Below are 104263 nucleotides of genomic sequence, written 5' to 3'. Positions count from 1 at the left end.
GTTGGAGTGAACATATCAAAAACAGGCAATTACACAATTTAAATTACAGTCTCCTGAGGTCGGTCGCGAGCGATGCAATCTGTGATACATCCATTTTACTCTCCTTAATACTGAGTTGGATTGATATCCGGTGGAAAGGAAGCGCGCCTTTCCGCTGAGGTTGCACGATAGTGGCGAAAATTCTCGCCAGCCATCAATTTAGTATCGACCCCATCCCGGTAAACTTTACCTCAACCGAGCTTCACCAGTCAGTTGGAGTGTTTAATTTTTCGACATCTAATCGTTTGGCGTGCGTTCAGATTAACCGACAACATTTCCAGCAATCAGGCTTTTTCTTCCTCTATCATCAGCTTCCAGCCGGTGACGTCCTGCCAATATTCCTGTTCCCGTTCCAAATCCAGCTGTACCAGCGTGTTGTTGGTAAAGAAGTCGCGTGGGAATGTCAGCGTCCAGTAGTTGTCATCGGTATGCAGCCGTAACGATTCCGGCGTTGTTGTTGCCTGACGCTGGTTGTTCAACAGCGTGGCAAGGCGCAGGAGCTGTACCAGTGGTAAATATTGTTTCTTTTTGAACAGGTTTAGCCGTGGCAATTCTTCCAGCTTGATCGCCTTACGATGCAGTCGCACGATCATCGACAGCACAAGCTGCTGTTCCTGATTGAAGCCAGGCAGGTTGGTATTTTGCAGAATGTAGGCGGAATGGCGGTGCATGCCGCTATGGTTAATGCCCAATCCGACTTCATGCAGCATGGAAGCCCAGTTTAAGATGGCCTCAAGCTGTGGGTGCACTAGATTAGGATTTTGCTCTGCCCACTGCGCATAAAGCTGCTGCGTGGTTTCCCGCACGCGTCGCGCCTGTTCGCGGTCGATATTGTAATGGGTCGCCAGACTCTGCGCGGTACGGATGCGAATATCCTGATGGCGGAAACGTCCTTCCATTTCGTACAGCACGCCTTCGCGCAGCGCGCCATCGGACAGGCGTAGTTCTTTGATCGCCAGCGCATCGAAAATACCACACAGAATAGCCAGACCGGGCACCAGCACTGACTGACGATCCTCGGACAGACCCGGCAGGCTCAGTGATTTGAAGTGCTTAAACTGCAAGATCTGCGTGCGTAGCTTCTCCAGCCGTTCGGGGGTAATCAGGCCGTCTTTTTCTCCCATCTCCACGAGAATTTCATGCGTGGCTTTGATCGTTCCAGACGCGCCGAGGGCGAATTTCCACCCGTATATACGGTATTCCCAAGACAGCGTTTCCAGCTTTTGCGCCGCAGCCAGTCGGGCCCGTTTGAAGTTGGTTTCGCTGATTTCACCGTTCGGGAAAAACTGTTGTGCGAAGCTGACGCAACCCATACGACGGCTTTCCACCAGCATCGGCTCGAAATCTTCACCGATAACCAGCTCGGTAGAGCCGCCGCCGATATCGATGACCAGCTTACGGCCTTTTTCCGGCTGCGTATGCTCCACGCCCATAAAGATCAGACGGGCTTCTTCGTGGCCGGAAATGATCTCTATCGGATAGGGGATGATATCCGCAGCACGGCGTAAAAATTCCTGCGCGTTGACCGCCTGACGCAGTGCGTGCGTGCCGACGATGGACACGTTCACGGCGGGGAAGCCTTGCAGGCGTTCAGCAAACAGCGCCAGACAGTTCAGGCCGCGTTGAATGGCCTCTTCGCTGAGTACATTTTTGTTATCCAGCCCGTCGGCCAGATGTACCCGTTGTTTTAAACGCCCCAATACCTGAAGCGCACCGTTTACCACGCGTGCGATTACCATGTGAAAACTATTGGAACCCAGGTCGATGGCGGCGAATTCTTGCGGCTTCATCTCGGTTTTTTCATTGTTCGTTAACGGCATTATTCAGGCTTATCTCCAGGTTGCTCCAACGCCTTGATGTAGTCGTAAATGGCATTTTGCGCACGTACTTTACGCTTGTTACCGCGTGATACATAGCGGTTGCTCGATTCTTTATCAACGACACGGGCTTTCACCGTATCACTGAACAGGATATCCAGCGTTTCCAACACGCGGTTTTTCAACGTAGGATCGAGTATTTCCACTGCGACTTCAATGCGGTAATCAATGTTGCGTGTCATCCAGTCTGCGGAAGAAAGGTAAACTTTCTTGTCTCCACCGTTATTGAAAACATACACCCGATCGTGTTCCAGATAGCGATCAAGAATACTGATGACCTGAATATTTTCACTGATCCCCGGTAAATTAGGGATGAGTGAACACATGCCGCGCACCAGCAGATTAATTTTCACGCCCGCAGAAGAAGCCTGATACAGCTTGTCCGCCAGCCCTTTATCCACCAGATTATTTACCTTAAGCGTAATGCCTGCATCGCGATTCGCCAGCGCGTTCTCGATCTCGGTATCGATCAACTGGTAAAGCCTGTCGCGGGAGTTTTGCGGCGATACCAGCAAATATTCGAAGCTGACCGGGCGGTAGGGGTTTTCAATGAAGTTAAAGACGCGACGTACTTCGTTGGTAATGCGTTCATCGGCGGTCAACAGCGAGTAGTCCGTATACAGGCGGGCGGTTTTCTCGTTGAAGTTACCGGTACCGATGTGCGCGTAGCGCACAATGTTTTCCCCTTCGCGACGGGATATCAGGAACAGTTTGGCGTGAATCTTCAACCCAGGCACCGAGAAAATCACGTGCACGCCGGCTTCTGTCAGGCGCTTCGCCCAATGGATGTTTGCCTCTTCGTCAAAGCGCGCCTGTAGCTCGACTACTACCGTCACTTTCTTACCGTTATGCGCCGCGTGGATCATCGAATTAATAATGCGCGAGTCTTTGGCAACGCGGTAAATATTGATTTTGATGGACAGCACATTGGGGTCGAAAGAGGCTTGTCGCAGCAGTTCCAATACGTGCTCGAAGGTGTGATACGGGTAATAGAGCAGCACGTCGCGCTCGCGGATCGCATCAAACCCATTGCGAAAATGGTTGAACCCAGTGTGTCGCAGGCGCGGCAACGGTTTGTTGACCAAATTGGCACGTCCGACGTTCGGGAAAGAGATAAAATCTTTGAAATTATGATAACGCCCGCCGGGGATAACGGAGTCATAGGAAGAGATACCCAGTTTATCCAGCAACATGGCGACCATCGCGTCCGGCATGTCGCGCTGATAGACGAATCTCACCGGTTCGGCGGTGAGGCGCTGTTTCAGACTGGAGGACATCAGTTCCAGCAGGCTGGATTCCATTTCGGTCACCAGATCGTATTCCGCATCGCGCGTCATCTTCATGGAGTACGCGTTCAGCGCATCATAATCAAAGAAGCCCTTGAAGATATCATCCAGGCAGTAGCGCAGAATGTTATCGATGAGAATCATGGTCTTACGACGGCGAGGTGCTTCCGCTGGCAGGTTGACGAAGCGCGGTATTTTATCCGAAGGAATTTCCAGCAGGGCGTAGTTGATCTCATCGCCATGAATAATCTCGACGGCAAGATAGGTATAGCTATCCTTCAGGAACTCCACCAGATCGGTTTCGTCAAAGATAAGTATTGGCGTGATGTGTGGACGCAGATATTGCCGGAAGTAATCTCTCAGCCACTCTTGCTGATTAGGAGAAACCTGACGTTCATTGACCAGAAAAATCTGGTTACGCGCCATCTCCAGCAGTAGCTCATTGTACAGACTGTCAAAGAGTTGATCGGTTTTGAGTACGCGCGCCTGAATTTTGCCTAATAGATGTCGCAGATTGCCGTCCATCCCCTGTTCTTCATTAATCAGAATGCGTCTTTTCAAATCGGCAAAACGGACTTTATAAAATTCATCAAGGTTGCTGGAGTAGATGCCCAGAAAGCGCATGCGTTCGATTAACGGATTGCTTTTATCTGCTGCTTCCTGAAGTACTCGTTCATTAAAGGATAACCAACTTAATTCTTTCTCTATGTAGAGTTTGTCCTGACCCATTGTCACTCCGCTCAACTCATGTACTGAAGGTTCATCCAATATTCATACCCTTCCTTTGTGGAGATAGGGTACAACAACATTATGGCGTGTTGATGACGATAAAATCTAATTCATAGACAGACTTACCATTGTCATATTATGGGTGTAAAGGCAACATATGCTATCCGCAATACGTTAACAACACGACTCTGGCGGCTTCACTCTAACGGCGAGAATAATGGTAAAAACAGGCAACACATCACAGTATCAGGATCGTCGACGCGCGTGGGTAGATCGTTTGGTTCACCGCATTGTTGCGGGCAGCGGGCTGCTGGTGCTGGCAATGTTGCTGTTGATTTTCTTCTATCTCCTGTATGTGGTGACGCCACTGTTCCTTTCCCCCACAGTTAACGGCCAAAAAACGGTACAACGCCACGCTGGGGAAGCGTCGCTGGCGTTGGGGCTTAGCGACAATGGGCAGATCGGGTTTCGCATCGACAGTCAGGGCTACGGTGAGCTTATTCCGTTTGCGGAAAACCAGCCCATGTCACGTATTCGGCTGGTTCCCGCACTGCATTTAGTGGCGCAAAGCCAGGGAGAGCGACAGATTTATGCTCTGAGCCAGCCCGACGGCCGCTTAGTCTTTGTGCAACCCGTGTTGTCACGTACGGAAAACCGTTCTCCTGTCTGGGGTTATCCACTCGGTGAGCAGGCTTATTCGCTTGGGTTGCCTGCGCAGCCGTTGCGTCATCTGGCGGTGGCATCGGTGGACAACACGCATGCCGTTGTTGCGGCCATCGGGCAGGAAAACGTATTGATTATTGCTGATGTTGATGAAAACGGCGTGCGTCAACGGGCACAAATTACGCTTCCGGCTGGCACGGTGAGTCAACTGTTGCTGAGTCCAGACGGGCAGCAGGTCTATTTGCTCATCGGCAACACATTAACGCTGTGGCAGGTAGAGGCGAATGCGCTGACGCTTAGGGAAGAACAGCAATTGCAGTTGGCGGAACCTCTGCATTTGGCACTATTGTCTGGCGGGCGGTCGCTGCTGGTTCAGACCGCGGACGGGCAGATTAGCCAATGGTTTGAGGTTCCTGGCGAAAAAGGCGCTACGCTGACGGAGATCCGCCAGTTTCCGCACGTCGTGGGGGAATCGCTGCTGATGGCAACAGAAGCACAGCGGCGAGTCTTTGCCACATTGAATGCACAAGGTGAACTGTCGCTGTTTGCCAGCAAGCAGTCGCATGCGCTGCTGACGCAGACGTTACCTGCTCATGCACAGGGTCTGGCATTTTCACCGCACGGCTCTGCCATGCTGGTTGAAACGGCACAGGGCTGGCATCGTTATCAGGTTGATAACCCGTATCCTGATATTGGCTGGCGCGGGCTGTGGCAAAAGTTGTGGTATGAGAATTACCCGGAGCCTGCCTATATATGGCAATCCACATCTGCGGATGACAGTTATCAGGCCAAATTCAGCATGATGCCGCTGATGTTGGGCACGATGAAAGCCGCGATTTACGCGATGTTGTTTGCTACGCCGCTGGCGCTGTCTGCGGCGATTTATACCGCCTGCTTTATGTCGCCGACGCTGCGGCGCTGGATTAAACCCACGCTGGAAATCATGGGCGCGCTGCCGACGGTTGTCGTCGGTTTGATTGCCGCCATCTGGCTGGCACCGCATTTTGCGACGTACCTGTCTGCTATTCTTGTCATGCCGATTTTATGGATTCTGGCCGTGCTCGGCTGCGGCTGGCTGATTGAATGCCTGCCGACGTGCTGGCGTCTCCGCTTCCCTGTTGGCTGGGACGTACTCTTTCTCATCCCTACGATCCTGCTGACATTCGTGCTCGGCTGTTGGATTGCGCCACGTATGGAAATCTGGGTGTTAGGACAGCCGCTGTACCAGTGGCTGGGCGATGATTTTGTGCAACGTAATACGCTGGTCGCGGGCGTCGCTCTCGGTTTCGCGCTGATTCCACTGATTTTTTCGCTGGCGGAAGATGCCTTGTTCAGCGTACCAGCACGTTTAAGCCAGGGGTCGCTGGCGCTGGGCGCGACGGCGTGGCAAACCCTGTGGCGCGTCGTGCTGCCGTCCGCCAGTGCCGGGATTTTTGCTGCGCTGATGTTGAGTTTTGGCCGCGCTGTGGGGGAAACCATGATTGTGCTCATGGCGACCGGCAACACACCGATTATGGATGAAGGCCTGCTTCAAGGCTTGCGCTCGCTGGCAGCGAATATTGCCATTGAAATGCCAGAAGCGGTAACGAACAGCGGTCACTATCGGGTGTTGTTTTTAACGGCTTTAACGCTGTTTGTGTTCACATTTATCGTGAATACGTTGGCAGAAATTATCCGGCAGCGCTTACGTCAACGCTACCGTGATGAAGGAGAAAACGCGTGAAGCGCTGGTTCCGTTCAGGAAAGCCCTGGGTGTGGCTGACCGCATCGTCAATTTCCATTAGCCTGCTGGCGATGTTGGCAATCATCGTGCTGCTGGCGGGGCAGGGCATGCGCTATCTGTGGCCGCAGCCAGTCTGGCTACTGACGTTACAGCCAGAACAGGGTGTGCAGCGCGCGCTAATGGGGGAAATTTATGCCGAACAGACGCTTTCGCCTCAGCAACTGGAACAGGCTGATTTAACGTCTGCATCTGGGGACGCTGAAACACGCTATTTGATCAAAATTGGCCAGCGTGAAATCCATGGCCAGAGCTTTCGTTCGTTGCTGTCACGCGACATTGTCCGTTTTGATAAACCCGCTGACATTCTGGTAGTAAAGCGGACCAACAATGGCACAGCCTATGGCTATCTGGCTGGTATGCAGGAAGGGGAGCAGCCGCTGGTGGCGACGGATCTCCCTGCGACCTTGCAACATCGCGTCGAACAGCTGCAAGGGTTGCTCGCGAAGGCGCAGGCCATCCGGATGGGTGAGATGGCGAAGATCAACCAGCAGTTTGAAGCGCTACGGCTGGAAGAGAAAAAGCGACAGCAGACTCGAACACTGGATAATCAGGCACTGGCCCGTCTTCAGGCTGAACGCATTGAATTGCAACGTCGCTTTGGTGAGCTGTCGCGTGAGTTAACCTCACTGAATCAGGACATTTATCGCGATACTGTGCAGCTACGAGATGCAAACGGCAGCATCCATGTTATCCCGCTCAGGGAGATAGAACAGGTCTGGTACCCAAATGCGATGAACCTGTGGCAAAAAATCAGCTACTGGGGCGATCAGACGAAATATATGCTGACGCACTACTCGCCGGACAGCAACAGCGCTGGCCATCTTTTTCCCGCAATCTTTGGCACGGTGCTGATGGTGGTGCTAATGTCCATTGTCGTGATGCCGCTTGGTGTGATCGCCGCAGTTTATCTGCATGAATACGCGGGGAAAAATAGCCTAACGCGCTGGGTGCGGGTGGCCGTAGTTAATCTGGCTGGGGTGCCTTCCATTGTTTACGGCGTGTTTGGGTTAGGTTTTTTTGTTTATCTCATCGGCGGCACGCTGGATCAGCTGTTCTATTCTGAAGCGCTGCCGAATCCGACATTTGGTACACCGGGGCTACTGTGGGCATCGCTGACGCTGGCGTTGCTGACGCTGCCGGTGGTGATTGTGGCGACGGAGGAAGGGTTGTCGCGTATCCCGATGTCGGTACGCTACGGCTCATTGGCATTAGGTGCCACTAAAGCCGAAACGCTGTGGCACGTTGTGCTGCCGATGGCGGTGCCCGCGATGATGACCGGTTTAATCCTCGCTGTGGCGCGTGCAGCCGGGGAAACCGCGCCGCTGATGTTGGTCGGTGTGGTGAAGTCAGTGCCAGTCTTGCCGGTAGACGATATTTTCCCTTATCTGCATCTTGAACGAAAATTCATGCATCTGGGGTTCCAAATTTACGATCTGGCATTCCAAAGCCCGGATGTAGAAGCGGCAAGGCCGCTGGTGTACATCACCGCGTTACTGCTGGTGCTGATTGTCGTTGGGCTAAACCTTGCAGCAATTGGGATCCGCCATGTTCTGCGTGAAAAATATCGTTCGTTATCACTGTGAAAGTAGGATGAAGTTATGGGATTTATGACACAAAAGGAGATGGCGCCGTTACCTGATGTTCATCAACTGAGTGATGAACAGACGACGTTAACCGTAGAACATTTGAATTTGTACTATGGCGATAAGCAGGCACTGAACGATATTTCGATTCGTATTCCGAAGCATCAGATCACGGCGCTGATTGGCCCGTCGGGCTGTGGTAAATCGACGCTGTTACGCTGCTTTAACCGCATGAACGATCTGGTGGATGACTGTCGTACCGAAGGCAATATCTGGCTTAATGGTATGCCCATTAACGATCTGCAGTTGGATGTGGCCGTATTGCGCCGTCGGGTCGGTATGGTTTTTCAACGCCCGAATCCGTTTCCCAAATCGATCTATGAGAATGTGATTTATGGCCTGAGATTACAGGGACTACGCGATCGTCGTTTTCTGGATGATGCCGTTGAGCGCTCCCTACGGGCGGCGGCGCTGTGGCATGAGGTAAAGGATCGCCTGAGCGACAACGCGCTGACGCTATCCAGCGGGCAGCAGCAGCGTTTGGTGATCGCCCGGGCGATCGCCATTGAGCCGGAAGTGCTGTTGCTGGATGAGCCGACTTCGGCGCTCGATCCGATTTCGACGCTGATTGTTGAAGAGCTGATGGGGACGCTAAAACAGCATCTCACGCTGGTGTTAGTGACGCACAACATGCAGCAGGCGGCACGCGTGTCGGATTACACGGCGTTTATCAATCAAGGCAAATTAATTGAGTACAACCGTACGGACGATCTGTTTACCTCGCCGACGCAGCGCCGCACAGAGGATTATATTACCGGAAGATTTGGCTGAAATTTCATCAAATAAGCAGATTTGCCCCCACTCACCCCAGTTACTTACTTGAGTAAGCTCCTGGGGATTGATGAACCTCATAAATGAGGTTCACCCTTCGGGTCGTGTGGTTGCCGCGTTATTCGGCCTTATGGCCTCACCCCTTCAGGCCAACGCTTTGCGTTGTTCAAAACGCGAACGTTTTGTCCTGCAACTCGAATTATTCAGGGTATGACTAGAAAATAACGTATCGGCGTTAAGTAGAGTGGGGGGCTTACAGCAGATCGCGTAGGCTGTAAACGATGGCGGAAATAGCGATCAGTCCCATCAGGGTGACAAAGACGTTACTGATGTGGCCGCTGTATTTCTTCATTGCCGGGACTTTCTGAATGGCGTACATCGGCATCAGGAACAGCAGGCATGCGATAATCGGGCCGCCCAACGTTTCGATCATACCCAGAATGCTTGGGTTCTGCGTTGCGACAATCCAGGTCGTGACCAGCATGAACAGCGCAGTGATGCGGTTTAATTTGGTGTTGGAAATGGTTTTTCCTCTGCTGCGCAGGGTTTTCACGATCATGCCGTTGAAGCCTTCGCCCGCCCCCAGATAGTGACCCAGGAACGATTTAGAGATCGCGATAGTGGCAATAATTGGTGCCAGATAGCCCATGACTGGATTGTTAAAATGGTTCGCCAGATAGGACAGAATAGAAATGTTCTGTGTTTTCGCTTCCATCAGCTCAGCCGGAGACAGGCTTAGTACGCAACTGAAGACGAAGAACATAACGGTCAGCACCATCATAATGTGGCTGTATGACAGAATGCGTGAGCATTTTTTCTCTGCGTCATCGCCATATTCTTTTCGCTTGGCGACGGCGAAAGAAGAAATGATTGGTGAGTGGTTGAAGGAGAAAACCATCACCGGAATAGCCAGCCATAATGTCGCCAACAGACCGTTGCCCGTGACACTGGAATTCAAAGAAATGTTTTCAAAAACAGAGGTGTTCCAGTTCGGAATTAAATAAATCGCCAGCAACATCAGTACGGCAACAAAAGGATAAACCAGAATGCTCATTGCCTTAACGATCATTGCCTCACCGAAGCGAACAATAAACATTAGCCCGAGAATCAATATTAATGACAACACGGCACGCGGCGGAGAAGGCAAATGCAATTGGTGAGTAATAAAACTATCTACCGTATTGGTGATGGCGACGCTATAAACTAATAGGATCGGGTAAATAGCGAAAAAATAAAGTAAAGTGATTAATTTCCCCGCACCAACGCCGAAATGTTCTTCAACAACGTCGGTAATATCTTCGCCACTTTTTTTGCCGGATAATACAAAACGGCATAAAGCACGGTGAGAATAATATGTCATTGGAAAAGCAATCAGTGCCATGATAATTAACGGAATTAAACCACCAATACCGGCATTGATAGGTAAGAATAACACACCAGCGCCGATGGCTGTGCCATAGAGGCCGAGCATCCAGACGGTATCGCTTTTACGCCATCCTGAAGCCTGTTCTGACACCTGGATGCTATCTTGAATTGTGCTCATTTACTGGTTTCTCCTCGGTGAACACATTAATACCCGTCGTACTGGGGTATAAAAATTACAGTATCGGCAACTTGCCGTTACAGAGTTTAAAAAATGAACAAGACATATTGCTAATTATGTCAACAAGTCAATACTGTTTTGTGGCGGCATTCTATATCGTGGTGGTCAGCGAATAATATTGAAGCGATCACAGAAATGAATTGACGGGAAATATTTTAATAAATTTCCTGGAAGAATAAAATATCAATACTGATACTTTATTTTAAATATTTCCAACGGCATCTTTGTTGATGCTTTATTTAATTTTCGGGTGATAAAAAATGAACAGTAAATAAAGGGTAGCTGAAATAATAAACGCAATTTTTCTGATGCCACACGCAATGATGGCTTTTCTCTTTTTGACGAGACGGTATCGCGAATATGCTCCCTGCGAACATATCGACTTATGTTGTTATTCACCGTGGACGATTACCAGACGGTTATCCGACAGTCTGTAGCCTGCCGGATAAGCATTACCGAGCTGTCAGGCGGTGAGCTTTTCTTCTGCCCACGCCAGACCGCTGTGGTATTCCTCTGGTAAGAGAGGCGCCAGCGATTGCAGCGAGTGTTTTAACTGTGCGGCGTTAGACGACGATAGGTTGAGATGGCCCACTTTGCGACCAGGGCGAACGTCTTTCTCATACCAGTGCAGATGTAGCAGCGGCAGCGCCAGCCAGTCGATATTCACGCCAGTGCCAATCAGGTTGACCATCACGGACGGCGATTCGACGATGGGGTGCGGCAGCGGCAGATCCAGAATGGCGCGCAGGTGCAGTTCAAACTGGCTGATCGACGCGCCATTTTGCGTCCAGTGTCCGCTATTGTGTACACGTGGAGCCAGCTCGTTAATGAGCAGGCGGTCGCCGACGATAAAGCATTCCATCGCCATCACACCCACGTAGCTCAGCGCATTCATAATCGCGGACAACATCTGCTCTGCCTGTGCTTGCAACGGCGGGTTAGGCTGAGGGAAAGCGACGCTGGTACGCAGAATGCCATCCTGATGCAGGTTATGGGTGAGCGGATAGAACACACATTTACCGTGCGTATTGCGGGCACCAACCAGCGAGACCTCACCGGAAAAATGAATGCCTTGCTCAACGATGCATTCACCGTAGCAGTCCGCGGGCAGAGTGTGCTGCTCGCCGTTGCGCAAGCGCCACTGTCCACGACCATCGTAACCGCCGACGCGACGTTTAACGATAGCTAATTCACCTAATGAGGCGAAGACGTGTGGCCATTCATCGACGGTGGCCAGCAATTGCCAGGGAGCGGTTGCCAGATTCAGCGAATCCAGCAGCTGTTTTTGCGTCAGACGATCGGCCAGACGCGGGAAAATATCGCGATTCGCAAACGCCGAGTGTTCAGCCAGTTCGCGGGTAAGGGCAGTTTCCGGCCAGCGCTCGATCTCGGCGGTAATCACACTATTATGAAACGGCACCGATTCTGGCTCAGCATCCAGCCCCACAGGATAAACCGCGATCCCTAACGGTTCGCCAGCCTGACGCAACATTCTGCCCAACTGACCATTGCCTAATACGCAGACCGGTTTCATGCTTCCTCCCGCGGGTCGGGATGAGAGAGCACATCATCGGTTTGCGCCTGACGCCAGTCGGCCAGTCGGGTGGCGATGCCACTATCATGCAGGGCGAGAATTTGTGCAGCCAGCAGAGCCGCATTCGCTGCGCCTGCTTTGCCAATGGCCAAGGTGCCGACCGGGATACCGCGAGGCATTTGGACAATAGAATACAGGCTGTCTACACCGCTCAACGTTGAGCTTTGTACCGGCACGCCAAGCACGGGAACCAGCGTTTTCGCTGCCAGCATACCCGGCAGGTGTGCTGCGCCGCCTGCGCCAGCGATAATCACATCAAAACCATTCTGTTCCGCTTGCTCTGCAAAGCGGAACAGCTTATCGGGTGTCCGGTGCGCAGAAACGACTTCAGTATGAAAAGGAATGTTCAGCGTGGTGAGGATTTCCGCAGCAAACTGCATGGTGGCCCAGTCACTCTTTGAACCCATGATGATGGCAATTTTAGCCGGGGCAACGTTGGATGACATGCCTGTAATGCTCCTGTGATTGTACATGTTCGTGACGCATTGGCGTCTGCCAGACAGGGAGGGCCTAGCGTTGAGGGCGTAGAGCATACCACGCCATTATGGCGAGGAAAACGGTTGCGTATGCGGAAATGCTGGGAGGATAAGATGAGAGACCGTCAAATCAATGGCAGGAAACGCATTAAAATGGGAAGGAAATCAGTTCGATATTTTGTGGCGTGACCTTAATCATCGATCCTTCTTCATGCCAGGCACCCAGAACGGCGCGACGGCCATAAGACCCACCAAGATCGACCTGATGAATGGCGGGGCGGTGTGTGTGACCGTGGATCATCGTCTTCACCTGATAATGCTGTAGACGTTCAAGCACAGCGTCGTGATTGACATCCATAATTTGCTGCGATTTCTTCTGGTTTTGCTGCTGGCTGGTTGCCCGCATCTTTGCTGCGATTTTCACGCGTAATGACAAAGGCAATAGCAGGAAGAGTCGCTGAATAAGCGGGTTGTGGACCCGGCGACGGAATTGTTGGTAGTGACGATCGTCGGTACACAGCGTATCGCCATGAAGAATAAGGATCTTCTGGCCGTAGAGATCGAGCACCGTTTCCGTCGGCAGCAGCGTCATCCCGCTTTGTCTGGCGAAATGCTTACCGATCAGGAAATCACGGTTGCCGTGTACGAAATAGCAGGGAATACCGCGCTGGTGTAAGGCATAGAGTTCAGCTGCAATGGTCGCGTATAGCGGCTGGGGATCGTCGTCACCAATCCAGGCATCGAACAGATCGCCAAGAATGTACAGTGCATCGGCATGAATTGCATCATGGCGTAAAAAACGCAGAAAACCGGCGGTAATCGCCGGTTCATGAAGACTTAAATGCAGATCGGCAATGAACAGCGTTGCCATGCAGGTCGGATTATTCGCTGACCGTTACGTGGGTAATCACCACGTCTTCTTTCGGTACGTCCTGATGCATGCCGCTGCGGCCAGTAGCCACACCTTTGATTTTATCAACGACGTCCATACCTTCGGTGACTTCAGCGAAAACGCAGTAGCCCCAGCCATCAGCACGCTCTGAACGGAAGTTCAGAAAGTCGTTATCGACAACGTTGATAAAGAACTGGGCAGTTGCAGAGTGCGGATCGTTGGTACGAGCCATTGCCAGCGTGCCGCGCGCGTTTTTCAGGCCGTTGTTGGCTTCATTTTTGATTGCTGCGTTGGTTTCTTTTTGCTCCATACCGGGAGCGAAGCCGCCGCCCTGGATCATGAAACCGTTAATCACACGGTGGAAAATCGTGTTGTCATAAAAACCGTTACGACAGTAGTTCAGGAAGTTTTCTACGGTAACCGGCGCCTTGTCTGCAAACGTATTAATAACGATATCGCCGTGATTGGTATGAAGCGTAATCATAATAATGAACCCTAGATAGCCTTAGTGATAAGAGCGCTGTTCACAAAAGGCGGTGAACAACAAGAGCGCTGTTATAGCATAACTGGTCGATTGAGTCAGTAGTTCACGTTTTACTGCGCAGCGGTTGGCGGTTGGTTGGATGAGAAAATCGTATAAAAAGGTTTATTACTTGATGTTGGTGGGTGCCAGACAACGTGTACGCGGAAGAAGATGGCACAATTAGGTATTAATCGGGAAATGGAGACTTTTGAAAACAAATAAACTGATTGAATTTTGTATTTATGAATAATTAATTTGAATGAGATTTTTGTTGCCCCAGATCAATGTTCTGAGTAATCAACGTGTTCTTTTTTTGTGGTTCAGATTAATCTGGGAGTAATTCTTATTCTTCCTACATAACTCTAAAGAGATAGGTGAACTATGCTGGGTATTCTGGATGGTGTTAACCGTTTATTAGACAAACCGGATTTTGGTAAACTGTTTTTGCGCGTATCTTTTAGCGTGTTGATGCTGTTTCATGGCTGGCATAAGATACACGGTGGAATTGGTGCCATTGAAGGCATGCTGACCTCAGCAGGACTGCCCGCTTTTATTGGTTACGGCGTCTATGTCGGAGAAGTCATCACCCCAATCCTGATGATTCTCGGGATTTTTATTCGTCCTTCTGCGCTGATTTTCTCCTTCACGATGGTGGCAGCAACGATGTTGGTTCATATGAACACTTTCTTCACGCTAAACGCCAAAACAGGTGCCTGGGTTGCTGAAAGTACGGCGGTATTCTTCTTTGCGGGTATCGCGATTGCCCTGCTCGGTAGTGGTAAATACTCTGTGATGTCTAATCCGCGCTGGCGTTAATGGTTTTCTGTCGGCGGATTCTTTTTTGTCAGTCGCCGCTAATGGTTTGAAATAGCCCGGATTTTTCGGGCTATTTCATTTTTATCCTTTCTCACCGATTCCCTCTTCTTATTAACCTTGCAATACAGTAGGGTTCAGGTTTCAATACGCCGTTGGGTATCAACCCTGAATGCATTGATGTTGCTGGCGCAAACTGCGGCTGTGATTGACCTATCGTGTGTATGCTACGTTTTTTAAGCGCTATGTTTTTAACACGATGCTTTTGAACGTTGTGCGGTTGTGTAAACCATTTCTTTGAAAACCATTTTTTTGTGAAAACCATTTTTTATAAAAACACTGGAACGCCCTGATGCTAAAGATTTTTAATACGCTGAGTCGCCAAAAAGAGGAATTTAAACCCATCCACGCCGGTCAGGTGGGAATGTATGTGTGTGGCATCACCGTTTATGACCTGTGTCATATCGGTCATGGGCGTACTTTCGTGGCGTTTGATGTGGTGGCGCGGTATTTGCGGTATCTGGGATATTCACTGAAATATGTGCGTAATGTCACCGATATTGACGACAAAATTATTAAACGTGCGACCGAAAACGGGGAAACCAGCGATCAACTGACGACGCGTATGATAGCAGAGATGCACGCTGATTTTGATGCCTTGAATATTCTGCGCCCGGATGCCGAGCCGCGTGCGACGCACCATATTGCTGATATCATTGAAATGGTAGAAACGCTGATTGCCCGTCGCCACGCCTATGTCGCGAGTAATGGCGATGTGATGTTCTCCGTTGATACCGCGCCGGGTTACGGTGTGCTGTCTCGTCAGGATCTGGAGCAATTGCAGGCTGGCGCACGCGTTGAAATTACAGAAGTGAAGCGTAACCCAATGGACTTCGTGCTGTGGAAAATGTCCAAACCGGGTGAACCGCACTGGTCTTCTCCGTGGGGGGAGGGGCGCCCTGGCTGGCATATCGAATGTTCAGCTATGAACTGCAAACAGCTCGGCGAACACTTTGATATTCACGGCGGCGGTTCAGATTTGATGTTCCCGCACCACGAAAACGAGATCGCGCAATCCAGCTGTGCGCACGATGGCCCGTATGTGAATTACTGGATGCACTCCGGCATGGTGATGGTTGACCGCGAGAAGATGTCAAAGTCGCTCAATAACTTCTTCACCGTCCGCGACGTGCTGGCGTATTACGACCCAGAAACCGTGCGTTACTTCCTGATGTCTGGCCACTATCGTAGCCAGTTAAACTACAGCGAAGACAACCTGAAGCAGGCGCGTGCGGCGTTAGAACGGCTTTATACGGCGCTGCGTGGAACGGATCCTGATATTGCGGCGTACGGTGGTGATGAGTTTGAAGCCCGTTTCCGTGAAGCGATGGACGACGATTTCAACACGCCGGAAGCCTACTCGGTATTGTTTGATATGGCGCGTGAAGTTAACCGCCTGAAAGCGGAAGATGTGCAGGCAGCGAATCAGCTGGCGTCGGTACTGCGTAAGCTGTCTGGTGTGCTTGGCCTGCTGGAACAGGATCCTGAGCAGTTCCTGCAAAACGGCGCTCAGGTAGATAACGACGAAGTAAAAGAAATCGAAGCGTTAATCCAGCAGCGTAAAGATGCGCGCGCGGCAAAAGACTGGGCGCTGGCCGATCAGGCACGCGATCGGTTGAATGACATGGGGATCGTGCTGGAAGACGGCCCACAGGGAACGATCTGGCGCCGTAAGTAACACCGATCTTTCTGTTAATCAGTAAAAAGCCCGCAACGCCTACATTGCGGGCTTTTTTCACTCTCATCGATGCTTAAGCGTTAGTCGACGATGTTTACCGCTTCGCCATTGAACTGGACGGTTTGCCCGGTGACGATTTTGCAGCGCTTGCGCGTTTCCGTCTGACCGTCAACGGTCACCTCGCCTGCGGCGATTGACAGTTTGGCCGCCGCACCGCTTTCACTCCAGCCCAGCAATTTCAAGAGATCGCACAGTTCAACGTGCGGATGTTTTTCAAGATGAAACGTTGTCATAAATTCCTGCTTATCGGTGTCCTACCCGCCGTGTTATTCGGCATGGTCATGATACTCTTCGCACGCCTGTAGCGTGTTTTGAATCAGTGTGGCAACGGTCATTGGGCCAACGCCGCCCGGTACGGGGCTGATGTAAGATGCTCTTTCCTGCGCGGTGTCAAATTCTACATCGCCGACCACTTTGCCGCTTTCCAGGCGGTTAATACCCACGTCCAGCACAATCGCGCCCGGTTTAATCCATTCGCCAGGGATGAAGCCCGGTTTACCCACGGCGACAACCAGCAGATCGGCGTTTTCAACATGGTGACGCAGGTTTTTGGTGAAACGGTGCGTGACGGTCGTGGTGCAGCCTGCCAGCAGCAGTTCCAGGCTCATCGGACGGCCAACAATGTTAGACGCGCCGACGACCACGGCATTCAGCCCAAAGGTGTCGATAGTGTAACGCTCCAGCAGCGTCATGATGCCGCGTGGTGTACAGGCGCGCAGCAGCGGAGCACGCTGGCACAGACGACCGACATTGTAAGGATGGAAGCCATCAACATCTTTACTTGGCGCGATGCGTTCGATCACTTTGGTGTTATCAATGCCTTCCGGCAGCGGAAGCTGAACCAGAATACCGTCAATCGTCTGGTCGGAGTTGAGTTGGTCGATAAGTGCCAGTAGCTCTGGTTCCGTGGTGGTGGTGGGTAAATCATAAGAGCGTGAGATAAAGCCGACTTCTTCACACACCTTGCGCTTGCTGGCGACATAAATCTGTGATGCCGGATTCTCGCCGACCAGCACAACAGCCAGACCTGGCGCGCGTTTTCCTGCTGCCAAACGCTGTGTGACTCGTGCGGCAACTTCGTCTTTTACCTGCTGCGCAATCGTTTTACCATCAATAATCTTTGCTGCCATCTGAGATGAGATCCATCAATGTGATATAGGGGAAATGGCCGCTATTTTGTCAGAAGCTGCGTGTGCTGTCAGGTGTTGCATCAACATTAATTGTTTCTACATTGAGATGACTCTCGCTACTCGCTTACCTCTATACGGTTTTTACCGCCATTTTTACGCGATATAGCGCGGCATCGGCAATATCGATAACGGACGCCACCGCTGGCGGTGGGGTAACCTATCGACATACTGTCTCCCTGTGCCGTTGATAAAAACGATTAAATAAATCGGTATCATCGTGTTTATTCACTAAAGCAATCTAAGATAAATGACGTTGTGTTCCTTAACATCATGAAAACTCGTTTCTATGCTAATGATTAAAGAAAGTCACAAGGTGTAAGGAAATTTTTGTCCTGCATTAAATACGCGATGTTTAATTGGCGTTTAACTGGAATTGCTAATGATAAGGCTATTGTATTTTTTATGTTTTGGATGATGAGTGTGACGTGTTTATGTGGATGTGGGGCGTGCATCCTGAGACAGAGAAATAAATTGAAATGTAACACCGCTATTCAGAGTGAAAAATAAGAAAGATACTGCGGACGAATATGGTTCAGCCAGCGATGAAATAAAGAGCCCTTCATGAAAATAGCGATTAGCGGAACGGGATATGTTGGTTTATCGAATGGATTATTATTGGCACAGCAGCATCAGGTTGTGGCATTAGATATTGTGGCTGAAAAAGTGGCGATGCTGAATCAACGAAAATCGCCGATTAATGACGCCGATATCGAGCGTTTTTTACAACACGCAGCGCTGAATTTTTCCGCTACGCTGGATAAGCACGAAGCGTATGCCGACGAATTAAAAGATGTGTTAGGGAAAGTTTATACAATAGACTTATTTGGTAAAGGCTGAACATTGTCGTAAAGCAATGGGGCAATATTTTGTTATTCGAGAAAAGTTCATTTTTGCATTGTAATTAATTATGTCTTCGTACCGCTTTGTCACGTCGTGTCGTTTATCTGTGACTTTATGATTGTCACAATAAATTAAGGTTGGCTTAAGGCTTCGTTATTTAAACTGTTCAGTAATGATTGGTCGCCATTATTTATTTTTGGAATACGTTATGTCGGATTTTTTGCCTTTTTCTCGTCCGAACATGGGCGAAGAGGAAATTGCTGCCGTGGCAGAAGTATTACGTTCCGGCTGGATAACCACGGGCCCGAAATGTCAGCAATTAGAACAGATGTTTTGCCAGCAGATTGGGTGCCGACAGGCGATTGCGGTTAGCTCTGCGACGGGCGGGATGCACGTGACGCTGATGGCGCTTGGCATTGGCCCCGGTGACGAGGTGATTACGCCGTCCCAGACCTGGGTTTCAACCGTCAATATCATCATGCTTTTGGGGGCGGAACCAGTGATGGTTGACGTGGACCGGCATACGTTGATGGTGCGACCGCAGGATATCGAGGCGGCGATCACACCGAAAACCAAAGCCATTATTCCCGTGCACTATGCTGGCGCTCCGGCCGATTTGACGGCGCTACGTGCGCTCAGCGCACACTACGGCATTTCGCTGATTGAGGATGCGGCGCATGCTGTCGGTACACAATATCGCGATGAGTGGATCGGCGCGCGCGGCACCGCTATTTTCTCGTTTCACGCGATTAAAAACATCACCTGTGCGGAAGGGGGCATGGTGGTGACGGGCGACGACGCGCTCGCGGAGCGTATACGCAGCCTGAAGTTTCACGGGCTGGGTGTTGATGCGTTCGACAGGCAGCGACAAGGGCGCAAGTCGCAGGCTGACGTGGTGACGCCGGGATTTAAATACAATCTGGCGGATATCAATGCGGCGATTGCGCTGGTTCAACTGGATAAACTTCCGGTGATCAACGCCCGTCGTCAGCAGCTTGCCGCACGTTATCTCACCCAACTGCGTGCGCTGCCACTCCAGCCGCTATCGGTTCCAGATTATCCCCATCGGCATGCCTGGCATCTGTTTATGGTGCGCGTGGATGAAACGCTGTGCGGCATATCGCGCGATAGCCTGATGGCAGCACTGCAAGCGCAGGGTATTGGCACCGGACTGCATTTCAGAGCGGTGCATACGCAGAAATATTATCGCGAGCGTTATCCCGATTTGCACCTGCCCGAAACGGAGTGGAATTCGGCGTCGCTTATAACGCTACCGCTGTTCCCCGATATGCAGGACAGTGATGTCGATCGCGTTGTTGCGGCGCTAACCTCTATTCTGGAGTCTGCTCGTGATTGATGACATCAAAAATGTTTCGGTTGTGATTCCCGTCTATAACGAAGAAGAGAGCCTGCCGGTACTGATTGAGCGCACGCTGGCGGCTTGTCAGAAAATCGGTAAACCTTGGGAAATTATTCTGGTTGATGACGGCAGCAGCGATCGCTCGTCGGAACTGTTGACTGAGGCGGCGAGCGATCCGGAAAAGCACATTATCGCCGTGCTGCTAAACCGCAATTATGGTCAGCACTCGGCCATTATGGCTGGGTTTCAGCAGGCGGTGGGCGATGTGATCATCACGCTGGATGCCGATTTGCAAAACCCGCCGGAGGAAATTCCACGGCTGGTAGAGTATGCCGCGCAAGGCTATGACGTGGTTGGCACCGTGCGGAAAAATCGTCAGGATTCGCTGTTCCGCAAGCTGGCTTCGAAAACCATCAACATGATGATCCGGCGTTCGACTGGGAAATCCATGGCGGATTATGGCTGCATGCTGCGTGCCTATCGTCGTCACATTGTCAACGCGATGCTGCGCTGCCATGAACGCAGCACCTTTATTCCTATCCTTGCCAACACATTCGCCCGGAAAACCATCGAGCTCGACGTGATGCACGCCGAGCGCGAGTTCGGCACGTCCAAATACAGCTTTCTGAAGCTGATTAACCTGATGTACGACCTGCTGACCTGCCTGACGACGACCCCGCTGCGCATACTCAGCCTGATTGGCAGCGTCGTTGCGCTGTCGGGTTTTCTGTTGTCGCTGTTGTTGGTTGGCCTGCGTTTGTTTTTTGGTGCGCAATGGGCAGCAGAAGGCGTGTTCACGCTGTTTGCCGTGTTGTTCATGTTTATCGGCGCACAGTTCGTCGGGATGGGGTTATTGGGGGAATACATCGGTCGTATCTATACCGATGTGCGGGCCCGGCCACGCTATTTTGTGCAAAAAACAGTGAGTGCGGCAACGCCACTGACCACCAGTTTACGGGGTGAAGAAGAATGAAAGCGATCGTATTTGCCTATCATGATATCGGCTGCGTCGGCCTTGAGGCGTTAGAACTTGCGGGCTATGAGATTCAGGCGGTATTCACGCACAGCGATGCGCCGGGCGAGAATCACTTCTATGCGTCGGTGGCGAAAGCGGCCGCTGGGATGGATGTGCCGGTGTTTGCGCCGGAAGACGTTAACCACCCGCTTTGGGTGAACCGCATTCGGGAACTGGCACCGGATGTTATTTTTTCCTTCTATTACCGCACGCTATTAAGCGATGACATTCTTCAGCTACCGTCGTTTGGTGCCTTTAATCTGCACGGGTCGCTGCTGCCGCGCTACCGTGGACGGGCTCCGGTGAATTGGGTACTGGTGAACGGCGAAACGCAAACGGGCGTGACGTTGCACAAGATGGTGTCCCGCGCCGATGCCGGCGATATTGTTGCCCAGTCCGTGGTGGCGATTGACGATGAAGATACTGCGTTGACACTGCATGGAAAATGTCGTACCGCCGCTGCGGCTTTACTGGCACAGCAGCTACCGCTAATCCGCTCGCGTGAGATTATGTTGACGCCGCAGGATGAAAGTCAGGCCAGCTACTTTGGGCGTCGCACGGCGGCAGACGGGCTGATCGATTGGCAAAAAAGCGCGCGTGAGATTAACAACCTGATCCGCGCGGTGACGGAGCCATACCCTGGCGCATTTACCTTCCTCGGTGAGCGCAAAGTGATTATCTGGCGTGCTCACGTGGTTAAAAACCGTGGTATGAAGACTACACCGGGCTCAATTATCTCGATATCGCCACTGGTGGTGTCCTGTAGTGAAGATGCGCTTGAGATCGTCAGCGGACAGAGTGAAGCCGGTCTGTATATGGCGGGTAGCCGACTGGCGGCGAAAATGGGCATGGTGCCGCAGGCGAAACTGGGTAACCTCGCCAACCGTGTGCAACGCCGTCGCACGCGCGTCCTGATCCTCGGTGTTAACGGTTTTATCGGTAACCACCTCACTGAGCGCCTGCTGCGTGACGATCGTTATGAAATTTACGGGCTGGATATCAGTTCGGATGCCATTGCGCGTTTTCTTGGCGATCCACGTTTCCATTTTGTGGAGGGCGATATCAGCATTCATAACGAATGGATCGAATATCACATTAAGAAATGCGATGTCATTTTGCCGCTGGTGGCGATTGCGACGCCTATCGAATACACCCGTAACCCGCTGCGTGTGTTTGAGCTGGATTTTGAAGAGAACCTGAAAATCGTGCGCGACTGCGTGCGTTACAACAAACGCATTGTCTTCCCGTCCACCTCAGAAGTGTACGGCATGTGTGATGACAAAGAGTTTGATGAAGATAACTCACGCCTGATTGTCGGGCCGATCAACAAGCCGCGCTGGATTTACTCCGTGTCCAAGCAGTTGCTGGATCGGGTGATCTGGGCGTACGGCGTGAAAAGCGATCTGCGCTTCACGCTGTTCCGTCCGTTTAACTGGATAGGGCCGCGTCTGGATACGCTGGACGCCGCGCGCATCGGCAGTTCCCGTGCCATCACTCAACTGATCCTCAATCTGGTGGAAGGATCGCCGATCAAGCTGGTGGATGGCGGAGCGCAGAAGCGCTGTTTTACGGATATTCACGACGGCATTGAGGCGTTGTTCCGTATCATTGAAAACCGCAACGGCCAGTGTGACGGGCAGATTATCAACATCGGCAACCCGCACAATGAAGCCAGTATTCGCGAACTGGGTGAAATGCTGCTAACCAGCTTTAATGCTCATCCGCTGCGCAATCGCTTCCCGCCGTTCGCCGGGTTTATTGACGTGGAAAGCAGCAGCTATTACGGCAAAGGTTATCAGGATGTGGCGCATCGCACGCCGAGCATTCGCAACGCCAAACGCCTGCTGGAATGGGAACCAACGGTGAAGATGGAGCAAACCGTCGTGGAAACGCTGGACTATTTTCTGCGTACCGTTGACCTCCAGCAGGCCGCTGACGCCATGGATACGCAGGCATGACGTGCGTCGGCCTGCGAATTGATGTCGATACCTGGCGCGGTACGCGGGACGGTGTGCCCGCGCTGCTGGATGCGTTGGCAGAATTCGATATCCAGGCGAGTTTCTTTTTTAGCGTTGGGCCGGACAACATGGGGCGTCACCTGTGGCGCCTACTGCGCCCACGCTTTTTATCGAAGATGTTGCGCTCCAACGCGGCCTCACTCTACGGCTGGGATATCTTGCTGGCCGGCACGGCGTGGCCGGGGCGCCATATCGGCGCACGGTTTGGTACGTTAATCCGCCAGACGCACGACGCCGGGCATGAGGTAGGGTTGCATGCCTGGGATCATCATGGCTGGCAGGCGAATGTCGCCCGTTGGTCTGATGCGCAACTGGCAGCGCAGTTTCGTGAAGGAATGGACGCGCTGGCGCTGATGCTGCCATCGCCGGTGCGCTGCTCTGCTGTGGCAGGCTGGCGAGCCGATTCGCGCGTTGTTGAGATGAAGCAGCACTGGAATCTGGACTATAACAGCGACTGTCGCGGCACACGGCCTTTTCGGCCACGCCTGAAAAATGGTGAATTGGGCACCGTGCAGATCCCGGTGACACTGCCGACCTACGATGAGGTTATTGGCGAGCGCGTGAGCGACGGTGAATTCAACGACTTTATTCTTGAGGCGATCCAGCAGAATTGCGGTGTGCCGGTCTACACCATTCACACGGAGGTGGAAGGGGGAGCGAAACTGGCGCTGTTCCGTCAGTTGCTGCGTCGCGCTCGGCAGCAGCACATTGAATTTTGTCCGCTTTCCTCATTGCTGCCGGATGACCGAGCCACGTTGCCCGTCGGGCGAATTGTTCGCGCGCCATTTCCCGGACGGGAAGGGTGGCTTGGCGTGCAAACGGAAGAATAGATCGAGCAGGAGATAGCATGGAAGAAGGCGTGATAAAGCTAAAAAGTACCGTAATACTGGTGTTATTTGCTTTGCTCTACCTCTTGCCGCTTAACGGCCGCTGGCTGTGGTCACCGGATGAAACGCGCTATGCGGAGATCAGCCGCGAGATGCTTCAGCGTGGCGATTGGATCGTGCCACACTTGCTGGACATTCGCTACTTTGAGAAACCTGTTGCGGGCTACTGGCTGAATAACATCAGCCAGTGGTTATTGGATCATAACAATTTTTCCGTGCGCTTTGGCTCAGTATTTTCTACTGCGCTGAGCGCGCTGCTGGTGTTTTGGCTAGCGTTGTTGCTGTGGAAAAATCGGCGTACTGCGTTGCTGGCGGCGACGATCTATCTGACCTCACTACTCGTGTATGGTATCGGCACGTACAGCGTTCTCGATCCTATGGTGACGCTCTGGATGACGGCGGCGCTGTTCTGCCACGTGTTGATTCAGCAGGCGACGCTGACGCGCGAACGGCTCATCGCCTGGGGACTGATGGGGCTGTCCTGTGGCATGGGGTTCATGACCAAAGGTTTTCTGGCGCTGGTTTTGCCAGTCATCAGTGTGCTGCCGGTGGCGCTGGCACAAAAGCGGATTAAGGAATTGCTGCTGTTCGGACCGTTGGTGATGGTCATCGCGGTCTTGCTGAGTGCGCCGTGGGCGCTGGCGGTGCACGCGCGAGAAGCCGATTACTGGCATTACTTCTTTTGGATTGAGCATATCCAACGTTTTGCAGAAGATGATGCGCAGCATAAAGCGCCGTTCTGGTATTACCTGCCGGTTCTGATTGTCGGCGCATTCCCCTGGCTGGCGCTGCTGCCGGGCGCGCTGCGCAGTGGTTGGGCGGAACGAAAAGCGAATCCGGAATGCTTCCTCCTGCTATGCTGGATGGTGATGCCGCTGCTGTTTTTCAGCATCGCTAAAGGCAAGCTGCTGACTTATATTCTGCCGTGTTTTGCGCCGTTGGCGTTGCTGATGGCGGCGTGGATTTCCGGGCTGGCCCCTGTGGTACGCGAACGTGTCTTGCGCATCAATAGCTGGCTCAATATTGCCTTTGGCGGTGTGTTGGCACTCGCTGTTGCCGCGCTTGGCTTCGGGCTCATCGTGCCACATGTCTACCAGCCGGGAGAAGGATTAACCATTGTATCGGGTGTCGTCTGTTTTATCGGCTGGGTTGCCTTTGCCGCTGCCAGCCTGAGAAAACAGCCCTCGTGGGGCTATCTGGTCGCGGGCTGTCCGCTATTTTTGGCGCTGCTCGTCGGCGGGAGTATTCCGGCGAGGGTGGTCGATTCAAAGAATCCTCAAACCTTTATTCGTAGCCACCAGCCATTGCTGGAGGACAGCCGATATGTGTTAAGCGATGAAGTTGGGCTGGCAGCCGGACTGGCGTGGGAGCTCAAACGGAGCGATATCACCTTATTCAAGGCGCGGGGAGAGTTAAACTACGGGCTGAACTATGCGGATGCCGCAGAGCGCTTTGTGGATGAGGGAGCTTTTCCGGCCTGGCTTGCCGAAAAACGGCGTAGCGGAAATGTCGCGCTGGTGCTGAAGGTTAATAGGGATACTGATGAGGAATACCGTAGCTTGCCCGCGCCCGATCAGTTGAGGAAATCGCCCCGCTACGTGCTGCTATTTTATAAGCAGATAGCGCCATGAGTTATCTATTGGTGGCTATCGTGTGTCTGCTGACCAGTCTGGGACAACTGTGCCAGAAACAGGCGGTGGAGTGCTGGCGGCGCTTGCCGACGGATCGACGCCAGCGGGTGACACTGGGGTGGTTGATGCTGGCGGCCTTGCTGCTGGGTATCGGGCTGCTGTTGTGGCTGGTGGTGTTGCAGTATATTCCGCTTGGCGTGGCGTACCCGCTGCTGAGCAGCAATTTTGTTCTGGTCACGCTGCTGGCGCACTACTGGTTTGGCGAACGTGTGGACTGTCACCACTGGTGGGGTATTGCGCTGATTGTCACCGGTATCTACCTGATGCAGGGGGGATGATGGCGAAAAAAGGTTATGTCTGGGCATTTTGCAGCATTGTGTTAGCCAGCGCCGCGCAGGTGTTAATGAAAAGTGGGATGCTGGCGCTGCCGAGCATTTCTCTGACGCACTGGTCGCCGCTCAGCGCCTTGATGGCGAGTTGGCCTGTGGTTGCGGTAATCTGCGGGATGATCTGCTACGGCCTGTCGATGGTGTGCTGGTTCATGGTGCTGCGTTGTCTGTCGCTCAGTCGCGCCTATCCACTCATTAGCCTGAGCTATGCGGCGGTCTACCTGGCCGCGGTTTTCCTGCCGTGGCTGAATGAACCGATGAGCCTGCGTAAAAACCTCGGCGTTTTGATTATCATGCTGGGCGTCTGGCTGGTGAGTCGTAATGCTCAGACGGCGCGCTAAACAGTTGAACTCAGTAATCCAAAAACCAAGTTTCATTTTAGTTCAGCACGTGTCACGGTGTGAAATTGCATAAATTCATCGTTATAAAAATAACCGGGTGCGTTTGTGAAATTTATTTCACCGAAAATGAGATATAACGTCATGATTTAAAGAAACAAATCCTGATTCATCATCTATATTTAATAAGCAGGCTGTGAGTAGCGATACAATAAATGCACCGTAATGCTTCGGTGTCACGTGCGCTTGTCTGCAATTTGGAGTTAATTGACCGACAAAGGTGACACAGCAACTGATATTCGGGGGGAGGGAAAAATGGATGTAGAAACGCGGATGATTGAGCTTATCGTTAAATCTGGCGAAACACGTTCCTGCGCAATGGAAGCCCTGAGATCTGCTCGCCGAGGGGAGTGGGAGCATGTCGATGAACTATTAAAAATGGCTGCCGTGGCGCTGAACCGGGCGCAATTGATTCAGGCCGGATTTATTGGCAGCCAGAGTAAGGAAAAAACCACTCTCGAGCTTATCGTGGTGCACGCACAGGATCACTTGATGAATGCGATGCTGTGCCGTGAATTGGCTGAAGAGATTATTGAACTCAGAAAAGAGGTCTCTGGCGTTAATCTCCACATACGCTAACCGCATCGCAGAGCAAGTAGAAAAGCCATTCAGTCTTCACGCTGAGTGGCTGGAAAATGGCTATCCGTATTCATTTTATGGTGATTTAGATCACGTAGCCAAGTGATGTAAATAGCGGTCATTTCTAATCATGACCGCTATTTATTAGCCTATCTCTTAGAGGAATGATTTTATTTATGGATAACGCTCTTTCCTATAAAATAAACAGGATCCTTGTTGACCGCTGATAAAATACCCCCCTATTAATGTTTGGGCCGTTCACACTGATTTTTTAGTTTCACCATTTTTGCTGGCGGCAAGGGCGCTGTCATCATAGAGCGGTACTTCATTATTCATCGATCTAAAAATTCTTGAACCCAATCATCCCCGAAATCACTTATAACCCTAAGCGTACGGTGGCTGTCAACGAGCGTTGACAACGACATATTCTGGACGGCGCAAGTGAGAATGAATGCAGGAAACCCCTTCTCCTATCTGGTGAACGAACTGATTATTGTGATGGACGTAAACACTGTACATACCGTTACAGCGCCCGTTTACGTTAAGCGTGGGCATCGTGATGTCGCTGGCCTACAGCACCTATCTCTATTTTGATTTTGCCGGTTATAGCAACATGGCTATTGGAGCAGGGCGCTTATTTGGCCTGAATATCCCGGCAAACTTTAATTTGCCTATTCTGGCTAAAAACCCGCAGGATTTCTGGCGACGCTTCCACGTCAGCCTGTCTGAATGGCTGAGGGACGTGGTCTTTATGCCAATTTATATGAATCTGATGAAGCTCGACTTTTTCCGACAGAACAAAACGCTGGCGCAGAATATTGGCATCTTCTGCACTCTATTTTGTATGGGGGCATGGAACGGGCTTGAACGACACTATGTCATCAGCGGCGCGCTGTTTGGCGCCATTTCCGTTGCTCACAACATGCTGCAGTGGTCAGCCAAACGCAGCCCGGCGCTGAGCAATTGTCTACATCATCCGGTTAGTGTGTTCATCGGTCGAATTCTGACGCTGGCAAGCGCTGCGGCCTCTCTCTACATCTTTAGCGGAATGTCTCCTCTATGAACCTTCACTCAGAGCTTCAGGAACTGCAAGATTTCCTCCGTGCGGCATTACTTCAACCCGCTAACTCAGATCGGTTAGCGATTAGCGGCAGTGATGAAGCGATGACCTGGCAACAGCTATCCGTTGCCGTGACAGACTGGTCGCAGTGCTATCAGCAATGTCAGCAGCCGGCGGGGGGGCCAGTCGTGCTATATGGGCATCAGCAGGCAGAGTTTGCCGTGGCTATTTATAGCTGTCTGCTGCATAACATTCCGTATATTCCGGTGGACTGCATCTATCCACAGGAGCGACTTAAAGAGATTTGCCAACTGGCGAGTGCGCCTTACTATTACGATGTGGCGACCCGGCAGTTCATTGCGACCGGAGAGGCCGGACAGCCGCTGGTGGAGCAGGATCTCGCCTATATTATGTTCACCTCCGGCAGCACCGGAAAACCTAAAGGGGTGCAGATCGGGCGTGAAAGCCTGTGGCATTTCATGAAGTGGGTGTGTGAGGACTTTGCGCTTCCAGATGTACCGGTGTTGATGAACCATGCGGTGTTCAGCTTCGATCTCTCTCTGATTCCGCTGCTGGCGAATCTGGCAACCGGAGGGCACATCGTTCTGAATGCGAAAGAGGATATCGCGACAGAAAACTGGCTCGACCGCCTGAAAGACAACGGCGTTTCTGTCTGGGTTTCAACGCCCTCTTTCGCCTACCAGAGGCTGCTGTCTCCCCAGTTCAACAGTGAATATTTGCCTGAGCTTAACGTCTTTGTGTTCATTGGCGAAGTGCTCAACAAGGCGCTGGTAAAACAGTTACGCCGCCGCTTCCCGCATGCCAAAATTCTCAACTCTTATGGCCCAACGGAAGCAACGATCGCGACCACCGTCATAGAAATCACCGATGACATCCTGCACAGTGAAAACGACCTACTGCCGGTTGGCGCGATGATGCCGGACTCCAGAATGGAAATTACGTCTGAGGGTGAGCTGATCATCTGGGGCAAAAACGTGATGCGCGGCTACCTTGGGCTGGCGAAAGAGAATGCGGAAAAACTGCTGCATCGGGAGAGCGAAGCGTTCCGGGGCTACAGAACCGGCGACCTGGGCTACGAGGACGGACTGCTGTACTGTCAGGGACGCAATGACAGCCAGATCAAACTGAATGGCTACCGCATTGAAATCAACGAGATTGAAAACCGCCTGCTGGCGATGTCCGGTATCAGCGAAGCGGTTGTTCTGCCGCTGATGAAATCGGGCGGTGGTGTTCTTCGCATCGCCGCGTTCTGCGTGACGAACTTAGCGCCAGAAGCGATTAAAACGTCGCTCTCGAAGGTGCTCCCGCCCTACATGGTGCCTTCCCAAATTATTATCAAAGACGCGTTGCCGCTTAACCCTAACGGCAAAATCGACCGTAAACTGCTGGATACCCATGCCCGCACGATCTAATGACTCAGGAAATATGATGGAACAAGAAATACTCGCGCTGTTTGAAAAGATCTTATCCCGTAAAGTGGGCTTTAACGATGAGCTGATAGCGTCCGATATTCTCGACTCTATTCTGGCGGTCGATTTGGTGCTGGAAGTGCAGGACGTTTACGGCTGTGTGATCCCACCGACCGAAGTCGCTACCGTGCTGAAAACCCCGGCGGACTTGGCTCGCTACATTGAAGAGAACCGCGGCTAAGCCTGAATCCGTGGCGATTCTTCACGATTTAAAGACCCCGGATAGGTTTATCTGGGTTTTTTTATGGCGGTCTTATTAAAGTCCATTATCTATTGGTGAAAAATAGGGGAAGGTAGTTCTATATTCAAATCATCCTAATTATTACAATTGTATCCGTGGTGTTGGATATTTGTTGCAGATATTATCTAAAAGATCTTTCAACAATGGATAATACACGGAGAAGTAAAATGGACTCATTCACTTTAGAAGATCGATTTGATTACCAACCTTTAATCAACTCTCAAGGTGAAACCTGTCATTTTGGTGTATGTATTGAACCTAAACAGTCGGGTGTGCATATTGGCGAATTATCACCTAGCTGGCTGCGTACACTAGTAGAAACCCAACAATTAGTGATACTGCGGGGTTTTGATAGCTTTACAAGTGCAGAAAATTTAACAACATACTGCACAGCCATTGGGGACATTATGCAATGGCCGTTTGGTGCTGTATTAGAACTGGTTGAACAACCCGATGCTACCGACCATATCTTTGCTAACAACTATGTCCCGTTGCACTGGGACGGCATGTACCTGAAAACCGTGCCTGAACTACAAGTTTTTCAATGCGTTTCAGCCATTGGCGAAGAGCAGGGGGGGAAAACCACGTTTTCGAGCACCACCGCGGCGTTACGCCTGGCATCACCTGAAACCAAAGCTTTGTGGCAGCGTGCAACCGGTCTGTATCAGCGCGCAGTCGAGCTATACAGCAGTACCGCACAGGCTCCTATTATAGAACAACACCCTTACCGCACTTATCCCGTCATTCGTTTTTGCGAGCCACCGATTGCTGGCGATAAAGAATTTTTGAACCCATCGACTTATCATTTCTCAGGTATTGAACCTGAAGAGCAAGAACAATTACTCAGCAGCTTGCAAGACGCCTTATACGATCCACGGGTTTATTATGCTCATCAGTGGCAAAGCGGTGATATTGCGATTGCAGATAACTATTCGTTATTACACGGCCGTGAATCTTATTCGAGCCAGAGTGGTCGTCATCTCCGCCGGGTGCATATCCACGCGAAACAACCGCTGAATAATCCACATTTGGTGCAGCCATTATGAAACCACACCCTGTTGATCTTATGATTGTCGGTGCGGGTCCGGTTGGACTGGCCTGTGCCTATCTTGCTCAGTTGTCCGGTTTAAGCACCGTCATTATCGACAAATCACAAGGGCCGCTAACGGTCGGCCGTGCTGATGCGCTAAACGCCCGTAGCTTGCAGTTGTTTGAAATTATCGATCTATTCGATGATCTTTATCCCTTGGGCAAAACTTGTAATACCAGCTCTGTTTGGTCAAAAGGTAAATTTGTTTCACGCCAATCTACCTGGTGGGAGGCTTTACAAGGCTGTTTTCACAAGCATTTCTTAATGATTGGTCAGGCTTATGTAGAACAGGCGCTCGATAATAAGCTCACCGAGCTAAATAAGGCCGTACGCCGCAATACCTCTGTGCAGGATATTGTGTTGGAGGAAGACGGCTGCCTCACCACGCTCTCCAGCGGTGAGGTTGTTCGCTCCCGGTACGTGATTGGCGCGGATGGTTCACGATCGTTTGTGCGCCAACACTTCGCTATCCCGTTTGAGATCACCCGACCACAAATTACCTGGGCAGTGATTGATGGCGAAATAGACACTGATTTTCCAAAAGTACCAGAAATTATTGTTTTCCAAGCAGAAACAGCCGATGTCGCCTGGATACCACGTGAAGGTAATCTTGATCGTTTCTATATTCAGATGGACAGTGAGGACTTCACGCAACAGCAGGCTATAGATAAAATTAATCATGCTCTGCAACCGCATCATTTGCGTTTTAAATCGATTGAATGGTACTCGCAATTCTCGGTTAAAGAATCGGTGGCAGAACACTATAGCCTTGAAAATAAATTATTTATTGCTGGTGATGCGAGCCACATTCATTCGGTAAATGGTGGCCAGGGGTTAAATACTGGGTTGGCTGATGCATTTAACCTCATCTGGAAAATGGCGATGGTTACCCGTCATCATGCGCCCCAAACCCTATTACACACTTATGAAACGGAGCGAAAAGCGGTAGCGCTGGAAGTGGTAAAAACGTCAGCGGAACTTGTGCGTTCAACCAAAACCTCAGATACAGGTACCCATGCCGATGATTACGTAAAAATTGTTGAAAAACGTGCTGGTTACATCACGGGGATGGGCGTTCGCTATGGAACCGGGGGGAGTGTTGGCGAAAGACTACATGATTTTATGTGGCGTGATTCTCAATCTGGTCAGCCAGACAGAATTTACTCACATCTAAATTATCGTTATTACAGTTTGCTCATCATTGGCACGGCGACGGTACCTGCATCACTGCCTGATATCGTCAATATTCTACATGTTGAAACGGGAAGTAGCCCCTATTCCGATCAATACCTGTTAGTTCGACCAGATGGCTACATAGCCGCTACCGCCCCTCTCGACCACTCTTCCGCGATTGGTCACTACTTTAGTGGCTGGCAAGCCTCACCACTATAAACACCGTCGGCTCAGTGAGATTGGACTGAGCCGATTTTATTTTGTCTGCGCTATCCACCTGTATGCAACCATATCGATCAATTGAATACGAGTTAATTAAAAGCAAACCAAATTAATATTATTATCTTGTTATTATTTTTATCTTAAAATTATTTAATTAATTATATTTAACTCTTACATGGGTATTTTTCGATAGTAGAGATATATCCTGTAAGCAGTGTTTTTAAAAATCATTAGCATAAAATGTTTTACATTTGTAATCTTTTTAATTAAATGGCTGGCAATGTTTGTAAAAACCATGAGGGTTATATCGTCCTCAGATTATGGGGGGAGTCCATCATAATTTACGAATGAGCAAATCGATTTGCTCAGTTCTTTGATATCCATATCATCCAATCATTATAATTGCATCAATGGCCTTTAGTGTTCATTAACGATAATATCCACAAGGATCAAAAACCATTGAAAAGGAAACTTATATGGCTAATTATACATATGTGACGATCGAAGGGCTTTGTTGAATAAATCATTTTTGATGTGCAGCAGTGCCCTTTATTCAGCTCTCAGGCAATACGAACACTGACTGGCATGCCCAACTGCGTCATTTTATTCAGCGCCTTTAACGGGGGTGAACTTCCGCACACTATTACTGGAGATTCACCAGATAACGATGGGGGCGTCTGGTCATCATCTAGCCCCTCTGGGATGTGGGTAAATATCGGAGATGGCACTCTTCGCGCAAACCTGGGTTCAAGTGACGGCGCAAAGTTGGGGATAAAACAACACTTTATCGCTTATCAGGATTCGGCGCTGGCGGCTCTGTTTTTCATGTTGGACGGTGTAGGAACGCGGTAGGGGTGTATCAATGTGATGTCTCCACTTCATCTGGATCTTCATCAAACAGAGTGCGTATTGACTATGCGTATAACGGCGTTTTCGGTGTCCGCGTTAAGCGAGGTAACTCTACTTTTATCGCGGAAGGCCATAACTTTGAAATTGGGTTTATGACGAATTTGAAATACGGCGGCATCCAATTATTTGATGGTGCGCAATATTTTAAAATATACGGAAGTGACATTGATTTTTGCGGGAAGTGGCTATGTGAGTTGACGGTTAACGCGTTGCCCGCCGTCGATCCGCGTGGGTTGTCTGTGCAGCGTGCTGGCGTGTTATATGAAGTTCTCGACTACTACGAGTGGCCGAAGGGAGTCTATAAAGTTCTTGTTATAGATAAGCAAGAAACCACGGGGGGGGGGGGGGGGGCTACAAACTGGAAATCCGGCGACATCGCAACATACCCGAACAGCGTTCAGTTTACTGTATCAGCAGTAACGACACCGGTTGCCAATCAATCCTACTTTGACTTTATACACGGCTTTTATGGCGCGGCATTTGCTCGAGGGATCGCCGATTTTGGATATCTTTCTAGATTTGTTGGCGGCGGGATTATAACGTCGCAAATCCGTTGGCATAATTCATTCGATATAAACTCGAATATGATTCAGGGAATTCAGTTATTCAGCAACGGTAACAAATCCTACCTTATTGACGTTTGGAATAATAAGAACCTGCTGGAATACGATATGGCCGGTGGCGGCACGCTTACGTTGCCAGGCGGGCTAAATGTGAATGGTACAATGTCTGTCGGCGGTAAAACTTATATCGGCAGCTGGCGGTCATACGGCTCTGAAAATAGCATATCGCTGGTACAAAATACGGCTAAAACGATCCGCACGTTTTCATTCGTTGGTGATGGAACGGTGACAGCAACAAAAGAAATTTGGGATGTTTATATTGCCGGGCCAACAGCAACCACCGGCGTCGGTGGGGTGATTCACGTTATTGTCGGTTCAACTGGAATTGAGCTATTCGGCGCGGATAAGGTCGCTTATCCAACATTATCGGCAAGCGGGTACAATTTAAATGCTATCCAAAACACGGCGGTATCTATGCAAGTAACTTTCATGTTCATGAGGAAATTGTAATATGCACTATTATTTGCAGGGTAAATACACACCTCCGGAAGGGTGCGGTCTTGATACTGGCGAAGTTGATGCATTCGCTTTTATTGATGAAGACATGGTCTTGTCAACATGCGGAGAATCAACCATCCCTGTTTCTATTTTTCGTGATTTTGATAAAAAAAACTTCATTATGAGAACGGTAACGACTGTTACCGGAGAAATAACACAGGGCAGCACGGAAGAAGAGGTACAAAGAGTATACAAGGACGCATTAGAAGCAACGATCTATGCGTCCACTCCGTCTATGACGTTGCAGACGGTTGACCTTTAAAAATAGATCTCTAACTCCCATCGTGATCAACGATGGGATGATTGGTTTTTGAATTTCAGTTTTCTGAATTCATTGTATGCATATCCGCTTTTATTTCTGATATAAGTATACCCAAAAATAAACAACATAAATGACATGACTTTATAGGACATATAAATATCTATCATTATCATATTTATAGAGAAAGCCCAAAATATCAGCTTATTGTTAAGCCCCGATTTTTTATTGGCATTCATGAATGAAACGAAAAGTAATAATCCAATTACCCCGCACTCTGTTAGCATTCTGAGCCACCCGCCATCAAGAGCATTCCCGAAGGTTCCGGCTCCGACTCCCGAGAAAAGATACACAGGATTTGATAGAAACAGCTTAACAGCATAAACCCACTTCATCGAACGTATAGCCCAGCTCGCATCGACATCATCACCGCCAAGGACGCCAAATTTCATCCAGTCGGGATTTCCGTTAACCAGGGTTGTCGCTCTGTATGTTTCCGGCAGTTCTCTAATGTTTTCTATACTAAATAGATTTACCGATCTTTCTGCTATCGAGGATTCTGCAAGATAAAAAAATGATATGATGATAAACGGAGTAAAGATGAACACTTTCTTCATTATGCCGATTGCTGATGATGTTTTTAAAATGTAATAGACCATCAAAAACATTTGAGCAACGAATGACATTCGAGAACCAGAAAGGAAAATAACAAAGAGGCAAGAAAAGAATACGGTATATTTATATGCATTACCTGCTTTGCTTGATAAGAAATAGCAAGTAATAAAATTTAGTAATACGCCTAGCTCCCATGGTCCGCTCGTTAGCCCTATAACCCTTGATGATACGTCATTGCTGTATCCGGTTACCGTAAAACCCCCGATGACCCCCGAGAACTGAAGCAAAGATGATATGATGTTTAAATATAGAATAGACTTCATCATTCCAGTAATGTAAGTCCCCTTCTTTGCAAGATATACGCCCATTATAAAAAAAGCAAAGTATTCAATAAATCTAAATGGGAATATAATCGAGCCTTGTCCGGAAAATAATAAAGAAAAACATGTTCCGATAAGCATGAATATTATAAATTTATAATACTTGAAATCAATAACCCTAACTAAAATCCTGCCTCTTAAAGCATAAGAAAGCATAAAAACACAAATCCACAATGCAATGATAAAATCATCAATTCTTATTCCTGCATTATAGTTTCCAATAGATATTATATTAATTTTAGGGATTAAGAATAGAATAAAAAGAGACCAGTAAAGAGAAGTTGCCATTTTTTTCTCGTTATCAAGCAATGTTGATTATTTGATGTGTGCCTAAAATTGAATATTTTATTACTTAATTTAACATTTTGCAATGTGTGGGTGTGTTTTTGTGTCGTCTTGGTATCAATTGCACGTTGTAAGGAGTTGGCAATGACAACCAGAAGGGTTTTTCTTAAATACCTGGCCGTTGGTGTTGGCTTCAGGTGGTCTCTAGGCCGCGCTGCGGACTCGCGCGATGTTGTTACCCCGGAGCAGTTTGGAGCCAAGGGCGACGGGATAACTGATGACACCGAATCGATCCAGGCGGCGATAGACTCTGGCTGTAGAAACGTGCATCTTTCTAAAAAGTACGCAGTTTCTCCGGTGAGGCACCCCGGAGTCGCTGGGATTATAGGTCGAGATTCAGTTTGTATCAAATTGAGAAGCAATCTTCGGATATATGGAAATGGCGAAATCCTTCTGGAAGAAAGTAGTGAGGGGGGGAGTGGCGCGGTGTTGAGCAATGTTTCCACGGAAGAGATACGCAACTGTGTTGTTGAGGTTGCGATTGATGGTCGCAATGCTGGCGGAACGCGTGGTTTTTCTGGTATCGTATTTATTAATGCCAATAGTTGCTCAACTACTCAAAAAACTAAGGTGTCTAATGTAAGTTATAATGGAATCCAATTTGCCAGGAATTCACATAATTGTAAGTGCGATGGAACCACTTTAACTAATATAGGGTATATCGGTATTCAGGCACAGAATCCGATCAATATCGTTGTTAAACGTTGCCAAATAAGAAAAACAAATGATAATGCAATTGATTTTGAGTCAAATAAAGGAAGGCAGAATGGAGAAATAAAAAATAATAATATAGTCGATTGTAAAGCCGGAGTGTTTCTTGAGTCTGGTGGGAATTGTGTTGTTGAGGGTAATGATATTTCATCCTTTAAAACGGCGGGTGTTTTTCTAAATCGTATCAACACTCCTGCTGATAATGTTAAAATTATAAAAAATAAAATATCAGGAAACGCGCATAATGTACAGTTTGGCGGTATCGCAATTAATAATGCAATAAGAGATGTTCTTATTGAAGAGAATGTTATCTCAGGGTTGCCGTATGGTGTATGGACGAATGGAGGTATATCTAACGTCACAATGAATGAAAATATATTTAAAGATATATCTAAATCCATAATTCGCGTGGCGGATGGAAAAAATCAATTGGTTAATAGTCATATAAGAAAGCAAAATTATATAGGAAATATCGTAAATGGGCGTCCTTCGATGATAAATACGCGTGATCTTAAAAACAAAGCCAGTCTGTATAATGTCACAGTCGACAAGTTGGACGTGAGTGGGGAGTGATTTTTATTAACATTAACTCACGCAAAGAACGACAATTCACGCGCAATAATGTCCAAAGCGTCTTCGAGCGTCGGAACAGGGTCTATGTGAATTGCTGGCGCGTCAGTTTCGCCGACGTGTACAGCGACATAAAACCCTGAGTCTTCGATTATTGCATATGCTCCTACGGGGCAATCAGTCAGCATGTCGTTGTTGTCTAAACACAGATCATCGTTCCGTGTTAATCGATGGTTTTCATTACAGCACCCGCTAAAGCATCTCTGAAGTTTGGAAATGTTGGGATTTTTGGGTTACTCCCTACAGGATTCGATACTGAAGAGTAGGATATTGTTTTTATTTAAAGATTTTTTGTTCAGCGATTGTTGACACCCCCAATAATACCCCCAACTTTTTTACTGACGAATGCTATTACATTTTTTGTTCAAAAAAACGACAGGAAAACAAACTTATTTATTAGCCGAATTCATAATACACTTTTTCATGTGGTTGCTCAGTCTGGATCAACTATCCTTTCTGGATGGAAGAACAAAAGACACTGAATGGCAATCATGAAAAACTGGTCAACGGAACACACCAAAGAAGTTAAAAAATGGCTGGATGTCGATACCTATCGCAAGTTTGAAGCGCTTTCGCTCATACAGCTTTACCATGAGCTTCTGGCAAGAACTCTGTTCTTCAAGCCTTACCATGAAGAATTTGAAGCGAAAGCGGTCGGTCTATACATTGAACGGATTTTCGGCGGCAATCCTTTCCTCATTACTGAAAAACATTTGGGGTATCTCACCAGAGAAGATACGTTGTATCAGCCCCCGCACTTTTTCCTGACGACAACCGAAAGACTGGCACAGTTAAGTATCAACGGCCTGCGAAATTCACTGTTCTTTTGGGATGGAGGCAATGAGTATTCGGTCAACCGGGAATATCTCGATGCTCCGGTGTCGGAGGTGCTGCCACGTCTGTTTACCAATACGGTGATGGTAGAAATCGATCTATCCAGTGGCACTGACGAAGAAATCGCTGAATCCCTGAAAGCCGCACTTCCACAGTGGCGTAAAGTCCGTGGTATAGAGCCGGACATAACGGATGCTGTTCGTTTTGGCTATGGCACTATCAAGAAAATCATCAATTACAGACTGATACCCATGATCGACATTTTGGTATGGTCAAACCTGCACAAGGTTCGGATATCAGAAGATCGTCTTTCCCGCCTCCTTTACACGGACGATGATGATGAAGAACAAACCCGCCTTAACCATCAGATTAGGGATACGGACAGACCACTAGCTTTAAAGGCGGCGAGTATACCTTTTATCAGGCAGTTTCATCTGTTTATCAATAAGAATAGCCATCTCAAAAACATCAGAGTTTCAGACGTGATGAAAATCGCGGATTCTGATAAGGAATAACGGGACAAATCTCATCTATTCAGGTTATTGCATAAAATAATAACCGCATATTGACATGTTTATATTAATTGAATATTAGTTAAAATAAAAAAGGAGTTAATATGAATGTATATATAGAACCAAAAATAAAAGATCTTGTGATTTTCATGAATAAGGTTGGATATGATACTTATGCTTCGTGTCAAGGGCATGGTATTCCTACTAATATAGTTAAACCTTATATTGCCTTTAAAACTACGGAACTTAAAGCAAAGCAGTTAGAAAAAATCTTAAGAGATGATTCAGAATCTTCATTGGGAAAATTAAACTGGGGGTGGAGTCTGATAGCTAACTTCAATGGTGATTATGAAATTGTTTACCGCCTTGCTCCAGAGAATCCACGAAAAAAATCATTTAAATATTGGAGGAAATCTTTGGAGCAAGATTTTGAGGCAATGAAAAAATTACTTGATGATTTTATCAAGGCCTAATAATTTGATGGGATCAATAACACCAAAGTACCATAAAGCTAAACCAGAAAAAATGGTGGCAATAATTAATAAAGTAATACGGTTATGTAATCTGATCCTTGCTTGGTTGTGTCCAAATGGATCAGGAGAGTTGCACCCATTGCATGTTGTTGCTAATGCACTCAGTTCCTTATTACACACAATGCATTTTTTTAGTTGCTCGGACATTAAATAACTCCATCTTATTTTAAATAAAGGTTTCATTAGTTGGGTAGGTTAGTTCGCATAATATATCTATGAATAACTTAAAATGTCTAATGATTTTTCATCAAAACACTACATCTCATTAAATTAACTAAACTGCGACTTTATAACTAACCTACATTGCTAATTATTCTATATAAAATAATTTCATTAGTATTGTTGATGTTTGTTTACATAGCTTTTCGTATTTTATGCATATAAATAAAACATCAGAGTTTCAGACGTGATGAAAATCGCGGATTCTGATAAAGACTGATGTCCATACCCCCGGCGATATGAAGGTCGCTCTTTTTCATGCTGATTCACTCTTATAGTCATTTCCGTCAACGCAAATGAGGAAAATACCATGAATCAGCCATGTACACGTCTTATTCGCCTGTCGGAAGTTTTAGAAAGAACAGGATTCGGTAAAGCCTGGATTTACCGTCTTATCAGCCAAAATCGCTTTCCCCGGCCAGTAAAAATCGGTATTCGTGCCATCGCTTTTGTTGAAAGCGAAATCGATGAGTGGATTCAATTAACTATCGAAAATTCAAGAAACCATGTCGCTTAAAGTAAAATGTAAAATTTAAAGCGAAAAACAGCGGTTTATTTTACAGAATATTTTACAGGTTTTCGGAGAGGCTTTTATTTAAAGGGTTTGATGCGTGTCTGGAGGTAATTGGTGAATACAAAATATACTAGATTCACCACTACTAATATATGTAATTATTTTTGGTTTTCTCTTTATTATCAGGCAACAAACAGATAATTCCTATGAAGATATTTTTGTAAAATAAATTTCTATATTTGATTATATATCTCACCTCTATCAATTTGTAAAATTAAATAAAAAGGACGCAGTGATGGAAAGGATAGTAACAAATACATTTATGTTTGAAAATGGTGAAAGATACTGCCATGTCATTGATAAGAAGACAGGGGAACCATTGTATGACCCTACTCTCTATATAACGACGCGAGTCAGGAACAAGTCAGAGTCGATTAACACGATGGAGGCTGTTGCCGGAAGTCTGGCATTACTTTATCGTTTTTTCTCTCTCAGAAGAATAGATATCAGAGAAAGAATAGCTACATTACAATTTTTGGCGCTTAATGAAATTGATGATTTGGCTGATTTTGCTTCGAAAAACTTCAAAAACAAAAGAACAACATCTTTTCATGAGCGTAGTATTGTTAAAGAACCGACAAAATATTTCAGATTAACCGTTATTTTTAATTATCTTGAATGGCTGTGTGAAGTCCACACAATCGGAACTAAGTGTAAAGATAATCAAAAAATGATGGACAGTTTTATTGAAAAGCTAAAAAATAAAAGACCCTCAAATGAAGACAGATATAAAAATCAAATTCCTGAGAAAACATTAAGCAAACAACAGCTTGATATTTTATTTGAGGTGGTCAGGCCCGGCTCTGAACTCAATCCTTTTGCTGATGAAGTTCAGTCAAGAAACCGATTGATTATATTACTGCTTTTTTCTTTTGGGATCAGGGCAGGAGAACTGTTGAATCTTCGCATAAGGGACATTGATTTTTCTTCTGGAATGATTGTAATAAAAAGGCGACCCGATGATAAGTTTGACCCAAGAGTTAATCAACCACTTGTGAAGACTTGTGAGAGGATGTTTTCTGTGGGCAATGCATTAATGGCTGAGTTATTTAATTACATTACACAGGATAGGCGTAATGTAGAGAATTCAAAAGGTAACGATTTTCTCTTTATTACCTATAAAAAAGGATATTCACAGGGAAAACCATTGTCTTTTTCTGCGTATCATAAAATTATTAATATGATAAGCGAGACTTCACCTGAACTGGCCGAACTAACAGGACATAAATTAAGGCATACATGGAATTATGAATTTTCCTCACTGGTAGATGGGATGGATGAGACTTTTTCGGAAGAAAAGGAAGAACAAATCAGATCGTATCTTATGGGATGGAAAACGGGTTCTGGAACGGCGCAAATTTATAACAGAAGACATCTTGTTGAAGAGGCTCACAAAACCTCTCTTGCCATGCAGAACCAACTGATGGGAGGATACATTAATGAATGATTTAAACTATCAGGAAGATAGCGTGTTTTTAAAAGCAAAACAGCCTGATTATTCGTTTTGTATCAATGATGAGAAGTGGAGATTAAACAGAAATAGCATTGTTAATGTTGAGGCGGTATCGCTTCTCCTTGAACCAAAATTAATTGATGGATACCTCAATACACTTGCTTTTTATGCCTGCCGATACAGCCCTAGCTATGTATTGAAAATAAATAATGCCATGGCCGATTTTATCGGTAAGGTATCTCCTGATTATATTGATGAATCAGTTATCTTAAACTACAGAGCTTCACTGTCTAAATGGGAAATTCAGAATTTAGTGAGTCTGAGGTGTTTTTTCACCAAATGGCATTCTCTTGGCTACTATGGTATCGATGAAAAAGTAATAACACTTCTGAAAGCAACAAGGTTAAGAGTTAAAGAGGCAGGGGATATCATAAGACAGGACAACCCAGATAAAGGGGCATTGACAGATAATGAGCATGAGATTTTTAATAAGGCTATATACAGTGCTTACAGAAATAAAAAAATAGCACTGCATGAGTTTTCTGCGGCATTATTATTGAGTTTTTCAGGGCGAAGGTCATTACAAATCACGTCATTAAAATTGAAGGACATAGTAAAAGAAAAGACACACAATGGCGAGGTGAGGTTTTTTATAAACATCCCCAGAATAAAACAAGGTCTTAGGTTCAGACAGGCTTTCAGGTCGTTGAATGTTAATAAGTCCCTTTTTGATATCCTCAGCCAACAGGCCAGCGCCTCTGTTGAGTTTATTGAATTGCAAATTGGCAGGGCACTTACACCAGCAGAAAAGGATGAGGTTCCCGTTTTCCCTGACAGAACCCGTTGTAAGATTCTGGTCGGTAAAGAGAAAATTTTAGACTTGCTGGTTTCTGACAGACTTCATGCGTCAAAGCATACTGTCGACATTATCCTTAAAAAGATTATCAAAAAAGAAAATGTGATTTCGGAAAGAACGGCACAGCCTATGAAAATGAGTGCGCACAGGCTTCGTTATACCATTGGGACAAGACTAGCCCGTGAAGGATGTAGCGTACAGGTTATTGCTGAACTGTTAGATCACTCTTCAATCGCCAGCGCGGGCGTTTATATTGAAAACCTGCCCGATAATGCCGAAAAAATCAGTCAGGCAGTTTCTGAGAAACTGGCCTTTCTTGCTGATGTTTTTCTTGGGAAAGTGGAGGGGGATAGAGCCAGTGGCAATCATGGTTTATTGACGAAAAAAGCATGTTCATCCTGCGTCGATACTTCAGCAATACCCTGTCATAGCTGTATTTATTTCAGACAATTGCACAATAATACTGATAACAAAGAGGTGATATATGAATAATGTCGTTGTATTCAAATCTCACGCTGATTTAGATGCAGAAAAAAATGTTCAGGAATTTATCAGCTTTTGCCGTGATAAATTAACCGTATTCGGAACAGAGCTGAAATGGGATTCGCCTGTCTGGAAAGGTATTGCCATTTTTAGAAAATTGGACACTGGCAGTGGCGCATTTAAAGATGAATACCTGTTAGATAAAAACTTTGTAGATTTTGCAAAAAGCTATATTCGATATCAGCAGGCACTGAACCCAGTTAAAAATCCTGGTACAGCAATAACGGCCTTGAAGTGCCTGGAAAAAGCACTTTTACAGGTTCATCAGAACGCTTATGTTTATAATACTTCGGTCATTGTTATTGATGAAGCTTTGCAGATTGCAGGTCAGTATTATGAAAATAATGTCCTGTATAAGTGTGGTTATGAGATTGAAAAACTGGCTAAGTTTTTGTCTGAACATCATTTTGTGAAATGTGGCTTCCTTGGTTGGGTTAATCCGGTTAAACCACATACTAAAAATAATTATCTTCCTGAGAAAGAAGATGAAGACAGAAAAAATAAATTACCGGATGAGCGAGCTTTACTCGCTATCGCTGAAATTTTTTCCCGACCGGATGAAGAACTCAGTGAGAGAGACCTGTTTACAACCTCTGCTTTTGCGCTACTGATGTGTTCACCAAGTCGTGCCTCAGAAATACTGGCCTTGCCTGCTGACTGTGAAATTACCCGAAATGATAAAAGCGGGATAGAGCGCTACGGGCTGCGTTTTTATTCCGTAAAAGGCTATGGCGCTACTATTAAGTGGATACCTGACGTAATGGTGCCCGTTGCGAGAAAAGCCATTAGCAGACTACGCAGGCTGTCTGAGAATGCACGCACACTTGCTGGATGGTATGAATCCTCGGCGGATAAATTTTACAGACACCCGCTTTGTCCAAAAGTAAGTGAAGATGAATCACTTGATGTTATTCAGGTTTGCCACGCGCTTGGTTATCCACTAAATGATAAGAAGCAATGCATTGAAAAACTGAAGCGCACAAGTCTTGACGGCGGTATTTCACTCCTTAACCCGACAGACGGGCATTATACACTGAGAACACTATGGAAAATGATAACTGGCCTATTTCCAGCGGATTTTCCCTGGTTTGATGAAGAGAAATCAGTGAAATACAGCAATGCATTGTGTCTTTTGAATCTGCATCAGTGCCATGAGCTGAAAATGACGGTTGATTACATATTATACCGACCAACCTATGACTTCTTTACGCAGGATATAGAGAAGGAGAGAAAGAACAGACAGGCAATGAAAAATATCTTTGCCCGTTACGGTTATCTGAATGATTCAGGCAAAGCGTTATACCTGCGTTCTCATCAGCCAAGACATCTGTTAAACACACTTGCTCATCTCGGTGAATTATCAGAATTAGATATCGCAAAATGGTCGGGTAGAGTCAGCGTGATGCAAAACCGAGACTACAACCATACTTCGCAGGAAGAGATGCTTGAAAAAGTCGGGACGCTGAAGCTGGGGAACCATCGTTATTGCTACCAGCCCAAACCTGACGACAAGCCTGGTGAGACTCTGCCTGTCGGGGCTGAGGTGTTTCATGATTCAGTGAGTGGAGCGATTCACTTAACGCCTCATGGATATTGTATTCACAATTATGTCATTCCCCCTTGCAGGAAATTATCCGAAACCACTCATTATGGATGGGCAGGACATAACGAAATGAGCGAACAGCAAAGAGAACAAAACATTAAAAAAATCCGCTCACTCTGGCAAACAGCTAAAGATGCTGTGGATGATGATCATTATGGTGCCGATAGGTGGGTTGCTCACTACGAAGAAGTGTTGTTCATTTTAGATAAAAATAACCAGAAAAATTAAAAATAACTTATAAAAATTAATGAAATAAACAGGAGGCCGTATGGCGAAGCATTTAACACAATCCGATATTAATAAAATCAAAGGCGTTATTCATCTGTGGGAAGGGAAATTAACATGGGAAGCGCTGTGTGAAGCGGTAAAATCACGTATCGGAAAAAGACCAACCCGACAGTCATTAAACATGCATAAAGATATTGTTGATGCGTATTTATTGAAAAAGAAGCTGATCAAAGAAATCGATGTTCCGTTGAGGAAGCCTGCAAACCTTACCATTGCGGCGAAGACAATTAAACATATGGCCGCAGAAATCGAATTACTCAAAAAGCAGAATAACAGGTATAAAGAGCAATTCACCCGATGGCAATATGGTGCTTATAAGCATGGGATGAAAGAATATCAACTTAATGCATCATTACCCGAAAAACGCACTCGAAATGTAAGTTAATATTTACTGTGTAAATATATTTTTACGGAGTGCTTGATTTTTAATTTAATACTGATATTTATTTGGTGTCAGGATGACAAAATAACTGCAAGGATGCATATTATGAAAAAGATGAATATCAATCTAATGGAAAGATACCTTATTCTGCTTGATAGGTTTGTTGATAAGCTTACGCAATCAGGCTTTGAAGAAAAAGAAATTATAGAAAAATCATACCTGTTTTGTGCCGGGTTCTACATTAAATACCAGCCTGAAATAGAAAAACTAACGTTCTCAAACAGGGAAGTAGTGTTGAATTTTTTACTTCTTTCTTATTATTGTTATATCAATAAAATTGAAAATGACATGATCGATAAAGGACGAATGAAAGGCGTATGTTCTTCATTGATTAATTTCATTATTAACAATAGTAGCAGAACTGAAAAAATCTATGTTCATGAAAAGAAGAAGCATGATGCGAATATGTTGAAAAAAGAGTTATTCATGAAAGAGAAGAAAAGAAAATATGGATTGTGAATATTGTTAAGCAAGTAATTTAAATCATATTAATTGTTATTCTGCTAATTATATTATTGGAATTTAATTTGCTATAAAAAAAGCATCCTAATGGATGCTTTTGCTGTTACTATACGCGTGGACCACGTGTCCTTAAAAATAACAATAATAAAAAAGGAGGTGGATTATGAACAATAATCTCCTAAAAATGCTAAGGATAGCGATCTTCATCAGCGTCCTTTTGTATAGCTCTTCAGCTTACTAAGGTGTTGCTGATATATGGCTACCAGTTAACGCTGGTAGCCATATTATTAATCTTATGACGTACATTTTTTTCTTTGTCAAAAATAAATAACAGAAGTTTCCCTGATGCTTTATTTATAAGAAGCTATTTCGATGGGGTATTTCACTTCACCAAAACATCTTCTCATTGTGATATTAAAAAACACCCGTCTTCACGTTGCTTGTTCCGGCATTAAAGATGTAAGAACTTACTTTTTCGCCTTTAAAAGAAACCGTGAGGGATTTCATTTGCGAGTCAGCTCCACCGGCCAGCAATCCAACCACAGGGATAAATGACGTGGCTTTGGACTGGCTGTTGTACATCGTGTAAGACCATTGTTCTTCACCGTCAATGAGGGAGCGACTGTCTGGTTCACCAAATGAAGCCAACACATCTTGCTTTGTGGTTTTACCCTTGATGATTTTTGACTTCACGCTTTCCTGCGTCTCATTTTTCAGGGACTGATTACCTACAGAAGAACAACCCACAAGAGCCAGAGAAACGAATGCTGAAATAATGATTTTTTTCATACAATACTTTCCTTTTTTATTTTTAACTTTTAGCGTTTTACTGACTCAATAAGATTTCTGAGTTCATTTTCAAATCTCTGGCTTCTTCTTTTCATCAACTTGATACAAATAAAACTTCCAATTCTTGAGAAAAGATACGTAAACCACATATATTTGTGGTCGCTCCACATGTAGCCGTCTTTAAAGCCCCAAGGCAATGTGAGAAATGAAATAAGTGCAGTAGCACAAAGTAAAATAAAAATAACGGAGAACATCTTTGGAACAGGCATTGCTCTGTAATACGATGCTGTGGAAGCATTATGGAAAAGCATTGTCAGAAAAGCGGGGATAACAACTGTTTTCCTGTTTAAGTTTACTTCATGTTCACCCGTGTTCTTATTAACGATAAGGGCATCTTTATACGCATCATACGAACCATCTTCGCTATACCGACGAAACTCGTATTTATGGATAGTGTGTGAGCTTCTGAACGGGATACTATAGTCGGAAATCTGCTTCTCATCCCCGGCGTCGGTTTTTACCCAGATCTGACCATTATTTGGATCGGAATCGATGACGGTACCAGAGAAAGTCTCAACAAACGTGTAAGTTTCGCCAAACAGATCAAACTTGGGCGCTGTAATATCGGTTTTCAGACGATAAGAAAGACCAGCTTCAACTTCTTCACTGTGGCGTTTCGTGGTGGTGATACTCATACAAGTTCCTTTGTGTTAGATGTGAAATTCATATTCGATGTATGAAGAAATCAGGGACTACAGATGAGACGGTATCAGCCATTTCAAAACCTGCGTGTTAGTTGAATGCGTAAATAGACTAGGTAAATCAGTCTGTTATGTTCTTTGGCGTGAAATCACATTTTGACTGGGTTTACAGGAAAGGCAAATCACTTGTACCGATCGATGTATGATTTGTGATAGTCTGAAGCTATCATAAAGTTATTATAGATCGTTTATATCGATCGTTTTGTCAGTCTATACGTATAAAGAAAGAGTTATCAGAAGGCTTGCCAGCCCTACATTGTTGGTGATGGTTTACGATGAATTGAAGGTATTTCAATGGCGGTTTTTGGGTTTGACGGTGTTATCTCTACCATTCTCACGCCAGTGATCGTTTTGTGTTTTTCAGGGCGTTTAAGGGTTGGGATTTTAAAGTGTTTCAATAAACCAATGATGATGTCTAGGTAGGGGATGGATTCCAACCACCTGAACGCTGAAACTGCATGGTTTCCTTTAGGAGCTTCTTTTAACGCTTCGGTTGCTATCGCTTCTTTTTTACTTGCAATAGCTTCTGGGAGAAGCGCAACGGCAGAAGTGATAGTGTATTCGTTCTGACCAGCACAGCTATCGAGGGTAAGCGCTTCGGTGGGGATGTTAACGGCTGCTATTGTGATTTCAGGAGCATCTGTAGTTGTGGCCATATTAGGCGCTTCACTGACAGAGGCTTTCAGTTCAAACAGGAAAGCATTATCGCGTTTCGGTTGATAATTGAGTTTGCTCTGCAAGGCTGACCAAGAATAACCCTTACCGAGCTGCGAAGCTTTGAAAGAAATCCCGCCGTATTCGAATGAAAAGCCATTCATCTTACCCGAAGAAGCGATGTTCGGGACTGCCCTGATGTTTTGTGCCACAAGCTGCGGCACAAATTCAGTAATGGATGGCTTGTTAGCAAGTAATGATTCTAAAGCGTTTTGGATGATCGTTTTTGGGGATAGCTCATCAGTTCTCTTTTCTATCATCAGCTCATTACGGGATTTTTTGAGCTTCGCTTTAGGTGAGGGCGCTGCTGGAGATGCTTTCGGTCCTTTGGTTCTGGTTAACTGGTAGTCCTGCTCCAGCTCTTCTATGATACGTGTGCTGATAAGGTTCTCATTTTTACCTAAGTAGAGCTTCCCCGAACTGAGTTCGATGCGACTGGCGATGATATGGATGTGCTGGCCGGCCTCATCATCATGAAGGACATAGCATCTGAGGTGCGTTTCAGAGAAGCCCATTCGGGACATGTAATCATCAGCAATCTCTGACCACTGAGCATCTGTCAGCGCTTCGTTCTTCGGCAAGCGAAGCGAATTATGCCAGACGGGTTTAGCAACATCTGGGCGAAGCGTTTTTGTAGCATCAAATTCAGCTATTAGATCTTTAGCGAAGCTCCCCATCATATTGCCACCAATTACTGAGGGGGAGATTTTATGATGGGAAGCTGGTTTTAATGCATAGAGAACAACACCAGCGAAGTTCTTACCCCTCCTGATTTTTTGCATTCCCTTCATCAGAAGGTGCTCTCCATAGGTCGGCGGTGATCAGGTTCAAACGAAGCTCTGAGATCTGACGCTTCACTACGAAGAGTTCCGTTTTCGTCAGAGAGCTTTCATGGCTTTTGCTATCAAGATGAGCAATAAGCTTGTTCAGCTTCTGAGAAATTTTGCTCAGCGATTTCCAGGCTTCAATATTGATAGCTGGAACGACAGCCGGAAGTTTATTGAGTAAAGATAAGCGAAGCCATTCGCCTTTACGATGACGGCCACGTTTCTCGTTGAGAAGCGTTAGCTCTTCATTATTAAGCCTGACACTGACGCAATGAGAACGAAGCTGGTTGTGTGAGAACTTGGTTTCATTAACGCTTCCATTACGGGGATGCTTACTCATAACGATCTTATTAAAAGTATTACTTGCGATCATATGAACTCCTTTTCATTAAATAAAAGCATATTCCTTATGCTTAATTTATTTATATGATAGAGGCGAATAATGTCAATGCAGTGTGTTGATTTTGTTTTTAATTTTTTCAACCGAAGGGCGAAAAAACAAGGGAAACTCGAAGAAGCAGCGTAGCGCTTCGCTGAGTTAGCCCTTGCTTATAGCTTGGTTCTTGTGGCTTGTTCAATTAACATATTTTTCAATAAATGAAATTGTTTTTCTTCTAATTTTTTTGATTTAAATATTCGGTCGATCTCCGATTTTGATTCACCATTTAAAATCATGCTTGATAATTTTATATTGAACTCTAAAAATTGAGACCTTGAAAACAAACATTGATTAATTAAACCGTTATGCGGACATGGTTTGTTTGTTTCTCTAATTTCATTTAATAAAGAAATTGTCTTTTTGAATTCTTCTGGATGATTCTTTATCATAAGTGAGTAATATTTGTAGTTCGTGTTAAATTGACGGTTGTATAATATTTTAAATTCTTCGTGCGTATATTTTTCATTTATATTTTTCTCATCAAAAAAAATGTTTTTATCTTTATGTAAAGTAAGATATTCATAAGCAATCTGTGAATATTGAGAGCCAAGCTTTCCTTGCACGTCATCACTTGTATTATTTGATTCATTAGAAAAAATATTTGTTGAGAAAGCTATGCTTGTCAGAAGAAAAAGTAATTTATTTATTTTCATGGTGTGAACCTCTGTAATTATTTTTAATGTGATAAATAACTACAATGTTTTAACCATGTTGTCAATTTTAATAAAAGGTCTTCTTATGAACAAGAAGGCCTTTTACTTCTCTTTATTTATGGATGTTATTATATTCGGTGTCAACATTCGAACAGTCAAAACCTAGTTGCGCAGCCGCAGGTATAGTATCTAATAGGGATACTACCCTTTCTGCTGTCTTCCTATTTATATGATATATAACAACTAATTTATCAATTAATTGGTTGCTTGAAATATTTAAGTTTTCTTGCTTTTCGGAGCAGGCATGGAACAACGGCGCGTGATCAATTTGAGAAACAATCTTTGGTGGTGTTGCGTGGACAACCATAGGTAATAATATAAAAATTGGAAAGAGTTTATTCATTTTTTCCTCGAATACTCTAATTGAAATTTAAATGTCATAATATTTATAATCGTACAAACATAATAACCGTCTATATGCTGTGCTATTTTTATCTTCGAAAGATAATAAGTAATTCTTAATATCCTCAGATTGTATTCTATCTTGATAATAACTATGAAAGATGCAGTCATCTTTTTTTGAAATAGGTAATGCCCTGTCTTCAATAATTTCTGAAATAGTATTATGAATATTGCTGCAATTGTTTGCAGATGTCCGTTCAAAATGATCTGCAAGTTTCCTTCTTTGTTGTTCCTTATAAATTTCTACATTATCAAGTTCAGGGCAGATTTCACTGAATGCAAAGATTGGAAAAAACTGGGAACTTTGTATTTTCTGTTTATTTAACAATATAATTAATTGCTTATTTGCTTCCTCAACAATCTTGAAATAATCTTGCATCATCTCAGGCTTGGTTTGGAACTCATATTTGACTCGTTTATGAGATCCTACGGCTAATACCATTTGTCCATTTTTTAACTGGTCTAAATCTTCTGTGATTTTTACTTCTATATCCCCACCACTTTTTATTTCATTCCAGACTTTTTGAACTTTTCTAATATCCATTGCTGAAACTGGTAAGATTAAATCTGATAAACTTTCATATATAGAAGCGTAATCGTCAGTCTTGATTTTATTTATTCTTATAGTGGTCGCATTCCCTATGTATATATCATGTTCAGATATGGTATTAGATCGTGAATCTTTTTCATATTCGACAAGTAAAAAATTACTTCTAATTTTATTAGCTATATCTGAGTTAGTAGGTACATAGGAAAAAATAGTCTTTAAAATTTGCTGTATGTTTCTATCACTTATGCTATACCCAATAAAGATAACCGGATTATGAATGAATAGTGAGAGTAATTGTGCTCTAATTAGTTCATATTTGTTATCGAAATAGTCATAATCTTCTTCTGTAATCGTTAGTTCGGAAGGGGCAGAAACACAACCATGTATTTTATAGACAGAACCATAAGGATTACTTAAAAGTATGCTATTGCCTATTAATGGTTCGAATTCAAAAAACTGTTCAATCAATGTGTCATAATTAGTAGTAATAATTGAACCAATATTTTTTCTCATTTTTATCAGTTCAGCTATTTCGTCATTTTTTTCTTCTTTAATTAAAGTGGTTGATAATATTTTAGTTATATATATTTTAAATCTACTTAAATTAACACCTTTATCCATTTCAGTATAGAAAATATCATTTACTTCTTTGAACTTACCATTTCTGTCATTAGATAAAGTATCGTTAAATAATCTTTCTATATCGCTTGCAATTTTTTCATATTTATACTCACCCTTTATTTGACATTTTGATTTAATGTCAAGATAAGATTCTTTATCTCCGGTAAGCTCAAAGCAGATATGAGATAGGAGACCATTCCAATCAAAGGAATTTGACAGATATCTCAAACTGAATCCAGTTCCAATGAACAGTACTGGATGATTTCGATAGTTCCCGATAAACTCTCTTATATCCATGATTTAAGTTAACTCTTTGTTTATAAAAGGAAAGTAAATATTTGGGTAATCATGATAATATTATCGTTTGATTATCTAGCACTGTCCAGCTTTCTTGGACAAAAAGTGCTTTTTTTTCATTGGTTTTGCTTAGTAATACTATAAGGAATATACTTCGAAAGGAGTTAATTTTGGGTATTATAGGAGTTATATATGTCGATCATAATGGATATTATCTCTGTTATTGGCTCTGGTGTTTCGATATCTGGTATTACCCTGAAGGATTTAATCAAGAAAAACCCTAATAAAGTTGAAATTGAACGTTATATAAAATTTCTTGAACCAAAGAAAGTCTTGACGGCTCCTCTTGATGAGGAAATTATTTACGCAGTTATAAAAAGCTTGGAAGAAATAAAGAAAGAGACGGAAAATGTTAGGCTGAAATGCAATGATGAGTCGGTTTCATTAGTTTTATTAAATTTGGTTTTGACCATGAGTGAAGAACTTATGAGTCTTCATAAGATATCTAATGCCGCTGATGCTAATGTGAAGATGTATAAAAGTCTGCAAAAGATAAGAATAAAGTTTGCCCAAGCACTTGCTATGTTATGCAGCGCATATGATATTGACATAACACGCTCAGAGCTTTCAAAATTTATTCTGGATGTTGGTTATAAACCTCGTAGCTGATAAGTTGTGGCACTATGTATGCGATCATAGTGCCCTCATAATATCTGTACGATTTTATTTGAAATGAATTAAACCATAATCGCCTCTTAATTCATTATCAACAAGAGTAAAGTTCGTCATTTCTCTGTCAAGCCAATAAGACTCTTCAATATGCTCTAACAGTATTATTTGGAAACCACCATGAGACCGCATTTTCTCAACAAAAGAATTAATTTCATTTAGGGCTGCATCAAGACTTGCAAAGTCATCAGTTTTTTTACCAGCAGTACTAAAATATGGAGTGCTGGGCTGGTCAATGACTAAGAATCGTGGAACCCACGGTACTTTTCTACCTCTTACCAATTCGTGAAGTGCAAGGAAATAAGCTACATGTACATACATATAGTTAGAAGCACTTCCAATATCTATCATTTTTTCAACTTGATTTTTATTTATCAAATCAAGTGTTTTTTTTGCCTTGTTGAATATCGGAGTTGCATCCTCAAATCCTTTTAAAGGCATCCGTGTGAATGTTTCCTTTATTTTTCCGTTCAGTAAACTCAATGTATATTCTTTAAAGGCATTATTATCTGTTATCTTGCTTTCTAACTCATCAATTTTAGTAGTTATCTTTTCTATAGTATCAGTATAATCATATTTAGGGAGAACAACTATCCGTTTAATTTCAGAACTGAGTTCGCCCATGAACCGATAAAGTTCGATTGGTGTAATCTTTTCATCACTAACAGTTGCAAGTTTTTTACTCAAGGATGATACTTTAAGTTCTAACTCTTTTCTCTTAGAATTTGTTTTTGATATGAGTGAGTTTTGTCCTTTTTCGGCTATAGCCTTTTTTATCTCTGAGCTTTGGCTCAATAAAGATTTAATGATTGAATAGATATTTTTTGTATATAATATGTTGCTATAATTATCATCTAGATATTTTGCTATTAAAAGAGAATCTTGGTTGTCTTTTAAAAACCTCTTATATTCAGTATTTGTTTCTATATATTCATTAATGTCTGTTAGTTCTTTTTTTAAGAGGAAAAGTTCTTTTTCGATTTTTGTTTTTTCATTAATTGCTGGGATTTCGTTTATATCCTTGTAATTAACTATCGCTCTCAAATTTTCAAATTTATCACTTACAGTTGGTTCATCCTTGCTCTTTTCACTTATTAAACCAAAATAATACGCCCTGTCGTATAGTGATTCTATTTCACTTTCGAAATTGAAATAAGAGTCTTTGCTAGCCGACTGTTTATATTCGATACGAGCAAGATTCCTTTGTAATTCTTCTAACCGCGTTCTCATTATCATAGTTTCGGCGTTTTCACTGCCAAGAGCCATGTCAAAGGTTCGGTCAATACGCTCTCTTGTCTTTAAATCAGAGATTTTCGAATAAAGATGTTCTGAAGAGGTTAGTGTTGTTTGATCTATAAAGCAATGCGGGATAAAATATCTATAGGATACTTTTGACCCTTGTTGTATGAATCTACCACCATAAGGGATTTTTAGAGAACTATTAATACCAAACTCATAATTCAGATGTTCCTTTAAAACATCCTTTTTGATATTGTTAATAGGGATTTGTGGAATGTCTCCATTTTTGTCAAAGTAAACTAGATCATCTTCTTCAAAGTGTGTCGCTTTTCTACAAATAGTGAAATATTTACCGTTAATACTTAATCTAATCCCATACCAATTTACAAAATTATCGACATTTGTTTTTGATATACCATCAGATGATGAGGATAAAAGGCAATAATCAACGATAGCCAGTATTGAGGATTTTCCTTTGCCAGAATCACCTGTTATTACATTTACCTTATTTTCCTCAAGTTCTAAATTCCTCAAGGTTGAATCAATTTGCCATATTAAAATATTAGTAATCTGCATTATAATTTAACTCCACAAATGTCATATATATTGTGTGGTTCTTCTAATAATAAACGTGCAACATTTATAGATGCTGCCTGTATTTTTACGGCTCTTTTGCCAATAAACGGGATCGCATTATCTAATATTAACTTGTTTTTAAATGCTAATTTACCGTGATCTAATTCAGCTATTCCATTTTCAAGGCACAATGAAACACAATTAACTGAGGATGGAAGGAAATTATAGAATCTTTTATTTATGGATACTATTATTTCGGGCTTGGTTAATAGTAGATCTTGAAAAGATAGTGTATTGGTTCTCTTGTGGGCAAGGTAATCTAAGCTTTTTTTATGAAATATAATTGGTAAAATTAGCATTGCATTACTTATTTCAATATTTGATGCTATTGATAACACCTCTTGCAAAGAGAATATACCCAAAAGCTCATTGTTATATATTTTCATTTATAGACTGACTCCCAGTTTTGAAGCCATCCTATTTTTGGCTTATCTGAAAGGAGCAAGAACGTTCCTGTAGTCATAGATTTAGGTAATTGATTTTTATCCAACACAATATTACAGTTTCCTGTCAATTCAGTATAGACAGAGAAGGCTTTATTAAGATGATCTTCATTTATTTCTGTAAAACGGCTTCGTATATACGTTGCTGAATGACGTGATTGCCATTCATCAAGCGCTTTTTGATATATTAGTCTTTCTTCTTGAGTTGTTAAATCTCCAGAGCTTTGTAATTTTTGAATGAAAGCTTCTGTTTTGGCCATCTCATTTATATATTTTACGATTGAATCGCTATTCAAATCCAAATCTGTGAGTTGTTTGTAAGAGATCTTTGATTCAACGTTAGTAGGGTATGCAGATTCAAAATCGTAATATTGGTCGAAATTATTTATACAATTTCTTGAAATTTGAATAATCCTATCTATTCCAAAATTATTTCGAAAATCATCATAACTTATATTTATTTTGGTGTGATTTTTAACCAAGTCATATTTATGTTTAAAAAAAGCACCTGAAATATAATTAAAAGCATCATCTATTTTATCATCAGGGATTGCTAATGTTTTTAGTAATATTTTTATTTGGCGGATGATCCCATCTTCGCTATGTTGAAAACTTATACTATTAAATAAACGTTTAGAAGAATCGCTATCGAGTGAGTTTATGATAGAAATATACTTATAGAGGTCATCTGACTTATTTTTATGATCTTGTTCTATCTTTTCTATTTCATCTTTTATTTTTTCAATGTCCTTAGTGTCGTTAGTCAAAAGTTGCACGATACCAGGCTCTAAGGTAAGACCTTTGTTAGTGTAAAAAATAAGGCTAATGCTTTTGTCGCTTATGGTCTTTATCGCCTCTGACCAGTTATATAATGTTTTCCATAAATCTATGTCTTTATTGGTTATATTAGACTTGTTGATTGAATGTTTAACTTGGATAAAGGTTTTATGCCCTTCGATGCTCTCAAGATGGAGATCATCATAAACTTCAATTCCAATGTGTTCTTCTGGTTTAAGCTCTAAGGCATGTTTTAAAGCAACGTAATCTTGATAGGTAAAACCTATTGAATTTTTATCGGCATTAGTTTTTTCAAAAAAATCCATATGGTAGCCCACTAAGGAAACAAGCAATGAAAGCATAAAAAAACATCAATATTGTTTGTTCACCATAGCAAACACTAAAAACATATGGAAGCACACGTATCAAAGTTTAGTTATATAACTTTATGTTTTTTATACTGGTTTTATGTACATGTATACTTTCCATCCAGGAGAATGGCTTAGCTACGGGGCATCCGTAAGCATACGGGCATTTCAAGCTATCCCTAACCTTCTTGCTAATCCCCTCTATCAGTCAAGCAGCGATAGCTTTAGCTCTCTGAGTTTGAACGTAATCACTCCACCATTGCATCAAATTCTGTCGCTCTATCAGATATTCTGCACGATTGTATGCTGCGATAATTTCATCTTTTTTAGAGTGAGCAAGTGCTGCCTCAAGAACTTCAGATCTGAACTTACCGGACTCTTCTGCCGCTGTTCTTGCAATAGAACGCATACCGTGAGCTACAAGCTCACCTCCAAACCCCATTCGGATGATAGCTGCATTGGCGGTTTGTTCATGCATATGATTAAGCGGCGCTTTAATGCTGGGGAAAATCCATTCTCTATACCCACTTATTGATTTCATTAATTCAAGGATGCGCAAAGCTTCTTTACTCAAAGGAACTTTGTGAGGCTTTTTCATTTTCATGAAATCAGCAGGAATGTTCCAAATGCTGTTGGTTGTATCAATATCAGACCACCTTGCGCGAACGGCTTCACCCGGACGAACCCATGTCAACAATTGCCATTCAATTAGCATACGTGTTTCCAACCGGATTGACGCATTCGTCAAAGATTCCATAAACCTTGGCAATTCGCTTGGGGGAAGGGCAGGCATATTTTGCTTTTTTGGTTTACTGAATCTTTGGCCAAGGTTGTCAGCCGGGTTGAACTCAATAAGTTCTTCAGTGGCTGCCCACCGGAAGATTTCATTCAGACGTGAAATGATGCGGCGTAGAGTTTCCAATACGCCTCGTTGCTCAATAGGATCAATGTGTTGTTTTAAGCGTAATGATTTAACTGATAAGAAAGGGATCTGACCAAGTAGGTATGGCAGATCCATTTGAAAGAGGTTGTAATAATATTAAATAATTGAATTTGTTAAACTTATTCCTATCTATAGTCCTGATACAACCAATCGAGCCTTTCCCAGAGGATGAACGTCAGAATTTCTTTGACCTGTGGCTGTTTGGTTTCGATCACTGCGTAGATCAACGCTCTGCACTGATCGATGATTTCTTCCTGCTCTAAAGGTGTGTTATCGAACATAAAACACCTCCGTAGCCTCTTGATGGAACTGATTAAAATAACACTTACCTGATTGCTTAATGTGCTGACCTTCAAGGTGGGAATTGCTAGACTTGCTGATAGCCATGTCGTTAACTCCATAACGGTGTGGTCAGCCCCTGTCTGGTATTGCACTACCTTTCAGGGGCGAAACGGGTGATGAATATGAGATTTTGTGATAGGGTACGTACCTATAAAACCCAGCATAGTTAAAAAGGTACGTACATGTCAACGATAAAACGTGATACGAAGAAATCTTCATCAACAGGTAAATCTCCGACCTTCCAGATACGGATATCACCTGAGCTGCGTGAACAGCTTGATGAGGTAGTTGCAAAAGAAGGTGTCAGTCTCGGAAACTGGTTCAAGGAACTTGCCCGTCAGGAATTGAGAAAGCAAGGGATTGAGCCGAAAGGCTGATAGAGGCTATTGATATCACCCAATTTAACTATATTTATCAATAGTTATCATAATGTAGCTATGAGTAAATCGGAGCATTATTGATTCCGATATCTGTTATTTTCTGTGTCAGTTTTTTAAGTTTTTTACCATGTGAGTAGTAACTAACTAATTCTATTGGGTCTTGATATAAACATAAAATAGGTGGGTATTGCTCATCAAGGCAGTCATCATGAGAGTATTTTTTCTTAGAGCTTTTGAATGCCATATGTATGGATTCTATATCTCCGCCTTTACCGGGAAAAATGAAGACGCTTCTTATATCTTCAGCGTCATCTTCAACTAAACCTAACGCTTTTGCATAATAAAATTGTTTCACTATATCGGATAATCCTGGAGCATCACTGGTGTTGCTGGCTTTATAATATTTAGCATCAATAATTATAAATCTATTAGTATTACTTTCTTTGATAACAATATCTGTTTTATGCCCTCTGGACGATGCAAGTATATATTCATCTGAGATCTTATACACAGGGGCTGTTAGTCTGTTATTTATATCTATTCTATTATCTACTACCTTTCCAAGCATATGCTCCCACATGCCATGAAACTCTTTTATTCCTGTAATTAAATCGTTGCTTTCTTTACCACTTACATCCAGAAGATACTGATAAATGGAGTTTAATAAAAAAATATTTCTTTCAGTGTATGTATTTTCCAGCTCTTTTTTTATAATTACTAACTGCCCGTCAATGTCCATTTCAGAATGGCGAATGGAATTAAGTGTATTTTCGTAATATGAATTATCTGAGTAAGTAAGCCAGCCTAAATCTGTGCTTATATCCCTAATTATTTTTGCGTGAATTCGTGATATCTCATTGTCAGATTTAGTTCTCTTCTCTGCTCCTTCAAAGTCAAGATAAAACGGCGAATCATCAGTAGGGTATGGTGAGAATGAACGTATAGTCTTTTTCCAGTTTATTTTCCCTGAATTAATTGTTTTTCTTTTTATGCGACGTTTGTATAACCCGTTGAGATTGAAATCCTCAAGAAGAGAAATGATCAGGCTCAGGCTTGTTTCTCCGACAGAGCCTTCGCCAGAGTCGTCATTTTTAACAGAGCTTTTTGGTGATTGTTGGTATATATGAATCGCATTTAAAAGATTTCTTGCTATACCTTCTTTATCAGTAATAGATGAGTTTTCAATATCACTAATATTGCTACTTCGTGGTAAGAAAATATATGGTCTGCTTTTAAAGTATATCAACCCGACGAAATGAACATTTATGTCATCGTCAGTTATAATACCTTTTGATACCAGAAAAGATCTCAAATCCTTTGGAATCTTATTCAAATTCATTCGGTCGTTATAAAATGTTAAATTTTTCAATTTTTAACTCCGAAGAAATTAATATTCAGACGATACCGACTCAATTTTCGCTTCTATACTTTCATTGAAAACTGGCTTTCCGAGTATAAATGCGTTAAATAAATCACCGTAAGTGCTAAATTCCTCTGAGCGAAATATGAAGTTCTTCTTACCATGCCGTAACACATCATCCCAAAGATAAACTAATAATTTTCCTGCCAGCGTTGCTCTCGCAATTTCTGGAGTGTTCAATTCAATTTCATCAAGAAATCTATGTCCCAGCAATCTATCTTCCGGTATTTTTAGGGATTTCAGTTCATCATTCAATATTTTTGCAAAATCTTTCCAATGAATGTTGACTCTTTTTACATCGCCATCTTCAGATAGTATATCAATAGGAATAGTCCCCTCTGTTGCCTGACTGTAGTTTATTAATAGATATTCAAATTGCCAGCGGCGCTTAAACGCAGTATCCATTGGCATTACGGCCTGATCACTGCTATTCATTGTTGCAAGAATACTTAAATTTCCAGGGATTTTTAATGTTGTTAATTTTTCACCAACTCTCTCATTGATATAGTCAAGCATATCAGGATCTGATATGTCAATTTCATATTTACTTTCACCCATCCCATTGCGATCTAATAGCTGAAATATTTCACCAAAAACAGCAGGTGCTGATGCTCTGTTTATTTCTTCTATAACAAGATATACATTTTCTTCCAGATTTTTGACATTGAGTGCTTCAATCAATGCTCTTATAAATGGACCAGCCCGAAACTCATATATTACTTTCTTATTACCAGGACTGTCTTCAACTGTTCTGGGTTTAAGGCTACCGACAAAATCAGAGTACTGCATATCTGGATAGAAAACAGTTCTTATGCATTTTGACGAACCTATTAATTCATTTATTTTATGGCTCTTTCCTGTTCCTGGAGCACCATAATATATTTTATTTATCCCAAAAATAATTTCATTAGGAACATTTTTTTCTATTAATTCGAATAAATATTCTTCATTGTCTGGCAACTGACCACTCAAATAATCAATAGCATTTGCGACATAACTCTCGTCTAAGTGCATCGATTTTTCAACATAGTTTGAGTCATTACTGTTGGCGATAGTAATTACTTTGTTTATAAGTGTAAATAATGGCAAGGTCTGAACTGTTGATAATGTGTTGATCACGTCATCGTTTATATATTCTGAAAACAAATATCTCCAGTCGTCTTCTACATAATCACTGCTTGCTTTAAATTCGTCAATGTTATTCTGAATGTCTTTTAAAACAGAAATAAGCTGGGGCAGCGTGATGGAGAAATATTTTGTTCCATTCCGTCGTCCTGTATTTGAAAAAATAAAACTAGGAGCTACCTGACCGTATGAAACAGACATTGAACTTGATAGTTTTGAACAATCGTTTATAAATTCATCAATAGGTTTTTTATACATAAATTATCCATTGCATGTGTTTTTGTACAGCGCTATGATTACCGGGACATAAACCGGATAAGTAGTAATGGAATTGCCTGCACCTATGAAAAAAGACAAAGCATATTATATCAAGAATTTAAGAAAAAGGCTGGGTTTGGGCAAGACTGATTTTGCTAATCTTCTGGGAATGGGAGTATCTGGTGAACGAACGGTGAGGGGATGGGAGGCCGGTGAACATAACCCTACACCTAATAAGTGGAAAGAAATCATTGAACTGGAAGATGCCATGAACACTAAATCTGTAAATTCCCCTTTTAAGCAAGAATCTATCGAAAATAGTAAATTCACGTTTATCGATCTGTTTGCTGGGATTGGTGGAATTCGCTTACCTTTCCAGAAGTTAGGTGGACATTGCGTTTTCACATCCGAGTGGGATAAGTTTGCTCAAAAAACTTACCTGGCTAATTATGGTGAGATGCCCGATGGCGATATTACTACCATAAAGGCGTCTGAAATCGCCGATCATGATATTCTTCTTGGTGGTTTTCCGTGTCAGGCGTTCTCGCAAGCGGGTTTAAAACAAGGATTCAGTGATACGCGAGGAACCATGTTCTTTGAGATCCAGCGTATACTCACTGAAAAAAGGCCAAAAGCATTTCTTCTTGAAAATGTTAAGCAATTACAAGGGCATAATAAAGGGCATACACTTAAAACAATTATTAATATTCTTCAGGGGAAGAATGAGAAAGAAATTCCGGCTGCTATTCCTATGAGTGATGAGGCTCGTAATGCTTTGTCTCAAAGACTGAATTATTGGGTTGATTATAAAGTTCTGCGGGCAGCAGACTTCGGAGTTCCTCAGAACAGAGAGCGGATATTTATAATTGGCTTTGATAAGGATTATTTTAAAGGGGTGGACTTTGATACGCTGTTCTCATGGCCGGAAGCTCCCAGGACACAAACTCGTTTAGGTGAGATCCTTCAATCCCAGACTGAGTTAGATGAGATCCAGCTTAACCTTAATAAAGATATATATACGATCTCTGATAAGCTATGGAACGGGCATAAGAAAAGAAAGGAAGAACATAAAACAAAAGGTAATGGGTTTGGATATTCTCTTTTTAATGAGGAAAGTCCATATGCTAATACTATCAGTGCCCGTTACTATAAAGATGGTTCTGAAATCCTTATCGATCAGAGTAAGATTGGTAAAAATCCCAGAAAGCTTACGCCACGCGAATGTGCCCGTTTGCAGGGATTCCCTGAAGAGTTTGTTGTTGATGCCGTGTCTCATGGACAAATATACAAGCAATTTGGAAATTCTGTTTGTGTAAAAGTTATTGAAGCAGTTGCAACCCAATTGGTTGAAACACTTGAAAAAGCTACGTCTTTAATTGAAAAAAGTAGTAAGGTGGCTTAATAATTAAGTTGTATATAATTGATAATCATTCATCTGAAAGTTTCAAACTTTCAGATGAATATGCGGTTAGTGATTTTTAAAACTGTTTTTTAAATCTATACGCAAAAATTTATTTCGTTATTCCATAATAATAACACAATTGTTCGAAACTCAGCGCCCAGCTAGAAAGAAACAATTGTTCTCTTGACCTGTATAATCTTTCAAGTATCTCTTCTTTATCTTTAGCACTACCAAAGTGGATTTTTCTATGACAATTTGGGCATAGTGAAAATATATTATATATATGATCAAGTGATGTTGAGAAATCCTTCTGCGCTGATAAAGGAATTAGATGGTGAGCTTCCATAAAATAAAGTTTTGTTATCGGGGATATAAATGTTTTATGACCGCTTTCATATTCGCACTGATAGTTTGCTTTTTCGAGAGCTTGCCGGGCTATAACAGCACTTCTTGGAAACAGCAAGCTGGTTCTCTCAAGAGGAATACCGGCCTGTGAAAGTAAAATTCCTTTCTGATATTTTTCATCATCAGTATCCAGAGTGTTTATTAGACAAGCTTTATCACTGTCCTCTGAAAATTCCTCCCATTTTTTTTGTGGAATAAAACCAATTATTGGAAGAGATATGTTATTTTTAGTATAAATTATAAACATATCTCCCGTATTACCATGAAAATCTATCCCCATATATAATCTTAACTCATTACCTTCTTTTTTCGGATAAACAATGAGGATTTCTTTGGGAGCAAAATTTTCAAACCCCTCATCTTTTAGAGTTAATAATTTTAGTCTCTCCGGTGATTTGTCTTTATTAATTATTCCACGTCTGTTGATTTTACTGATATCAAAATATTGGGCTAATATATTTCTTTCATAACGATCCAGAGTAATACTTCGATCTCCTGTTGCTTCACGCTTTGTTACTACGGAGTAAGCACCTGCATTTGCCCCTAATAGCTGTAATTGTCCATGATTCATGAATGGCATACTACATCTCCTTGCTTTAAATTTTATTTTTATGAATCTAAATATCTGTGGGTAATTCTAGCCTCTTCTGTGCGATATTTAAAGTGAGTCAGTTTGGATGATTTTATACGTATAGCCTTTAATCTATAATGTCTGGGAAAAGTGAGAGGGATGATATACTACGAACTCATAGTGAATATAAGTGATTATAATTTACTGTTAAATCAATATGTTATGGATTTAATCTGATTAGTGGAGTTTTTATGGCTGATGTTCATAGTCCTGAGATCCGCAGTAAGAATATGAAGGCGATCCGTAATCATGATACGCACATTGAAATTAAGCTAAATGCTATGCTTGAAGATCTTGGGTTTGAATTTCAAACACAGGTAAAAGAATTGCCCGGAAAACCTGATTTTGTTATTGAAAAATATAGAAAAATAATTTTCACTCATGGCTGTTTTTGGCATAAACATGACTGCCATCTGTTCAAACCACCAGCCACGAGGACTGATTTTTGGATGGAGAAGATTGGGAAAAATGTTGTGCGGGATAAATATATCTATGAAAGGCTCAACGATGGTGGCTGGCATGTAATGATTATTTGGGAGTGTGCGATAAAAGGCAGATTAAAGCTCTCTCCACAGCAACTTTTAGACAGGGTTGAAGAATGGGTCTGTGCTGGGGATTATTCGGCAGAAATTGATACTGGTGGCGTGCATAAAAAAGTATTTAAGCCCTCTGATGATAGCCAGAAGAATGATATAAGTGAGACCGATTCCTAATGTCTATAATGCTTTAAATACATTTCAAAAAATACATCATTCGGCTCAACCTCGCAACTAAAAAGCTGCGCCTTAAACTCGCATATGAGTGTTATTTTGCTCTCAATAAATGGAGAACGACAATCATACCTTACGAAGGAGCAAATCGATTCGCTGAACTCTTTGACATCCATATCATCCTAATTATTGTATTTGCATCAATGGTCTTGATTGTTCATTAACGATAATATGCAAAGCGCAAAACCATTGAAAAGGAAATTTATATGGCTAATTATGCATACATGACTATCGAAGGTAAATCACAGGGATTGATTTCTGAGGGTTGCTCCACATTAGAATCTATCGGCAACCGATATCAGGCAGGGCATACCGATGAAATCATGATTTTGGCTTTTAACCACATGATGAGCAATGACGGCCATGCTGTTCATAATCCTATCACCCTGGTAAAACCTATCGATAAGTCAACGCCGTTACTGGCAATGGCATTGAACGAGCAAGAGAAGGTTAAAGTGTTGCTCGACTTTTACCGCACGACGCAACATGCCAAACAAGAGAAGTTTTTCTCGATTCAGATCAATGATGGACTCATATCAGATATCAATCTCGTCATGCCTAACATCATTGATGATGGTGCTGGCCTGATATTGGAGCATATCTCTATCAGATATAAAGATGTTACATGGACGCATCACAAGGCTGGAACGTCTGGTTATGCATTGTGGGAAATGACGAAGTTTATGAACTAAACAAGTGCAGGGGAGACCCTGCATTCACTTTTCATCCAGCCATGTGAAGAACTTGCCTAATCCGAAGCAGACTGCGATGGTGATGATGAGATGAATCGTCTTTTCATTCCACGGAGCATATCCAACCAATAAAATATAGATGATACAAAGAAAGGATATGCTGAAAAGAGCAAATATGATGTTTTTAAATAAGAAATACGCCGATTTTTTAAAAATTTTCAGTATGGCTGACTCATGTTCATTTTTTATCAAACCAGTCAGATAATTTTCCTAGCCCAATGAAAATGGAAACGGCAATAATTAAATGGACTGTTTTTTCACTCCAGGGTGCATACCCAACAAATAGAATATAACAAATCCAAAAGAAGCATATGCTGAAAAGAAACATGGTTATGTTATTTAATATGAAAATAAATGCTTTTTTTAAAAAGGTAGTCATATCACTTAATCCTGTATTCTATTTTATCAATTAATTGATTAAACATGCCATTACCATAAACTCTCCTCATCTTTATTGCTTCTGTTAATGGTTCAACATTTTCTTCAAACAGGAAGAAAAGAAAATCTAAATCATCTCTTCTCAACTCTGAATATATTTCAGGATTGTGGCTCTTCAAATACATTGAGCGATATATTGAGCGTTTCGCCATCCCGCCAAGCAGCAAAATATAATATACTGTGCCAGTAGATACTTTTGGTGCATTGCCGATTCTCTTCGCTATTTGAAAGACAGCTTGTGAAACAAGCATACTACCCGCTACCGAGCCTACTGCTTTATGATAAATTGCTTCTTTTTGAGATTCAGAGGCATTCCGGTTAAAGACCTTAAATATTCTTTTTATAGCCTCGATGATTTTTTCTCTTGAAACAATTCCTCTATGAATCGCTTTTATCAATCGTTCCATTTCTCGTGATTTGGCATACCGTGTGTCCGTATCAATAAAATCATAGGCCAGATAGCCAAAATTCTTACCTATCTCTGATATGCCAGAACCCATCCCTTCATAAAAATCCGTAGTGGTTAGCATCTTCACTATACGGTCAGCCAGTTCATCCAGGTCTGCTTCAGTCATTGTTATTCCATCCGTGAATTACAAGATTACTTAGTTCAGATTGTAGTGTAAGCGGTCAATGAGAGGAATACATTCTTATTATATTACTAGCGTGCTATTTATATGAGTGATTGCTTTTATTCCCGATAAAAGAAAAGCTCTATAAAGTTTTCCCTTAAATTGGACACAAAATCCATTGGGGGCATCGGTGGGGCATCTGTGAAAATAGAAACAATAATTTTTTCTTCAGTATCAATAAAATATGCAATAGGTATTGCCCCATATTGGTTGCTTTGTTTTTTTATCTGTGGTATATAAATAGTAAAGATGTTAAAAATTAGGATAGCTCATGAAACTATACGGTAAAGAAATCAGAGATGAAGAATGGCAAAAGCATAAGGATTTTTTAAAATATGCTGAAAAAAAAGTTGATGAAATTAACAAGAGATATAATTTTGATCCAGTTAGGAAGGAGTTTATTAAAAATAAGCCCCACTAACTGAGGCTTATTTATATTACCACTTGTCATTTTCTGTAGTGAGTGGGTTATACGTCTCAGCTACCAAAACCAACTCTTTATACTGCAAGATTAAATAATTGATTTCTTTAACAAGTTCTTCTTGACCAATGTATGAATCATCAAGAAGCTCAATTAGTTCTCTTAATCGCTCTTTGATGAAACCAGCAACGACTAACCCATCTTCTAACTGACCTTTAAGTTCTATAACCGTAATGTTTTCTTTCATATTACTTCCTTTTTATAATTTTAGGTTCGGAGGGAATTCTCCTCTTCCATATTTTGAAAGAGAATTCTCTTTCCTGAACACACTAACTATATAAGGATTCGGCTATAAGAGGTTAAACCTCGTTGGTAGATTAATTCAATCATAAAGCAGTGTCTATATATAAATATATAGCTGATTTATAATTATTAATTAGTGTGATATATATTACCGAACGAAAATATATCCTTCCTATTTTTAAATGGGTAGAGTACTTTTCCAACTAGCCATCCTTGGCCATAAAATCTATCTCTTCTGCGCAAACTCAAACGGTCTAACCACGCCACACGGTTGGCGTCCAGAAAATCTGCCCACCATTGCATCATCAGCTTACGCTCATCGAGATGCTAAGCCTGATTGCGTTCTTGATGACCCATCTGATTTTTCTTCTACACATCCTGTTGCTCTCAGAAAGCAATACTAAGCAATAAGACTGAATTCAGAGATATTACTCTTTCCCAACTTATCAACATAATCCGCATACCATTGAAGCATTTCCCGCCGACCATCCAGATATAGCGCGTGGTTGTATGTGGCACGGATAGCGTTTTTATCGACATGGGCTAACTGGAGTTCAATCCATGCGCTATTAAAACCCTGCTCATGAAGGATGGTGCTCATCGTGTGGCGAAAACCGTGTCCAGTCAGTTTTTTATCGTATCCGACACGTTTGATGACCTGATTGATACTCGCTTCGCTCATTGATTTACTGGAATCGTTCCGACCCGGAAAAACCAACTGAAAACCCCCAGTGATGTTTTGTAGTTCCGACAACAGATCACAAACCTGAGTGGATAGGGGAACCAGATGGGGACGGCGCATTTTCATACGCTCTTTGGGGATCTGCCAGATCCTCTTGCCAAAATCGATTTCCTGCCATTCAGCAGATCGTAGCTCGATAGTTCTCAGTCCGGTCAGCATCAGCAGGCGGGTGGCAATTTGAGTAATGCGACTACCGCTATAGCCGTTCAGGGCTTGAATAAAGGGACCAAGTTCATCAGCCAACAGGTGAGGGAAGTGTTTTTGCTTCGGCGCTTTCAATACCCCAGCTAAATCCGTTACCGGATTATATTCAGCCCGACCGGATACGATGGCGTAGGTGAAAATCTGTCGGCAAGCCTGACGAGTCTTTTTCAGTTTATCCAGTACGCCCCGCTGTTCCATTTTTCTCAGCACATCCAGCATATCTTTTGGCTTGATGTCAGTGATTGGCCGTTTACCAAGGTAGGGGAAAATGTCTTTTTTCAGATATTCAAGAATGTCTTCAGCATAGCCCTTCGACCAGTTAGGGCGCTTATGTTCGTGCCACTCTAATGCGATAAGCTGAAAGCTGTTGTTGACTGCCGCGATTTTTGCCTGTTTCTCAACCTGCTTTTCTTCGCTCGGATCGCCGCCATTCGCAAGAAGCTTTTTGGCTTCCCCACGTTTTGTTCTTGCATCAGCCAGTGAGATATCGGGATATGTGCCAATAGAAAGCAGTTTTTCTTTTCCTGCATAACGATACTTTAAACGCCAGTAGCGTGAGCCATTGGTGTTAACCAGCAGATATAATCCAGCACCATCAGTAAGCTTATAGGGCTTATCTTTGGGTTTAGCTGTTTCTACTTGGCGAGCAGTTAGCTTCATTTGGGGGTATCACTTCTATTGAACCTGCGAATACCCCCAAACATACCCCCAAGTGATGCTAGAACTCAAGAGACCACACTAGACCTTGATAGCCCATTCCGTAGAGGATAGTTCTGATTTTAAAGGGAATTGTAGACTTTAAAAGACGTCAGAAGACGAAATTATGGTACGCCCTACAGGATTCGAACCTGTGACCTACGGCTTAGAAGGCCGTTGCTCTATCCAACTGAGCTAAGGGCGCATTGCGCAAAGAAGTGGCTGCTGCTTGTCATAACAAGTGGGCTGGATTATACCCACACGTCCCAATGAGTCAACGGGTTGGTGCCGGATTTACGCTATACGGTGAATCCCTGTACAACTTTGGTGGATGTCGCTTTTTCTGATGTGACTTTTTTGCACAATTGCGAGCGGCGCTCACATGAACTACATATAGCAGTGAAAATTTCAGTTTTATCTGCTGGACGCGTTCAGTAATTCTTTTCAAGTTATGATCGGACGTATTCTGCACCCTGCGCTGTTGGTACACTATGCCCGCATTCGTTGGGTTTTGGATGAGTGTGGGCAGCTTTCACGTACCGGGTTATCGTTCGGTTATTTGTGGATCCGCTATTTTGTCGAACTTTGGAACCTTCAGATTTATGAACATTCTTTCATCCGCATTCTTGCGCATTTGTTTACTGGCGATGTTGATGCTGCCTGTTGGATATGCATCGACGGCGAGTGCGGATTCTGATCCTGACCCACAGGCTGCACAGGCCGATGCGCCAGTAAAAATCAACGTTGATGCCGAGTTGATCAAGCTGCAAAAACAGCTAGATAACATCAAGCAGCAGGTTTCAGGCACAAATAACGACAGCAAATTTGGTACGCTGAATGACACCACGCAGGAACTGGTGAATAGCGCCAATGAGCTTGCTAATGCGGTGGCACCGCAGCGCGCTCAAATTCAGGCTCAGTTGGATGTCTTAGGGCCAGCGCCAGAGTCCGGTTCCAGTATTAATGAAACCAGTGAGGTGACGCGTAAGCGCAATAGTCTGAATGCACAAAAAACAAAAATGGATGCGCAGATCGAGCAGATTCAGGCTTTACGCACCAGCGCGACCAACCTGTCAGCGCAAATAGTTACTCTGCGGCGTAATGCGCTGAAAACGCAACTGGCATTGAATTCCGGCAGTATTCTGGGTGGGCGTTTCTGGGCACCGGTTGTGACTCCGCAGGCCGAAGATGTACGTCGCCTGAGTGCGTTTCAGGATCAGATGAGTGATGCCTTTACTGTCGCCTGGGAGCCGGACTGGCGTTATGGCTCTGCATTCCTGATTTTAATCGCCATCGTCATGAGTTCGGTAGGGCGTCGCTATCTGGAGAAATATCTGGCCTGGGCGGGAATTCACTGGCTGCCAGAAGGGCGTCTGCGGCGGAGTTTTTTAGCTACAGCGTCGGTTATCTCAACCGTGGTCACGATCGGTATTGCGGTAAATCTGATCGACTTCACGTTTACGCGCCACGGTGAGGTGTCTGAACGGGTCTTATCGTTCCTTGATGCGCTGGTGAGACAGACCATTTTCTGCTCGATGGTGGCTGGGTTAGGACGAGCGTTCCTTTCAAATCAACGCCCTTCCTGGCGCTTGCCGGCGATTGCCAACCCCGTCGCTAAAGCTATGAAGCCGTTCCCCGTGGTTGCTGCTGGCATTATTCTGATCTTTGGTTTCGTTGAACAGGTGATGGCCACGGTGGGAACATCGGTTGCGGCAACCATTATGGTGAACGGCTTGTCTGCGCTGTTTCTCGCGTTTACCGCAGGGACGATAACGTTGAAAAGCGATCAGATTCGCCGGCAGATGGTGCATTCAGGAGAGCAGCCGGAAGCACGCTCGACGTTATCTGGCGTGATTCATCTTGCGGTATTGGCTACGGCCTTTGCTATTCTGGTGTCGCTAGTCATCGGTTATATCTCACTGGCCCGTTTTCTGGCATTTGAGCTGGTGTGGATTGGTATGGTGTTTTCCTGCCTGTATTTGTTCTCAACCTTTATTACCGATATTTGCGAAAGCCTCTTTTCTCCTAACAATGCCAGCGGCAAGCGGATGAAGAATTCGCTTAATCTGGACGATCGCCATCTGGCTCAGGCCACGTTGATTCTGTCGGCCAGCGGTAAAGTTGTTTTAATTTTAATGGCAGCGGTCGCCTTACTTAACGGCACGTTTGGCACCACTACGCCTTTGGAACTGGTGCAAAAAGCCGTTGAGATCTGGGGCGGGAAAGGGCTGGAAACCTTAAGTATTGTGCCAGCTCACTTGGTCAACGCCGTACTCTTTCTTGTCGTGGGTATCTATGTTCTACGTTCATCAAAACGCTGGCTGGAAGACGAGTTTCTTCCTAAAACGACGTTAGAACGCGGAATCCGTGCGTCGCTAGTGACGCTGTTCAGCAACATTGGCTATATCCTGATTATCCTGTTGACGCTGGCGACATTGGGGATTCAGTGGAACAAGCTGGCATGGATTGTCAGTGCGCTCTCGGTAGGTATTGGTTTTGGCTTACAGGAGATAGTGAAGAACTTCATCTCCGGTCTGATTTTGTTGACTGAGCGCCCAGTGAAAGTGGGGGACTCGGTGAGCATTAGCGGGGTTGAAGGGGATATCCGTCGGATTAATGTGCGTGCGACGGAAATTCAGTTGGGTGACCGTTCGACGGTGATCGTACCGAATTCTCAATTTATTTCACAGAATGTGCGCAATATTACGATGGGGAATCCGTTTGGCGTTGCCACGTTGGCACTGACATTCCCGCTGGATATCGACCCTGAAGAAGTCCAGGCGCTGTTGCTGGATGCTTATATCAACCATGATGCGATTCTGGAGTCTCCGGCACCGTCAGTGAAGTTCAGTCAGTTAACTCCGACGGGTATGGTACTGAGCGTAACAGGCTATGTCAGCAGCCCGAGAATGGTATCGGAAGCAAAGAGCGATCTGTTGTTTGCGATCATCAAGCGGCTGAGGGCATCTAATATTCCGCTGGCCGTACCGCAGAAGATGGTGTTGGAAAATTCAGGGCTTGCGCTGACTGACGGCACTTTGGCTGAGGATAAATAATGGGCTTAGTTATCCGTTATCCGGCATTGAACGGGTAACGGATGAACATGTTGAAAGAGAGTGAAGCGCGGTTATTTTCCCTGCTGTTTAATCATATCAAGATAGATTTCACGCAACCGCTGAGTAATTTTTCCTGGCTTACCATCGCCGATGGTTTTTCCATCCAGCATCACGACGGGGAGGACGAGCATGGTGGCTGAGCTGACAAAAATCTCTTTGGCGTGATAGGCCTCTTCCGGCGTAAAATACCGTTCCTCAAGTGTAATACCCTCTTTTTCTGCCAGCTTGAGCAGCGACTGACGTGTAATGCCGTGCAGAATATCGTTGCTGAGTGGTCGGGTCACAACCGTGTTGTCATGCAGGACAATATAGCAGTTGCAGGAACTACCCTCAGTAATGAAACCGTCTTCGACAAAGAAAGCGTCATCGGCCTGATTCGCATGGGCATACTCCTTTGCCAGACTGGCGGCGAGCAGGCTGACGGTTTTGATATCCCGGCGATGCCAGCGAATATCTTCGGTGGTGACAACATGCAGGCCGGTTGCGGCTTTCGGGTTACCGACCAGCGAACGCGCCTGAGTGAATAACACCAGCGTGGATTTGACGTCAGCAGAAGGGAAATAGAAATCACGATCGCCAGCATTGCCGCGGCTAAGCTGTAAATAGATCGCGCCTTCTTTCAGGTCGTTTTTACAGATCAGCTCATCGTGAATGTTTTTGAGTGCCTCGGGTGTCACAGGCAGGGTGAGTGAGAGTTCGCGGCAGGAGCGTTGCAGGCGAGTGATATGATCGGGTAAATCAACCAGTTTGCCATCAATGACCGCGGTGACTTCATAAACGGCATCGGCAAACAGGAAACCACGGTCAAATACAGAGATTTTTGCTTCATTTTCTTCCAGATACTGTCCATCAACATAAACAAGACGTTGCATCACAACACTCCTTAATAGTTGCTCAATGCAGGTTAACGCGCGTTATCCCCACAATAATGCGTCGGGCGGTAATATTTCGCTACCGTTATAGTGCAGTCCGTTAGTGCGGTCGCGCTGCAAAAGCAGCGGACCGTCCAAATCGACTACGTCGGAGCCCTGTGCCACGACAAAGGCGGGTGCCATTGAGAGCGATGTACTCACCATGCAGCCGACCATAATTTTTAAGCCTTGTTCCTGCGCGTAGTTGCGCAGACGTAAGGCTTCAGTAAGACCACCGGTTTTATCCAGCTTGATGTTGATCATGTCATAGCGGCCTGCGATAGCGACCAGTGACTGACTGTCATGACAGGATTCATCAGCACAGACGGGAATAGGGCGGGGCAGGTCTGCCAGCACATCATCTTTGCCCGCTGGGAAAGGTTGTTCGATCATCGTTACGCCAAGTGCGGCGAGTTCAGGAACCAGCGTCAGATAGCGCTCGGTGTCCCATCCCTCATTCGCATCTACAATCAGGCGGGTCAATGGCGCGCCTTCGCGAACGGCTGCCACTCTGGCCAGATCGTTTGCATCCGCCAGTTTTAATTTGAGAAGAGGGCGATTGGCATGATGTATCGCGGCGTGCCGCATACGATCTGGCGTATCCAGCGATAGGGTATAGGCCGTTTCCAACGCCATAGGCGAAGGGAAATTCAGGCGTTGCCAAATGCGCTGCTGGTGCTGTTTGCACTCCAGATCCCAGAATGCGCAATCGAGCGCATTACGTGCCGCGCCGGCGGGGAGAATGGTTTGTAGCGTCTGCCGATCTAAACCGTTACAGATGTCGTTGTGTAGTGAGGCAATCTGCTCCATTACACTGTCGAGGGACTCGTCATAGCGTGAATAAGGAACACATTCTCCATGGCCCGTCACGTTACCGGACTGGAGCGCAACCACAACGACATCCGCCTGACGCTTGCTGCCGCGTGAGATGGTAAATGCGCCCTCGATGGGCCAACTCTCGGTAAAATATCGCATCTCAATCATAAGCTTACTCTCGGAATCTCTATCCTGTATCTCAGCGTCTTGCATGTCTTGTCTGGAAGGCCGAGCGGGTTGTAAAGTGTAATGCTTATTCTGCTACATAATCTTCATTTTTCGCGGTCTTCGTAAGAAATCGATGTGGCTTCATTCGACGTTGGAAAAATTTATCGGCACGGTATCGACAGCGCGAATTATCTGGGATAGCTTGAATAGGTTCATCATACTTCATGTCAAATGGTCTCTTGTCGTTAAGCCTTGTAGTGAACGACAGCGGTGTTCAGTGAACGCCGTGTTCAACGAAAGTGGCTTTCCTGTGATGTGAAGGATGTTGAGTAGAGTGCCTTTTTACAGGCACTGCGTCGCTCGGACGGTCCGGGCGCTCACGTTCATTTGAGGATGTTATGGCTGATTCTACTTCTCCGCGCCGTTTTACGCGCATCGATCGTCTTCCCCCGTATGTATTTAATATTACCGCTGAATTAAAAATGGCTGCGCGTCGTCGCGGCGAAGACATTATTGATTTCAGCATGGGTAATCCTGACGGCCCGACACCTCCTCATATCGTGGAAAAACTCTGTACGGTCGCACAACGCGAAGATACTCACGGATATTCGACATCCCGAGGTATCCCACGCTTGCGCCGTGCTATCTCCCGCTGGTATGCCGATCGCTATGAGGTCGATATCGATCCAGAAAGCGAAGCGATCGTCACGATTGGTTCCAAAGAGGGATTGGCGCACCTGATGCTGGCAACGTTGGATCATGGTGATACGGTGCTGGTGCCAAACCCCAGTTACCCTATTCATATTTATGGTGCGGTGATTGCCGGGGCGCAGGTTCGTTCTGTGCCGTTGGTGGAAGGCGTCGATTTCTTCAATGAATTAGAACGCGCTATCCGAGAGAGTATCCCGAAGCCGAAAATGATGATTCTCGGTTTCCCGTCGAACCCGACGGCGCAATGCGTCGAGCTGGATTTCTTTGAACGCGTGGTTGAGTTGGCGAAACAGTACGGCGTGCTGGTAATCCATGATTTGGCCTATGCCGATATCGTTTATGACGGCTGGAAGGCACCGTCGATCATGCAGGTTCCCGGTGCAAAGGATATCGCGGTAGAGTTCTTTACGCTGTCAAAAAGCTACAATATGGCAGGCTGGCGTATTGGCTTTATGGTCGGCAATCCGGAACTGGTCAGTGCGCTTGCTCGAATTAAGAGCTATCACGATTACGGCACGTTTACACCGTTGCAGGTTGCCGCGATCGCGGCGTTAGAAGGCGATCAGCAATGTGTGCTAGATATTGCCGAGCAGTATCGCCAGCGCCGTAACGTTTTGGTGCGCGGTCTGCATGAAGCGGGTTGGATGGTTGATGAACCGAAAGCATCCATGTATGTCTGGGCGAAAATTCCTGATGCCTACGCACACCTGGGGTCGCTGGAGTTTTCTAAGCGTCTGTTGTCAGAAGCGAAGGTTTGTGTCTCCCCCGGTATTGGTTTTGGCGATTATGGCGATACCCACGTTCGGTTTGCCTTAATTGAAAATCAGGATCGTATTCGGCAGGCAGTGCGCGGTATTAAGACCATGTTCCGCGCTGACGGCATCTTACCGACTACCAAATCCGTATCAGCCAAGGGTTCCGCTGCCTGATAGCGACTTCCCTGATAACTGCGGCTCCCGCTCTGTGCTGGGAGCCGCATAAACATGCCGTGACAGCGGCCTATCATTTGCTAGAATGCCTACCGTTAATCTCAATCAGGATGAGTGTGTTATGTCGTTATCTCTGTCTAAATTTTCTGCGTTAACGCTACTTTGCGTCGTGTTGGCCGGGTGCCAACAAACAGGAACGTCTGTCCACAAAGGAACGGTGGCTGGTCAGTCTTCTGCGGTCACGGTCTCTCCCAACGATCAACTGAATCAGCTGTCATCGCTGGTAGCAGCTACCCGTTATCTCAAATCGAAGTGTAACCGCAGCGATCTTCCCGATGATGCGACGATTACCAATGCCGCGTTGACTGCGGCAAAACAACGAGGCTGGAATGTTGCGAGCTATCAGGCTTTACCGCAGCGCAGTGAAAGCCTGTATCAAGGGTTATTAAAAGATAGTACGCCTAAAGAGACGCAGTGTTCGGAATTTAACCGTACGTTGACGCCATTTATTGATGCTATCCGCAGTCACGGCTAAGGCGCGACGCTTCCACTTTCATCATCGTCGGCGGAACGTTCATTCTCGTTGAATTTTCCGCCCGGCCAATCCTCCAGTGCCTCCATAATAAACACCTCGCCCTCAACGCTGAAAATGGTCATGTCCTGCTGGATTTGTTCTATGGTCAACCCTTCTATTGGCGAATCACCTTCACGGAATTGCAGTCCGTTGAGCGTGATACTGCGCTTGGCTTCATCCGACGTGTAAACGTGTGCACTGTAGGTCAGCGGTGGAATCTCACCATTGCTGATGGCAGGAAACGGCAGCGTGGTCCTTTTCTCTGGCGGTGCAGGTGTATCGACGTGCGCCTCTTCTTGATGAGGTGTAACCGCAGGCGTGGCTGGCGTTTGTCCCTCTGCCGCAGGCAAGATCGCGGCTTGAGCAGCCAAAGCAGTCGTAGGAGACGTAGGGTTCCCCAAGCGCTGGTGGCTGAACCAGCCAAGCGCAATAAAAAGCAGAGCATAAATAACCATCAAATACCCAGGCATTGGGTATTTGGCAAGTAGCGCTGGCTGTGAGTGTGTCGATGCTTCCGGTGCGTTATCCACACGCTAATCCTTAATTGTCAATCTAATCCGTGTAGCCTCATATCATAAACGAAAGTGAGGTGAGTAGGATGGTACTGTCTGCCTTATTTTGCAAAAAATAGAAAGCGCCAGAAAACTGAATCTCTCGGTTATGTGACAGTTCCTCCATTTTGATTAAAAACTATTGCAATCATAATAATCACAGATGGAATCTTGATGCGGGTCGCAAAAAAAATGTACGAATTTGCTTTAATGAAACCATGTTTTATTCTTGTGGGTGCGTCGTTTCTTTTTTTTGATGATCAATGAACGTGGAGGTGTCATAAGCATTTAATTAATCATCCCGAGTGTTAAATCGGCAGTTTTATTATGTGGTTTTTACTACAGGTATTGCGCTGATTTTTTATCAATAAGGGATTTGTCATGCTGTCGCTAAATTACGAATAAAAGCAATTTTAAAGTATGCGATGAATATCGCAGGGTGTTTTGTGGGTTTTTTTCTATTTTTATAATTAAAGAATACTGAGGGATAACATGTTTAGAACGGTTATTGGGACTGGTCGTTTACGCACCTGTGCGGTAGCTATTGCCTTTTCTGTGGTCGTACTTTCCGGGTGTGATAATAGTCAGCAACCAGTGGCAGAATCGGCTCCGCCAGATTTACAGGTGAAAACCGCACCGTTTGGCTGGGCTGCACAATATCAGAATACGGATGGTAGATTTTATACAACGACGGGGGGCGAGGGAGCACATGAAAATAGCATTTATGTCGTGACCAGCCGCCAGGAATTAAAAGATGCGTTAAATAATATCCGTAGCCCCCATTATATCGCAGGCGATGTTGATGCGGAGCTGAAGGCAAAATTAGAACCCAAAATTATCTATTGGCAAGGCACTATCCGCGGTGATGATTTAGGTAATGGGCGCTATGCGGATGTTGAATACTATAAAACCAAGCCAAATAAGACAACGTTCGATTTTGATTTATATGTCAAAGCGTTCGATCAGGATTATATGGCGCAGTTGAAAGCGACGGCGGATGCTGGTGGAAGCGATGCCGCGGCAGCTAGCGCTGAACTTAGCCTACTTAAAAAGCAAAATGGTCAACGCTCGCAGTATGCCAACAACCAGAAGGCGCAAATTCAATTTCAGGTCCCGCCGAATACCACGATTTTAGGCGTAGGTAGCGAAGCGAAACTGGTGGAAGGCTATTTATCCCTAAACACCTTAAGTCACACGTTTGGCAAGACAGATAACAGCAACATCATTATCCGTAATATTACGTTCCAGGCTCCGCGCGACTTCGCCCCGGCCTGGGATGCCAGTGACGGCGATAAAGGAAACTGGAATGCCCGTTATGATGCGGTATCGATTAATGCCAGTAAAAATATCTGGGTTGATCACTGCACCTTTACGGATGGTGAACATCCTGACTATCAGGAGTCGGTGCTATTTGGTAAGCCTATCCAGCGCCACGATGGTTTGCTGGATATCGAAGATGGTGCCGACTACCTGACGATTTCCTACAACATTTTCACCCAACATGACAAAACGGTATTAATCGGCTCCGGCGACGGTGATAAAGGGGAATACCGGATCACCTTTGAAGGCAATTTATGGGACAACAGCGTGCAGCGCTCGCCGCGTGTGCGCTTTGGTCAGGTTCACTTACTCAATAACTACCATCGGGGGGCAACGGATACGAATTACCCCATTCTGTATGCCATTGGGATGGGATTCGATTCCGCCATTCTTTCCGAAAGTAACGTGTTTAATTTCCAGGGCGGCGGTGCGGATGAAAATCTGATTATCGGTGCCTACAAGGGAAGCAAATTTAAAGACAGCGGCTCCTGGTTCAATGGCAATCCAGCAGGCAATTTGAACCAAATCGCAGTAGACAAATGCAGTGCGCTGCAAGAAGCCGAGAAAGCCGCCGCAACACGTTCTGGGAAAACCGTACCGGCATGGGCGCTGGAAACCTGTACCAATGAACTGGAATGGAGCCCACCTTATGCCTACAGCGTAGGGAAATCCATTGCCGCCGTTGAGAAATATGTGCTGGAAAATGCTGGCGCGGGAAAACTGGATATCTCGCTGCCGTAGTGATTTGCTCTAAAAAATAATTTTACTTTTCATTTGTAAATCCTCTGCCCGATGTGTCTCGTCCTGTGGTCGCAATCTCGCTGCCGGGGAAATATATCGGGCGAAATAATAGTAAAAATACAGGAAATGCTATGACTGACTTTTTGCCCCATACTCGCCTTACGCTCTGTGCGACACTCGTTCTGAGCGGCCTGATTGCCGGATGCAGCGATAGCGACTCAACGCCGAATGTCGGTATCGATCGCTCTGCCGCGCCACAAAATCTCAACGTGCCGACGCTGGCCTATGATGACAACAGCGTGGTACTTGCCTGGGAAAAACCGATCAAACCTGCTGCCGGTATTAAGGATTACCGTGTCTATATGAATGGAATCTTGCTGGGTGGCACGATTGATAACCAGAACACCCACTCGCCCGCCAAGCCTTATATCGATAACTTCTACAACGCGATCGATACCGATAACTGGCATGTGCGCGTCAGCTTCCATAATTTTAAGGTGACGAACCTGTCGCCGGAAACGGAATATCGCTTCACGGTGCGTGCGCTTTATGACGATGGCAAAGAGTCCGTGGATAGTGAAACCGTCGTCCAGAAAACGACGGCGACGCCAGCCGCACTGTATGTGACCAACTATGGCGCGAAAGGGGATGGCGTAACCAACGACACGGTAGCGATTCAGAAGGCGATTGATGATTGTACGCCAGCCGCGTACCCGAAAGGGTGTAAAGTCGTGGTTGAAGGCGGAACGTTTAAAACGGGGGCGTTGTTCCTGCATAGCGACATGACGTTTGAAGTCGCGAAAGGTACTACGTTGCTGGGATCGGCAAATGGTGACGATTACCCGCTCGCTCGCGGCTATTATCTCTACCCTTACAGCTCGCCTAAATTACCGAAACGTCCACCTTCGCTGATTAACGTACTGGAAGCGGACGATCAGGGCAGTAGCCATGCTGGTACCTTTAAAAATATCCGTATCGTTGGGCAGGGTACGATAGATGGCAATGGCTGGACGCGTGGTATCAAAGCCAGCGATACAAACATTACTGAAACTGATGAATTAAAGAATGAATTGCCGCTCTACCGTGCGAGCAAAGCGACCAATGTTGGCAGTGACGGTATTCTGGCAAAAGACCAAACGGCAAAAGCCGTTGCTGAAGGGATGGCTCTGGATGAGGCGTATAAAAACCGACGCTCTAGTCTGATGACGCTACGTGGCGTAAGCAACATGTATCTGGAAGGGCTGACGATTCTGAACCCGGCTTTCCACGGAGTGATGGTGCTGGAATCCGAAAATGTGGCGATGAATGCGCTGGTGCACACGACGTACGATGCCAATAATGCGGATGGTATTGAATTCGGAAACAGCCAAAATGTCATGGTATTTAATAACTTTTTTGATACCGGTGATGACAGCGTAAACTTTGCGGCAGGGTACGGTGCCGAGGTGGCGACACTGGGGCAAAAAGCGCAGAGTGGTGCCTGGATCTTCAATAACTACTTCCGTCGCGGTCATGGCGCGGTGGTGACAGGTAGCCATACCGGCGCCTGGATTGAAAAAATTGTTGCTGAAGATAACGTAATGAATAAGACGGATGTTGGCCTACGCATGAAGAGCCGACCCTATTATGGTGGCGGTTCACGTGACGTGGTATTCCGTAATAACGCGATGCGTGATATTGTCAAAGAGCCGTTCGTGTTCACGATTAAATATAAAGCGGACGTGAACGATACCCAGCCTGCCGCTGAGCCTGCACAGTTCCGTGATGTGACCGTTTCCAACGTCACGGTTGATGGTTCAGCGAAGAAAAACAGTATTATGGTCGATGGCATGACCATTGCTGAGATGGCTGATGCGTATAAGTTCTCCTTTGAACGTGATGCTTATCACCAAGGCTTACATTTTGAAAATGTAAAATTTAAAAATGTAAAAGCCACGGACATTACGTTCCTGAAGAACAGTGAATTTAAAAATGTCGTTTTTGAGAATGTACCGAGAGCCTGGAATTTCGGTCATATTGAAAATATCCGGCTCGAAGACCGTGTAAATAATGATGCCGCGCTGGCGATCAGCGGTGATGAAACCCTCACCCGAGAAGCCGCAACGGAATAAGGCATTTTCCCCACGCCAATGCGCGTGGGGAGTATTATGGATGATTACTATGGCACGATTGCAAGCTTTCAAAGAACCGTCTTTTAATTCATTGGTCGCCACGCTCCGGTCACTGCCAGCGCCTCTAATCCGACGTATTGTGTTGGGGGTGATTTTGCTGCTGATTTGTCAGCAGTTGGCCGTATTGACTTGGCACCTTCTCCTCCCTGAAGACTCACGGATTGACGGCGTGTCGGTGACGCCTGCTCAGGCGAAAGAAAAGCCCTCGACGCCGGGCGATTTTACGTTGTTCGGTCACGCCTCCAATGCGGATGCTTCTGCGGTTAATGACGCCGCGTTATCCGGTGATATTCCGCTGACATCGTTAAATATCAGTCTGACGGGGGTTCTGGCGAGTGAAGACGCCAAGCGTTCGATTGCCATCATCGCTAAAGATAGTCAGCAATACAGCCGCAATGTCGGCGATGCCATCCCGGGCTATGAAGCCAAAATTGTCACTATCTCTGCCGATCGTGTCGTGTTCCAGTATCAGGGGCGATATGAGGCGCTGTATTTGTATCAGGAAGAAAAAGCGGCTGACGCGCCGTCATCTTCTGGCGCATTTAGTCAGGCGAAAGAAGAGATACAAAAAAATCCCGTCTCGGCGCAGGATTACCTCACCATTTCTCCCGTCACGGAAGAAGAAGTACTGAAAGGATATCAGTTAAACCCCGGAAAAAATCCCGACCTTTTCTACCGCGCAGGCTTGCAGGATAACGATCTCGCTGTGTCATTAAACGGCATGGATTTACGCGATGCGGATCAGGCACAGCAGGCAATGGCGCAACTGGCAGGGATGAGCAAATTTAATTTGACCGTCGAGCGTGATGGTCAACAGCAGGATATATATCTGGCATTGGATGGAGACCACTAATTTGTTTAGCAAGGGACAGGGATTTTTTAAGCATCAGGTTTTTTCAAAACATAAAAACCAATGGCTTGGTCAGGTACGCCGTAAGAGCATGCTATTGCTCGGCGGAAGTGTTTTGCTGATGGCGTCATCATTGGCGTGGAGCACCGAATTCTCCGCCAGCTTTAAGGGCACCGATATTCAGGAGTTTATCAATACCGTCAGTAAGAATCTGAATAAAACGGTCATTATCGATCCGTCGGTTAGCGGAACGATTACCGTACGCAGCTATGACATGATGAATGAAGAACAGTATTACCAGTTCTTCCTGAGCGTGCTGGATGTCTACGGATTTACTGTTATTCCGATGGATAACCATGTCCTGAAAATCATTCGCTCGAAGGATGCGAAATCGACGTCTATGCCGCTGGCTACTGACGATCAGCCTGGCATCGGTGATGAAGTGGTGACGCGCGTCGTGCCGGTGAACAACGTCGCCGCTCGCGATCTGGCACCGCTGTTGCGCCAGTTGAACGACAACGCCGGTGCCGGGAGCGTGGTGCATTACGAACCATCGAATGTGCTGTTGATGACGGGACGCGCGGGTGTGATCAAGCGGCTGATGAAGATTGTTGAACGAGTTGATCAGGCGGGCGATCGGAATGTGACTAGCATACCGCTATCTTACGCGTCCTCGACGGAAGTGGTGAAGATGGTGAATGAACTGAACAAGATGGATGAGAAATCCGCCTTGCCCGGTATGTTAACCGCGAATGTGGTAGCTGATGAACGAACCAACTCGGTGCTGGTGCGTGGTGAGCCGAATTCACGCCAGCGCGTGATTGATATGATCAAACAGCTCGATCGCCAGCAGGCGGTGCAGGGCAATACCAAAGTCATCTATCTCAAATACGCCAAAGCCGCCGATCTGGTCGAAGTGCTTACCGGCGTCGGTGACAGTATCCAAACCGACCAGCAAAATGCGCTGCCTGCGCTGCGCAAAGACATTTCCATTAAGGCACACGAGCAAACCAATTCCCTGATTGTGAATGCCGCGCCTGACATCATGCGGGATTTGGAGCAGGTGATTGCACAGTTGGATATCCGTCGTCCACAGGTATTGGTCGAAGCGATCATCGCGGAAGTACAGGATGCCGATGGGATGAACCTGGGCGTTCAGTGGGCCAATAAAAATGCAGGAACGACGCAGTTTACGAATACTGGGTTACCGATCACGACAATGATGGCAGGCGCGGATCAATATGGGCGTGATGGGACGCTGAATACCGCAGCATCAAGTGCATTGAGCAGCTTCAACGGCATTGCCGCAGGCTTCTATCAGGGGAACTGGAGCATGCTACTGACGGCGCTGTCCAGTAATAGCAAGAACGACATTCTGGCGACGCCCAGTATCGTGACGTTAGACAACATGGAAGCGACGTTTAACGTCGGCCAGGAGGTGCCTGTGTTAGCAGGGTCGCAGACAACATCCGGTGACAACGTTTTCCAAACGGTGGAGCGTAAAACAGTGGGTATCAAGCTGAAGGTGAAGCCCCAAATTAACGAAGGTGACTCCGTTCTGCTGGAAATCGAACAGGAAGTCTCCAGCGTGGCAGACGCCGCCTCTAGCAGCAGTACCAACCTAGGGGCAACATTCAATACGCGTACCGTGAATAACGCGGTGCTGGTCAGCAGCGGCGAAACTGTGGTGGTGGGTGGCTTGCTGGATAAAAGCACCAATGAGTCTACAAGTAAAGTGCCCTTCTTGGGAGATATTCCCGTTCTGGGATACCTGTTCCGTTCCAACAGTCAGGAGACGAAAAAGCGTAACCTGATGCTGTTTATCCGTCCTTCAATTATTCGCGATCGCAACCAATACCAGAGCGCCTCTGCCAGTAAGTATCGCTCGTTCAGTGCTGAAGAAGATAAACAGCGGGGGGGGAGTAACGGTAAAGAGGGACTTCTGGGTAACGATTTTCTGCGCTTGCCGGAAGGGGGGAACGCCTATACGTTTCGTCAGGTTCAGTCCTCTATCGTGGCGTTTTATCCGGCGGGCGGGAAATGAGTGACGTTTCCTCTCAGATTATAGAATTACGTCCCATACTGCCTTTTGCCTATGCGCGATCGCAGCAAATTCTGCTGTTGCAGCGGGAAAATGACGCGAGTCTACAGACGATTTGCGTCGCGCAAACGCCACCGGCCGCCTTGTTGGAAGCGCGTCGAATTGCGGGCTGCTCGCTTAAGATTGAACGCGTTACGGAAGACGAGTTTGAGCGACAATTAGTCATTAGCTATCAGCGCGATTCGGAAGAAGCGCGCCGTTTGATGGAGGATATCGGCAATGAGATGGATTTCTACACGCTGGTGGAAGAGCTGCCAGACAGCGACGATTTGCTTGATGCCGATGACGATGCGCCGATTATCCGCCTGATCAACGCGATGTTAACCGAAGCGATTAAGGATAAGGCATCGGATATTCATATCGAGACGTATGAGCGCTATTTGCTGATCCGTTTCCGTGTCGACGGCGTATTGCGTGAGATCCTGCGTCCACAGCGTAAGCTGGCGTCACTGCTGGTATCGCGTATCAAGGTCATGGCGAAGCTGGATATTGCGGAAAAGCGTATCCCGCAAGATGGCCGCATGGCGCTGAGAGTAGGGGGACGGGCGATTGACGTGCGTGTCTCCACGTTACCGTCGAACTACGGTGAACGTGTCGTGCTGCGTTTGCTGGATAAAAACAGCGTTAAGCTCGATCTTGAACTGTTGGGCATGTCGGAGCGTAATCGGCAGCGGCTGGACAGCCTGATCCATCGTCCACACGGTATTATTCTGGTCACCGGTCCGACAGGATCGGGGAAAAGTACCACGCTTTACGCTGCGCTCAGCCGCCTGAATGCCTCGGAACGTAACATCATGACGGTGGAGGATCCCATCGAGTATGAGTTGGAAGGCATTGGGCAAACGCAGGTCAATACCAAGGTGGATATGACGTTTGCCCGCGGACTGCGTGCCATTTTGCGTCAGGACCCGGACGTGGTGCTGGTAGGGGAGATTCGTGATGGTGAAACGGCGCAGATTGCCGTGCAGGCATCGCTGACCGGTCACCTTGTGTTATCCACATTGCATACCAATAGCGCGCTGGGCGCGCTGTCTCGTTTGCAGGATATGGGCATCGAACCTTTCCTGCTATCAACCTCTCTGTTGGGCGTGCTCGCCCAGCGTCTGGTCAGGACGCTGTGTTCTGACTGTAGCCAGCCACATCCGGTCGATCCGGTTCAGGCCGCACAGATGGGGATCGTGCCGGGTACGTTGCTGCATAACCCCGTGGGTTGCCCGCAGTGTAGCTATACCGGCTATCGGGGACGTATCGGTATTCATGAACTGGTGTTGATCAATGACGATGTTCGCGCGGCGATCCATCGCCGTGACGGTGAAATGGCGATTGCCCAGATTCTGGGGGAGAGTCGAACCTCTATCCGTCAGGACGGAGTGGAAAAGGTACTGGCGGGGCTCACGACCTGGGAAGAAGTGATCCGCGTAACCAAAGAGGAATGATATGGCACAGTACCACTATCAGGCGCTGGATGCGCAGGGGAAAAAATGCCGTGGCACGCAGGAAGCCGACTCCGCCAGACAGGCGCGTCAGCTATTGCGGGAGCGCGGGCTGGTGCCGTTGTCGATTGATGAAGGTCGCGGTGACCAGCAGAAGTCAGGATCTACAGGATTCTCCTTCCGCCGTAAAATTCGGCTCAGTACCTCAGATTTAGCGCTGTTAACTCGCCAGTTGGCTACGCTGGTAGCGGCGTCGCTGCCGCTGGAAGAGGCGCTGGATGCGGTAGCGAAACAGAGTGAAAAGCCGCATCTGAGCCAGTTGATGGCCGCGGTGCGTAGTAAGGTGATGGAAGGCCATTCGCTGGCCGATGCGATGAAGTGTTTTCCTGGCAGCTTTGAGCGGTTGTATTGCGCGATGGTGGCCGCAGGCGAGACCTCTGGCCACCTTGATGAAGTGCTGAACCGACTGGCGGACTACACCGAGCAACGCCAGCAGATGCGTAGCCGCATCCAGCAGGCAATGATCTATCCGTGCGTACTAACCATCGTTGCGATTGCCGTAGTCAGTATTTTGTTGTCCGTTGTCGTGCCGAAAGTCGTCGAGCAGTTTATTCATATGAAGCAGGCGCTGCCGCTTTCTACCCGGGTGTTGATGGGGATGAGCGATGCGGTACGCACGTTTGGGCCGTGGGTGCTGTTGGCGCTGCTGGCAGCGTTTATGGCCTTTCGCGTGATGCTGCGGCAAGAAAAGCGACGTATCCGTTTTCATCGACGCCTGCTGTATTTACCGCTGCTTGGTCGCATCGCTCGAGGCCTGAATACGGCACGTTACGCGCGGACGCTCAGTATTCTTAACGCCAGTGCGGTGCCGCTGTTACAGGCGATGCGTATTAGCGGCGATGTGATGAGCAATGATTATGCCCGCCATCGACTCGCGCTGGCGACAGATGCGGTGCGCGAAGGTGTGAGCCTGCACAAAGCGCTAGAACAGACGGCGCTCTTTCCCCCTATGATGCGCCATATGATCGCCAGCGGTGAACGCAGCGGCGAGTTGGACAGCATGTTGGAACGAGCGGCGGATAATCAGGATCGGGAGTTCAGTTCGCAGATGACACTGGCGCTGGGGTTATTTGAACCCCTGCTGGTGGTCAGCATGGCGGCGGTGGTGTTGTTTATCGTATTGGCGATTTTACAACCGATTCTGCAACTGAATACGTTAATGAGTTCGTAAGAGAACCAACAATTGAATGAGGAAAAGTAAGGATGCAACAGTCTCAGCGTAGTTATGGTAAGCATAATCATGGTCAACGTGGTTTTACCCTGTTGGAAATTATGGTGGTGATCGTCATTCTTGGCGTACTGGCGAGTCTGATCGTGCCCAATTTGATGGGGAATAAAGAAAAGGCGGACAGGCAAAAAGCTGTTAGCGATATCGTGTCTCTCGAAAGCGCACTCGACATGTATAAGCTGGATAACAACCGTTATCCGTCCACAGAGCAGGGGCTGAAGGCGCTGGTGACGAAGCCGACGGTGCAACCGGAACCACGTAACTACCCAGCAGATGGCTATATTCGCCGCCTGCCGCAGGATCCGTGGGGCTCGGAATATCAGATGCTGAACCCCGGCCAGCACGGCAAGCTGGATATTTTCTCCCCGGGGCCAGATGGCATACCGGGAACGGAAGATGATATCGGCAACTGGAATCTGGATAAAAAATAAAGACATGGGGCGATATGCCCGTCTTTACTGGTGACTGTTGCATATGGGTTGTAGGTAGTTGCTATCGATGGCGGCGGGAAAAGGACGGCAAAGCGCAATGAAGCGGGCAACGAGGAAGCAGCAGGGGTTCACCCTGCTGGAAATGATGTTGGTCGTGCTACTGGCGGGCATCGCGGCTAGCATGGTGGTCATGGCGTTTCCTCCTGAGCGCCAGAATGATAGCGCGTGGCAGTTGGCTCGTTTTCAGGCGCAGTTAGAGTTTGCCGTGGAAAGCAGTCAGATTAACGAATACATGCTGGGTGTTCGCATCTATCCCGAACGCTGGCAGTTTTATCAACTCCAGCGACCTGCTGCATCGGAAGGGATGTCGATCCCGAGCGGCGATCGCTGGCAGGGCTACAAATGGCAACCGTGGCAACCCCATCGGGTGAGTGCAACGGCAACGCTGCCTGATGCATTTCGGCTTGAGCTAGTGCAGGCCGATGGGAAAAAAGTGGATAAAACGCAGAGTGGCGACGACCCCGATATCCTGATTTTACCCGGCGGCGAAATCACGCCTTTCCATCTGCTCGTTAAGTCTAAAGACAAAGCGCTCTCGAATTGGCTTCAGGTGGATAGTACCGGACGATTTGTGACGTCGATGAGTCAGGGTAAGAAACGATGAGACGACAGAAAGGGATGACGCTGGTGGAAGTGCTGGTCGCGCTAAGCGTTTTTGCGCTGGCGGGGGTTGCCGTGTTGCAAACGACAGCCAGACAGGCAAGCAGTCTGAGCCGGCTGGAAGAGAAGACGTTTGCAGGCTGGGTGGCGGAAAACCAGCAGGTTCAACTGCGGCTGGAACAGCGCTGGCCGGAAGCATCGTGGATGAGAGGCGAAACGCAGTTCGCGGGCATGCGCTGGCATTGGCGCTGGCAAGGCGTAGAGACTGGCGACCCTCAGACCAAAGTGCTGGATGTGGAAGTGCGGCGTAATAAAGATGCCTTTGCCGCCGATGCTTCGCTGCGTACCTATGTGGTGAAGCAATAATGTTTAGTAAAACAGGGGCATATAGCGAAACAAGAACGGCGAAAGAGATCGCTCGGCAGAAACGCCAGCAGGGGTTTACGCTGCTGGAGATGATTCTGGCGATCGCTATCTTTGCCGCGCTGAGCGTCAGTGCGTTTCAGGTACTGAACGGCGTGATGCGTAACGATGAAATTTCGCAGCGTAAGGCCGAACGTCTGGCCGAAATACAGCGCGCCTTTTCACAAATGGACAGCGATTTCTCCCAGATGATCGCACGCGGCAGCAGAGGCAGCACCTCGATATTTTACGCTGGTCGCGATCAGTTAAAAAGCGATGACTGGGGCGTCAGCTTTATGCGTAATGGCTGGCAGAACCCATTTGGTATACTTCCACGCTCTGAACTTCAGCCTGTGGCCTACCGGCTGCGGGAACACACCCTGGAACGGTTAACTCACGCGGTGCCTGACCCCATTGAGGGGACCGATCCTAGTGTAAAACCGCTTCTCACGCAGGTCGACGGTTTCCGCCTGCGCTTTTTCAGCAATAAAACCTGGCGTGATCACTGGGATAACAGTACGCAATTACCACAAGGGATCGAAGTGGTGCTGACCTTAAGGGATTACGGAGAAATGTCGCGTATGTTCTTGATTACCACTGGGCCGGTTAAATGAGGTCGCATCAGCGTGGCGTGGCGCTGCTGGTGGTGCTCTTGATTCTGGCATTAATGGTGACGATTGCTTCGGTGATGACGGAACGCACCGGTAAAGCGTTTTTGCGTACCGAAAATCATTTGAGTCGTCAGCAGGCGAAATGGTATGCCTTGGGGGCGGAAACGCTAAGCGGGCAGATATTACTGCGCGACGCGCGGAATATGCCGGGACGTACGTTTGTTGGACAGAACTGGTCGCAGCCGGAGCATCGTTTCCCGGTGGACGGTGGGGAAATCATCGGCCAGATTAGTGATGCGCGTACCTGCTTTAATGTGAATGCCATCAATCAGGGAGTGGATAACGAAAGCACATTGGTGAAGACACCGTATCCGGCGCAGGTTTTCCGTTTGCTATTGAAAAATCTGGGCGAAGATGCGGATCGTGCAGAAAAAATCACTGCGGCGGTGCGCGACTGGATTGACGCGGATAATTATCCGTCGGCGAACGGTGCAGAAGATGATCTCTACGCCACGTTGCCAACGCCTTATCGTACGGCCAATCAGAGAATGAGTGAAATCAGCGAATTGCGCGCAGTGTATGGCATGGACAGCGATCTCTATCGTCGGTTGTTGCCCTATGTCTGTGCGCTGCCAGTGGATGCGATGTCGATTAATATCAACACATTAACTGAATTTGATGCCCCTCTATTATCCGCTCTATTCCTGAATGAAATGACGATGTCGCAGGCGAAGACGCTGGTGCAGCAGCGGCCTCGTACGGGATGGGCCGGTCTTGAGGTTCTGCAACAAACCGGGTTATTGCCCCCGAATAGTAAAAATACCGCGCAGCGAGTGCTGGCGGTGAAAAGTGAATGGTTTTTTGTAAAACTCCAGGTACGCGTTGGCGACAGTGATTTTCATCAGCGCAGCTTGCTTCATCTGAGTGGACAAAAGGTACAGGTCGTACAGCGGCAATATGGAGGATATAGGACGGTGAATCCATGAAAATAGCGGGAAAATGGAAGCAAAAAGCCGCGAAAGTCCCATTAAATCGAGGTTCGGTTGTTCGACACCCGTGCCTCATTGTGCGTCTTCCGGTGGAAGAATCAGGAGACATTGAATGGCAGGTGCGTTCCCCCAATGGGGAAAATTTACTGAGTCAGGGACGCGGTAGCGTAGAGCAGGTTCGTCAGGCGATGGCGGCGTATCCGTCCGTGACGTTTACTCGCGTTCTGGTTCCGGCAACGGACGTGACGTTTTATGCCCTGACGCTGCCCCGGCAGGCTCGCCGTCAGCTAACGCAAGTCGTGCCGTTTATGCTGGAAGACCAACTGGCTACGGAAATTGAAAAGCTGCATTTTGCCGTGCTGGACATTCATGGCGATGACGGTACGGTCGCCGTGGCGGAAAAAAAACGGATGCAGCAATGGCTGGCGCAGTGTGATGCACTGGGGCTCTGCGTCGATACCTTATTGCCTGATGCCCGCGTATTGCCGAAACATCAGGATGGCTGGAGCGCGTTGCAGCATGATGACATGTGGCTATTTCGTCAGCCGACGGGCCATGCTATGGCGGCGGAGTCCTCCTGGTGCGGCGATCTGCTGAAAGCGTCTATGCCGCTGCCAGCGATATACAGCTACAGCATTGCATCGGTCAGCGGTGAGCTGTCGCAGTACGACTGGCAGGAGGAGGGCGAGTGGAAGACGCAACCTGCAACGGATCTCTTCACGTTGGCTGCAACGGCACAGCTACCTGCCTCCGTCGATCTGCGGCAAGGCGACTATGCGCCGGAAAAATCCTGGCAAAACACGCTGCTACCGTGGCGCGGCGTCGGGATCGCTTTTGCCTGTTACCTTCTACTGGTCATGGTGGAAGCAGGCTGGGCGCACTATCAGCTTTATCAGCAGGCCGAGTATTGGCGGCAGGAAAGCGTTCGCGTCTATCGGCAGATTTTCCCTTCCGAGACGAACGTTGTTAACCCACGCGCGCAGATGCAGCAGCACCTGCAACGTATGGCAGCCGGTGGGGTAGGGAAAGGGTTGCTGGAGCAATTGAATCCTTTGCAGCAACTCATGACGCAAAATAGCGCAATCAAAATTCAATCGCTGTCTTACGACGGTTCGGCAGGCGAACTCCGGCTGGCGTTGCAGGCCATGTCGTATCAGGAATTAGAGCAATTTCAGCAGCAGGCCGCTGCGTATTATCAGGTACAGGCGGGGGAGATGCGGCAGGAAAACGATCGGGTTGAAGGCCGGTTAACGTTAAGGAGCCAGCAATGAATGAATTACGGCAACGCTGGCGGGCGATGAGCCAGCGCGAGCGCCAACTGATGGGCGTGTGTGCGGCGGTGCTCCTGCTCTGTCTCGTGTATTACGTTATTTTTCAGCCCTGGCAACTGCGGGAAGAACAGTGGGAACGCACGATTTCCCGCGAGCAACAGACCGTTAACTGGATACAGAAACAGGCCTCATCAATTCCGCAGGGAAATCAGGCAAAGGGGGAGAATAGTCAGCAAGACGTCAGCCTGCCGATTTTGATTTCCCAAAGCACCAAGCGCTACGGACTGAGCGTTGTGCGCTTGCAGCCGCAGGGCAATCAGGCGTCAGTGACGCTGGCTCAGAGTGATTTTACTAGTCTGCTGCGCTGGCTTAGCGAGCTTGAACAACAAAGCGGCGTGAAAGTGCTGTCGCTGGATGTGAATGCAGTAGAGCAAAGCCCGGGAATAGTGGATGTCACCCGGCTGGTGTTGGAACGGGCAGATGAGGCTTAAGTCCAGTATCGGCGCAGGCGTCGCTCTGGTTCTGGCCTATGGGCTGTTCCTTGCGTACTATGCGCCTGCCCGTTTGCTTACTGCGGTGCCGCTGCCGGCTGGTATGGTGGCCGCAGAAGCCGCCGGAACGCTATGGCAAGGGAACCTGCAACGGTTTAGCTGGCGCACGTTAATGTTGGACGATGTGCATTGGAACATCACTTTCTCGGGTTTTATGCCCGCGCTGGAAATTGCGTTTCAAAACCCGGAAGGCATTGAAGGACATGGGATCATTCGTGGCTGGCAACAGCCACAGTTTTATCAATGGAGGATTACTGTGCCGGCGGACTATTTATTCAGCCATCTGCGTTTCATTGTGCCAATCGGTGCAGAGGGAAACGTACAGTTGAATCTACAAGAAGCAACGGTCGACCGTTCTGGCTGCCAGTCTCTGGATGCTAATATAACCTGGCCGGGCGCTCGGGTGAAAACGCCGCTGGGGAGACTTGTGCTCGCGACACCTCAGGCCACGCTAGGCTGTCAGGAAGGGGCGCTTGAGGCGAACCTGCGGCAGGCCTCCTCGCATCTGCAATTGTCCGGCAAGGGCAGCGTTACCCCGAAAGGTGAATACCGTTTTACGGGGCGGCTGAGCAGCGGAAACGACTTACCCGTGACCATGAAAAAATTACTGGCGACCACCGGCAAAGCGGACAAACAAGGTACCCGGACGCTGAATTTCCAGGGGCGTCTGTTGTAACAGGAATGGTCGTAGTAATAGGGACGATCGTTGTAATAGAGACATTGTTACAAGAGAAACGATCGTTGTTATTACGGTATCACTGCCCGCAAAAATAAACCGCAAACTTATCTCTTTTCTTTATCAACAATCAGGGACTAACGTGGACGATTTAAGGGAATTTGCGCAGGTGTTTCCGGCATGGTGGTATGGTGCGCTGGGCATATTGGGATTGATTGTTGGCAGTTTTCTGAACGTAGTGATTTACCGCCTGCCGATTATGTTGGAACGGCGCTGGCGACAGGACATCGAGCTGCAAACGGGCATAACCGATTCCGGGCAGGCTACGCGCTACAACCTATGGTGGCCACCTTCGTGTTGCCCACACTGCCAGCAGGCTATTGCGGTGAAGGATAACATCCCGTTGTTCAGTTGGCTGTGGCTACGCGGTCGTTCTCGTTGCTGTCATCAGCCTGTGTCTGTGCAGTATCCGCTGGTGGAAGTCATCACCATGCTGGCTTTTCTGGTTGCGGGGGCGCTGTGGCTGCCCGGCATGGCCTTGTGTGGCGCGTTGATTCTTCTGTCCTTTCTGGTCGTGCTGACCGTTATTGATATAAAAACGCTGCTGTTGCCGGATGTGCTGACGCTGTCGCTCTTGTGGATAGGGCTATTGTTTAACCTGTCGGAGACGTTTGTTCCATTACGTGATGCCGTGGTCGGTGCGATGGCGGGCTATGTGCCCTTGTGGCTACTTTACTGGGGATTTAAATATGCCACGGACAAAGAGGCGTTGGGGTACGGTGATTTCAAGTTACTGTCCGCTCTGGGAGCCTGGCTGGGCTGGCAGGCATTGCCAAATCTGGTTTTGGTGGCTGCGCTGAGCGGGCTGATCGTGACGCTTATTTGGCGCGGATTGCGTAAAAAGGATACGGCTACACCGCTGGCCTTTGGTCCCTGGCTGGCAATAGGTGGTGTGTTCAGCGTGATAATGAACGCGTTAAATTTATAGAGAATAACCAGCCCAATACCGAATGATTGGTTGAATGACTATTAGCAAGCATAAAAATAGGCTGAGGGTATAAATACCATCAGCCTTTTTTATCTCTGTGTGTGCCCTTAAACGAATCAATCATTGTCGGGCAAATGACAGGTTATTCTACCATCAGCATAAAGGTACTCACCCAAACGACTAAACAGAATGAGATACCCATAAAAAAATACTTCACCGATTTATTCTCCAGCAGAAACCACGCCAGCAACGATCCCGATTGTGCGTTTTATTATGAAAGGAAATCATTACGCAGCCGGCTCTGTCACCGAAGGGTAATCTTTCCCGTTGTCATCACCAGAATCACACCAGTTATGACGGGATCGGCGCTAAATCTACGCCGAGTGAGGGGGGGAATTCAAGAGGTCCAGAAACTATATTTTCAAAATAGCATTAAAAAGCGTTGAGCCGTTTTAGAGGCTGAAAAATACGGGGGAATAGGCGTGAAAATAGTCCCTCGATTCCCCCGTTTTTTAACGATGTTATCTTTGGTTTGACGCCTGTTGGACAGGATTTAATGCATCAAACCACAGGCTTATTCTCTCCATCTCATTGCAGGTGCGACATGCTTCAGAATCGATTCGATAACATGCACATTGTAATCCACGCCCAGTTGATTCGGCACCGTGAGCAAAAGTGTATCCGCTTCGGCAATGGCTTCATCCTGTTTTAACTGCTGGATGAGTGCTTCCGGCTCGGCGGCATAGCTGCGCCCGAAAATTGCGCGCGTTTTTTCATCCAGGAAACCCACTTTGTCGTTATCGTTACTGCTCCCGCCAAAATAGGCGCGATCGCGATGATCCATCAGGGCAAAAATACTGCGGCTGACAGAGACGCGGGGCGTATGTGTATGCCCCGCTTCAGCCCAGGCGGCCCGATAGGCGCGAATTTGCTGTGCCTGTTGGATATGAAAAGGTTCGCCTGTCTCATCGTCTTTTAGCGTGGAGCTTTGCAGGTTCATGCCCAGTTCCGCGGCCCATACTGCCGTGGCATTCGAGCCAGCGCCCCACCAGATACGCTCACGTAGCCCGTCAGAATAGGGCTCCAGACGCAAAAGACCCGGTGGATTCGGGAACATTGGCTGCGGGTTCGGTTTTGCAAACCCTTCCCCACGAAGTACATCCAGCAGGACTTCGGTGTGACGCCGAGCCATGTCCGCTTCCGATTCCCCTTCTGTAGGTTGGTAGCCAAAGTAGCGCCAGCCATCGATCACCTGTTCAGGCGAACCACGGCTGATGCCGAGCTGCAAGCGTCCGCCAGAGATCAGATCGGCGGCGCTGGCGTTTTCAGCCATGTACAGCGGATTTTCGTAGCGCATGTCGATGACGCCGGTGCCAATCTCGATGCTTTGGGTTTTCGCCCCAATCGCAGAGAGCAGTGGGAAAGGTGAACCCAACTGGCGGGCAAAGTGGTGAACCCTGAAATAGGCGCCGTCAGCCCCCAGTTCCTCAGCGGCGACAGCAAGATCGATAGATTGCAATAATGCGTCAGCCGCAGAACGCGTGCCAGACTGCTGCGAGGGTGCCCAGTGGCCGAATGATAAAAAGCCGATTTTCTTCATAGGGTATTTATCCTTATATTCAGGCTCGCTCTGCACAGCAAGATTCTACAGATTCAGTGATGGGATCACTCTACGTGATTAATTGTGAGAATAAATATCATTTTTTTAACGTAATAATTAAGTTTATCTGACCAAACGTTAGCAGAGTAAATTATCTTTTTGGCCAGTGATGTCTGGTTGCGTTGACGTAAAATAGCGCACCTGTTATTTAGGAAAGGCTACTTAGGCTTATTTGCCCCCGCATGGGTATCGCTATTTAGTTATCTACCGTTATTGCTGGCCTGCACGTGGCGCACTTGCCCGAGCTTTATCGTATTGATGCCGAATACATGCTGACCATTATAAGGCCGTCCCGGCGTGAGGCACGGCGGCTGGCGAACTATCTTTTATCGCTGAAAGAGCAGCATTTTCTGGTAAGCAAAGGAATCGCCTCGCTGTTTTAGCGGGGGAACAAGAGGTAAATCGGTCAACAATGACGAACTCTGCTATGATTGCGGCATATCTGCGTCGCTCTTTGGCTCGGCGTCACCTTTCGTTATCTCGTCCTTGGTAGAGTAATTACTGTGAGTACAACCTCTTTTTCTTCCCTCTCGCTGCCTGCAGAGCAGTTATCCAATCTTAATGAACTGGGCTATACTGAAATGACGCCTGTTCAGGCGGCGACGCTGCCAGCCGTTCTGAGCGGCGCAGACGTACGTGCCAAGGCGAAAACCGGTAGTGGCAAAACAGCGGCATTCGGCATCGGGCTGTTAGATCGTATTGTCGTGAGCGACTTTACCACGCAGGCGCTGGTGCTGTGTCCGACGCGTGAGCTGGCCGATCAGGTCAGCAAAGAGCTACGTCGTCTGGCACGTTTTGCGCAAAACATTAAGATTCTTACGCTATGCGGTGGTCAGCCGCTGGGCCAGCAGCTCGACTCTCTGGTTCACGCGCCACATATTGTCGTCGGAACGCCAGGACGTATTCAGGACCATTTACGCAAGCAGTCACTGTCTCTGGATAGTCTGAAAATGTTGGTGTTGGATGAAGCGGATCGCATGCTGGACATGGGCTTCACTGACGCGATTGATGATGTCATTTCCTATACGCCGTCCGAGCGTCAAACCCTGCTATTTTCTGCCACGTACCCGGAAGAGATCGAACAGATCAGCGCGCGCGTTCAGCATCAGCCGCAACGTTTCGATATTGCAGATGATGTGGAAGAGTCAGTTATCGAGCAATGTTTCTACGAAACGACTAAAGAACAGCGCCTGCCGCTGTTGATTACTATTCTGGGTCATCATCAGCCTTCGTCCTGTGTGGTGTTCTGTAACACAAAGCGTGACTGCCAGAGCGTGTTTGACGCGCTGGACATGCGTGGGATTAGCGTATTAGCGTTACATGGCGATCTGGAACAGCGCGATCGCGATCAGATTCTGGTGCGTTTTGCTAACCGTAGTTGCCGTGTACTGGTGGCAACCGATGTTGCGGCTCGCGGCCTCGATATCAAAGAACTGGAGCTGGTCGTGAATTTTGAGCTGGCTTTCGATCCTGAAGTCCATGTTCACCGCATTGGCAGAACGGGGCGTGCGGGTATGCAGGGGTTGGCAGTCAGCCTGTGTACGCCACAGGAAATGAACCGCGCTAATATGATAGAAGACTATCTCGGTATGAGAGTTAAGTGGGCATCGGCGGATAGTCTTGGCCGTGCCAGTGAGGTTACGCTGGAACCTGAGATGATGACGCTGTGTATTGATGGGGGCAGGAAAGCGAAAATCCGCCCTGGTGATATCCTCGGTGCATTAACTGGTGACGCGGGATTAACGGCAGCAGAAGTGGGGAAGATTGATATGTTTCCTCTGCATGCTTATGTCGCTATCCGTAAAGCCAGCGCCAAACGCGCATTGCAGCAGCTCCAGAAAGGTAAAATCAAAGGAAAAAGCTGTAAGGCCAGATTGTTAAAGTAACCGGTGGCTAACATACCAGACAGGGTAGGATGGCGTTGCTGGGTAATAGACAGGAGTGTTAAGGGCGTGCAGACAACAGAAATCGATCGGCGGCTGACGGAAGTGAGCCAGCAGCTAACGATGGTACTGGTGCCAGGGTTGCGAGACAGCGATGACGAGCACTGGCAAAGCCATTGGGAACGGCGTTTTCCTCACTGGCGGCGTATACGCCAGCGAGAATGGTATCAGGCCGATCTGGATCGCTGGGTGTTGGCGATCCATCGTGAGCTTAGCGTCTGTACACAACCCGTAATTCTGATCGGCCATAGCTTTGGCGCACTGGCTTCTTGTCATGTAGTGCAACAAGGTCAGGAAGGGATTGCTGGCGTGATGCTGGTGGCGCCTGCTGAACCTATGCGCTTTGAGATTGACGAGCGCATTCAGGCTATGCCGCTGCTGGTGCCGGCGCTGACCGTTGCCAGCCATAACGATCCGTTGATGCGTTTTACACGCGCCCAATACTGGGCGCATGCGTGGGATAGCGAACTGGTTGATGTCGGTGAAGCTGGGCACATTAATGCAGAAGCGGGGTTTGGTCCCTGGGAATATGGCCTGACAAGATTAGCTGAGTTTTCAGAGACGCTTATTGATACTCGTTAATCTGCCAGTTTCCATCAAGTAGTCATATTACATTATATAAGATAACGTTATATTTCCCTTTAATGCCAGGGTAATGAGTATAATTGTCTTGGCATCTATTTTTTATTAAGCTAGCTCTTCTTGATCGCCTGAACCATGCAGCATTTCCTGAATCTGCTGATAAACTTCAGCCGCAGATAAATTGCTATAGGATGTTTTGCTCTCGAAATGTAATACCTGTTCCCCACCGGAACGATGAAGCGCACTGATGAGAGCCAGGTCTTCTTGTGTGATGCGCTGTCCCGTAAAGGCATCAAACATTTCAGAATTTCCATCCGGGTATTTAATCACGGAAATAAGCTTGCCGTTGTACAACGGAATCCCTGTTGTTGCCAGAGAGTATTCGGTGGCGGCTTTTTGCTGTGCTTTTACCTGTTCTGGCGGGGAAGTATCGTCCTCTGCGGCTACACGTTTCTTTTGAGAAGACAGAGTGATTTTAGTGCTCTCGTTCGAGCCCTGCATATCTTGAGAGTCGGAGTTTGTTGATGTGTCTGTTTTATTCCCCGCACTGATAGCTGCAACGACCGTTGGGTTGGCTGCTGCACCAATAGGAGGAATAGTCGCCGGGGTTGTTGCATTCACGATTTGAATATCTGGGATCACCACAGTATAACTCCTTCTTATATCTATTTAATGCTGGTAATGGTTTTTACCAGTGAGTTACTTCAGTGTGTTAAAACCACGTGCGAATACCGCAATCGCTGAAATCCAGGCTATCAACACAGGCAGGGGAGTCCTTGGAAAAGGCATCAATCTGCTGAGTAATCATTCCGGTTATTCACAATATTACGTTAACGAAGTGGTTTATTCAGAACACGGTTAATGTAAAACAGTATTTATGCCAAACACTATTTATGCAAAATGCAATTGCATTAAAAAACACCCTATCGTAAAAGGTATCGGCTGTTTTTTCCGCTTCATTAATATCCAAAAGGTATAAGATTTAACTTTTTGATTACCAATTGTACGATATTGTGTGACCAAAAGTATCCAATTTTAAAAAATATAAAACTATCATGGCCTTAGCGTAATGCCGTGATATCGTTTGAAACGTATGTGCTCTACAAGCGCGGGGGAACGCGATACACTGTTTTCCTCGTATTTATCTCTGTCTTAAGAAGTCTTATGCCCAGTATTAAACTGACGGTTAACTATTTATATCGGCAATCTGGTGAAACGCGCGAAGCCTCTCAGGCGACAGCCCGCGTTTTTGTCGGTGATGAACTCATCGCCACGGAGGTAATTACCGGTATGACGGAAAGTCCGGTCAATAAATATTTGCACCACTCAGGGCCAGAATCCCTCCCCGTGCGTGTTGAATGGGATTGCGAGGGTATAACCGCGATGACGGTGTCTGAGGTGGAAATTTGTCCCTGCTGCCATCATGATTAGCCTAGTGTATTAAGGTTATTTGCCGTTTTTTGAACGGTTCGGTTTGATGATTTGCACATTTAATAACGCGAGTTGCGGACAAGCTAACGCACATGCAGCTTGAAGTATGACGGGTATACAGGGTGAATGTATGAAAGTCGCGGTATCAACCTTAATCGCCTGTGGATTGTGGACGGCAACAGCGCATGCCGGCTGGTATGTCGTGAGTAATTACGAAGGCCAAATCGGGCCTTATCCGGTACATTTCTCATTGCAGAAATACAGTACTGAGCAGGATAAGAATCTTCTGGGGAGTTACTTTTACGATAAATACAGAGCACCGATTCCTCTATATGGGCGGTTTTCGGGAACGTCGCTTCAGATCTGCGAAGTCCATACCCCGCAGGATTATGATAAGTATATTGTTCAGGGCGTTAAATCTGACACCGATATGACACATTGTCCGTTTACATTGACGGAAACAGGGGAGGAGCTCCGCGGTGAGTGGTCGAACGGGAAAGCACGCTATGATGTGAGCTTACGGCGTGTGTCATCCTTTGATGATAGCACGCAGCCTGCCAAGGTCGAAGGGCAAGTTGATATTCCTTTCTGGGGGCAAACGGCGACTCACAGCTTTGTTGGCGTGTATCAAAACAGCGATTCGGGGATGGTCGTTGAGGGAATTAAGGCGATTAACAAGAAGAATGGCAATGTCGATCAGCTTCTTGAGCCTGATTTCCAGCAATGTCAGTTTGGCTTTTTCATGACCCCGGTTTATATGAATATTGAAAATGGCGGAGATAATCGCAGCATCATGCTAAATTGTTATTCCCATGGCGGAGGCGATATTCTGCTGGAATACCGTTTTGATGCGGCAACGCAGTATTATAACGTGGTTGGAGAGTAAACGCTCTGACGGGGAGGGGAAAGGCTGACGTTATCTGTAAATCCTCTGTATTATTTTGCAGGCTAAATATATTTGTGTTCATTGTTGGAAATAAATGATTTTTATTTCCCTTTCTTTCTTGTTAAAAGAGTCATTTTCTACGCTTTCATCATGGCCAATTTTTATGGCGAGTGATGGTGTTGGTTTTCAAAGGACTATTTTTTGCTAAAGGAGTTAAAATGCTTTCAGGAAAGAAAACAATTCTGGCATGCTCAATATTGTTTGCGACTTTCTCTTCACATGCGGATACTTTTCCTAAATTGAATCAAGCTTTGCCATCAGGAATTGATGCGTGGGCGATTGCGCCGGTATTTGATTTTGATTCGGATGGTTGTTTTCCCAGTGCTGGCGTAAGCCGTAACGGTGTGCAGAATGGCGGACTGAAGCCGTTAGGAAATATAACGGGCGGATGCCGATGGAGTAATTTTCTCGATTCGTCAAATACATTGCACCGATACGCCTGCGTTAATTCCGGTGGTTCTCGCTATTGTGGTAGCTTTTATGCGCTCTATTTTTTAAAAGACCAGGTATTAAGTGGTGTAAATTCGGGTCACCGCCATGACTGGGAACACGTTGCAATCTGGACTAAAAATGGCGTAGTGACACATGGTAGCTACAGTGCTCATGGTAAATTAACGACCAAAGATGCATCGGGTATTGATAAGCAAGATGGTCATCTGAAATTTGTTTATCACAAAGATGGCGTATTAACCCATGCCTTCCGTTTTTCTAAAGAGAATGAGCAAGCAGGAAATCCGTATAAGAAATTCGTCACGCCGGATATTATCAGTTGGTACTCCATGTCTGGCGACGACATTAATAATCAGGAGTTGCGTGACCGGTTGAACGCGTTTGACTACGGTTCAGCCTCTATTCCCCTTAAAGACAACAATTTCCTGAATAACCTGAATAATGGCCGCCCAGCCGGTTACCCGGAATTCACAGATGCCAGTATAACGGCGTCGAAATAATCATGATAAGAGAGGTAGAGGGAATCCTGCCTCTCTCACTCTAATTATCCAGGGGGGAATCCCATGAGAAATAGCCTCATTCTTGGTAACGTATGGGAATACATTAATGTCGTTCAGCACTTGCTGGCGTCTATAGTGGTAAAGTGAACAGGATAGCAAGCACTACAAAACCCATCGCCGCGTAGAGTACCTCGAACTCGCTGAGCAGACACCGTACTCTGATGCAGTTCATGCGAACTATCAGCCCGATGAAGAACATATACAGGAGCAGAATTACAAGCTTGAACAGAGAAAATTGAAACGATGTCTATGAATCACACACCTGAAGCAACATCGGCGTTACTATCACCCCTCGCTTGAGTCTAAACCTGATACTTGTTCACTCATCGTTGCATTATGGCAGCGATTCGCGAAGTATAAATGGTGTCCCCGACTGGAATCGAACCAGTAACTAGCCCTTAGGAGGGGCTTGTTATATCCGTTTAACTACGGGGACGTGAAGCCCGGCTATTATACGCATTTTCGCTCTGAGAATAAGCACTTAACAGTGTGTTTGCTCAAAGTGTGGGCAATCGACGTGCTTACGGGCGTTCTTTTTCGGCGTTTTCATGCCTTTTTGGGTTTTTTTCGCGGTATGGATGGCTCATGTCGTTACGAATTTGCGCATGGCTGATGAGTGCGAAAATAAAAGTGCCGCCGATGATATTACCCGCCAGCGTGGGCAAGGCAAACGGCCAGATGAACGCCTGCCAGGATATTTGGCCAATGAACACAAGATAGAAAATCTCTGAGGCACCGGCGACGATGTGGGTGAGGTTACTGAAAGCAATCATCCAGGTCATGATGATAATAATCCACAGTTTAACGGAGTTGGCGCGCGGCAGCATCCAGACCATAGTGGCAATAATCCAGCCGGAGATAATGGCATTGGCGAACATCTCTGTTGGTGAGTGCTTCATCACTTTCATTGCGATGTCGACCAACGCCTCCCGCGTTTCGCCATCAAAAACGGGCATGTAGGTAAAGGCGAGAGCGGCCAGAGCTGTGCCGATCAGGTTGCCAGTCAACACGACGAGCCATAATCGGCATAGCAGGTAGAAATTGCTGCGCGTGGGCTTATGCATGATGGGAAGCACCGCCGTGACCGTGTTTTCGGTAAACAGCTGCTGGCGAGCCATGATGACAATCACAAAGCCGATGGTGTAACCGAAACACTCCAGCAGAAAGCCGCCGGGAACGCCAACCAGAGGATTGTGGAGCATGCCGACTGCCATGAATGAGGTTCCCATGGAGAGCCCTGCTGCAATCGCCGACCACAATAACGCCATTGCATCGCGTTCCAGTTCCTTTTGCCCTTCCTGACGAATCTCCTCATGGATCGCGGCGGCAGGGGAAGGCAAATGATTTTCATCTACATCGATCGCTTTTCCTTGCGTGCTTTCCTTACTCTCTACCGCAACGTCTTTCTCTTGCCGGGTTTGTCTGGATTCTGAAGGTGGATTCATAGCGATTCTCTCGACGAGTGGGCCAGTTAACGTGTGGCTAACGGTACTGACGTTGAGGAGCGAGCACCGATAACCCTGATGATAAGCGTAGTCAGTTTTTACATTATGGGAGGGCGGTGTGGCTCACTGATTTAGGCTGGCAGTGCTATCCTGTGAGGGGAGCCATGAAATACCGTGCTGTCGTCTACGCTGGAGTGCGTGTCGCACCGATGCTGCGAGTTGCCCGATAAGAAAAATGGCAACTCTCTGAAAATGCAGTAATACGTAAGCCAACGTAGCGGTGGAGCTATAAAATGTTACACTGTTGGTCGATATCCCGTCCTTGTCGCTCAGCCTCATCGGCTGGGGCTGATACTGGGAATACCCATTTTCGGCCGCGGGTATAGCACACTATAAATCAGGGAGAACAGATATGAATTACCGCCTGAGTGGGGTGGTGTTTGCCAGCGTGTTACTGATCGGCTGCGCCAGTTCCGGGGATCGCGATCAAGAAGGTCGTTCCGATCCGTTTGAAGGCTTTAACCGTACCATGTTCAGCTTTAACTATGACGTTCTGGATCCTTATCTGTTGCGTCCTGTGGCTGTTGCCTGGCGCGATTATGTACCGAAGCCCGCACGTAATGGACTGGGGAATTTCTTCAGCAACCTGGAAGAGCCTGCAACGATGGTGAACTACTTCGTTGAAGGTAAACCATATAAAGCGATGATTCACTTTAACCGGTTCTTCCTGAATACCATACTCGGTATGGGGGGGCTGATTGACGTCGCGTCAATGGCGAATCCGAAACTGGCAAAAGAAGAGTCTCGCCGTTTTGGGAGCACATTGGGTAATTATGGTGTGGGTTACGGGCCTTATGTGATGGTGCCCGGCTACGGTAGCATGACACCCCGCGAAGATGGCGGTGGCGTAGTGGATACGCTGTATCCGATGCTGAGCTACCTGACGTTCTGGATGTCTGCAGGCAAATGGGCTATCGAAGGGATAGAAACGCGAGCGCAATTGTTAGATTCCGACGGTCTGCTGCGTAACTCTTCCGATCCTTACCTGATGATGCGTGAAGCCTACTTCCAGCGGCATGATTTCCTTGCCAGTGATGGGCAAATTACCCCGCAGAAGAACCCGAATGCGGCGGTGATTGAAGACTCGCTCGATGAGATCGATTCAGCGGAATAGTGTTGAACCGTATTGCCCCTCCCACAGGCACCTTCGGGTGCCTGTGACTTTTATAAAACACTGCTAAACTTATTGTTACCCTACTGATTCTGTGGTTTGTTTCTCAAAAGTTATTACTTTGTTGTCCGTTTATTTACTTACTAAAATTTATTTCCTTTCGTTAGATAACAATAATGCAACGTTGTTAACCGCTACTCACGTCCATCACGGCTGAAATGTGTCAGCACGCTGATCTTTTTGTTAGCAAGGTGATTAATAAAAAGGTCATAAAAATGATGCTTTTACTGATGATGGTACGGTCGTGTGTTAATGAATGCCTGGAATTCTCTTTACCTGCACTTATAAAAATAGAGATATAAGCATGAAAAAACTACTGGCTATGTTCTTCTGCATGAGCGTGGTGGTTAGCGCCCCACTGGCGATGGCTGAAGATGTTAAAACGACAGAGAAGACAACGGATGTGGTACTGATCGGCGGGGGCATTATGAGCTCTACGTTAGGCGTGTATTTACAGGAACTGCAGCCGGATTGGTCTATCGATATGGTTGAGCGTATGGATAACGTGGCGGAAGAAAGCTCCAACGGCTGGAATAACGCCGGTACGGGTCACTCGGCCTTCATGGAACTCAACTACACGCCGGATAATCCCGATGGCCCAATCAATATCAGCAAAGCGCTGGAAATTACCGAAGCCTTTGAAGTCTCACGCCAGTTCTGGTCCTATCAGGTGAAAAACGGTGTGCTGAATAATCCGCACTCTTTCATCAATAGCGTGCCGCACATCGCTTTTGTCTGGGGCGATGAGAACACGGCTTTCCTGAAGCACCGCTATGATGCAATGCAGCACAGTACGCTGTACCGTGGCATGGAATTCTCTGACGATCCCAACACGATCAAAGAATGGGCGCCGCTGGTGATGGAAGGTCGTGATCCGGCTCAGAAGATTGCGGCGACTCGCATGCCTATTGGTACTGACGTGAACTATGGTGAAATCACACGTCAACTGGTTGGCTCGATGAAAACCAAGTCTAACTTCGCGCTGCACCTGAATTCAGAAGTGCGTGATATTAAACGTAATGCGGACAACACCTGGAGTGTGACTTACGCCGATCTGAAGCACGGTGAGAAAGAGAGCGTGATTAAGGCGAAGTTCGTCTTCATCGGTGCGGGTGGGGCAGCGCTGCCGCTACTGCAGAAATCCGGTATTCCTGAGGCCGATCTGTACGGTGGCTTCCCAGTGGGTGGCGAATTCCTGGTGACAGAAAACCCGGAGATTGTGAAGCGCCACATGGCAAAAGTGTACGGTAAGGCTTCTGTAGGCGCGCCGCCGATGTCCGTTCCTCATCTGGATACGCGTATTTTTGATGGTAAGCCGGTACTGTTGTTCGGGCCATTTGCTACCTTCTCCAGCAAATTCCTGAAAAACGGTTCGCTGTGGGATCTGGTCGGTTCCGTGACCTTCTCCAACATTATGCCAATGACGCACGTGGGTCTGGATAACTTCGATCTGGTGAAGTACCTGATCGGTCAGGTCATGATGGATGACGACGATCGTTTTGCCTCGTTGCAGGAATACTTTCCTAACGCGAAGAAAGAAGACTGGAGACTGGCGATTGCCGGCCAGCGCGTTCAGGTTATCAAGAAAGATGATCAGAAAGGCGGCGTGTTGAAGCTGGGTACGGAAATCGTCACTTCTCAGGATGGTTCGATTGCCGCACTGCTGGGCGCCTCGCCAGGTGCTTCTACCGCCGCGCCGATTATGCTGAGCTTGCTGGAAAAAGTGTTTAAAGATAAAGTGGCGACGCCAGAATGGCAGGGCAAACTGAAAGAGATCATTCCATCTTATGGCCAGAAGCTGGATGGTAATATTGAAATGACCAATAAAATCCGCAGCTACACCAGCAGCACGCTGGGTCTGGACTATATTGAGGTTAAACCTGAGTAATCGGTATTAGCCGAAAAGAGTAATAAGGCCGCGAAGCGGCCTTTTTTGTGCCTTTATCGCGTTAAATACAGGCAATAAAAAAACAGGTAAGTTGCCTTACCTGCTTTATCACGTTCTATGCGGTAGAGAAATAAGAACGTCTGTTCTTATTTAGAACGCATAGTTGAAGTTCACGCCGTACAGCCAGGCTTTCCCTTTGGAGGTAAAGTTATAGCGTGGTGAACCAGCGACATCAGAGATAGGTTCGCTGATATCAACTTGTTTGCCGTGCATGTAGGACACGCCGACATCAACAGACGCGTCTTTATTAAATGCATAGGTTGTCCCCGCACTTAAC

The 104263-nt window shown here is 46.3% G+C and carries 96 protein-coding genes, 2 tRNA genes and 3 pseudogenes (1 of these 101 running past the window's edge); 62 read left to right on the top strand and 39 right to left on the bottom strand.

What is annotated here, in order from left to right:
- Positions 1-323: 323 nt before the first annotated feature.
- Both ppx and ppk1 read right to left on the bottom strand, forming a co-directional pair.
- Positions 324-1859 carry an exopolyphosphatase gene (ppx, locus tag ACKQAD_RS04190; protein ID WP_409158980.1) on the bottom strand — a complete coding sequence of 512 codons (1536 nt, stop codon included), beginning with the start codon at positions 1857-1859 and terminating at the stop codon, positions 324-326.
- Positions 1859-3931 carry a polyphosphate kinase 1 gene (gene ppk1 / locus ACKQAD_RS04185; protein ID WP_409158979.1) on the bottom strand — a complete coding sequence of 691 codons (2073 nt, stop codon included), beginning with the start codon at positions 3929-3931 and terminating at the stop codon, positions 1859-1861. The genes ppx and ppk1 overlap by 1 nt, the downstream gene beginning before the upstream one ends.
- Positions 3932-4148: 217 nt before the next feature.
- On the opposite strand from ppk1, the gene ACKQAD_RS04180 reads away from it, so the two are divergent.
- From ACKQAD_RS04180 to pstB, 3 genes are read left to right on the top strand one after another with little or no spacing between them, the layout of a single operon-like run.
- On the top strand, positions 4149-6317 hold the full coding sequence (locus tag ACKQAD_RS04180; RefSeq protein ID WP_409158978.1) for an ABC transporter permease subunit: 2169 nt from the start codon (positions 4149-4151) through the stop codon (positions 6315-6317).
- Positions 6314-7960 (top strand): phosphate ABC transporter permease PstA, encoded by a 1647-nt coding sequence (pstA, locus tag ACKQAD_RS04175; RefSeq protein ID WP_409158977.1) that lies wholly within the window; start codon positions 6314-6316, stop codon positions 7958-7960. Before ACKQAD_RS04180 ends, pstA begins: the two co-directional genes overlap by 4 nt.
- A gap of 15 nt (positions 7961-7975) precedes the next feature.
- Entirely contained in the window at positions 7976-8791 is an 816-nt protein-coding gene (pstB, locus tag ACKQAD_RS04170) for a phosphate ABC transporter ATP-binding protein PstB (protein ID WP_409158976.1), read from the top strand.
- A 253-nt stretch (positions 8792-9044) separates the two neighbouring features.
- Here the strand turns inward: pstB and ACKQAD_RS04165 are convergent, their stop codons facing one another.
- The 5 genes from ACKQAD_RS04165 to ppiB form a co-directional block, all read right to left on the bottom strand.
- Entirely contained in the window at positions 9045-10334 is a 1290-nt protein-coding gene (locus ACKQAD_RS04165; protein WP_409158975.1) for an HAAAP family serine/threonine permease, read from the bottom strand.
- 523 nt (positions 10335-10857) lie between these two features.
- Complete coding sequence (gene purK, locus ACKQAD_RS04160) at positions 10858-11928, bottom strand: 5-(carboxyamino)imidazole ribonucleotide synthase (protein ID WP_409158974.1); 1071 nt, start codon at positions 11926-11928, stop codon at positions 10858-10860.
- Positions 11925-12434, bottom strand: coding sequence for a 5-(carboxyamino)imidazole ribonucleotide mutase (gene purE / locus ACKQAD_RS04155; RefSeq protein WP_409158973.1), 510 nt, complete (start codon positions 12432-12434; stop codon positions 11925-11927). Before purE ends, purK begins: the two co-directional genes overlap by 4 nt.
- A 178-nt stretch (positions 12435-12612) precedes the next feature.
- A complete protein-coding gene (gene lpxH, locus ACKQAD_RS04150; protein WP_409158972.1) occupies positions 12613-13335 on the bottom strand; it encodes a UDP-2,3-diacylglucosamine diphosphatase in 723 nt (240 codons plus the stop codon).
- A 10-nt stretch (positions 13336-13345) separates the two neighbouring features.
- The gene (ppiB, locus tag ACKQAD_RS04145; RefSeq protein ID WP_409158971.1) at positions 13346-13840 is read right to left on the bottom strand and encodes a peptidylprolyl isomerase B; all 495 of its coding nucleotides are present in this window, start codon (positions 13838-13840) and stop codon (positions 13346-13348) included.
- A 420-nt stretch (positions 13841-14260) separates the two neighbouring features.
- Here ppiB and ACKQAD_RS04140 point away from each other — a divergent pair, with 420 nt between their 5' ends.
- Together ACKQAD_RS04140 and cysS are read left to right on the top strand one after the other, a co-directional pair.
- Entirely contained in the window at positions 14261-14695 is a 435-nt protein-coding gene (locus ACKQAD_RS04140) for a DoxX family protein (protein WP_409158970.1), read from the top strand.
- A gap of 349 nt (positions 14696-15044) precedes the next feature.
- Entirely contained in the window at positions 15045-16430 is a 1386-nt protein-coding gene (cysS, locus tag ACKQAD_RS04135) for a cysteine--tRNA ligase (protein WP_409158969.1), read from the top strand.
- 80 nt (positions 16431-16510) lie between these two features.
- On the opposite strand, the gene ybcJ is transcribed toward cysS, so the two are convergent.
- Both ybcJ and folD read right to left on the bottom strand, forming a co-directional pair.
- The gene (gene ybcJ / locus ACKQAD_RS04130) at positions 16511-16723 is read right to left on the bottom strand and encodes a ribosome-associated protein YbcJ (protein WP_409158968.1); all 213 of its coding nucleotides are present in this window, start codon (positions 16721-16723) and stop codon (positions 16511-16513) included.
- Positions 16724-16756: 33 nt separating this feature from the next.
- On the bottom strand, positions 16757-17620 hold the full coding sequence (gene folD, locus ACKQAD_RS04125; RefSeq protein ID WP_409158967.1) for a bifunctional methylenetetrahydrofolate dehydrogenase/methenyltetrahydrofolate cyclohydrolase FolD: 864 nt from the start codon (positions 17618-17620) through the stop codon (positions 16757-16759).
- 621 nt (positions 17621-18241) lie between these two features.
- Between folD and ACKQAD_RS04120 the strand changes: the two are divergent.
- From ACKQAD_RS04120 to ACKQAD_RS04045, 16 genes and pseudogenes are all read left to right on the top strand, one after another.
- Positions 18242-18460 (top strand): annotated as a pseudogene (locus tag ACKQAD_RS04120) (UDP-glucose 6-dehydrogenase); the annotation flags it as partial.
- Positions 18461-18728: 268 nt separating this feature from the next.
- Positions 18729-19877, top strand: coding sequence for a UDP-4-amino-4-deoxy-L-arabinose aminotransferase (arnB, locus tag ACKQAD_RS04115; protein ID WP_409158966.1), 1149 nt, complete (start codon positions 18729-18731; stop codon positions 19875-19877).
- Positions 19870-20853, top strand: a complete 984-nt coding sequence (gene arnC / locus ACKQAD_RS04110; protein ID WP_409158965.1) for an undecaprenyl-phosphate 4-deoxy-4-formamido-L-arabinose transferase — start codon at positions 19870-19872, stop codon at positions 20851-20853. Before arnB ends, arnC begins: the two co-directional genes overlap by 8 nt.
- Complete coding sequence (gene arnA, locus ACKQAD_RS04105; RefSeq protein WP_409158964.1) at positions 20850-22853, top strand: bifunctional UDP-4-amino-4-deoxy-L-arabinose formyltransferase/UDP-glucuronic acid oxidase ArnA; 2004 nt, start codon at positions 20850-20852, stop codon at positions 22851-22853. Before arnC ends, arnA begins: the two co-directional genes overlap by 4 nt.
- Positions 22850-23743: a 4-deoxy-4-formamido-L-arabinose-phosphoundecaprenol deformylase gene (arnD, locus tag ACKQAD_RS04100; RefSeq protein ID WP_409158963.1), complete on the top strand. Its 894-nt coding sequence runs from the start codon at positions 22850-22852 to the stop codon at positions 23741-23743. The genes arnA and arnD overlap by 4 nt, the downstream gene beginning before the upstream one ends.
- Positions 23744-23760: 17 nt before the next feature.
- A complete protein-coding gene (arnT, locus tag ACKQAD_RS04095; protein WP_409158962.1) occupies positions 23761-25431 on the top strand; it encodes a lipid IV(A) 4-amino-4-deoxy-L-arabinosyltransferase in 1671 nt (556 codons plus the stop codon).
- On the top strand, positions 25428-25769 hold the full coding sequence (gene arnE, locus ACKQAD_RS04090; protein ID WP_409158961.1) for a 4-amino-4-deoxy-L-arabinose-phosphoundecaprenol flippase subunit ArnE: 342 nt from the start codon (positions 25428-25430) through the stop codon (positions 25767-25769). The genes arnT and arnE overlap by 4 nt, the downstream gene beginning before the upstream one ends.
- A complete protein-coding gene (gene arnF / locus ACKQAD_RS04085; RefSeq protein WP_409158997.1) occupies positions 25769-26161 on the top strand; it encodes a 4-amino-4-deoxy-L-arabinose-phosphoundecaprenol flippase subunit ArnF in 393 nt (130 codons plus the stop codon). The genes arnE and arnF overlap by 1 nt, the downstream gene beginning before the upstream one ends.
- A 312-nt stretch (positions 26162-26473) precedes the next feature.
- Entirely contained in the window at positions 26474-26797 is a 324-nt protein-coding gene (locus ACKQAD_RS04080) for a PTS sugar transporter subunit IIA (RefSeq protein ID WP_409158996.1), read from the top strand.
- Between the two features lie 529 nt (positions 26798-27326).
- Positions 27327-27860, top strand: a pseudogene (locus ACKQAD_RS04075) (MBOAT family O-acyltransferase); the annotation flags it as partial.
- Positions 27857-29290: an AMP-binding protein gene (locus ACKQAD_RS04070; protein ID WP_409158960.1), complete on the top strand. Its 1434-nt coding sequence runs from the start codon at positions 27857-27859 to the stop codon at positions 29288-29290. The pseudogene ACKQAD_RS04075 and the gene ACKQAD_RS04070, both read left to right, overlap by 4 nt.
- Positions 29291-29306: 16 nt before the next feature.
- Complete coding sequence (locus tag ACKQAD_RS04065) at positions 29307-29528, top strand: acyl carrier protein (RefSeq protein ID WP_409158995.1); 222 nt, start codon at positions 29307-29309, stop codon at positions 29526-29528.
- A 227-nt stretch (positions 29529-29755) separates the two neighbouring features.
- Complete coding sequence (locus ACKQAD_RS04060) at positions 29756-30634, top strand: TauD/TfdA family dioxygenase (protein ID WP_409158959.1); 879 nt, start codon at positions 29756-29758, stop codon at positions 30632-30634.
- Positions 30631-32070 (top strand): FAD-binding protein, encoded by a 1440-nt coding sequence (locus tag ACKQAD_RS04055; protein WP_409158958.1) that lies wholly within the window; start codon positions 30631-30633, stop codon positions 32068-32070. The genes ACKQAD_RS04060 and ACKQAD_RS04055 overlap by 4 nt, the downstream gene beginning before the upstream one ends.
- A gap of 905 nt (positions 32071-32975) precedes the next feature.
- Positions 32976-34055 carry a hypothetical protein gene (locus ACKQAD_RS04050; RefSeq protein ID WP_409158957.1) on the top strand — a complete coding sequence of 360 codons (1080 nt, stop codon included), beginning with the start codon at positions 32976-32978 and terminating at the stop codon, positions 34053-34055.
- Position 34056: 1 nt separating this feature from the next.
- Positions 34057-34365, top strand: a complete 309-nt coding sequence (locus ACKQAD_RS04045; protein ID WP_409158956.1) for a hypothetical protein — start codon at positions 34057-34059, stop codon at positions 34363-34365.
- 26 nt (positions 34366-34391) lie between these two features.
- Here the strand turns inward: ACKQAD_RS04045 and ACKQAD_RS04040 are convergent, their stop codons facing one another.
- On the bottom strand, positions 34392-35645 hold the full coding sequence (locus ACKQAD_RS04040) for a hypothetical protein (protein WP_409158955.1): 1254 nt from the start codon (positions 35643-35645) through the stop codon (positions 34392-34394).
- Between the two features lie 141 nt (positions 35646-35786).
- On the opposite strand from ACKQAD_RS04040, the gene ACKQAD_RS04035 reads away from it, so the two are divergent.
- The 3 genes from ACKQAD_RS04035 to ACKQAD_RS04025 all read left to right on the top strand — a co-directional run bounded on the left by ACKQAD_RS04035 (position 35787) and on the right by ACKQAD_RS04025 (position 38862).
- Complete coding sequence (locus ACKQAD_RS04035) at positions 35787-36986, top strand: right-handed parallel beta-helix repeat-containing protein (RefSeq protein WP_409158954.1); 1200 nt, start codon at positions 35787-35789, stop codon at positions 36984-36986.
- 548 nt (positions 36987-37534) lie between these two features.
- Positions 37535-38392 carry a DUF6387 family protein gene (locus tag ACKQAD_RS04030; RefSeq protein WP_409158994.1) on the top strand — a complete coding sequence of 286 codons (858 nt, stop codon included), beginning with the start codon at positions 37535-37537 and terminating at the stop codon, positions 38390-38392.
- Positions 38393-38493: 101 nt separating this feature from the next.
- Positions 38494-38862: a hypothetical protein gene (locus tag ACKQAD_RS04025; RefSeq protein ID WP_040038070.1), complete on the top strand. Its 369-nt coding sequence runs from the start codon at positions 38494-38496 to the stop codon at positions 38860-38862.
- On the opposite strand, the gene ACKQAD_RS04020 is transcribed toward ACKQAD_RS04025, so the two are convergent.
- Entirely contained in the window at positions 38836-39069 is a 234-nt protein-coding gene (locus ACKQAD_RS04020; protein WP_205546898.1) for a hypothetical protein, read from the bottom strand. The two genes, ACKQAD_RS04025 and ACKQAD_RS04020, sit on opposite strands and share 27 nt — an antisense overlap.
- A gap of 382 nt (positions 39070-39451) precedes the next feature.
- Between ACKQAD_RS04020 and ACKQAD_RS04015 the strand changes: the two genes are divergently transcribed.
- The 6 genes from ACKQAD_RS04015 (at position 39452) to ACKQAD_RS03990 (ending at position 45359) form a co-directional block, all read left to right on the top strand.
- Entirely contained in the window at positions 39452-39658 is a 207-nt protein-coding gene (locus ACKQAD_RS04015; RefSeq protein WP_039471141.1) for a helix-turn-helix transcriptional regulator, read from the top strand.
- Between the two features lie 292 nt (positions 39659-39950).
- A complete protein-coding gene (locus tag ACKQAD_RS04010; RefSeq protein WP_409158953.1) occupies positions 39951-41162 on the top strand; it encodes a tyrosine-type recombinase/integrase in 1212 nt (403 codons plus the stop codon).
- Positions 41155-42516 (top strand): site-specific integrase, encoded by a 1362-nt coding sequence (locus ACKQAD_RS04005; RefSeq protein ID WP_409158952.1) that lies wholly within the window; start codon positions 41155-41157, stop codon positions 42514-42516. Before ACKQAD_RS04010 ends, ACKQAD_RS04005 begins: the two co-directional genes overlap by 8 nt.
- Positions 42509-44398: a DNA-binding protein gene (locus ACKQAD_RS04000; RefSeq protein WP_409158951.1), complete on the top strand. Its 1890-nt coding sequence runs from the start codon at positions 42509-42511 to the stop codon at positions 44396-44398. Before ACKQAD_RS04005 ends, ACKQAD_RS04000 begins: the two co-directional genes overlap by 8 nt.
- A 40-nt stretch (positions 44399-44438) precedes the next feature.
- Entirely contained in the window at positions 44439-44843 is a 405-nt protein-coding gene (locus ACKQAD_RS03995) for a hypothetical protein (protein ID WP_409158950.1), read from the top strand.
- Between the two features lie 102 nt (positions 44844-44945).
- Positions 44946-45359 carry a hypothetical protein gene (locus ACKQAD_RS03990; RefSeq protein ID WP_409158949.1) on the top strand — a complete coding sequence of 138 codons (414 nt, stop codon included), beginning with the start codon at positions 44946-44948 and terminating at the stop codon, positions 45357-45359.
- A gap of 417 nt (positions 45360-45776) precedes the next feature.
- Here the strand turns inward: ACKQAD_RS03990 and ACKQAD_RS03985 are convergent, their stop codons facing one another.
- The 7 genes from ACKQAD_RS03985 to ACKQAD_RS03955 all read right to left on the bottom strand — a co-directional run bounded on the left by ACKQAD_RS03985 (position 45777) and on the right by ACKQAD_RS03955 (position 51475).
- Positions 45777-46151, bottom strand: coding sequence for an SEN1984 family lipoprotein (locus tag ACKQAD_RS03985; RefSeq protein ID WP_498044227.1), 375 nt, complete (start codon positions 46149-46151; stop codon positions 45777-45779).
- 29 nt (positions 46152-46180) lie between these two features.
- Entirely contained in the window at positions 46181-46846 is a 666-nt protein-coding gene (locus ACKQAD_RS03980) for a hypothetical protein (protein ID WP_409158948.1), read from the bottom strand.
- Between the two features lie 317 nt (positions 46847-47163).
- Positions 47164-48417, bottom strand: a complete 1254-nt coding sequence (locus ACKQAD_RS03975; protein WP_409158947.1) for a relaxase/mobilization nuclease domain-containing protein — start codon at positions 48415-48417, stop codon at positions 47164-47166.
- Positions 48386-48826 (bottom strand): hypothetical protein, encoded by a 441-nt coding sequence (locus tag ACKQAD_RS03970; RefSeq protein ID WP_409158946.1) that lies wholly within the window; start codon positions 48824-48826, stop codon positions 48386-48388. The genes ACKQAD_RS03975 and ACKQAD_RS03970 overlap by 32 nt, the downstream gene beginning before the upstream one ends.
- A 176-nt stretch (positions 48827-49002) precedes the next feature.
- A complete protein-coding gene (locus ACKQAD_RS03965; RefSeq protein ID WP_409158945.1) occupies positions 49003-49545 on the bottom strand; it encodes a hypothetical protein in 543 nt (180 codons plus the stop codon).
- Between the two features lie 112 nt (positions 49546-49657).
- Positions 49658-49948, bottom strand: a complete 291-nt coding sequence (locus ACKQAD_RS03960) for a hypothetical protein (protein WP_409158944.1) — start codon at positions 49946-49948, stop codon at positions 49658-49660.
- A 27-nt stretch (positions 49949-49975) separates the two neighbouring features.
- Positions 49976-51475: an SIR2 family protein gene (locus ACKQAD_RS03955; RefSeq protein WP_409158943.1), complete on the bottom strand. Its 1500-nt coding sequence runs from the start codon at positions 51473-51475 to the stop codon at positions 49976-49978.
- A gap of 192 nt (positions 51476-51667) precedes the next feature.
- On the opposite strand from ACKQAD_RS03955, the gene ACKQAD_RS03950 reads away from it, so the two are divergent.
- The gene (locus tag ACKQAD_RS03950) at positions 51668-52144 is read left to right on the top strand and encodes a DUF6650 family protein (RefSeq protein ID WP_409158942.1); all 477 of its coding nucleotides are present in this window, start codon (positions 51668-51670) and stop codon (positions 52142-52144) included.
- 54 nt (positions 52145-52198) lie between these two features.
- Here ACKQAD_RS03950 and ACKQAD_RS03945 read toward each other — a convergent pair whose 3' ends face one another.
- The 5 genes from ACKQAD_RS03945 to ACKQAD_RS03925 form a co-directional block, all read right to left on the bottom strand.
- Positions 52199-54019, bottom strand: a complete 1821-nt coding sequence (locus tag ACKQAD_RS03945; RefSeq protein ID WP_409158941.1) for a DUF3732 domain-containing protein — start codon at positions 54017-54019, stop codon at positions 52199-52201.
- Complete coding sequence (locus ACKQAD_RS03940) at positions 54019-54465, bottom strand: three component ABC system middle component (protein WP_409158940.1); 447 nt, start codon at positions 54463-54465, stop codon at positions 54019-54021. The genes ACKQAD_RS03945 and ACKQAD_RS03940 overlap by 1 nt, the downstream gene beginning before the upstream one ends.
- Positions 54462-55625 (bottom strand): hypothetical protein, encoded by a 1164-nt coding sequence (locus ACKQAD_RS03935; protein ID WP_409158939.1) that lies wholly within the window; start codon positions 55623-55625, stop codon positions 54462-54464. The genes ACKQAD_RS03940 and ACKQAD_RS03935 overlap by 4 nt, the downstream gene beginning before the upstream one ends.
- 250 nt (positions 55626-55875) lie before the next feature.
- Positions 55876-56685, bottom strand: a complete 810-nt coding sequence (locus ACKQAD_RS03930) for a tyrosine-type recombinase/integrase (protein WP_409158938.1) — start codon at positions 56683-56685, stop codon at positions 55876-55878.
- A gap of 50 nt (positions 56686-56735) precedes the next feature.
- Positions 56736-56891 (bottom strand): hypothetical protein, encoded by a 156-nt coding sequence (locus tag ACKQAD_RS03925; protein ID WP_409158937.1) that lies wholly within the window; start codon positions 56889-56891, stop codon positions 56736-56738.
- Positions 56892-57134: 243 nt separating this feature from the next.
- On the opposite strand from ACKQAD_RS03925, the gene ACKQAD_RS03920 reads away from it, so the two are divergent.
- Positions 57135-57329, top strand: coding sequence for a hypothetical protein (locus tag ACKQAD_RS03920; RefSeq protein WP_039308002.1), 195 nt, complete (start codon positions 57135-57137; stop codon positions 57327-57329).
- Positions 57330-57387: 58 nt separating this feature from the next.
- On the opposite strand, the gene ACKQAD_RS03915 is transcribed toward ACKQAD_RS03920, so the two are convergent.
- Together ACKQAD_RS03915 and ACKQAD_RS03910 are read right to left on the bottom strand one after the other, a co-directional pair.
- Positions 57388-58701, bottom strand: coding sequence for an LlaJI family restriction endonuclease (locus ACKQAD_RS03915; protein ID WP_409158936.1), 1314 nt, complete (start codon positions 58699-58701; stop codon positions 57388-57390).
- 18 nt (positions 58702-58719) lie between these two features.
- Positions 58720-60135, bottom strand: coding sequence for an AAA family ATPase (locus ACKQAD_RS03910; protein WP_409158935.1), 1416 nt, complete (start codon positions 60133-60135; stop codon positions 58720-58722).
- A gap of 67 nt (positions 60136-60202) precedes the next feature.
- Between ACKQAD_RS03910 and ACKQAD_RS03905 the strand changes: the two genes are divergently transcribed.
- A complete protein-coding gene (locus tag ACKQAD_RS03905) occupies positions 60203-61537 on the top strand; it encodes a DNA cytosine methyltransferase (RefSeq protein WP_409158934.1) in 1335 nt (444 codons plus the stop codon).
- Positions 61538-61646: 109 nt separating this feature from the next.
- On the opposite strand, the gene ACKQAD_RS03900 is transcribed toward ACKQAD_RS03905, so the two are convergent.
- Complete coding sequence (locus tag ACKQAD_RS03900; RefSeq protein WP_409158933.1) at positions 61647-62522, bottom strand: HNH endonuclease; 876 nt, start codon at positions 62520-62522, stop codon at positions 61647-61649.
- A 242-nt stretch (positions 62523-62764) separates the two neighbouring features.
- Here ACKQAD_RS03900 and ACKQAD_RS03895 point away from each other — a divergent pair, with 242 nt between their 5' ends.
- Together ACKQAD_RS03895 and ACKQAD_RS03890 are read left to right on the top strand one after the other, a co-directional pair.
- The gene (locus ACKQAD_RS03895; RefSeq protein ID WP_409158932.1) at positions 62765-63286 is read left to right on the top strand and encodes a very short patch repair endonuclease; all 522 of its coding nucleotides are present in this window, start codon (positions 62765-62767) and stop codon (positions 63284-63286) included.
- 263 nt (positions 63287-63549) lie between these two features.
- A complete protein-coding gene (locus ACKQAD_RS03890; protein WP_014699424.1) occupies positions 63550-64035 on the top strand; it encodes an Hcp family type VI secretion system effector in 486 nt (161 codons plus the stop codon).
- A 440-nt stretch (positions 64036-64475) separates the two neighbouring features.
- On the opposite strand, the gene ACKQAD_RS03885 is transcribed toward ACKQAD_RS03890, so the two are convergent.
- A complete protein-coding gene (locus ACKQAD_RS03885; protein ID WP_409158931.1) occupies positions 64476-65108 on the bottom strand; it encodes an Ssp6 family T6SS pore-forming effector in 633 nt (210 codons plus the stop codon).
- A gap of 328 nt (positions 65109-65436) precedes the next feature.
- On the opposite strand from ACKQAD_RS03885, the gene ACKQAD_RS03880 reads away from it, so the two are divergent.
- Positions 65437-65586: a hypothetical protein gene (locus ACKQAD_RS03880; RefSeq protein ID WP_409158930.1), complete on the top strand. Its 150-nt coding sequence runs from the start codon at positions 65437-65439 to the stop codon at positions 65584-65586.
- A 16-nt stretch (positions 65587-65602) separates the two neighbouring features.
- Here the strand turns inward: ACKQAD_RS03880 and ACKQAD_RS03875 are convergent, their stop codons facing one another.
- The 3 genes from ACKQAD_RS03875 to ACKQAD_RS03865 all read right to left on the bottom strand — a co-directional run bounded on the left by ACKQAD_RS03875 (position 65603) and on the right by ACKQAD_RS03865 (position 67736).
- Positions 65603-65833, bottom strand: a complete 231-nt coding sequence (locus ACKQAD_RS03875; protein ID WP_409158929.1) for a hypothetical protein — start codon at positions 65831-65833, stop codon at positions 65603-65605.
- A gap of 456 nt (positions 65834-66289) precedes the next feature.
- Positions 66290-67495, bottom strand: a complete 1206-nt coding sequence (locus tag ACKQAD_RS03870) for a tyrosine-type recombinase/integrase (RefSeq protein ID WP_409158928.1) — start codon at positions 67493-67495, stop codon at positions 66290-66292.
- Positions 67496-67659: 164 nt separating this feature from the next.
- Positions 67660-67736: transfer RNA gene (locus tag ACKQAD_RS03865), tRNA-Arg, on the bottom strand.
- A 397-nt stretch (positions 67737-68133) separates the two neighbouring features.
- On the opposite strand from ACKQAD_RS03865, the gene ACKQAD_RS03860 reads away from it, so the two are divergent.
- On the top strand, positions 68134-70587 hold the full coding sequence (locus ACKQAD_RS03860) for a DUF3772 domain-containing protein (RefSeq protein ID WP_409158927.1): 2454 nt from the start codon (positions 68134-68136) through the stop codon (positions 70585-70587).
- Between the two features lie 71 nt (positions 70588-70658).
- Here the strand turns inward: ACKQAD_RS03860 and ACKQAD_RS03855 are convergent, their stop codons facing one another.
- The gene (locus ACKQAD_RS03855; protein ID WP_409158926.1) at positions 70659-71519 is read right to left on the bottom strand and encodes a D-amino-acid transaminase; all 861 of its coding nucleotides are present in this window, start codon (positions 71517-71519) and stop codon (positions 70659-70661) included.
- A 42-nt stretch (positions 71520-71561) separates the two neighbouring features.
- Positions 71562-72542 (bottom strand): N-acetyl-D-Glu racemase DgcA, encoded by a 981-nt coding sequence (gene dgcA / locus ACKQAD_RS03850; RefSeq protein ID WP_409158925.1) that lies wholly within the window; start codon positions 72540-72542, stop codon positions 71562-71564.
- 398 nt (positions 72543-72940) lie between these two features.
- On the opposite strand from dgcA, the gene alaC reads away from it, so the two are divergent.
- Both alaC and gspS read left to right on the top strand, forming a co-directional pair.
- The gene (gene alaC, locus ACKQAD_RS03845) at positions 72941-74182 is read left to right on the top strand and encodes an alanine transaminase (RefSeq protein WP_409158924.1); all 1242 of its coding nucleotides are present in this window, start codon (positions 72941-72943) and stop codon (positions 74180-74182) included.
- Positions 74183-74303: 121 nt separating this feature from the next.
- Positions 74304-74717 (top strand): type II secretion system pilot lipoprotein GspS, encoded by a 414-nt coding sequence (gspS, locus tag ACKQAD_RS03840; protein ID WP_409158923.1) that lies wholly within the window; start codon positions 74304-74306, stop codon positions 74715-74717.
- Here the strand turns inward: gspS and gspB are convergent.
- On the bottom strand, positions 74714-75286 hold the full coding sequence (gspB, locus tag ACKQAD_RS03835) for a type II secretion system assembly factor GspB (protein ID WP_409158922.1): 573 nt from the start codon (positions 75284-75286) through the stop codon (positions 74714-74716). The genes gspS and gspB overlap by 4 nt on opposite strands.
- 513 nt (positions 75287-75799) lie before the next feature.
- On the opposite strand from gspB, the gene ACKQAD_RS03830 reads away from it, so the two are divergent.
- The 15 genes from ACKQAD_RS03830 (at position 75800) to ACKQAD_RS03760 (ending at position 91790) form a co-directional block, all read left to right on the top strand.
- The gene (locus ACKQAD_RS03830) at positions 75800-77368 is read left to right on the top strand and encodes a pectate lyase family protein (protein WP_409158921.1); all 1569 of its coding nucleotides are present in this window, start codon (positions 75800-75802) and stop codon (positions 77366-77368) included.
- A gap of 131 nt (positions 77369-77499) precedes the next feature.
- The gene (locus ACKQAD_RS03825) at positions 77500-79479 is read left to right on the top strand and encodes a glycosyl hydrolase family 28 protein (RefSeq protein WP_409158920.1); all 1980 of its coding nucleotides are present in this window, start codon (positions 77500-77502) and stop codon (positions 79477-79479) included.
- A 49-nt stretch (positions 79480-79528) separates the two neighbouring features.
- The gene (gene gspC / locus ACKQAD_RS03820) at positions 79529-80392 is read left to right on the top strand and encodes a type II secretion system protein GspC (RefSeq protein ID WP_409158919.1); all 864 of its coding nucleotides are present in this window, start codon (positions 79529-79531) and stop codon (positions 80390-80392) included.
- Positions 80393-80480: 88 nt separating this feature from the next.
- The gene (gene gspD, locus ACKQAD_RS03815; RefSeq protein ID WP_409158992.1) at positions 80481-82433 is read left to right on the top strand and encodes a type II secretion system secretin GspD; all 1953 of its coding nucleotides are present in this window, start codon (positions 80481-80483) and stop codon (positions 82431-82433) included.
- Positions 82430-83926, top strand: coding sequence for a type II secretion system ATPase GspE (gene gspE, locus ACKQAD_RS03810; RefSeq protein ID WP_409158918.1), 1497 nt, complete (start codon positions 82430-82432; stop codon positions 83924-83926). The genes gspD and gspE overlap by 4 nt, the downstream gene beginning before the upstream one ends.
- A 1-nt stretch (position 83927) precedes the next feature.
- The gene (gspF, locus tag ACKQAD_RS03805) at positions 83928-85154 is read left to right on the top strand and encodes a type II secretion system inner membrane protein GspF (RefSeq protein WP_409158917.1); all 1227 of its coding nucleotides are present in this window, start codon (positions 83928-83930) and stop codon (positions 85152-85154) included.
- Between the two features lie 32 nt (positions 85155-85186).
- The gene (gene gspG, locus ACKQAD_RS03800) at positions 85187-85642 is read left to right on the top strand and encodes a type II secretion system major pseudopilin GspG (RefSeq protein WP_409158916.1); all 456 of its coding nucleotides are present in this window, start codon (positions 85187-85189) and stop codon (positions 85640-85642) included.
- Between the two features lie 97 nt (positions 85643-85739).
- Positions 85740-86306 (top strand): type II secretion system minor pseudopilin GspH, encoded by a 567-nt coding sequence (gene gspH / locus ACKQAD_RS03795; protein WP_409158915.1) that lies wholly within the window; start codon positions 85740-85742, stop codon positions 86304-86306.
- Positions 86303-86668: a type II secretion system minor pseudopilin GspI gene (gene gspI, locus ACKQAD_RS03790; protein ID WP_409158914.1), complete on the top strand. Its 366-nt coding sequence runs from the start codon at positions 86303-86305 to the stop codon at positions 86666-86668. Before gspH ends, gspI begins: the two co-directional genes overlap by 4 nt.
- Entirely contained in the window at positions 86668-87318 is a 651-nt protein-coding gene (gspJ, locus tag ACKQAD_RS03785) for a type II secretion system minor pseudopilin GspJ (protein ID WP_409158913.1), read from the top strand. The genes gspI and gspJ overlap by 1 nt, the downstream gene beginning before the upstream one ends.
- Complete coding sequence (gene gspK, locus ACKQAD_RS03780) at positions 87315-88301, top strand: type II secretion system minor pseudopilin GspK (protein WP_409158912.1); 987 nt, start codon at positions 87315-87317, stop codon at positions 88299-88301. The genes gspJ and gspK overlap by 4 nt, the downstream gene beginning before the upstream one ends.
- Positions 88298-89575: a type II secretion system protein GspL gene (gene gspL, locus ACKQAD_RS03775; RefSeq protein ID WP_409158911.1), complete on the top strand. Its 1278-nt coding sequence runs from the start codon at positions 88298-88300 to the stop codon at positions 89573-89575. Before gspK ends, gspL begins: the two co-directional genes overlap by 4 nt.
- Positions 89572-90066 carry a type II secretion system protein M gene (locus ACKQAD_RS03770; RefSeq protein WP_409158910.1) on the top strand — a complete coding sequence of 165 codons (495 nt, stop codon included), beginning with the start codon at positions 89572-89574 and terminating at the stop codon, positions 90064-90066. Before gspL ends, ACKQAD_RS03770 begins: the two co-directional genes overlap by 4 nt.
- Positions 90056-90802, top strand: coding sequence for a type II secretion system protein N (locus ACKQAD_RS03765; RefSeq protein WP_409158909.1), 747 nt, complete (start codon positions 90056-90058; stop codon positions 90800-90802). Before ACKQAD_RS03770 ends, ACKQAD_RS03765 begins: the two co-directional genes overlap by 11 nt.
- A 142-nt stretch (positions 90803-90944) precedes the next feature.
- A complete protein-coding gene (locus ACKQAD_RS03760) occupies positions 90945-91790 on the top strand; it encodes a prepilin peptidase (protein WP_409158908.1) in 846 nt (281 codons plus the stop codon).
- Between the two features lie 142 nt (positions 91791-91932).
- On the opposite strand, the gene ypdK is transcribed toward ACKQAD_RS03760, so the two are convergent.
- Both ypdK and ACKQAD_RS03750 read right to left on the bottom strand, forming a co-directional pair.
- Positions 91933-92007 carry a membrane protein YpdK gene (ypdK, locus tag ACKQAD_RS03755; protein WP_099606229.1) on the bottom strand — a complete coding sequence of 25 codons (75 nt, stop codon included), beginning with the start codon at positions 92005-92007 and terminating at the stop codon, positions 91933-91935.
- A gap of 357 nt (positions 92008-92364) precedes the next feature.
- The gene (locus ACKQAD_RS03750; protein ID WP_409158907.1) at positions 92365-93390 is read right to left on the bottom strand and encodes an LLM class flavin-dependent oxidoreductase; all 1026 of its coding nucleotides are present in this window, start codon (positions 93388-93390) and stop codon (positions 92365-92367) included.
- Positions 93391-93953: 563 nt separating this feature from the next.
- Between ACKQAD_RS03750 and dbpA the strand changes: the two genes are divergently transcribed.
- Positions 93954-95336 carry an ATP-dependent RNA helicase DbpA gene (gene dbpA, locus ACKQAD_RS03745; RefSeq protein ID WP_409158906.1) on the top strand — a complete coding sequence of 461 codons (1383 nt, stop codon included), beginning with the start codon at positions 93954-93956 and terminating at the stop codon, positions 95334-95336.
- Positions 95337-95402: 66 nt separating this feature from the next.
- Complete coding sequence (locus tag ACKQAD_RS03740; protein ID WP_409158905.1) at positions 95403-95975, top strand: alpha/beta hydrolase; 573 nt, start codon at positions 95403-95405, stop codon at positions 95973-95975.
- Between the two features lie 105 nt (positions 95976-96080).
- Here ACKQAD_RS03740 and ACKQAD_RS03735 read toward each other — a convergent pair whose 3' ends face one another.
- Positions 96081-96620 (bottom strand): hypothetical protein, encoded by a 540-nt coding sequence (locus ACKQAD_RS03735; protein WP_409158904.1) that lies wholly within the window; start codon positions 96618-96620, stop codon positions 96081-96083.
- Positions 96621-97139: 519 nt separating this feature from the next.
- Between ACKQAD_RS03735 and ACKQAD_RS03730 the strand changes: the two genes are divergently transcribed.
- From ACKQAD_RS03730 to ACKQAD_RS03715, 4 genes and pseudogenes are all read left to right on the top strand, one after another.
- Positions 97140-97406: a hypothetical protein gene (locus ACKQAD_RS03730; protein ID WP_409158903.1), complete on the top strand. Its 267-nt coding sequence runs from the start codon at positions 97140-97142 to the stop codon at positions 97404-97406.
- 130 nt (positions 97407-97536) lie between these two features.
- Positions 97537-98292, top strand: coding sequence for a hypothetical protein (locus ACKQAD_RS03725; RefSeq protein WP_409158902.1), 756 nt, complete (start codon positions 97537-97539; stop codon positions 98290-98292).
- 218 nt (positions 98293-98510) lie between these two features.
- Positions 98511-99302 (top strand): NPP1 family protein, encoded by a 792-nt coding sequence (locus ACKQAD_RS03720; RefSeq protein WP_409158901.1) that lies wholly within the window; start codon positions 98511-98513, stop codon positions 99300-99302.
- A gap of 187 nt (positions 99303-99489) precedes the next feature.
- Positions 99490-99615 (top strand): annotated as a pseudogene (locus ACKQAD_RS03715) (IS481 family transposase); the annotation flags it as partial.
- Positions 99616-99723: 108 nt separating this feature from the next.
- Here ACKQAD_RS03715 and ACKQAD_RS03710 read toward each other — a convergent pair.
- Positions 99724-99798 (bottom strand) — tRNA-Arg (locus ACKQAD_RS03710).
- An 85-nt stretch (positions 99799-99883) separates the two neighbouring features.
- A complete protein-coding gene (locus tag ACKQAD_RS03705; protein WP_409158900.1) occupies positions 99884-100807 on the bottom strand; it encodes a formate/nitrite transporter family protein in 924 nt (307 codons plus the stop codon).
- 412 nt (positions 100808-101219) lie between these two features.
- Here ACKQAD_RS03705 and mlaA point away from each other — a divergent pair, with 412 nt between their 5' ends.
- Positions 101220-101981 carry a phospholipid-binding lipoprotein MlaA gene (mlaA, locus tag ACKQAD_RS03700; protein WP_409158899.1) on the top strand — a complete coding sequence of 254 codons (762 nt, stop codon included), beginning with the start codon at positions 101220-101222 and terminating at the stop codon, positions 101979-101981.
- A gap of 361 nt (positions 101982-102342) precedes the next feature.
- Positions 102343-103926: a malate dehydrogenase (quinone) gene (gene mqo / locus ACKQAD_RS03695; protein WP_409158898.1), complete on the top strand. Its 1584-nt coding sequence runs from the start codon at positions 102343-102345 to the stop codon at positions 103924-103926.
- 150 nt (positions 103927-104076) lie between these two features.
- Here mqo and fadL read toward each other — a convergent pair whose 3' ends face one another.
- Positions 104077-104263: the final stretch of a long-chain fatty acid transporter FadL gene (fadL, locus tag ACKQAD_RS03690; RefSeq protein WP_409158897.1), read on the bottom strand. 1115 nt of this gene lie beyond the right edge of the window; only the last 187 of its 1302 coding nucleotides appear in the window; its start codon lies beyond the right edge, outside the window; the stop codon is at positions 104077-104079.

Origin of the sequence: Pectobacterium artocarpous (assembly GCF_046159765.1) — a bacterium.
Taxonomy (GTDB): domain Bacteria; phylum Pseudomonadota; class Gammaproteobacteria; order Enterobacterales; family Enterobacteriaceae; genus Pectobacterium.
The sequence above is the reverse complement of the archived record's forward strand: the minus strand, read 5'-3'. Positions and strand labels throughout refer to the sequence as shown.

Bases quoted from the DNA above. Each gene is read 5' to 3' on its own strand.
- dgcA (WP_409158925.1), bottom strand. From the start codon at position 72,542: ATGATTGAGATGCGATATTTTACCGAGAGTTGGCCCATCGAGGGCGCA.
- ACKQAD_RS04005 (WP_409158952.1), top strand. From the start codon at position 41,155: ATGAATGATTTAAACTATCAGGAAGATAGCGTGTTTTTAAAAGCAAAA.
- arnB (WP_409158966.1), top strand. From the start codon at position 18,729: ATGTCGGATTTTTTGCCTTTTTCTCGTCCGAACATGGGCGAAGAGGAA.
- lpxH (WP_409158972.1), bottom strand. From the start codon at position 13,335: ATGGCAACGCTGTTCATTGCCGATCTGCATTTAAGTCTTCATGAACCG.
- gspJ (WP_409158913.1), top strand. From the start codon at position 86,668: ATGTTTAGTAAAACAGGGGCATATAGCGAAACAAGAACGGCGAAAGAG.
- ppiB (WP_409158971.1), bottom strand. From the start codon at position 13,840: ATGATTACGCTTCATACCAATCACGGCGATATCGTTATTAATACGTTT.
- ACKQAD_RS04040 (WP_409158955.1), bottom strand. From the start codon at position 35,645: ATGGCAACTTCTCTTTACTGGTCTCTTTTTATTCTATTCTTAATCCCT.
- ACKQAD_RS04035 (WP_409158954.1), top strand. From the start codon at position 35,787: ATGACAACCAGAAGGGTTTTTCTTAAATACCTGGCCGTTGGTGTTGGC.
- ACKQAD_RS03720 (WP_409158901.1), top strand. From the start codon at position 98,511: ATGCTTTCAGGAAAGAAAACAATTCTGGCATGCTCAATATTGTTTGCG.
- ACKQAD_RS04010 (WP_409158953.1), top strand. From the start codon at position 39,951: ATGGAAAGGATAGTAACAAATACATTTATGTTTGAAAATGGTGAAAGA.
- alaC (WP_409158924.1), top strand. From the start codon at position 72,941: ATGGCTGATTCTACTTCTCCGCGCCGTTTTACGCGCATCGATCGTCTT.
- gspI (WP_409158914.1), top strand. From the start codon at position 86,303: ATGAGACGACAGAAAGGGATGACGCTGGTGGAAGTGCTGGTCGCGCTA.
- ACKQAD_RS03825 (WP_409158920.1), top strand. From the start codon at position 77,500: ATGACTGACTTTTTGCCCCATACTCGCCTTACGCTCTGTGCGACACTC.
- ACKQAD_RS04025 (WP_040038070.1), top strand. From the start codon at position 38,494: ATGAATGTATATATAGAACCAAAAATAAAAGATCTTGTGATTTTCATG.
- ACKQAD_RS03885 (WP_409158931.1), bottom strand. From the start codon at position 65,108: ATGACTGAAGCAGACCTGGATGAACTGGCTGACCGTATAGTGAAGATG.
- ACKQAD_RS03945 (WP_409158941.1), bottom strand. From the start codon at position 54,019: ATGCAGATTACTAATATTTTAATATGGCAAATTGATTCAACCTTGAGG.
- ACKQAD_RS04055 (WP_409158958.1), top strand. From the start codon at position 30,631: ATGAAACCACACCCTGTTGATCTTATGATTGTCGGTGCGGGTCCGGTT.
- gspC (WP_409158919.1), top strand. From the start codon at position 79,529: ATGGCACGATTGCAAGCTTTCAAAGAACCGTCTTTTAATTCATTGGTC.
- ACKQAD_RS04015 (WP_039471141.1), top strand. From the start codon at position 39,452: ATGAATCAGCCATGTACACGTCTTATTCGCCTGTCGGAAGTTTTAGAA.
- arnE (WP_409158961.1), top strand. From the start codon at position 25,428: ATGAGTTATCTATTGGTGGCTATCGTGTGTCTGCTGACCAGTCTGGGA.
- ACKQAD_RS03890 (WP_014699424.1), top strand. From the start codon at position 63,550: ATGGCTAATTATGCATACATGACTATCGAAGGTAAATCACAGGGATTG.
- ACKQAD_RS03990 (WP_409158949.1), top strand. From the start codon at position 44,946: ATGAAAAAGATGAATATCAATCTAATGGAAAGATACCTTATTCTGCTT.
- ACKQAD_RS04070 (WP_409158960.1), top strand. From the start codon at position 27,857: ATGAACCTTCACTCAGAGCTTCAGGAACTGCAAGATTTCCTCCGTGCG.
- arnF (WP_409158997.1), top strand. From the start codon at position 25,769: ATGGCGAAAAAAGGTTATGTCTGGGCATTTTGCAGCATTGTGTTAGCC.
- ACKQAD_RS03950 (WP_409158942.1), top strand. From the start codon at position 51,668: ATGTCGATCATAATGGATATTATCTCTGTTATTGGCTCTGGTGTTTCG.
- ACKQAD_RS03730 (WP_409158903.1), top strand. From the start codon at position 97,140: ATGCCCAGTATTAAACTGACGGTTAACTATTTATATCGGCAATCTGGT.
- gspH (WP_409158915.1), top strand. From the start codon at position 85,740: ATGAAGCGGGCAACGAGGAAGCAGCAGGGGTTCACCCTGCTGGAAATG.
- gspE (WP_409158918.1), top strand. From the start codon at position 82,430: ATGAGTGACGTTTCCTCTCAGATTATAGAATTACGTCCCATACTGCCT.
- ACKQAD_RS03935 (WP_409158939.1), bottom strand. From the start codon at position 55,625: ATGGATTTTTTTGAAAAAACTAATGCCGATAAAAATTCAATAGGTTTT.
- ACKQAD_RS03925 (WP_409158937.1), bottom strand. From the start codon at position 56,891: ATGTTCGATAACACACCTTTAGAGCAGGAAGAAATCATCGATCAGTGC.
- ACKQAD_RS03830 (WP_409158921.1), top strand. From the start codon at position 75,800: ATGTTTAGAACGGTTATTGGGACTGGTCGTTTACGCACCTGTGCGGTA.
- ACKQAD_RS04180 (WP_409158978.1), top strand. From the start codon at position 4,149: ATGGTAAAAACAGGCAACACATCACAGTATCAGGATCGTCGACGCGCG.
- ACKQAD_RS03725 (WP_409158902.1), top strand. From the start codon at position 97,537: ATGAAAGTCGCGGTATCAACCTTAATCGCCTGTGGATTGTGGACGGCA.
- ACKQAD_RS03870 (WP_409158928.1), bottom strand. From the start codon at position 67,495: ATGAAGCTAACTGCTCGCCAAGTAGAAACAGCTAAACCCAAAGATAAG.
- ACKQAD_RS04030 (WP_409158994.1), top strand. From the start codon at position 37,535: ATGAAAAACTGGTCAACGGAACACACCAAAGAAGTTAAAAAATGGCTG.
- ACKQAD_RS03750 (WP_409158907.1), bottom strand. From the start codon at position 93,390: ATGAAGAAAATCGGCTTTTTATCATTCGGCCACTGGGCACCCTCGCAG.
- ACKQAD_RS04065 (WP_409158995.1), top strand. From the start codon at position 29,307: ATGGAACAAGAAATACTCGCGCTGTTTGAAAAGATCTTATCCCGTAAA.
- purK (WP_409158974.1), bottom strand. From the start codon at position 11,928: ATGAAACCGGTCTGCGTATTAGGCAATGGTCAGTTGGGCAGAATGTTG.
- gspG (WP_409158916.1), top strand. From the start codon at position 85,187: ATGCAACAGTCTCAGCGTAGTTATGGTAAGCATAATCATGGTCAACGT.
- ACKQAD_RS03860 (WP_409158927.1), top strand. From the start codon at position 68,134: ATGAACATTCTTTCATCCGCATTCTTGCGCATTTGTTTACTGGCGATG.
- ACKQAD_RS03855 (WP_409158926.1), bottom strand. From the start codon at position 71,519: ATGCAACGTCTTGTTTATGTTGATGGACAGTATCTGGAAGAAAATGAA.
- ACKQAD_RS03995 (WP_409158950.1), top strand. From the start codon at position 44,439: ATGGCGAAGCATTTAACACAATCCGATATTAATAAAATCAAAGGCGTT.
- arnD (WP_409158963.1), top strand. From the start codon at position 22,850: ATGACGTGCGTCGGCCTGCGAATTGATGTCGATACCTGGCGCGGTACG.
- ACKQAD_RS03900 (WP_409158933.1), bottom strand. From the start codon at position 62,522: ATGCCATTCATGAATCATGGACAATTACAGCTATTAGGGGCAAATGCA.
- ACKQAD_RS03765 (WP_409158909.1), top strand. From the start codon at position 90,056: ATGAGGCTTAAGTCCAGTATCGGCGCAGGCGTCGCTCTGGTTCTGGCC.
- ACKQAD_RS04165 (WP_409158975.1), bottom strand. From the start codon at position 10,334: ATGAGCACAATTCAAGATAGCATCCAGGTGTCAGAACAGGCTTCAGGA.
- ACKQAD_RS03940 (WP_409158940.1), bottom strand. From the start codon at position 54,465: ATGAAAATATATAACAATGAGCTTTTGGGTATATTCTCTTTGCAAGAG.
- ACKQAD_RS03980 (WP_409158948.1), bottom strand. From the start codon at position 46,846: ATGAGTATCACCACCACGAAACGCCACAGTGAAGAAGTTGAAGCTGGT.
- ACKQAD_RS04045 (WP_409158956.1), top strand. From the start codon at position 34,057: ATGCACTATTATTTGCAGGGTAAATACACACCTCCGGAAGGGTGCGGT.
- ACKQAD_RS03905 (WP_409158934.1), top strand. From the start codon at position 60,203: ATGGAATTGCCTGCACCTATGAAAAAAGACAAAGCATATTATATCAAG.
- ACKQAD_RS03875 (WP_409158929.1), bottom strand. From the start codon at position 65,833: ATGAAAGAAAACATTACGGTTATAGAACTTAAAGGTCAGTTAGAAGAT.
- gspK (WP_409158912.1), top strand. From the start codon at position 87,315: ATGAGGTCGCATCAGCGTGGCGTGGCGCTGCTGGTGGTGCTCTTGATT.
- ACKQAD_RS04020 (WP_205546898.1), bottom strand. From the start codon at position 39,069: ATGTCCGAGCAACTAAAAAAATGCATTGTGTGTAATAAGGAACTGAGT.
- ppx (WP_409158980.1), bottom strand. From the start codon at position 1,859: ATGCCGTTAACGAACAATGAAAAAACCGAGATGAAGCCGCAAGAATTC.
- ACKQAD_RS04140 (WP_409158970.1), top strand. From the start codon at position 14,261: ATGCTGGGTATTCTGGATGGTGTTAACCGTTTATTAGACAAACCGGAT.
- ACKQAD_RS03880 (WP_409158930.1), top strand. From the start codon at position 65,437: ATGAAACTATACGGTAAAGAAATCAGAGATGAAGAATGGCAAAAGCAT.
- ACKQAD_RS03930 (WP_409158938.1), bottom strand. From the start codon at position 56,685: ATGGATCTGCCATACCTACTTGGTCAGATCCCTTTCTTATCAGTTAAA.
- ACKQAD_RS04060 (WP_409158959.1), top strand. From the start codon at position 29,756: ATGGACTCATTCACTTTAGAAGATCGATTTGATTACCAACCTTTAATC.
- folD (WP_409158967.1), bottom strand. From the start codon at position 17,620: ATGGCAGCAAAGATTATTGATGGTAAAACGATTGCGCAGCAGGTAAAA.
- mlaA (WP_409158899.1), top strand. From the start codon at position 101,220: ATGAATTACCGCCTGAGTGGGGTGGTGTTTGCCAGCGTGTTACTGATC.
- ppk1 (WP_409158979.1), bottom strand. From the start codon at position 3,931: ATGGGTCAGGACAAACTCTACATAGAGAAAGAATTAAGTTGGTTATCC.
- ACKQAD_RS04080 (WP_409158996.1), top strand. From the start codon at position 26,474: ATGGATGTAGAAACGCGGATGATTGAGCTTATCGTTAAATCTGGCGAA.
- ACKQAD_RS03770 (WP_409158910.1), top strand. From the start codon at position 89,572: ATGAATGAATTACGGCAACGCTGGCGGGCGATGAGCCAGCGCGAGCGC.
- mqo (WP_409158898.1), top strand. From the start codon at position 102,343: ATGAAAAAACTACTGGCTATGTTCTTCTGCATGAGCGTGGTGGTTAGC.
- ACKQAD_RS04000 (WP_409158951.1), top strand. From the start codon at position 42,509: ATGAATAATGTCGTTGTATTCAAATCTCACGCTGATTTAGATGCAGAA.
- cysS (WP_409158969.1), top strand. From the start codon at position 15,045: ATGCTAAAGATTTTTAATACGCTGAGTCGCCAAAAAGAGGAATTTAAA.
- ACKQAD_RS03920 (WP_039308002.1), top strand. From the start codon at position 57,135: ATGTCAACGATAAAACGTGATACGAAGAAATCTTCATCAACAGGTAAA.
- ACKQAD_RS03955 (WP_409158943.1), bottom strand. From the start codon at position 51,475: ATGGATATAAGAGAGTTTATCGGGAACTATCGAAATCATCCAGTACTG.
- gspL (WP_409158911.1), top strand. From the start codon at position 88,298: ATGAAAATAGCGGGAAAATGGAAGCAAAAAGCCGCGAAAGTCCCATTA.
- pstB (WP_409158976.1), top strand. From the start codon at position 7,976: ATGGGATTTATGACACAAAAGGAGATGGCGCCGTTACCTGATGTTCAT.
- ACKQAD_RS03910 (WP_409158935.1), bottom strand. From the start codon at position 60,135: ATGTATAAAAAACCTATTGATGAATTTATAAACGATTGTTCAAAACTA.
- gspD (WP_409158992.1), top strand. From the start codon at position 80,481: ATGCTATTGCTCGGCGGAAGTGTTTTGCTGATGGCGTCATCATTGGCG.
- gspF (WP_409158917.1), top strand. From the start codon at position 83,928: ATGGCACAGTACCACTATCAGGCGCTGGATGCGCAGGGGAAAAAATGC.
- arnA (WP_409158964.1), top strand. From the start codon at position 20,850: ATGAAAGCGATCGTATTTGCCTATCATGATATCGGCTGCGTCGGCCTT.
- ybcJ (WP_409158968.1), bottom strand. From the start codon at position 16,723: ATGACAACGTTTCATCTTGAAAAACATCCGCACGTTGAACTGTGCGAT.
- gspS (WP_409158923.1), top strand. From the start codon at position 74,304: ATGTCGTTATCTCTGTCTAAATTTTCTGCGTTAACGCTACTTTGCGTC.
- ACKQAD_RS03965 (WP_409158945.1), bottom strand. From the start codon at position 49,545: ATGAAAATAAATAAATTACTTTTTCTTCTGACAAGCATAGCTTTCTCA.
- ACKQAD_RS03975 (WP_409158947.1), bottom strand. From the start codon at position 48,417: ATGAAGGGAATGCAAAAAATCAGGAGGGGTAAGAACTTCGCTGGTGTT.
- ACKQAD_RS03970 (WP_409158946.1), bottom strand. From the start codon at position 48,826: ATGATCGCAAGTAATACTTTTAATAAGATCGTTATGAGTAAGCATCCC.
- purE (WP_409158973.1), bottom strand. From the start codon at position 12,434: ATGTCATCCAACGTTGCCCCGGCTAAAATTGCCATCATCATGGGTTCA.
- arnT (WP_409158962.1), top strand. From the start codon at position 23,761: ATGGAAGAAGGCGTGATAAAGCTAAAAAGTACCGTAATACTGGTGTTA.
- ACKQAD_RS03985 (WP_498044227.1), bottom strand. From the start codon at position 46,151: ATGAAAAAAATCATTATTTCAGCATTCGTTTCTCTGGCTCTTGTGGGT.
- ACKQAD_RS03705 (WP_409158900.1), bottom strand. From the start codon at position 100,807: ATGAATCCACCTTCAGAATCCAGACAAACCCGGCAAGAGAAAGACGTT.
- ACKQAD_RS03895 (WP_409158932.1), top strand. From the start codon at position 62,765: ATGGCTGATGTTCATAGTCCTGAGATCCGCAGTAAGAATATGAAGGCG.
- ACKQAD_RS03960 (WP_409158944.1), bottom strand. From the start codon at position 49,948: ATGAATAAACTCTTTCCAATTTTTATATTATTACCTATGGTTGTCCAC.